The organism is Oceanibacterium hippocampi, from assembly GCF_900172325.1.
Classification (GTDB): Bacteria; Pseudomonadota; Alphaproteobacteria; order Sneathiellales; family Sneathiellaceae; genus Oceanibacterium; species Oceanibacterium hippocampi.
On sequence record NZ_FWFR01000003.1, the window covers coordinates 343893 to 458480 of the forward strand.

The window sequence follows — 114588 nt, forward strand, 5'->3', positions numbered from 1 at the left end:
AGAGCAGTGTCTCCGCCGTCCAGATAGCCTTGACGTCCAGGACGCCGGCTGCCGCGGCCTCGTTCGCGGCCAGGACCTCACGTATTGCCACGCCGCAGGCCACGGCGTCGTCGCAGGCCAGCTCATCAACGCAGTCGCAGATCGGCGCGGGCACCGTGCCTCGGGACGTCTCCGGACGTGCGTGGTTCTGGACGTAGCCTCGGCAAATTCCCTCATCATCAAGGCGCTGCAGCAACTTTGGTCCGAAGCTTTCCTGCCACCATTCCCGGTACGTCTGAAGAGACTGTCCGGGTCGCCTCCAGACACGCAGGAAGAGTTTGAAGGCGGCCGGCTCGCAAGGTCTGAACACTAGTTCCTCGGCGAGGATCGCGACATCCCGGACCGGCCGGGCGAAGGTTTCCGCTTCGTCCTTCTTCATCTGTGGCCCAGCCGAGCGGTCGGAAACGTGCCGCAGCCGCGTCTGCTCGCTGCGATACCAGACCATGGCCACGCCATCGCACCAGGATACCGGCAGGGTCGCTCCCGGCACGGCCACGCTGTCGCAATGGACGTAGCGGTGAACATTTCTCCAGCGCGGCATCGACATTCCCAGCCTGGCATGCTGTCGCCATCGTTCCCGGAAGCCGGCCCTGTCGAGACCGGGTGGGCGCTCGGCAAAATAGATCAGCTTGGGATGGCCGGAGAGCTCCGGTTTCACCGCCTGTGCAGCCGATTGTCGAGCGAGAGCAGCAGGCCGTTGATGCTGATGGCGAAGACACCGATCAGCACGGTAATCGAGATCATCATCGACACGTCGTTGACCTCGATACCGCCCATGATCAGGTGCCCCAGCCCTCGAACAGACGCGAACATCTCGCCGATCATCACGCCCAGAAAGGTGATGGAGAAGCTCAGTCGCGTCGCCGTCACAAGTTCGGGTATGGTTGCCGGGACGAAGATCGTCAGGAAAGTCTGCGGCAGACTCAGCCGCATTCCCTTGGCGGTCCGTATCAGCGTCGGATTGATCGAGCGGGTCGCGTTGTAGGTGATCAGCGTCATCGGGATAATGCCGTGGATTGCCCCGAAGGCAACCTTGGCGGCGAAACCCAGGCCGAAGAACAGCAGCATCACCGGGTAGAGGGTCACCTTCGGCGTCGACTGCAACGCGACGAACATCGGCGCGAAGATCTCCCCCGCCCGCCTGTTGAAGCCAAGGAACATGCCGATGGCCGCGCCGCCGAAGATCGCGATGATCAGGGCGATACCGAGCGCGCGCAGGGTCTCCGACACGTGCCCCCAGAAACTCTCGGTCGCAAACAGGGTACGGGCGCGATCCCAGGTTTCCATCGGTGACGTGAGGGCTTCGCTGCCGACAACGTAATGCAAGCCCTGCCAGATTGCGAAAAAGCAGACCACTACCAAGGCGACTTCACCCACACGGGTCACCAGGCTTTCATCGCCGGTGATCTTGCGCGCCGTGCTGACGTTCCAGGATGCGCCAGCGGTGAATTGCGAGCGCTTTTCGAAGATCTGCACGCCGGTGAGAAGAATGGTCACCATCAGGATGACGAAGAGCAGCAGGCCGTACATGCGCTCGCTCTCGAAGCCCTCGTAGGCAAATGCGATCGAATAGCCGATACCGGACGTAGAGAGGATGAACTCCGAACCGATCACACCGGCCATGCCATACCCGAGGACCAGCTTGAGCCCAGTAAAGAGGTAGGGAGCGGCCGCCGGGAGCTGGATCAGCACCGCCGTTTGCAGCCGCCCCATGCGGAAGCTGCGGCCGGTCTTGGAGAGCACCGGCGGGATCCGGTCGAGACCGCTCAGTGTGTTGGTGATCATTGCCACCAAGGCATAGGCAAATCCCATGATGACGATCGAAATGTCATTCATGCCGACGATCACGATCGCCAGCGGGTAGAGCACGAAGAACGGCAGGGCATAGTAGCTGGCGATAATCGGTTCGGTGGCACGCCGAAGCCGCGGCAGGCGGTACAGCAACAAGCCGATCAGGAAGCCCAGCACTGCGGCGAGGACAATGGCGACGAAGATATTGCGAACCGTCTTGATGGCGTGACCCCAGAACTGGGCCTCCCCCATCAGGCCGATCAGCGTGGTCACCATCTTCGAAGGCGCCGTCAGTTGCAGCGGGCTGATCACTCCGGCCCGGCAGAGCGCTTCCAGTAGCAGGACAGCCGAGACCAGGAGCGCTGTCCGGATCGTCGTCGAGCTCGCCCTCATTTGCCCGACTCGCCCATCGCTTTCATCGACTCTCCGCGCAAGCTATCCCATAGACGTGACGTGACCTTGCCGAACGCCTCGCCCGAGGCCAGGCGGCTGTCGCGATCCGAAGGCCAGTTCGTCTCGACGATATCGATGAAATTTCCGGGGCGGGCGGACATGATGCCGATGCGATCGGACAACAACGCCGCTTCGTCCAATGAGTGCGTGATCAAGAGTACGGTGGCGCCGGTCTCACGCCAAAGACGGAGAAGCTCGTCGCCCATCAGGAAACGAGTTTGCTGGTCAAGCGCGCCGAAGGGTTCGTCGAGCAGGATCAGGCGCGGTTCCATGACGAAGGTGCGTGCAATGCAGACGCGCTGGCGCATGCCGCCAGAAAGCTGTGAAGGACGCGCATTCCCAAAGCCCTTCAGACCCATGAAATCGATCGCGTAATCGACCCGTCTCTTGATTTCCGCGGCATCGACGCCCTGGCGCCGCAACCCGAACGCGATGTTGTCCCATACCGTCAGCCAGGGGAACGACGCATCGTCCTGAAAAACGATCCCGACTCCTTCGGGCACGGCCCCACGCACCGGATTGCCTTCGAACGTCACCTCCCCGTCGGTCGGTACCGTCAGGCCGGCGACGATGTCCATGAGCGTAGTCTTTCCACAGCCAGACGGACCGATGGTCGTGAAAAACTCTCCCTGGTGAAGTTCGAGATTGATTGGCCCCAGGGCGTGTACCACGCCTCCGTAGACGTGCTTGACATCCTTTACCGCGACTGCGACCGGTGTCTCGATGGCCTGCGCCATGCTGGCAGGGTTCGTCTTCATGATTGTTCCGAAGCTAGAGGGAGCCTTGTCTCGACCGCATCGCAGGACGGATCAGAAACCATGAATGCGAACGGGCAGACGGCACCGAAGAATGCCGCCTGCTCGCCGCTCAGGCTTGAAGGGATGCAGCGCTATTTCGCCTGAAGGTCTTTGGGAAGAAAGGAATCGTCGATGACGTCATTCCAGTCGATCGGGCCGTCCCAGGAGCCCTGGGCGCGGAGGCTCTCCAGCATGGCGTCCATGCCGGCCATGTCGAAACCGCCGCGGCCCCAGTAGTCAATCTCGACCATCCGCTGGACGGCGCTGATCGCAACCTCTTCCGTCAGTTTCTCGCCATAGGCCTTGGCGACGAGCTTGGCGGCTTCGACCGGATGTTCGTAGAGATAATCCACTGCCGCGCGGCGCGCCTCGAGGATCGCCCGCAGCTTGTCGGGATTTTGCTTCGCGAACTCCGCCGTGGTCACACCGACGGTCTGGGTCATGCGCGGCAGGTTCGAAAGATCGAAAGCGATCTGGTACTTGCCGAGCCGGCCACTATACAGAGGCTCGAGAATCAGGGCTGCCTGCACATCGCCGCGCTCCAGCGCAGCCAGGCCGGCGCCGATCTTGCCAAGCGACACCAGTTCGATTTCACCCTCGGGAATTCCTGCGGCGGCAATTGCCGCCTTCAGGACTGTCTCGCTCGTCGAACGCGGCTTGGTGTAGGAGACCTTCTTGCCACGCAGATCCTGGATCGACTTGATGCCGCTGTCGGGCATTGAAACCCAGAACAGATCGGCCAGTGTCATCACGTTGGCACTGACGATCTTGATATCGTGCCCTTCGGCGTAGGCCGCCAGGGCCGCTGCGGTACCGACCACGCCATAACCCGCCCCGGAGGCGATCTGGTTGCGCATCGAGGTGCCGCCACCCGATGAGGAAATAACCTCGTCGATATTGATGCCGCGCTTCTCGAATTCCCCCCGTTCTATCGCGACCGCGATCGGCGCCGTGTTCAGCAGGAATCCGTAATGCGACGCAACGATGCTGTCGGCATAGGCGGCAGTCGCCGACACCGCCGCCACAAACATGGCCGACGCACATGTAAGTGACCGTAGCTTGGAAATCTTGAACATTTGCTCCCATTCCTCCCTTGATGCCCGGCTGCTTCAACGCGGCCGGCGTTTCATTCTTGGCTCAAGTCGCCTCTAAACGGCCGTCGACCCGCCCCACGTTCGCGAGACAGAAAACACGCCCGGCATTCCAGGATTCCAATCGCGTTCCCCATGCGACCGGGGATCCCGGAATGATCTGCGAGAAGGTCCCGACTGGCTCCCTCTTGCCGGCCAGCGCTGCCGGAAAAGCCGTCGTTCCATTGCGATGACAGGGGCACGTCGAGTTCCGCCGAGCCACACCGAGGTTCCGCCCATGCCCGGCCAAAGTGCACCTGCCTCGGGCACGACGGTCGGCGCTCATGCTGCTTCTGAACCCAATGATCTCTCCCTTCGAACGACATCCAGGAGCAGTTCCCAGAATGTCATTGCATCATATTTATGCTGCAGATTATCATAATGTCAATTATTCATCGCCGGACGCCGACGCAGAAATCATGATGGAAATGCGTTCCGCGGCAGCTGTACGGCGGATTCACGGGATGCCAGGAGCACGAGACCGGATGACGGAGCAGCAGGCCGCCGACGGCATGATCGGAGAAGGCAGGCTTTTCAGCGCCCTCGACGCCCCGTTTGGCGGCGAGACCAGCGCCATCGACCTTTCACAGCCTATGAGCGCCGATCTGGGTGCCGCGATCCGGGTCGCTTTCCTGAAGTACGGCGCGCTGGTGTTTCGCAATCAGGAGGTCGCGGACGAACACCTCGCTGCCTTGTGCGCGATCTTCGGGCCGCTCGAAGAACATCTGATCGAGAATAGCGACGGCAAGGTGATGAGCCCGGTTCATACCATCACCAACTTCGATGCCGACGGTAAGCCCTCGGCCAGACCGTACATCAACACCAACTACTTCTGGCATAGCGACAAGTCCTATCTCGCGACTCCGTCGCTGGCGACCATGCTGCATCCGGTCGAGTTGCCGGCCTCTGGCGGCGACACGGAGCTGGCGCATATGGGGCTCGCCTATTCGGCGCTGCCCGAAATCATCAAGCAGCGGATCGAAGGGCGGCACGTCGTGCACAGTCTGGAATTCATGCGCGAGAGCCTAGACAACCCACCGCCCAGCGAAGCCCAGAAGCGCGCGGCGCCCCCGGTCACGCACCCGATCGTGCGGCCGCATGCCGAAACCGGGCAGCCTTGCCTTTACATCGGCATGTACGCCTCGCACATCGCGGACTTGCCCGTCGAGGAAGGCCGATGGCGCCTGGCGCGCCTACAGGAGCAGTCGACGCAACCGCCTTTCGTCTACACGCATGTCTGGCGACCGGGCGATGTGATGATCTGGGACAATCGCTGCCTGATGCATCGCGGCGTCGCCAACTACGGAATGGCGCATGAGCGACGGGTCATGAAACGGGTCTGCGTCCAGGACGTGACGCGACAGCCTTGATTCGCAGGTCGGCGGTTTAGCTGATGCTGTCCAGCAGCGTCCGTGTCGCCTGCACCGCCCGGGAGACGCGGATTCTGGCCGGCAGGGTTTTCGACACTTCGCTCTGGGGGATCTCGAGCGCCAAGGGGAGCCGATCGGTGAAAGCGCGCAGCAAACCGGCGAGGTCGATATCCCCGTCCCCCGGCAGCAATCGCTCCTTCACGGCCTCATGGATCCGGGCGTCACGTTCCGGTGACCGTTCGCGCAGGGGAGCATCGCAGAGTTGCAGATAGCGAAACCAATCGGCAGGACAATCGGCGAGGTCCTCGAGGCTGCTGCCGGATCGGTAAAAATGCAGTGCATCCAGAGCGATACCTGCGGCCGGGTGGTTGCAGCGGCGCAGGAATGCGGCCGCGCTTCTGACATCGCGGATGCTCAGCCAGGGAACGAACTCGAGATCGATGGTCAGACCCCTCTCCGCGGCCGCGTCACAAAGGGCCGTGACGTTATCCAGCGCACGCGCTTCCTCGGGATCGTCCACAGTGGTCAGGACATGCTTGGCACCGAGGGCCGCGGCGACATCGAGAAATGGCAGAAAATTCACGACCCGGCTCTGCGGAATCATCCGCGCGGTATTGGCGTCGAGCGCACTCACTCCGCGCGCAGCCATCTCGGTCAACAGTTGCCGGCGCAGCGCCGGTTCAAGCATCAGCGGCATTTCGCTATCGCCCGGCTGGCCGGAAAGCAGGCGCAATCCGACGTGGCTGCAACCGCTCTCCGCCGCAACGGCAACGACCTCCAGCGCGTCGAGTTCCGGCACCGTGTAGTAGGAAAGCGATAATGGCCAGGACTGCTCCATGCGGCTCACCATTTCTGGCTGACTATGCAAATCCAGGATCACTCCGTGTTTTCTGTGGCAGCATTTTGGCGGCGGGCCGGCACGGTATCACCGAAATACGGAACCCGAAAAGCCGGACGATCAAACAAGGGCAAGCTGCATGAATATCGCGACGAACAATGGCCTGGCGGTCATCCTCGGCGGCGGCAACGGAATCGGCGAAGCCACGGCGCGCCTGATGCAGGCCCGAGGCTGGCAGACGGCGATAGCTGACAAGGACGCCGAAGCCGCCGATAGGGTCGCAACCGATCTCGGTGCGACCGGTTTCGAAGTCGACATATCAAGTGAGGCCTCCGTCGCTGCCCTCGCCTCACAGGTCGAGACAACGCTCGGTCCCGTCTCGGCGCTCGTTGTTGCCGCCGCCGTGTTCCAGGACATCGTGCCGACCGAGGACCTGGAAACCGAAGTCTGGGAACGCATCCTGCACACCAACCTGACCGGCAGCTTTCTCGCCAACCGCATCTTCGGCAAGGCCATGCTGGCACGGCGGCGCGGCAGCATCGTCAACATCGCCTCGATCGCCGCCCTCGGCTCCATGCCGGCCGAGGCCTACGGCACCAGCAAGGCCGCCGTCGTCCACATGACACAGAATTTCGCGGGCGAATGGGGGCGGAGTGGCATCAGGGTGAACGCCGTCTCGCCAGGCTCGACCCTGGTGTCGCGCGTTGCCAGACGCCTGCAGACCGGCCGCTATGCCTCAGATCCCGGCGATTTCACCGCGCTTGGCAGAATCGTCCAGCCGAACGAGGTCGCCGAGGCCATCGAATTTTTGGCTTCGGAGCGCGCCTCGGCAATCACCGGCGTCAATCTCGTCGTCGACGCCGGCTGGCAGGTCGCCTCGACCTGGTCGCAGTTCGGCGGTGTAAGGCCCGCCCGGGAACCGGAATGATCAGTTCAACCCTTGCGCAACAGGCGCCGCGCATTGCCCGCCCAAGCGGGCGCGATTTCCCCATGCGCGCCTTCCTCCGGCTGGTCCCAGCCGGCGAAGTTGGTGCCATAGACGATCCGGTCGTCGCCGACCCATTTGCGCAACAGGGCCAGCGCGGACGGATCGGTGACATGCGCGTCGTACCAGAGTTTGGTCAGCGCTTCCTCGAACGCGCCGTCCTTCCTGATCGCCTCGCTTGCCCAGGGGCGCTTCCGCGCGGCCTGTGCCAGGCGACCCGCCAGCATCGGCGTACCGCCGCCGCCGTGGCTGATCCAGATGTCGAGATCGGGATGGCGATCGAACACGCCGCCGAAGATCAGCGTGGCGACGGCGATGGATTCCTGTGCCGCGAAACCGATGATGACATCGAGATCGAAGCGTTTGAGGTTCGGGTCGCCGGGAGGGCCGTCGATGCCCGACGGCGCGGGATGCAGGAACAGCGGCACGTCCAGTTCGGCGAAGGCCCGGTAAAGGGGGTCGAGGGCTTCACTGTGCAATGGATTGGAAAACTCCGTCCCGGTCGCCGCCCCCCAAAGGCCCAGTTCGACGACCGCGCGCTGCAATTCATCGCGCGCCGCGATCGGGTCCTGCATGGGCAGCGCCGCGAGACCACCCAGGCGATCGGGGTAGGCGCGCACCAGCTCCGCGCAGGCATCGTTGTGCTTGCGGCAGAAGGCAATCGCCTCGGCAGGGTCAATATGATGGAAATAGGTCAGCGGGCTGGGCGAGAGCACCTGGAAGCCGATGCCATCCTTGTCCATGCGCGCCAGACGCAGCGCCGGATCGGTGAAAGGGCTCGCCTTGTGACGCACGCCGACCAGCTTGTAGTTGCCGACCCGGTACCAGGGCGAACCGTCCGCGTCCTCGCCGAACTCGGGGCCATGACGACCCGCGGCGCCGTTCGTGGCGTTCAGGCGCACATGTGCATGGACGTCTATGACCGTCGCCGACGCTATTCCACTCATCACCATTTTCAGCCTTTCTTCAGACGAGTTCGGGGGCCGTGCGGTGGTTCCCGGCCCTGGGGAGGAAGGCCCGATCGAACCGGTTTCATGCCGCAAACCAGGGCAGCATCACTGTCCAGCGGACGCCTCCCTGTCAAGCATGCGTGCATCAACGAGGAGCATTTCCAGCCATGACCGATATCACGGTACGAGCCTGTGCCCAGGCAATCGTCGATGCGGTGGAGCGATTCGGCGACGACAGGAACGGCCTGACCGCAGCGCTCAGGGTACCGCTGGGTGCCCTGGCGCGGCGCGACGATTTGCGCGATCTGGGCGTGCCCCGGCAAGGGAACAACGTCGCCTTTTCCAGCTATCTCTATTTCGACGGCGAGCTTTCGATCCTGCTGTTCGAGATTCCCCACGATCGCGCCGTCCCGCCGCACGATCATGGCGTCTGGGAAGGATTCTGTGTCTACCGCGGCAAGGTAAGGCATAGCGTCTACCGGCGCGCCGACGACGGCACGGTCGACGGCTTTGCCGAACTCGAGACGGTGGAGGAAAGCGACATGGGCCCGGGCGATCTCAGCATCGTCACCCCGCCGGCGGACATTCACGGCTTCCAGGCGCTGGAGGAAGGCTCGCTGGGGATTACCGTCGTCAACGGCGTCTACAAGCCCGAGCGTCTCTACTATCAGCCCGAGGCCAAGACCTACGTCGTAAAGACACCGAATAACCCACGATAGAAACGGAGTACGCCGCAGCATGACCGCAACCCGGAGAACTGCCATCGTGACGGGCGCGGCCGGAGGCCTCGGCCTCGCCATCGCCGAGCGGTTGGCCAAGGACAGCCTGGATGTCGCTTTGATCGATATCGATTCCGCGGGCGCCGAAGCGGCCGCCGACAGGATCGAAGGTGCGCGTGGATATGGCTGCGACGTTACCGACGAGGGCGCTGTCGTCGAACTTCTGGACCGTTTCGAAAGCGATTTCGGCTCCTGCCCCGACGTGCTGGTCAACAATGCCGGAATCGTGCGATTCGGAGACTTGCTGGAACATAGCGCCAAAGACTTCCGCAAGGTTCTCGACGTCAATCTGGTCGGCACGTTCATCATGGCGCAACAGGTCGGGAGGCGCATGGCCGGGCGCGGCAGCGGCGCGATCGTCAATATCACGTCGCTCAACGCCTTCGCGACCAGTCCCGATGCAGGCGCCTATCCGGCCAGCAAGGCCGCCGTCGCAAAGCTGACCGAACAGTTCGCCCTGACCCTGGCGCCGCTCGGCGTGCGGGTCAACGCGGTGGCACCCGGCTTCATCGATTCCGGAATGTCGAGCCCGATTTACGAGGACCCGGAGGTCCGCGCGTTTCGCGGCGCGAGTGTACCGGCCGGACGGATCGGTGAAGCCGTGGACGTCGCCAATGCCGTTGCTTTCCTCGCTTCCGAGCAGGCAGCATATATCCATGGTCAGCATCTGCTGATCGATGGCGGCGTCGGCATCAGCCTGAAGAAACAGATGCCACGCAAGGCGCCGACTCGGGCGGAGAAGTAGATCTTGCGGAACCTCATCCTGACCGGCGGTATCCGCCACGATTTCGCCGACAATACCCGGGCCGTGATCGCCCTGCTGGCCGAGGCCGGGATCGAATCCGAGGCGACCGAGGACATCGATGCCGGCATCGCGTCCCTGAGCGAAGAGCATTATGATCTGGTCACCGTGATGGCGCTTCGCTGGCGCATGGAAGGCGATCCGAAATACGCGCCTTACCGGGCCGCATGGGCCTATCACATGCCGGAGCCATCACGGCAGGGCTTGCAAAGACACGTCGCGCACGGCGGCGGCCTTCTCGGCCTGCACACCGCCTGTCTCTGCTTCGATGACTGGGATGACTGGCGCGAAGTGCTCGGAGGCCGGTGGACCTGGGGACAGTCCTTTCACCCGCCGCGCGGGCCGATAACCGTGTCGCCGCTGCGGCAAGCCCGCACTCATCCCCTGACCAGAGGGTTGCCGGAGTTCCAGCTCGAGGACGAGGTCTTCAGCGCGCTTTCGCTCGCCCGGGACGTGACACCTCTGTTGAATGCCAGGGCAACCAACGCCGATGTCTCCGGTCAGCCGGTACTCTGGGCCCGCCAGGAGGGTGATGCGAGGATCGTCTACGACGCCTTGGGCCATGACCGTGAGTCACTGGAGAACGCCGTCCATCGGCGCATCCTGCAGCGCTCGGCGCTCTGGGCCGGCAAGGCATCGGATGACACCGTGACCGGATTCTAGACGACGACCGGAGCGGAAGGCACCGGCAGGATGCGCTAGCGCCCCCCCCAACTTCGGCGAGCGGTGTCTTAGCAACTCGGCGTGAGAGGAACTGGGGTGGCTCGTAGCGCTGGATCCTGCATGAGCTGATTGCGCCGATCAACGGCGAGACACCCAGCGCCTCGCACATCTACGATACCGGCCAGATCCGCCGGTGCTTCGCGATGAACTCGAAAATGAGACATGGCTCTTCGCGAAGTAGGCTGCGGAATTATTTGGGGTATCGCGTTCTGCCTTCAGCTTCGCGACGACCCGGCGCATGCGATCGAAATCCAGCGGCGCCGGTATCACCTACCCGTCGCCGGAAAGTTCCTTTTGCGGGTGCGCCGTTAACTCGCAAACCCATTTGCGCAGCACGATTCCATGCAGGTCGAGGTCGCGACGTCTGCGCCGCACCGACGCCATATTCGCTCACCAGCCCCACCGCCCCGAACTTGAGCTCCCGGTCGAGCTTTCTTCGTCGCATCCATTGCCTACAGTTCCATAAAAACGCCTATCCTTGTATTCTTGGAAACGGCAGCAGGCCAATTCCCCTGATATCAACGAAGTAAAGGCTCAGCTGCAAGCAGTCCCGATCGATGATGGGGCTCCTTTCAGGCAATACTGGCCGACTGTAGGGAGCACGAGCAGAAATCGATCAGCTACCGCGCTGCCACCAGCAGGACCATTCCGAAGCCGCCCTGCTGGCGCAGGGCCTGGGCGCGCAGCCGGGTGACGCCTGGCCGGGCCAGCCAGTCAGCGGGATCGACCTCCTCGAGTTCGGAGGATCGCTCTCCCCTGGTCGCCCCTGGGAGGTGCGGCAGCGACTGGCCGGCCTCGAGGGCGATGTACGGGAAGCCCCGCCCCCTCCTAAAATACCGCAACCGGCCCTGTTCCGAGAAGATGACCGCAAGCCGGCCCGCGTGGCGCTCGAGATATCGCCGCGCCGCGGCCTCCCGGCTGATGTCGAAGGCGCTCGCCAGCGCGATGACCTGTTCGAGCCGCGGCTCGCCGGCGAGATGGCGCCCGAGCCGGTGGCGTGGCGTGAGCAGCTCGATCGCGAAGCGGTTCGCCTCGATCTCCTGCAGGACCCGCGGATCGGCAGGAGCACTCTCCTCGCCTTGAAAGCGCAGGTCGGCCCCGGTGCAAGCGAATCGGCCGTCCTCGTCCGAGCGATGCAGCGGGTTGAGGTAATGGCCAAGCTCATGCCCGATCGTGAAGCGTTGCCGGCGGGCCGAGCCGGCGCCATTGACGAGGATCATCCCGTCGCGCCGTTCCGGCTGGGTCAGAAGCGCGCCTTCGAGGCTCCTGAGGCGCCGCGTCCGGATTTCCCCGATGCCGAGGGCCCGGGCGATCGCGCGGACCGGCACCGGGCCCTCGAGCCCGTCGAGCTGGGCGTGGATGCCGGCGGCCAGGTTCCCCGGCTCGAGGCCGGCGTCGTCGAGCGCGATCCGGTCGAGGGCAAGCCCCCTTGCCGCTCTCTCGTAATCAGCTTGCAGCCGCTTCTCCTCTCTGTCGCCGCTTGAGCAGCGCCTTCATCATGTCGTCGATAAACGCCAGGTCGTCCGGATGCAGGCCCTTCGCCTGGCGGAACATCCGCGCCAGTTCCTGGTCGGCATCGTCCGCCTCGATCGCCTCCCCGGCGAGATAGCTCACCGACACCCCGTAGTGATCGGCGAGCCGGGTCACAAGCGCCATCGACGGGTTGTCCGTCTCGCCCTTCTCCAGTTGCCAGATATGCGCCTTCGAGACGCCGACCGCGTCCGCCACCTGTTGCAGCGATTCACGCTTCCCGGCCCTCAGCCGGGTCAACCGTCCCTGCAAGCTCATGAGCCATTACCTCCGTTTCGGTGTTTTCGTGTTCTGGTGAGTGAACGAAATAATACTATCGTACTTTCCTCACATCGCCGTTCATGATATCATACGATTATGGATAGCGCCATGGGGCGCAGCGGAGTTCAGAATGAACCACGTGACGATCGAGACCCTGCCGCTCGCGGCGCTCAAGCCCTGGTCGCGCAATGCCCGGACGCATTCGAGGAAGCAGGTCCGGCAGATCGCCGAGAGCATCGAGGCCTTCGGCTTCACCAACCCGGTGCTGATCGACGGGGCGCAGACCATCCTCGCCGGCCATGGCCGGGTCGCGGCCGCGGCCCTGCTCGGCATGGAGTGCGTGCCTTGCGTGCGCCTCGAGCACATGACGGCGGCCCAGAAGCGCGCCTACGTCATCGCCGACAACAAGCTCGCGCTCAACGCCGGTTGGGACGAGGAGATCCTGGCCGGCGAGCTCTCGGCCCTGCTGGAGATGGATCTCGGCTTCGACATCGGCGTGACCGGCTTCTCGATCCCGGAGATCGACGGCCTGGTCGAGGGGCTCGCGCCGGAGGAGGACGGCGATCCGGCCGATGACGCCCTTCCCGCCCTCGACGAGGCCGCCTGCCGGGTCCGGCCCGGCGACCTCTGGCAGCTCGGACCGCATCGGCTGGTCTGCGGCGACGCGCTCGAGCCGGCGGTCGTCGACCTGCTGATGGCCGGCGAGGAGGCCCGGATGGTGTTCACCGACCCGCCCTACAACGTGCCGATCGACGGTCACGTGAGCGGTCTCGGCAAGACCCGGCACCGGGAGTTCGCGATGGCCTCCGGCGAGATGAGCCCGGCCGAGTTCACCGGGTTTCTCCGGACGGCCTTCGCCAACCTGGAGCGCCACAGCATGGATGGGTCCATTCACTATGTCTGCATGGACTGGCGCCACATGGGCGAGATCCTCGCGGCCGGACAGTCGGTCTACACGGAGCTCAAGAACCTCATCGTCTGGGCCAAGGACAATGGCGGCATGGGAGCCTTCTATCGTTCCCGCCACGAGCTGGTCTTCGTCTTCAAGAAGGGCACCGCTTCCCACGTCAACGCCTTCGAGCTCGGCCAGCATGGCCGCTACCGGACCAATGTCTGGGAATATCGCGGGGTCAACACCATGAAGGCCGGCCGCATGGCGGAGCTTGCCCTGCATCCGACGGTCAAGCCGGTGCAGATGATCGCCGACGCGATCAAGGATGTCTCCCATCGTGGCGAGATCGTCCTCGACCTCTTCGGCGGTTCCGGCTCGACGCTGATCGCCGCGGAGAAGACCGGGCGCCGGGCCCGGGTTGCCGAGTTCGACCCGGTCTATTGCGACCGCATCATCCGCCGCTGGGAGGCCTGGGCCCACGATGAGGCGGAGAAGGTCCTCTGCGGCATCGGAACGGTCGAGCGGCCGCCTGTCGCGGCATGACGGCGGACGGGACCGGACAGGGAAACCGGAACCTGCCGGCACTCCGTCCGCCCCCGGCGGCGGATTACGAGGTCGGCTACGGCAAGCCGCCGGCGCACAGCCGCTTCCGGAAGGGCCAGTCCGGCAATCCGCGCGGCCGGCCGAAGGGCGCAAGGAACAGGCTCCCGGCGCCACAGGAGGAGAAGCTGAAGGAGATCATCCTCGCGGAATCCTACCGGCCGATCACCGTCCGCGACGGCGGCCGGGAGGTCACCGTGCCGATGGCGCAGGCGGTGATGCGCGCCATCGCCGTCAAGGCCGCGAAGGGCGACCACCGCTCCCAGCGGCTGTTCACCGAGATACTCTCGGCGACCGAGGCCGACCGCAAGCGCCTGAGCGACGAGTTGCTGCAGACGGCGATCGAGTACAAGACCGGCTGGGAAATCGAGATCGACCGCTGCAAGGCGCTCGGCATCAAGCCGCCCGAGCCCCTGCCCCACCCCGACCACGTGCAGATCGACTTCGCCACCGGCACGGTCCACTTCACCGGCCCGATCACCAGGGAGGACAAGGCCCACTACGACAAGCTCGCGGCCATGAAGGCCGGCCTCGAGGACGACCTGGCCGACATTCGGGAGGAACTGGCGAAGACGAAGGATCCGAAGATCAGGAAGGTCGCCAGGGAGGAAATCCGGCGGCTCGAGAGCATGCTGGCCAGGTTCCGGAAAGTCATCCCCGGGTGAGGGTGGGCGGCGAATTCCCGATGGCTGAACCGATTCGGGCTGGTTGCGGGGGGCGGGGTGCCACCTTGTTCGAACAAAAGGCTAGCGCGGAACGTTATCAAGGAGTGTTTGACCGCTAACGGGCAGCAGCGCTTCGGCGTCGCAGGCCTCGCCGACACGCAGACACGCAAGTTCTCGGCGGCCCGCGCCAGATCATGGCGCGCACTGACAATTTCGAAGAAACCATCACAGAAATCATCGACCGACTTCTGAACAACCTCGGCCAAATACAACGCCCATCCGGGGCGATCGGACCTTCCAAAAAAGGCACCGCCAATTCGATACGGCTCACGCTCTGGCTCCGCAGTCCACACCCTACCCTGTCGAACGACGGGCCGGCATTTGGTTGATTTTCCACACTGACAGAGACCATCTCGGCGAGGCCGATAGCATCATGGTATCCCCGGGGTCAGGTCATTCCTGCACCATCCAATAGACGGCTACCGGCGGGAATATTGATCACGCCTCATCCCATACTACGCCGTGGTCATTCAGCTCACGACTTGCTGTGATTGGCTACCCAAGCCCGCGATCTCCAGTCGCATGATGTTGCCCGGAGCGAGATAGACTGGCGGTTTCTGCCCCATGCCAACACCCGGCGGCGTTCCAGTCGCGATGAGATCTCCCGGTTCGAGCGTCATGAACCGACTGATGTAGCTCACGAGGAAGGCGACCCCGAAGACCATCGTGCGTGTATTGCCGCTCTGGCGCCGACGCCCGTCGACATCGAGGGTCATGGCAAGATTCTGCGGATCCGGGATTTCGTCTTTGGTCACAAGCCACGGGCCTATGGGGCAGAAGCCGTCGGCGCTCTTCCCCTTCACCCACTGCCCCAGGCGATCGAGCTGCCAGGCACGCTCGGAAACATCGTTGACGATGCAGTAGCCAGAGACGTGGTCGAGTGCATCGGCTTCGCCGACGTTCCTCGCTCGGCGGCCAATAACGACTCCGAGTTCGATCTCCCAATCGAGCTTCGATGAACCCGTCGGCATCGGTACGGGATCGTTCGGCCCAATCAACGAGCTAGTTGACTTCATGAAAAGTATGGGTTCGGTAGGAGCCGCCATGCCGGATTCGGCGGCATGGTCGGCGTAGTTCAGGCCGACAGCGACGATCTTTCCGATTCCACCGACACAGGGCCCAATGCGACCGGGATTGTCGACAATGGGAAACGCCGCGGGATCCTGATGGTAAAGCCGGGCCAGTAGTTCGGAATCAAGGATCTCGCCGGAAAGGTCGGGCGTAACTCGAGAAATGTCGCGAACCCGCCCCGAGCCGTCCACGAGGCCCGGCCGCTCTCTGCCCGCGGGACCAAAGCGCAAGAGTTTCATTGCTGCCTCGCTTATCCTAAGCCCAGTCGAGCGTGTCGAGAAATGGCAGTGCAATGGCGTCGAACGCCGCGGGCTGCTCGAAATAGGGGGCGTGGCCGGCCCCCGGAATAAGATTGAGAGCAAGGTCACCCAATATATCCGCGACGGCCTCACCGACCGCCACCGGCACCGCTCGGTCGTCTTCGCCCCAAACCAGGCACGTGGGAACCCGCTGCGTGATCGCGGCCAAGCGGTCACCGATCTCGTCTTTGCCGATGCCGTCCACGAAGTATCGGCCGAGAGCCTCGAACGATTCAGAAGCCCCCGGCGACGTGTTAATCCGCCACTCCTCCTCCACCCAAGCGTCGGTGACTAACCCGGGGTCGGCCAGGACGAACTTGAGCTTCATCTCGATGTCCGATCGCTCGGTACGCGTGATGCTGTCGCGGATTGCCTTTCTGGTTTCCTCGTCGATGGGTGCCAGGCCGACCGCGCCGACTAGGACCAGACCGCGAATCCGGCTCGGCTCGGAAAGTGCGACATGACCGGCGACATGAGCACCGAGAGAGGTCCCGACGATTGCCGTTGTCGGCAAGGACAGCTTATCCATCAGAGCCCGTGCAACCCGGGCAAATCCGGGTACGGAATAGTCAGGTTCGTTCCCCTTGGTCGCAAAGCCGTGACCAGGCAGGTCAAATGCAAAGCAGCGGTATCCATGCAGCGCATAGCGCTCAACCGTCTGGCGCCAGCGATCGGCGCGGGCGCCAAGCCCATGCATGAACAGCACGTTCCGGTCGCCAGTTCCTGCTTCGTGAACGCGTGTCGTCAATCCGTCCGCTTCAATAGGATAGGTGATCATATCGCCGCTCTTCAGGTTTCGAGGAGAAATCGAGTGCGCCTGCCAGAATGCCGGCCAAGACGGAGCGCGGTCTCCACCCGAACGTGGGATATCCCACAACGAGCGAACCGACACTGGAGTTCCGCGCCCATTTCCATTTCATTCATCCTATTCCTATCCAGAGTTAGGTTTCGTCCGTTGCGGATGCAGCGAGAGGAGACGCGCCGTTTCGTTGCCGAAGGAATCTAATGACGCCAGTGCTGGCCTGGAGTATGTGATCGGTAACAATCCGCTCGACCAGGAGCGCGTTACGTGTCTGCAGGGCAGACAGTAGTGAATCATGCTCTGCGCCTTCCATCTCGGTCTCATTGTAGACGCTGATGTACAGCAGCAGGTACGGATGCACGGAGGTCCGCGTCTTGCGGATGTCGTTCAAAAGTCGCGGACGAGCGCCAATCGAGCACAGGACGTCATGGAATTGATCATGAATCTTCAGCCAGGCGCGAACGTCAGCCATAGGCCGATTCATTCGCATCGAAAGCGCCTGAAGCTCTTCCATGTCCGATGGCGTAAACCGTGTGGCCGCATGTCGCGCGGCGACCCCCTCGAGCGCGGCCCGTATCTCGAAAAGCTCTTCGACATCGTCTGCGGTCAACGACGTCACGATTGCGCCACGATTGGGGCGGTTAGTGACCAATCCTTCAGCGTCCAACTGAAGCAGCGCTTCTCGAACAGGCATCCGGCTGATGCCGAGCTGATCCGCGATCGACACGGGATTCAACTTTGCACCCCCCTGAATGGACCCGCTCATGATCCGATCTTTGATGAACGCATATGCGCGTTGCTGCGCCGACATTCCCGATTCACCACTCCATAACATCATTGCTGACCGATTCGCCTAGAAGTGTATTGACCAGCCCGGTTGGGAGCCTTCAACGCCCATCCCGGCACACCACGACCGTGGCTGGCGCGCAGAATAATCACACCACGAGAAAGCCATTAATTTCATCGGGGGATGGCCTCATAACCAGCTGGGACATGCCACGCGCCTCTGTTGAGGCTCTCGGTGAACCAGTCCATCGTTGCCATACTGCGAATAAGGTCCGAACGCATGGTCTGGAAGCGGAGCGGCCACTTGGCGACGACGTAACCGTAGATGTACGAGAACCACTGAACATGGTCGGTCATCGGCCGCTGTCGCTGCTCCCAGCGAACAAGCGCCTGCGGAATGTCGGATGCCTCATCAACGGCTGCGGCAAGTGCCAGCACATTAGCAAATGCGGTATTTGCCGCTTGGCCGAGATTTGGCGGCATAGCATGGGCAGCGTCGCCAACAATCGCCACCCTGCCTTCCGACCATGTCCGGCACTTGATGTTAATGATCCGGTCCCAGCGGCCATCCTCCTGCAGTCTGGGAATAAGCGTCGAAAGCTGCGGAAACGTGTCCTTCCAGATCTCCCGGTCAACCGGCATCTGGGTGCGAGGATCGCCGATCGGCGCCCCCAGAAAAATGTAGTCCTGCCCGCCCGTGCACGGATTGTACATAAGCCGCCAGGGCCCGTTCCAGTACTCGGTAATGGTGTCCTCCGGGTCCCCTTCACGATGCTCGATCAACATACGGATTCCGGATTCGACGCCATAATCGACCCATCGCGAGCCATTGATCGACTCACGAATTCTCGACCCGTTGCCGTCGGCGCCCACCACAAGATCGGCCAGCCGTTCGTCGCCGTTCTCCATCAGCAGGCTGCCCTCCGATCTCGCGCCGACGACTACGGAGGAAGTAAAGATGTTCACCCCCAATTCCTGGACACGATCGATAAGCGCCTGATATAGGTCGGCCCGCGGGGGCACCAACATCTTGTCGTCGGCGGTGAACGACCGGGTCATCAGCGTCTTTCCCCGATGATCGACGATACGCCATTGATTGATCTTCTTCGCATTGGCGACGGCGTCGTCGTAAGCGCCAACCACCTTCAGGGATTTAAGACCGTTCTCCCACAGCCAGATGCCGGCGCCGAACATACGCAGATCCTTGCTGCGCTCGTGGAGGTTGACGGTCCACCCAAGCTGCGCAAGCCGCGCGGCCAACATCAGACCTGATAGTCCCGCACCGGCAATCTCAGCAATACGCTTTGCCATAGTTCTTGTGACTCCTGATGTCTTCGAGGGTCTGTATTCCCAATAATCTATTGCAATCCGCCAATCGGTCCCGAGTGCAGATATCTCTGCGGACTCGGGACCGACCTGGCTCGCTTTTTATTGGGAGGCCGGCACATCCCAGTCAGAGGGCGGCATATCGTACCAGTCGAGATTGTAGGAACTCAGGTTGTCCCGGCTAACAGTCCTCGGCGGAAGATTATAGGACAGGTATGGAAGATCGCCGTCCTGAGCGAGATGGGGAAGATCGTCACCATTCAAGGCGCGAATGGCGTATTGCAGGTTTACCCGACCGATCAGGATGCCCGGCTCTGACACCACCATGTCGATCAGCCCCTTTTCCATCAGCTCGACGGTGTTGTCGGTGAAGCCACCGGTAACCACCTTTGCATGGCTTCCCGCGCGCTCGATTGCACGCGCCGCGCCTGTCCCCAGACTGACCGCGGCCGCATAAATATAGTCGGCATCAGGATAGACAGTAAGCAAATCCGCCGCCTGGGACTGACCGTCCTCAAGCAGGGTACTTGCCTTGAACTCGTTGCCCACGAGCTTCATGTCCGGGCATTTCTCGGCGGCCTGTTTGACGCCGCGCAACCTGTCCGCGGTCCACTCCACGCCCGCCGGGCCGGGAATTGTGATAACGAGAGCGTCGGGATCTTTTTGACAGATGTACTCAGCCATGGCGAAACCAATATCGACTTGGTTCTGCCCGACCCGCAGTACGACATCAGGGCTATTGACCGACAGGTCCATGGCGATGATCTTGACGCCGTTTTCGGCCAGCGTCTTGAGCGGCCGCCGCAGCCCGTCGAAAGTCGCTGCGCCGATGATGAGCGCGTCCAAATCGAGCGCAGCAAGCGCCTCCAGCTGCGCGATCTGTTGCTGGAGATTTCCGTAGCCGCCGGCCGATGTAACCCGCACCACATCCACGCCGGCCTTCTTGGCCTCATCCAGGATGCCGTAGGCAACCCCCTTCCAATAGGCGTCGACGAAATGGACCGCCGCGAACGCAATTCGATACTGCTCCTTCGGTTTTGCCGGGTCGATCAAGCCACGAAGCCGATCAAAATCGTCGGCCGCAGACACCGACGTACTGCCCACGCCCGCCGTGGCGATCAACGCCACGAAAGACGCGGCAATCAGTTTCGAGATTCTCATTCGTGCCTCCTGTTTGATTATTGTTGAGCCAGTCGATTGCGGTAATTGCGAAACACAATCAGTTCGCGGAACGGCGGAGCTGATCGAGAATGACGGCCGCGACGATCACTACGCCGATTGCCAGCGTCTGCATGAAGGACGACACGCCAATCATAGTGAGGGAATTCGACAGCATCCCGAGGATGACGACCCCATAGAAGACATTCAGCATGGAACCTTGGCCGCCAGTGAGAGCGACACCGCCGACCACTACGGCGGCTAGCGCCTGCAGTTCGAGGCCCTGCGCTGCAAGCGGCTGCGCCGCAGCGACATATGAGGTCAAGACGACCGCTGCGACCCCTGCGGTAAGGCCCGACAGCGCATAGACCAGAACTGTGTAGGCCCGAACGTTTACGCCGGAATTGAACGCAGCATCCGTATTCGATCCGATGGCATAGACGTAGCGGCCAAGAATTGTGTAACGCAGGATGACGCTGAACACGATCACCGTCCCAAGTGCGAAGATGACGCCGGCCGGTAAGCCAAACACCGCACCCGATCCGAAGATGTCGATGAAGGCTTCTGGCATTTTGTAGATCGGCAGACCGCCAGCGATCATCAACGCCAGGCCCCGCGCGATCGACAGCGTGCCGAGGGTGGCTATGAACGGCGACACCTTGAAGCGGGCGATGATGGCCCCATTGAATGTTCCGAAGGCAATGCCCGTCAGCAACATCGTAATAATGCCGGCCGTCATGCCGAAATCGTTCATGACAACGACGCCGCAAATGCCGCTGAGGGCGAGGACGGCGGCAACAGACAAGTCGAGGCCACCCGAGATCACGGTAAGGCTCTGGCCTGCCGCGAGGATCAGCAGAGGTGAGATCTGACGCCCAAGATTGACGAGGTTCTGGGCAGTCCAGTAGCGCGGTTCGATCATGCCGCTGACAACGGCGATCAGGACAATGATGCCCGGCAAGACAAGCTTCTGCATATCGAAAGAAGCCAAGCGAATAAGAGTTCCACCGGATTTTGCGCCTTGAAACATAATCAGTTCCTAATGAATGGCGGCACGATGCAATTCCTGCCCGAGAATGTCGGACAGGATCTGCGCCTCGTCGTTCATCGTTGGATCCGCGTACTCTCTGACGATCCTGCCGGCGTACATCGAGTAGATACGGTCGCAGATCTTCAACGTCTCGAGCAGGTCGCTGGAGAAAATCAGGAAGCTGATCCCACGATTTCGAAGTTCGTGCATCAATCGGTAAAGATCGGCCTTGGCGCCGATGTCGATGCCAACCGTAGGATCCTCCATCACGATCACCTTCGGCGCACCGGCTATGGCGCGCCCAAATAATACCTTCTGCTGATTGCCCCCGCTTAGGGTCGTGATTGGCTTCTCCTGGGAGTCGAAGCGAACGAGAAGCTCATCGAGGACTCGCGTGGAACGTTCCCGTTCCCGGCTCCTGGAGAGCATTCCGCCAATCGTGCTAAAGTCCCTCAAATTCATGAGGTTGAGGTTTTCCCGAATCGAGCGGTTCGGAAGAATGCCCTTCTGCTTCCGGTCCATCGGCAGGTAGCTCATGCCGAGCCCGCGTGCATGGGCCGGGTGACGTGGTCGATAGGGCCTACCATCCATGTGTATTTCGCCGGACGAGTGGGCCTCCAAACCGACGAGCACACGGCCTAAGCTCTCCCGTCCGCAGCCTACGACACCGTAGACGCCGACGATCTCGCCGCGGCCCACGGTTAGGGCCACATCCTTGCAGCCCGATTTCGACTTCAACGCAGCAATGGTCAGTAGCGGTGAACTGGGAGTGCGCGGCTTGGCACGCGTGAACTCCCGAACTTCGCGCCCGGTCAGCATGGAAACCAGCTTGAGTTCCGTCAGCGCCGGGGTAACCGGGCAGGACTGCGTGACCCGACCATTCACCATGGCGCTGACGAAGTCGCCGATCAACTCAACTTCTTGCAGGTGATGGGTTACGTAGAGGATCGCGACGCCACGCTGTTTCAGGACCCCAATGACCCGGAACAGCGCCTGCTTCTCACGGTCGGTCAGGGTGGACGTCGGCTCGTCCATGATGATGATCTTGGCATCGCGCGCCAAAACCTTGGCGATCTCGACGAGCTGCTTCTGCGCGATCGGTAGGCTCGAAACGGGCGCTTGCAGAGGGACATCCAGGTCGAGCATTTCCAGCACATTGCGGCATCGCCGGGCCTCTTCGCCGCGAGACAAGAAGGAAAAAGGCCGCCGCTTCGCCTCCGCGCCGAGAAATATATTGTCAAGCACTGAAAGATGCGGCGCCAGCGACAACTCCTGGAACACGATGCCGATTCCGAGTTCTCGCGCTGTCCGGGCGTCACCGATCTCCACCGCTTGTCCGCGGACTTCGATCTGCCCCGCATCGGGACGGTGGACGCCGGCAAATATTTTGGCGAGCGTCGACTTTCCGGCCCCGTTCTCGCCAAGCAGGATGTGGACGCCGCCACTACAGATCTGGATCGACGCCTCGTCCAGTGCCTGCGTGGCACCGAACTTCTTGCTCACGTTTGACGCACAGAGGACGACCTCAGGCTGAGGCCGAGGCGCCGCCGAATGATCAGCCGCTAGCGGGTTCATCGCGTACGCTCCAGCCATGCGACGCATACGAGTTCTGTCATTGAACGCACGGCATTGCTCCGCTTCGCTTGTAGCGGGCCCCATGACGTCCGCAATTTCTGCAAGAAGTCCTTGGGGGTCGAGCGCGATCGGGGCCGGAATGGCTTACGCGATGCCAACGACCGCTTCCACTTCGACCTTCATGCCGGGGATCGCCAACTCCTTCACGCCGATCAACGTGCTTGCCGGTAGGGTCTTCCCGAAAAACTCTTTTCTGATCGGGTTGATCTTCGTCCGATCGTCAACATCGGTCAGGTATACGGTGACTTTCAGAACGTTCTCGTAGCTCGCCCCTGCCCGCTCGAGAATCTTTCCAATCACCTCGAACACGTGGCGCGCTTGCGCGACCACATCGTCCTCGCCAACCACGTTGAGATCGGCGTCGAGAGGCGCGATGCCAGAGATGAACAGCAAATTCCCAAACCGCACCGCGTCGGTGTAATGGCTGATGGGCGGATTAAGGTCATCAAGTCGGATTTCCTGGCGGGCACCGGCAATCGGCATCTGTTTTCATCCTCACATCTACGTGGCGCAACTGCGGCCAACGGGTTTAACTGGATACACATATCCTCATTTTCGACTCATGAGCTGTCAAGAAATTTTGCGATCAACTCAACCAAGACTGATCGCGGATCCATGGTACCTTGTTGTTTTTTCGTTATTTTTTTATTTTCTATGCCCATCTCTAGCGAACGTCCCGCCAGAGACGCTTGACACACCTCGACTGCGTGTTGGATGTTTGTATCCAATTTTCCAACATGGGGAGAATGCTGTGAACGGTATGGTCCATCTGATTAAGGGACGCGTCTTCGACGGCACCGGAAGCGCCCCCTTGGAACACGGCGTGGTCGCCGTTGATAAGGACACGATCGCCTGGATCGGACCTGAGGCACAGCTCCCCGAGCGCTATCGAGATCCCGATGCACGGGTTCTCGGCGGTGACGGTCGCACCGTCATGCCGGGCATGATCGATGGCCACATCCATGTTTCCTTCGGAGAGGCAAGATCGGAGGAAGAGCTCGCGCTCTATACGCCGGTCGAGTACCGTTCAATCAAGGCCATCTGGAACGCCCGCAAAGTCCTGCGTGCCGGCGTGACCAGCGCCTTCGATGCCGCGACGACGTACAATATCGCCGCTTCGGTTCGCGATGCGATCGAAGCCGGCATGTACGAAGGACCTCGTCTCGCCGTCTGCGGACCGCAGATCACCTCACATCAAGGCCTCGAGGATTCTTTCCCGAGTTCGATGCAGTTCCCGCCTGGTCAGGCCGGCGTATTGGCGAAGGGGCGCGACGAGATCATCGAACTGATCCGCCTTCAAGTGAAGAACGGGGTCGATTGCATAAAGGTGTCAGGGTCATCGGATCTCGCGATCGCCAATGCACCAGTCGGGGGGGCCGCCTTCACTGCCGACGAATTCAATCTGATTGCGGCCGAGGCTCATCGTCTGGAGCGTACATGCACCGTTCACGCGCGATCAGGGGAAGCCACGCGTCTTGCCGCCGCGGCAGGGTTCGACTGGATCATGCATGCCTCGTTCATCGACGAGGAAGGCATCGAGCTATGTCTGAAAAACAACATAGCGATCGTTCCGACATTGACCTTGCTGGCCAACATTCTGGAATCCGCACAAGGTGAAGCCGGAGCCTCGATCATCGACGAGTTCCGGCACGAATACGAATCGGCCTGCATCAATCTCCGCAAGGCGTACGATGCCGGTGTCCCCCTGATCTGTGGATCCGAGTCCGGTTGGTCTCTTGTGCCTTATGGCGACTGGCACGCGCGAGAACTCGAAATCTTCGTCAATGACATCGGCCTGACCCCACTCCAGGCGCTCCACGCCGCGACCGGTGCTGCCGCCAGACTACTGCCGCAATGGCGGGACCGGATCGGAACGCTCGCCGAAGGGAAGCTCGCCGACATTCTTGTCGTCGACGGCGACCCGACGGCGGATGTCACCTTGCTTCAACGTCCGCAGAACATCGTATCCGTAATGAAGGGCGGCTCGCTTGTCGATATCGAGACGCCGATCCCCGATCGCCGCGTCTGGTCGTTCGAGAAGCACCGCACTTTTCTACCCGGCTGGTTCAAGTACGACTCCCGGGCGGGACGGGGCTATTTGAAGACCCACTGAGGACCGGCACGGACACCGCGACATCAAGACACCGGCCGCGCCAAACTTCGGCGTCTCATGCCGCATACGACCGGAGGGTTGCATGATTGGAGACCCAAAGAAGATCGCTGTCGTGACCGGCGGCAGCGCCGGCCTCGGCGAAGCGATGGTAAAGGCCCTACGACGGGATGGATTCATGGTTGTGGCAGTCGCCCGTCGCCCGGAAAGGCTCCGGAGGATCCAGGATGACGGCATCGAGACCATGGTCTGTGACGTCTCCCGGCAGGCCGAGGTGCGTGCAACTGCGAGCAATATTCTCGAGCGTTTTGGCCGGGTCGATGTGCTCGTAAACAATGCTGGCGTGATTCGAAGCGGCTATCTCGCCGAGATGACGGAAGAGGCGATCCGTTATCAGTTCGACGTAAACGTCATTGGAACGATCAACTGTACCCAAGCGTTCGCCGACGCACTCTCGAAATCGCGCGGCTCTATCATCAATCTGAGTTCGGCGCTGGCGAAGCGCCCACTTCTCGCCAGCTCGGTTTACTCGGCGACGAAAGGTGCCATCGAGAGTTTCACGAGGGCAATGGCTATCGAGCTCGGGACCAAGGGCATTCGGGTAAATGCAGTCGCTCCCGGCCTGGTCCGAAGCGAAATCTACTTCGCAGACGGTATGACAAGGGAGCAATACGAAGTCGCACTGGGTGAGTTTGCATCGAAATACGTCCTTGGCCGCACTGGCGAGCCACAGGATGTCGTCGAACTCGTGGCGTTCCTCGCCTCCGACAAAGCCGGGTGGATCACCGGTACCGTCATTCCCGTCGACAGCGGATATAGCAATATTGGCTTTCGCCAAGATTGAAAGCTAGGTCAATAGAGAGACCTTACCCGTGTTTCGGCATGCGATTTCAATTCGTATGCCGAAACACATCAAAGGGTGCTCGAGAGTACTCGAAGACCGGTCCGATTCACCGGCGGTGAAGAGCCGCTGACCTGCTCCCCTGACGATAAGCACGCGAGCGAAGGGATCATCCAGCCAAGGTGCGCGGGCAATGTCAGCCCTTAAGCGTCCGAATCCCCGCGACCCAAAAGCTCCTGAGGATCGTATCGACAGTCGCCTTGGCCTGATCGTCGGACAGATAGTTGGCGCTCCGGCGAATTGCATCGGCGATCAGGGCCCGAAGGCCCCTAATGCACGGAGCAGCCTAGACACAGACCATCAGGTCTGCCCCAGCCATTCATTGTTCAATTCTCTGAATCATTGGAAAGAAAGTTCTTCTCGCACTGATATCAACATGAGCTGGCATGGTGGCGGCCTGAATAGCGTCACCTGGTGCCGAAAGACGCCGGAAGACCGCACCGCGGGCACTCAGTTTGGTTGTCGTAGAATTGATGCAGTCCGCTGGACAAAGTAATATGCGATCCGCCGCGCTCCCAGGCCGTTACGAGGAGGCAGAGTATCGGCTTGCGTAGTGTCGTCAGGTGCCAATAGACGCCGGTCGACTTCATCGCGGCACCCTCGCTCCCACACCATCATGCGCTGGCATAGTGACGGCCAGCAAAGCGTCTTCTGGTGTCGTAGGACGTCGGTAGGTCGCACCGCGGACCGCTCATTCCTCGGGAATCATTCGTTGAACATTCTCACTCATTCACGAACCGTTATTCTGGGCGCGCTTTTGTGTATCTGGGCAATGCCGGTGCAGGGCCAGCAGGTCATCGAGGGCAGGGCCTCGGTCATCGACGGTGACACGATCGACATCCACGGCCAGCGAATTCGGATGCACGGGATCGATGCCCCGGAAAGCGGTCAGACCTGCACCCTTGACGACAAGCCTTACCGTTGCGGCCAGCAGGCAGCCCTGGCGCTCTCCGACTTTCTTGGCCAGTCCGTAGTCAACTGCATGGCCCGCGACATTGACCGCTACGGCAGGATTGTCGCGTCATGCTCATCCGGAGGAACCGATCTCGGAAGCTGGATGGTTTTGCAAGGGTGGGCGCTCGCCTATCGCCGCTACTCGACGGACTATATCGATGAAGAGGCCCAGGCAGCGAGCAAGGGTGTCGGTATCTGGCGCGGCCGGTTCGACAAGCCTTGGGAGTGGCGCCGGGGCGTGAGATCAACCGAACCGACCGTTGACCGGGAATGCACTATCAAGGGAAACGTAAGCTCCAAGGGCGAGCGGATCTACCACGTTCCCGGCGGTAAAGATTACGCCCGGACCAGAATCAGCCCTTCGAAGGGCGAGCGGTGGTTCTGTACCGAGGACGAAGCAAAGGCCGGAGGTTGGCGGAGGTCGCGGAGGTAACAAAGCCCCGCCAACGAGACCCGAAAAACGCGTACTACAATGAATCTTTGCGATAATGGGGCGATCTGCAACGGCGTGCTCGGCGTAGTGGAGATACTATCTCCCAGATCACGCGACACTGTGTGTCTGACCCCGCTCCCTGATCCGGGCCAATGGTTAGTAGAGGCTGTTCGCCTTTCTTTCCGGTTGGGCATAGGGGCTGATAGTCCGATATGCGGAGCCCTCACGCAGCTAAGGCCAGCCGGGCCGCTGGTTGCCGACCTGCTCGGCATGGGGCACTAGAGTCAGGCCGCCGAGGCGCCGAATGGGGATGCTCGACATTGTAATCGATACGCCACACTTCGACGAGGCACCGGGTCTCGTCGAGAAGGGGGAAAAGGTGCTCGTTGTTGCGCTCGTCTTAGAACCGTCCATTGAAAGAACCCTCAAAGGCGTTCTGGGAGAGCTTTGCAGGAGCTCCGTAAGCGGCGCGTTGTCCAGCAGGCTCTCTGCCATGCGGCGCTTCAGCTTGGCGTTTTCCCCTCCAGCGTGAGCAGGCGCTGCGCGTCCCACACCGTCATGCCGCCGAACTGTGCCTTGTGCTTGTAAAAGTTCGCATTCGAGATGCCGTACTTCTCCCGTCTGAATAGGCACGCATACACCGAATTATTCCGTCAAGACTCTTGCATGTCTGCAACCTCTGCGTTATGAATAGATTCTACATGATACCATGACGTGATAGACAGAACATTGCGGCTTCTGGCCCATCGAGATTTCTCTCGCGATCGAAGAGTGGTTGTATTCTTCAAAATAGAATCTTCACTATGCAAGAAGATCTCGCCATAGACGTCACAAGTTGTTGACACAATAGTGGAAAGTATATGACTTTATTTTTCCCTATTTTGGCAGTTAATTCATCTATTTTTTTCGGAAATTCGATGATTTACCAACATAAAGATGAAACGAAATGCCAGAAATCGTTGAGGAAGGCGCAGCGAAGCGCACTTTTAGTTTCTTTCGTGGCGCCGAGATAGGCGTAGAAAATTACAAATGGCCGGACGGCGCCGACAAGGCGAGACAAGCGATTGGCGAATCGCTGAATGCGCGGAATGTAGCCTTCCTCTTAGGCGCTGGCTGTTCTTCATCATGGCAAAACGGCCAGGAAGTCGGCGTCCCGACCATGGCACCACTTGCAGAGGAATTCACGAGGAAGCGGAAGGACGAAGATCAGTCCTTTCCAACAGCGATAGAGCGCAGCTTGCTCTTGCAGAAATTTGGGATCGACATCAGCGCCAAGGACTATTCGCGCAATCTCGAACGGCTTATGGAACTCCTGTTCAGTTTTCGCTTCAGCCTTGCTCGAAGTTCCTTAAAGGAGGCCAAAGCCGAACTCTCGACCATCAACTCGGTGATCAACAAGGTCAAACACTTCCTATGGAACAAGTGTACAGGCGGTGCATTCGCCAAAGGCGACAACACCGTTATGGCACTTTACGAGTCATTTTACCGCAAGCTGGTGCTCCGCGATCGGTCATTGCCGAGGCCCTGGGTCTTCACGACGAATTACGACCTGTTCAACGAGACGGCCATGGACCGGCTCGGCCTGCCGTATGCGAACGGTTTTTCCGGCGTCGTTGAGCGCCGTTTCAATCCGGCAACGTTCCGGTACGCACTGGCCGAGCAGCTCGACGTGGCGAGCCGCAAATGGTCCGCGGTCGATGGGTTCGTATATCTCGGCAAGCTTCACGGATCGATCAGTTGGACTGAAGACGATCACGGGCTGTTTCCGATCCGGGAGATAGCGATTTCTCAGCCCCCCGGTAAGGTGATGATCTTTCCGACGCCCGCGAAGCAGAACTCCGCTCTGGGATCGCCTTATGCTGATCTATTCCGCGAGTTTCAGTCGCGCGTCGTGCGCGAGCAGAGCGTGCTATTTACGATAGGCTACGCCTTCGGCGACGAGCATATCAACAACATCATCTATCAGGCACTGACTATCCCGACGTTCAGGCTCGTCATCTTCGCCGACCCGACGTTGCCGGGTGAAATCGCAAAACTTCGCGAGCTCAACGATCCACGGATATGGATTATTGGAGGGGACGGTCCGGATGTGGGCCGCAAAGCACATTATTTCGATACGGTCATCGAAGAGTTCATGCCGCAGCGCCCAAGCGAGCGAATCGACGACGCAGTGAAGAAGGTGCTGGATGCGATATCTTCAAAGAAGGCGGGAGAAGAATGAGCCGTGATGATCGAATGCGCGCTATCGGCAAGGTCGTATCTGTTGCGGCCGACAGGTTCGTCGTGGAAATGCACGCAGGCACCGACAACTTCACGGTCGTCGGGTTCGACGATGTGCATTATGTGGCCCGGCTCGGATCCTTTCTCATGGTACCCATCCAAGCCGAGTATGTCGTGGTGGAAGTCGTCGGCTTGCACGAACGCGACATCGCCGGCCCTAGTCACGGTGATGGCGCGCTAGACAAGGCAGCGTCTGCGAAATATCTCGACGTCGTGCCTATCGGGATGCTGCCGCAGGATCGGAGCGAGAAGTTTCGATTCGGCGTCTCCGTCTTCCCGTCACTCTACGCGGATGCCCTCTTCGCGCTTGATGCCGAACTCGATCGGGTATTCGAGACGGATGTTCCCGTCGAACCGGCGCCTGCGATGAACGATGTACTGCCGATACCGGCGGACGCGACGCGCTTCCGTGCCTTGACAATCGGCAAATCGGTTGTTTTCGAAGGCTATGACGTCAAGGTCCGGATAGATGATTTCTTCGGTGGCCACACGGCGGTCCTGGGCAACACCGGTAGCGGGAAGTCCTGCACCGTCGCCTCCGTGCTTCAGTCGTTGTTCGAGAAGGCGGATGAACACCATGCGCGCGGCGCTACGTTCGTCGTGTTCGACGTCAACGGCGAGTATGAGCAGGCCCTTTCGCGCCTGGCTAATGGCAACGGGATCGGGGTGGACCGCGTCGTGCTCGACGGGACGACCGCTGAAGGACGGTTCCGGCTGCCTCATTGGTTTCTGGAGCAATCCGAATGGGAGCTGCTGCTTCAGGCGAGCGAGCGAACACAGATCCCGGTGCTGCGAACGGCATTGGGACTCACAGATCTGTTTCGTCGGAATTCACCCGAAGCACTGGAGATCAAGGAGCACTTCATCGCGACATGCATCATCGAGTGCTTTCGCGGCGCTGACGGGGATTCTCCTGTCGCCAAGTTCCAACGCGTCGTGTCGCTGTTGCAGAAATACCCGACGGACGACCTGAACATGGGGCTGCTCCAGAAGTATGGCGCCAACTACCAGTACGGCAATTTCGATGGCGATAACCTTCGCCCGTTTCTGGATGAGGTTCGTGGTAAGCTTTGCGAGGATGTCGAGCTTCCTTCGTATAATCGCACGCCGTTCACATTCGACGATCTTGATGAATGTCTCGATTTCGCGATCCTCTATGAGGAGGCACACGGTAATCGGCAGATTCGCGACTACAGTTCGCAGATGATGACGCGATTCAAGTCGCTGAAGGAACGGGCGGAATACGCGTTCCTGCGGTATGATCTGCAGCCAGGCGATGAAGGGCCATCATTGAAAGACTTTCTGGAAGGACTTCTTGGCCTGACATCAGGCGACGGCCATCCGATCAAACGCCACCAAATCATTATCGTCGACATGAACGCTGTCGAAGACGAAGTGGTCGAGTTGGTAGCCTCTGTGCTCGCGCGGATGACATTCCGGCTGCTTCGACAGGCCGAACCGAGAAACCGCTTTCCTGTACACCTGCTCCTGGAGGAAGCGCACCGGTATATTGCCGCGACTCCGTCTCGCCATGCCATCGACGCCAGTCGCATCTACGAACGAATTGCGAAGGAGGGCCGCAAGTATGGGCTCTTCTTGCTCGTCGCGTCCCAACGACCGAGCGAGCTTTCGAAAACGGTGCTGTCGCAGTGTTCAAACTTTGTCATTCATCGGATCCAGAATCCGGACGATCTTTCGCAGATCCGCCAGATGACGCCTTTCATTTCTGAGGCGGTGTTGAAGCGGTTGCCGTCTCTGCCGAAGCAGCATGCGCTCGTGTTCGGAACTTCGGTTAACTTACCCACAACGTTCTGTGTGCGCGAGGCACGCCCTCTACCGAAGAGCGATGACGCAAAGATCCGCGATCTCTGGTTTCACGAGGAGGGACGGGTCGCGCAGGTGAAAATTGGGGCGGGTGTCGGTGACGACGGGGGCGGCAATGGCCAGCGGCAATGACCGACCAAGTTGAGCTCGAGAAGCTGGCGGCGATCCTCGAAGACAGCGGGGATTACAGAATTCTCCGCCGGCTCAAGCCGCGGACCGCGGCTGGTGCTCTGGCTGACGGCGAGAGTCGGATCGGGCTTTTCGTGGATGTCGAAACGACGGGTCTCGATCCGGAAAGGGACGAAATCATCGAAATTGCAATGCTTCCCTTCCGCTACTCGCTCGACGGAGTAGTGATCGAGATCTTGGAGCCGTTCGATCGCCTGAGGGAGCCCTCGACGCCAATTCCGCAGGCTGTGACGGCACTAACTGGGATCACGGATGACATGGTGGCCGGCCAAAAGATCGAACTCAGCGAGATATCGGAGTTCGCGGGGCCAGCGGACTTGGTGGTCGCGCACAACGCGGCGTTCGATCGTCGCTTTCTGGAGCGGTTTTCCCAAACCTTCAGTACGAAGCCATGGGCCTGTTCCATGGCGGAGATCGATTGGGCCGCCGAAGGCTTCGAGGGCACGAAGCTCGCGTACCTGGCGGCAGATCATGGGTTCTTCTATGAGCGTCACCGTGCGGCAAATGACTGTCTGGCGGCTGTTGAACTCTTGTCACGGACAATGCCGCGATCCGGCGTTAGCGGACTTGCCCGCTTGCTGGCGCAGGCACGACAAACAACCTGGCGCATTTGGGCGGAAAACTCTCCGTTTGAGCTCAAGGATACATTGAAGGCTCGTGGATATCGTTGGAGCGGCGGCGACGCGAGACACCCCAAGGCTTGGCACATCGACGTCTTGGACGCACAGAAGGAAGCGGAGATCGAATACCTTTGTCGCGAAATATATAAGAGACCGACCAAATTCCGCGCCACCAAAATCACCGCATATGATCGCTACTCCTCACGAATTTAGGCGCCCTAGTAATATTATTTTTTCCGATACACCGTAGGGTCTTCTTGCGATATTTTTGGCGTTCAGAGGTGGACCCGGTTTCTGAGGCGGGGGCATAAGGTGGATCGCCCGATGGAAAGGACGATCCTCAATGAAGACACGCAGACGGTTCACGGCCGAGTTCAAGGCCAAGGTTGCGCTTGAAGGGATCCGTGGCGAGCGGACGATTTCGGAACTGGCGACGAAGCACCAGCTTCACCCGAACCAGATCACGCAATGGAAGCGGCAGGCCATTGAGAACCTGGCCAAGGCATTCGACGACAAAGCCGCGGCTGCGCAGGTTGGCCGGGAAGCCGAGGTGACGAAGCTGCACGCCAAGATCGGCCAGCTCGTCGTCGAGCGGGATTTTTTGGCCAAAGCCTTCGATCGCTGAGCCTGGACCGGAGGAGAATGATGATCGACCCCGATCACAAGTGGCACTCGATCCACCGCCAATGCGAACTGGTCTGGATCTCGCGGACCTCGTTCTACCGACAGCCCGCCGGCGAGAGCCCTGAGAACCTCGAACTGATGCGCCTCATCGACGAGGCGTTCATGGAGACGCCCTGGTATGGCTCGCGGCAGATGGCGCGGCCCCTGCGCCGCCAGGGCTGGTGCGTCGGCCGCAAGCGGGTCCGACGGCTTATGCGCAAGATCGGGCTGTCGCCGATCTATCAGGCTCCGAAGACCAGCGAGCCGCATCCCCAGCACCGCATCTATCCCCACCTGCTGCAACATCTGGCTATCGAGCGGCCCGATCAGGTCTGGTGTGCGGACGTGACCTACATCCCGATGCGGCGCGGCTTCCTCTATCTTGTCGCGATCATGGACTGGTTCAGCCGCAAGGTGCTGGCCTGGCGGCTGTCGAACACGATGGAAGCCGACTTCTGCGTCGCCGCTCTTGGAGAGGCGATCGCCCGGCACGGCAAGCCCGACATCTTCAATACGGATCAGGGAAGCCAGTTCACCAGCTCCGCCTTCACGGCGACGCTGAAGGACGCCGGCATCCGCATCTCCATGGACGGGCGCGGCCGATGGATCGACAACGTCTTCATCAAGCGGCTGTGGCGCAGCCTCAAATACGAATGCGTCTTCCTCAGCGCTTTCGAGACGGGAAGCGAGGCCCGCAACGGCATCGGTTCCTGGATCGACTATTACAATCGGCGACGGCCACACTCGACCTTCGACGGCAGGACGCCCGACGAGGTCTATGCTACTGGGGAAATGACGGAGCAATTGGCGGCGTAGAAACCAACCCGATCCACCTTAGCCAAGCCGCCAAACGGTCTCACCAGGCGGGTCCACCTCTGGAAGCCCTAGGCCAGCGAGACATAGACGATAGTCGCGCACAACAACTGGTAGGGCCGATCGACCCTAAGTCCGCGCAGCAGATACGGGTAGTGCCGGTACCCCGGGCCGGAACGCTGATCCGCCGCTTGCTGTAGATCGACATCAGGCGCATGAGCCGCATCAGGCGACGCACCCGCTCGACGCTCACCCGCCGACCAGCCGCGCGCAGGCGCCTCGTCATCTGCCGGGCGCCGTAGAAAGGCGCGTCCAGGAACTGCCGGTCGATCTCCGCCATCAGTGCCAGGTTCTCCGGGTTCTCGCCGCTCGCCGCGTTATAGAAGCTCGACCGGCTGATCGGTACAAGGCGGCATTGCCGGACGATCGACATTGAGGGATGGTTGGGCCGGATCATCGCCTTGCGCTCCTGTCGGGGAGCCTACGCAGCCTGTGTTCCAAAAAATCTTATTCCACCGTCAGCTCACCGATCTTCACGTACGATTCCTTGACCTCCGCGGCGTCAACTTCCGCCACGACGCGAACACGCTTGAAACTATCCGAGGCGCCGTCTAGCAGCGCCTTATTCCATTGGTGGATCATTGTCGGATACAAGTCGAACCGGCTCACCAGCTCGGCGACCGTTTTCTGGCTATTCACCGCCTCAAGCGCCACACGTTCCCAGAATTCGGACTTGTACTGCCTGCGCTTCGTCATTGCTGATTTCATTTCTTCGAAAACCAGCAGACACCCATCCCGTACCTTGCGTCACTGCCCGATTGCCGGGGAGCAGCTCAGTCTAGGCCGCCACCATGCGCTAGCACGTTCGATGGCATGCCCCCCCCCGCAACTACGAAGGAGACGAGTAGAACCGGGAGCGGGCGAATAGTCATGGTCACAGTCTAGAACGTCTACAGGTCGTTTTGGCACGACTTGCAGGCCCTCAACTGATAGAATTGTGGGCCGTTTCGGCTGGGGCAGCAACCGGGACCCGAGGTTCAGAGAGGAGGGCTGTATGCCGGAAGACCAAAAACCGAGAAGCGCAGTCCCCGCGCCAAAGGCTCAGGTTCCTACCTCGATACCTTTGAGCCCGAGTACGACGATGGACCTTTCGTGGTTACCGGATGACAAACGAGAGGCGCTGTTGGTCGAGTACACCAAAGGCATGTTGGACATCAGCAAGAAGTCTCAAGAGCTTCACGTTGACGTGGGAACGCTCAAGACCACCCTGGATCAATTGGCCTCGACCACGAAAGAGGTATCGGAAGGCGGAAACTCCGTCACTGTTACGCATACTCAAACAACTTCGATAGGGCGAACCGAAGTCATCATGGGCAACACGTCGGAGGCGCAGGGCGGCAAGCTCACTAGCAGTCAAACGGGCCGCCGCGACATGACGCCGATTTACATTATTTGCGGTATGATTGCCGCGGTAATTATAGCGGCAATCATTTTCAGCAAGTAATGCCGTGTTCCGCACAACCGTACGCGCTGATGAAACCACCAATGTCGAGGCAGTAGTTTCCGATCTCCGTAATCAATGTTCGCGAGCCAGCGTCTCTCCGATAGCGTCCGACCTGATCGTCACACAGGCGCGGAACGTGCTCGTGGAGTTGGTTGAGCACGGGCGCCAGTTGGCCGCCCAAGGTAGCCAATTGGCAGTCACGAGAAAGGTTGAAGCGGATGGCGTAGCCGTGACGCTCGTCTTTCGAGCGAACATCCGTCGTTCCTTCTTTGAGCGGCTAGTCAATGCATTCCGGGGGTGATAGATGGCTCGCTATCGCCGCAAGTCTCGCGGCTCATACCAATCCAATTACGGATATCGCTCTCACGATATCGGATGGGAGCGCGCCCTTCAGCATATTGAGGAGGCGAAAGAGCTTTCTCGCGAGTTGGGCGGAACAGATAAGGATGTAAAGGCGTATTTCTTTTCGATCCCGCTCCATCAGCTAAAAACCATCCTGGACGAATACGAGGCGAAGTACGGCCGCAAGGCACGTGAGTATGCGGAGCGCACCTTGCCGAAGTGGCGTTCCGGGCAAGTGACTATGAGCGGCCAGAATGCGAGCCGTCTTTTCGAGCTAATCCCACCGAGAATGCCGTTGGAAGAAAAATACAAGCTGACAGAGAATCTGTGGCGTCACGTTGGCCCGAATTCGCGAAAGACGCTCCGTATTGGTCTGGACGCTAACATTGAAGATGCAATTGAGGCCGTTCGCGATCACATAGAAAAAGTCGTAATCCACTACAAGATTCCGGCAGACCTAGAACGGCGGTTTAACTGGTTGTCGGCTGGCGACGTAGACGTGAAGCAAGAACTATTGAACCACCTCCGGCAGATGGAAAGAACGTTTGTTGTCGACGGGGCGAAAACTCAGTTGCCGGTGATGTTGGAGCACCTAATTAGCGTTGATGGCCGGAATACCCACAGACTGGCCCAAATTCTCAAGGTCGGCAACCACGAATTGGAAATATTGATAGACAAAAATATCTCTGGTGTGAAGTTGGAGGATCCGTTGGGAGATGCTGGCTCCATAACTGCTTCGTCAAATTTTGGCTATATTTGGCTATTGTGGTTAATCGGGATCGCAATCGTGATTATTCTATTAGCGCAGTAGCAAGCGCACTAACTTAATCAGTGTATGACATCAAATGTCAACTAAACAGGAACGAGGAAAACACATCGACTGGGAAGACTGACACGGTCAAAGGGCACCCCACCATCTGCGCCTGTTCCCCCATTGAGAGTCCCCCCGATCGAAGACGATGGGCGCCCGAAGCAGAGCTTAATTCTTCAATTTCTCGAGAAAGCCCAGCGACAATGTTTCCATCGCTCCCATAAAGTCCTCTGGATTCTGTTCCCGGAGCTTTTCTGCCTGTTCGACGAATTCCGAAAGTAGGCCCTTCATTTCATCGGGAGCCTTTTCCAGTCGTTTAAGCATCTTCAGCGCGTTGTGGGCATAACCGAGAAACTCGGCGTTTCGCTCCGTGATCTCAACCAGCATTTCGTTGGTGATGCGCTCGCTCGGCGCGGCGAATTCGCCGTCGACCCAGTCCACGTAAAGCGCGGCGTTCTTGGCGCGATTCGACGTCTCGTGAAATTCGTCCTGAGTCTGCCTGAACGCCGCCATGGCAGCCTCCCAGTCGCCACGAGCCTTCGCATCGGTTTCGGCTTCAGAACCCTTCAGCATGTATGCATTGGATCTGTTCTTGGCCGCGTGACGCCCGAAGGCGGCGAGCACCTTCTTCTGATCGACTTCGAGCCCAAGAACCAGGCTGACCGCCCAAGCGCCGAAGTTGTTGACCTTCGAGCATTCCTCAAGCGAGATCTGGTGGAGGCAAAGGGCACGCGCCACCGCGCCAGCTTTCGCCAGAAGCTCGGCCTCGAGAAAGAGGCGCTCGGCATTATCAAATGTCTTCTCGGCGCCGCGGACGAGGACGTCCAAAGTCGCCTGGTCGCGCTTTGCGGCCTCCTCTCCTCCGTCTTCTCGCTTAGTATCGTTCATTGTTGTTCCGGCGTGTTGTAAGCAGGAATACATCAGCGACCGCAGACAATCGTCGTCGAAACAGGAATAGCACATGACTGCTACAGATTGGACGCCGGTCTTCGTCCTGCCGAATATTCCACTGGAAGCTGCCATCGGCTGTGAGATCGCAGCGCTCGCGCCCGCGCATGACCCCCGCGTTAGGACCCTCAAGCGGGCGCATCCCTCGTTCAGACGCTTCCTCAGCCGCTTCGCGGATAATTTCGGAGAGAAGTTCGAGCCCTCGGTCTTGCTCCTGAACACGGTCGCGCCGCCGACCTTTTGCGACGTCGCGGCGCTCGCGAGCTTCCGTGATCTCATCGCGCTCTCCGCGATCACCCGTGGCCGGGCGTTGGAACTCCAACATCCGCGCGGGCATCGCGTACTCTTCGGCGAGGCCTTCGCGATTTATCCCTGGATGCTCGACCGGCACTATGAGGATGTGATCGGCAGCACGCCGGCCATCCTCGGCACGCATGAGCTCTCCCGCTTCAAAGGCCAATCGTCACCAGCACTGTTCCGCACGTCGCTCGGCGAGAACGACATTGACCAGCCGCTCCTTGCCTCGCTCATGGCGCGCTGGCGTCGGCGCTACGAAGTGGGTGAGCCCGCCCGGGAGAACGTCGCGCTGATGCGCTCGCTCAACATGGCGTATCACGCCTCGCTTCTGCCGGCCGGGACGGAGACGACCTTCTACGACGTCGGGCGGGTCGTTTCCCTCTGGGTCAGTGCTTTCGAGATTCTCGTACATCCAGGCGGAAACGGCCAGGCCAACCGCGACAAGGTGTTCGAGATGATTGAGCGGACATGCTGGGCAAAGGCGGGGAGCGGCCAGCTCGCGCATGACACGGGCGGCAAAACCAAGGTGAAGCGCACGCTGGCGTCCTGGCTCTACCAGATGCTCTACGAATGCCGGAACGACTTCCTTCACGGCAATCCCGTTGAGCGCGGCAATCTCGTTCTTCCCACGCCGCAGCGGACGATTTTCGAATATGCCGCACCGCTCTACCGCATCGCACTGACTGCGTTTCTTCCACTCACATACAACGTTCCGAGGCCATCGGCCGAAGATGCACGCGCACTCGGTGCCGATATCATTGATCACATGGACTTCATGAGACCACAGAAATCTGCCGAAGCGGCACTGCTGACCGCGACGCGTCCACCCACAGGCCGCGCCGCACGCCGCGCCCGCATCACCCGCCCCGCTCCCTAGCCGTCGGCGCCAGCATCCGGCTCCTCGATCAATTCTTCCGCCAGTTCCGAAAGCCACGGAGAGACATCAACGATCTCCACCGCGCCGGCGTGGACCGCGTAATAGTCCCCGACCGTCCGGAATGCCTCGCCAAAGCGCTCCACGAACATCTTTTGTAGCTTGTCGTTCCGGCTCAGCACGCTCGACAGGGCGCGGCCGCCCCGCAGGAACTTGAACGCATGCTCAGTACCGAGCAGATAGAGATATTTTCGCTTCACCGTCGGATGCTCGGCGAGCAACAGATAATCCTTGAACACCGAATTTTGGCGGATCGATTCCGCGCCGCCCCGCCATCGTATGAATTTGAACTCGGCGACCCGCAAGTTGGTCTCCAGATCAAACTCGCGTCCGGTGTTTCCAGCACCTAGGGAAACATATTCGACCCGCTCATCGGGTTCGAGGATGTGCGGAAGGCAGAGCAAGATGCCGAGCGCATGGATGGTCACATTGATCTGCCCGGCCAGGCGCTTCATTTCGGCGGCCGCGGCCAACGCCTCCCGACCTACGCCAGCGCCCTCGAGAAAGCTTGCGCAATCGTTCGCCGCCACGCCGCGCACCGCCCTCTCGATCCGTGCAAGGGTCTGCGTCAGATCGGGACCTGTGAACTGCACGAGCAAGTCGCGAATATCCACTGGATTCGTCATGCGCCCGCCTGATCAGCGAAACGAAGCCGATCGATCTGATTGTAGTTGATCACCGCGGGGTCGGCGCCGATCACCGGAAAGCGGCTGACCACATAATGCACCACCTCATCCATACCCAGTTCCTGCTTCAGCCAATGTTCGTGATTACGTTCTTTCTTTAGTGCGCGCGCATAGTAGTTCGTCAGGGACCGGTTATATCGAACATACAGCGTGCGATCAGCCTCGATCCTCGAGAGATCGATCCAGTTGTTTTTGCACTGGATGTTGAAGATGACGCCGCTGCGTGTCGCGACGACACGCCGGTCAGGGTATATCGGGACGAGCTCTCGGCTTCCGGGGCGGTCTCCCGTCCGGCCCCCCAATAGACAGCCAGGGTGGCGTGATGCACGTAATGGAAAAACCGGTCAGCAGGCACCGGTGTCGCTTAAATCGCCATCAAGCCTGTCCAACGGATGGGGAGCAGCTCAGGTGCCGATACGATTCCGGAAGGAATTTCACGCTCTTGAGCCCAAGTATCGAAAGGCTACCAAGTCATTGAGTTGGCGGTGTTTTTTGTATGGAAAGGGCAGGATATGAACCTGCGACCTTCTGATTATGTGTGTGGCACGTACAATGCAATTTGGCTACCGGGGCGCTCCTGTACGCTGGCCTCGTTGCCCTAACGCGAATGTTAGGCCTGCAGCAATTCCGCTCCTAGACCAGCGCCGCGGAATTGCACTGGACTTCAGCGGCAGCGTAAGCATGCATGGTGGTTGAGAGCTTCCCAGGCCCGGAGACCAGGAAGCCGCCCCGACCGGCTTGCCGGCGGGGCTCAGGCTGGTGAAAGCGCCGCGATTGCCGGGGCGCCTGAAAAAGGACCTCCAATATGGCCAGGCTCACCGATACCCAACTCGTCATGCTCTCGACCGCCGGCGCAAGGGACGACCGCGCCGTCCATCCGCTGGCTGACACGCTGACTGCCGGCAAGGGCACGCTCGCCCCGGCGCTCCGCGGCCTCCTGAAGCGGGGACTGATCGCGGAGGCGCCGGCTCCGGCCGGGTCGCAGCCCTGGCGTGAGGGCGAGACCGGCGAGCGCCTGACGCTCGTCATCACCGACGCCGGCCTCGACGCGATCGGGCTTGGCGCAGAGGGCGCCGGCGAGACCAGCGTCCCGACGACGACGCCTCAGGCCGGTTCGGCGACAGTTTCGCCAAAGTCGTCCAAGTCGGAATCCGTGCTCAAACTCCTGCGCCGCAAGCGGGGTGCGACGGTCTGCGCGCTGCAGGAGGTAACGGGTTGGCAGCCCCATACGGTCCGCGCCGCCCTCTCCGGCTTCCGCAAGAAGGGTGTCACCATCGAGCGGGAGAAGAACGGCCGGGGCGAGACCGTTTACCGCTCCCGGGGTGCCTGAACGATGGCCTCATTAAGGCCGGCAGCGGTGCCACGGAAAGCCAGTGATCCATGCGCAACGATAGACTCGCCTGTCTCTCGGGCCGACCTCGTCGCTGCGTGGGAGCAGGCCTACGGCACCCCGCCACCGAAGCGGACCAGCGAACGCCTGCTGGCACTCTCGGCAGCGTATCATCGACAGGTCGGGGAAACCGGCGGGCTCAGCCGAAAGACCCGGCGCCAACTGACCGCCTGGGCTGATGGCGCCGACAAGGAGACCGATGCGGGCAAGGCTTCCCGGGACACCGGGGCACGGCCGGGAACGCGCCTGGTCCGTGAATGGCGGGGTGAGAGCCATGTCGTCGATATCCTGGAGAACGGCGTTCTCTACAAGGGCCGGACCTTTCCCTCGCTCTCCGCGGTTGCCCGCGCCATCACCGGCGCCCGCTGGTCGGGTCCACGCTTCTTCGGCCTCTGACCGGCAATGCCGCGCTGCGCGATCTATACCCGCAAATCCTCGGAGGAGGGCCTGGAGCAGGACTTCAACTCGCTCCAGGCCCAGCGCGAGGCCTGCGAGGCCTATGTCAGGAGCCAGCGCCAGGAGGGCTGGCGGCTCGTCAGGACGCGCTTCGATGACGGCGGCTATTCCGGCGGCAGCATCGCGCGTCCGGCGCTCCAGCACCTGCTGGAGGCGGTCTCACGGCGCGAGATCGATATCGTCGTGGTCTACAAGGTCGACCGGCTGACCCGGTCGCTCGCCGACTTCGCCAAGATCGTCGAGCACTTCGATGCCAGCGGCGTGTCCTTCGTCTCTGTCACCCAGCAGTTCAACACCACCACCTCGATGGGGCGACTGACCCTGAACGTCCTGCTCTCCTTCGCCCAGTTCGAGCGCGAGGTCACCGCGGAGCGGATCCGCGACAAGATCGCCGCCTCCAAGCAGAAAGGCATGTGGATGGGCGGGCCAGTCCCGCTCGGCTACGACGTCCGCGATCGCAAGCTCCAGGTGAACGAGGACGAGGCCGGGATCGTCCGCTGTCTCTACGCGCTCTATCTCGAGCTTGGCAGTGTCCGGCTACTCAAGATGGAGGCAGACCGCCGCGGCATCCGGACGAAGCGGCGGACAAGGCGGTCAGGACAGCAGGTCGGGGGTCTCCCCTTCACCCGTGGCGGGCTCTACCAGTTGCTCGCCAACCCGATCCATGCCGGACGGGTCTCCCATCGGGGCAAGACCTACCCGGGCCAGCACCAGGGCATCGTCGACGTGGGTCTCTGGAACGCCGTCCAGGAGCGCCTCAAGGCCAACAGCGCGCCCCGCCATTCCGGCACCAACGTCGCATCCCCTGCCCTGCTCGCCGGGCTCCTCCACGACGAGACCGGCGCGCGGCTCTCGCCAACCCACGCGGTCAGGAACGGGAAGCGCTATCGCTACTATGTTTCCAGGCCGCTCACGGGAGACATGACCAGGAGCGGCAGCGGCTGGCGTGTCCCGGCACCCGGGATCGAGGCCACCATCGTGACCTTGCTCACCGACTTCCTCGGCAACCCTCGTGCACTTTGGGACGCCGTTGGTGCAGCACCGAACCGGGACCATTCGGAATCAGGCGCCGTCGCCGGCTTGATCGCGAAGCTGACCCAGGGCGAATTCGCCGTCCGGCGCACGACGTTCGAGCGCATCGTCCGGCGCATCGACCTGTCCGAGACAGAGATCTCGGTCTCGATCGACCGCGGGCAGCTGGCAGCGTTGATCGGTGCGCCTGGCCCCACCAGCGGCGAGGACGCCAGCTACCGGATGATCCGGCCGATGGAGAAGCGGCGCCGAGGCGTCGAGCGCAAGATCGTCCTGACCGGTCCGACGGCAGGTGCGCATCCCGATCCCGTTCTCTGCCGGACCATCGCCCGCGCCCATCGCTGGATGGCGGAACTCGCGAGCGGAGTCGTTTCGTCGGTCGACGCAATTGCCGAGCGGGAGCAGCAGGACGGGTCCGACGTCAGCCGGCTATTGCCGCTCGCCTTCCTCGCCCCGGACATCGTCGAGGCGATCCTCGACGGGCGCCAGCCGCCGGAGCTCACCGCCCGATCGCTCCGCGCGCTCAAGCCGATACCGGCAGACTGGGCGAAGCAGCGCGACCTGCTGGGCTTCCCGCTCCCCGCCTGAGCATCAACCGACCATCGGGAATTGCCGTTATCGGGGCCACGCGAGGGCCCGCCAGAGACTATTGCCGTTCTTGCCCCGAGACCCAGGGGAAATCACTGTCTCTGTCCCGGCAACGGGAAACTCCGCGCCGAAATCCCGCGGACTTCTGCGGGTTCCCGGCTTGTGGTCAGAGGACTGACACTTCTGGGAAATTAGTGGTGGGTGCACAAGGACTCGAACCTTGGACCCGCTGATTAAGAGTCAGCTGCTCTACCAACTGAGCTATGCACCCACCGGGTCGGCCGGGGTGTCAAACCCCGACGGAGAGCCGGTTTATACCGGCTCATCCGGCGCTTGTCGAGGGCGTTTTCGGGCAAATTTTCACCCCCGCCGACATGCTCGCCGACGTCGCCCCGGCACAGGGGCGTCAGAGATCGTCCTGCGATTTCCGGGGGATCTCCACGTCGCGGTGGATCCACACGCTCATCAGCAGGCCGAAGCCGACCAGCAGGGTCATCATCGAGGTCCCGCCATAAGAAATCAGCGGCAACGGCACGCCGACGACCGGTACCAGCCCCATCACCATGGCCGCGTTGATGAACACGTAGAGAAAGAAGATGCCGGTGATGCCCATGCCGAGGAGCCGCCCGAAGTGATTGCGCGAGCGCAGCGAGATCGCGTAGCCATAGGCGAAGATCAGGAAATAGAGCGCGAAGAGCGCGAGCCCGCCGACCATGCCGAATTCCTCGGCCAGCATCGTGAAGATGAAGTCGGTGTTCATTTCCGGCAGGAAGTTCAGATGACTCTGGGTGCCCTGGATGAAGCCCTTGCCGAAGATCCCGCCGGAACCGAGCGCGATCTTCGATTGCATGATGTGGTAGCCGGCGCCGAGCGGATCGCTTTCCGGATTCAGGAAAGTCAGGATCCGGTCGCGCTGGTAATCGTGCAGGAACTGGTAGCCGATCGGGATCACCGCGGCCGCGAGCCCGCCGGCAATCGCGAACATCCACCAGCGCACCCCGGCAACGAACAGGATGATGACGCCGGAGGCAATCAGCATGAGCGCCGTCCCGAGATCGGGCTGGCGGAGCACGAGGACCGCCGGCGCGAACATCAGCGCCGCCGGCACCGCGAGCCAGCGGATCCGCCCGATATCCTCCATCGACAGGCCGTGGAAGTAGCGCGCGAGCGCCAGCATCAGCGCGATCTTCATGACCTCCGACGGCTGCAGCTGGAAAAGCCCGAGATCGACCCAGCGCCTGGCGCCCATGCCGACCACGCCCATCACCTCGACCGCGATCAGCAGGACGAGCGCGACCGCATAGGCCAGATAGGCGTAGCGCCGCCAGAAGCGGATATCGACCATGGCGATCGCGAAGGTCACGCATAGGCCGATCGCGAAGCGCATCATCTGCCGCGAGGCCCAGGGTTCCAGCGAGCCGCCTGCCGCGGAATAGAGCATCGCGAAGCCGACCGAGGCGGTACAGACCAGCAGCAGCACAAGGCCCCAGTTCAGATCCAACATCTTCTGCGGCAGCGTCGGTGCCGGCTCCCGTTCGCCGAGGGTCCTAGCCACCGCTGCCACCCCCGTCCGCCGCGAGGTCGGCGAAGCGCTCGCGGCCGGGCCGCCCGAGCGGGTCGAGACGTTGCGCCTCGATCAGGATGTCGCGGGCGATCGGCGCCGCCACCGCGGAACCACCGCCGCCATGCTCGACGATCACCGAGATCGCATAGCGCGGCTCGTTGACCGGGGCGAAGGCCACGAACAGGGCGTGGTCCCGTTCCTCCCACGGCTTGTCCTCGTTCTTGCGCACGCCGCGCGCGCGTTCCGCCTTGGAAATCCGCCGCACCTGGGCGGTGCCGGTCTTGCCGGCCATTTCCCAGCCCTCTTCCTTGATCCGCGCCCCGCGGGCGGTGCCGCGCTTGCCGTTGATCACCCGGTTCATGCCTTCGCGGACGACGCTCAGCGAGGCATGACTGATGCCGAGGGAGGGCGCGACCGGGGCGTCATGGCGGCGTGCCAGGGTCGGCGTCACCGCGAGACCGCTGGCGATGCGCGCGGTCATGATGGCAAGCTGCAGCGGGGTCGCGAGCATGAAGCCCTGGCCGATGCCGGCAATCAGCGTTTCGCCCTTCTGCCAGGCGACGCCCTGCACTGCCTGCTTCCACTCCTTGGTCGGGACCAGCCCGCTCCGTTCACCGGCGAGGTCGATCCCGAGCTCATGGCCCATGCCGAAACGCGACGCCATCTCGGCAATCCGCTCGATCCCGATTCGCTTGGCGATGTCGTAGAAATAGACGTCGCAGGACTGTTCGAGGGACGACGCCATGTCGAGCGTGCCGTGGCCGCCCCGCTTCCAGCAATGGAAGCGATGGTTTCCAAGCTGCATGTGGCCCGGGCAATAGACCGTGTGACCGGGACCGACCGCGCCGGATTCGAGCGCGGCCAGCGCCACCACCATCTTGAAGGTCGAACCCGGCGGATAGACGCCGGCGACCGCCTTGTTGGTCAGCGGCTTCAGCTTGTTGCCGATCAGGCTCTGCCAGTACTTGTTGCTGAGCCCGATGTTGAAGGCACTCGGGTCGAAGCCCGGATTGGAGGCCAGCGACAGCACTTCGCCCGTATGCACGTCGACGACGACGACCGCGGCGCTCTCGCCGTCCAGCCGGTGCATGGCGTATTCCTGCAGCGCGACGTCGAGCGACAGCACGACATCGCGGCCCGGCTGGCCGTCGACGCGGCTGATTTCCCGGATCACCCGGCCGAAGGCGTTGACCTCGACCCGGCTGTTGCCGGCCTTGCCCCGCAGCAGCTTGTCGTAGGTCTTCTCGATCCCGCTCTTGCCGATCCGGTAGCCAGGCAGTTCGAGCAGGGAATCGTTGTCTTCCTGGAGATCCCGCTCCGACACCGAGGCGACATAGCCGACCGTATGCGCGAGCATCTCGCCAAAGGGATAGTCACGCGTCCAGCCGACCTCGAGCTGGATCCCCGGCAGATCCGGGCTCCTGACATTGACGCTGGCGAATTCCTCCCAGCTCAGGTTCTCGACCACCGGAATCGGCACGAAACCGCGCTTGCGCTTGACCTCCCGGAGCACGCGTTCGACATCGTGCTCGTCGATCCGGACGAATTGCCCGAGCCGCTGCAGGGTATCGCCGACATCGCGGGTCTGTTCGGGGATCAGAACGACACGGAAATTCTGCCGGTTGGTCGCGAGCTCGGCGCCGAAGCGATCGAGGATGCGGCCCCGGGGCGGCGCCAGCAGGCGCAGAGAGATCCGGTTCTCCTCCGCCATCATCGTGAATTCGTTGGACTGCAGGACCTGCAGGTAATAGAGCCGCCCGACCAGCGCCGACATCAGCGCGACCTTGCCGCCGGCGAGCATCAGCGAGCGCCGGGTAAAGGTCTTCATGCGGCTGTTGTCCTGGCGTTCGATCATCTCAGATCAGCCGGAGCACGGCTTGCCGGACCTGCGTGAAGAAGGCGGCAAAGAGCGGGAAAAGCAGGATCGTGATCGCCAGTTGAATGAGCGACACGGTCGGGTCGATCAGCGTTAGGTAGTAGAGGCAGACCATGAGCCAGGTGAGCAGGACGGCGAAGCCGCAGATGATCGTGAAGCCGACCCAGTTGACGATGAACGCCTGACCGACGAAGACCGCGCGCTGGCTTTCCGCGATCCCGCTGATGACCAGCAGGGCGAGCGCGTTGAGCCCGAGCGGCGTGCCGAGCAGGATATCCTCGACAAGGCCGAGCACGAAGACGACCGGCGCCGCCATCAGGTAGGGCCGGTGCACGGTCCAGTAGAAGACCGACATCATGGCGACCTGCGGCGCCACTTCGGCAAGCCCGGCGAGCCCGATGCGAAGATTGACGAGCAGGATCAGCAGCAGCGTGAGAAGCGCCGGCACGGTACCGCGCAGCATCAGGTTCAGGCGGTAGGCAAGGCCCGGATTCATTGCTGTCCGAGCCCGCTCTCGCCGATGTCGCCCGGGTTCTGGTCGGGCCGGGTCAACCGCGGGAGGTCATAGCGCAGCACACTCACGAACTCGATCCGGTCCCAGTCGGCGTAGGTCTGCAGCCGCACGCCCCCCTCGGTGACCGAGGAGACGACACCGATCGGCCGGCCCGGCGGCAGCAGCCCGCCATCGCCGGAGGTGACGACCCGGTCGCCGGGCGAGACCTGGGCATTGGCCGGCAGGAACTCGATCTTCGGCCGGTCCGTATTGTCGCCGGTCAGGATCGCACGCTGCCGCGAATTCTCGAGCAGGACCGGGACGCGGGAGTTCAGGTCGGTCAGCAGCAGGATCCTGGCGGCCCGCTCGCCGACCTGGGCGACGCGACCGATCAGCCCGTCCTCGCCAAGTACCGCCTGGCCCTTCCGGACGCCGTCGCGGCGACCGGCGTTGATGATGAGGGTCTTCACGAACGGTCCACCGCTGTCGCTGATCACCCGCGCGGTGATCGGCAGGACGAGCGGGTCGCGCTTCGCGTTCATCAGGTTGCGGAGCCGGGTGTTCTCCTGGTCGAGCCGGCGGGAGACGGCCTGCCACTGCTTGAGGCGGGCATTCTCGGCGCGGAGCAATTCGTTCTCGGCCGCGAGATCGCCGAGTGCGCGCAGCCGGTCGATGCCGCGGTTGATGGAGGCGATCGGCTGGGAGAAATAGCTGAGAAAGGGTGCTGCCTGGTCGACGCCGATGGTACGAACCCGCTCCATCAGCACCAGATCCGCCTTGCCCAGCACGAGGAGCGAAACGGCGGTGATCATCAGCAGAATATAGGTCAGGCGCTGCGCGAAGACCCGGATCGGCCCCGCGACGGTGGCGGCTTTCCCTGTATTCGCCGTTGGCCGCATCATGGCGGGCCCTCTTTGCCTCTGTACCTCTTCAGTAGGCCGACGTCAGCACGTGCTTCAGCGTCTTCATCTCCTCGAGCGCCCGGCCCGTGCCGATGGCGACGCAGGAAAGCGGCTCATCGGCGATGGTGACGGGAAGCCCGGTCGCGTGGCGCAGCACGTAGTCGAGATTGCCGAGCAGCGCCCCGCCGCCGGTCAGCACAATGCCCTTGTCGACGATGTCAGCGGCCAGTTCCGGCGCGGTATGCTCGAGCGCCACCTTGACCGCCTCGATGATCGCGCCGACCGGCTCGGCCAGGCTTTCGGCAATCTGGCGCTGGCTGATCACCAGCTCCTTCGGCACGCCATTCATCAGGTCGCGCCCCTTGATCTCCATCGTCTGGCCGTTGCCGTCTTCCGGCGGGCAGGCGGAGCCGATCAGCTTCTTGATTCGCTCGGCCGAGCTCTCGCCGACCAGAAGATTATGGTTGCGACGGATATAGGCGATGATCGCCTCGTCCATCTTGTCGCCGCCGACGCGGACACTCCGCGAATAGACGATGCCGCCGAGCGAGAGCACCGCGACCTCGGTCGTGCCCCCGCCGATGTCGACAACCATCGAACCGGTCGGTTCGGTCACCGGCAGGCCGGCGCCGATCGCCGCGGCCATCGGTTCCTCGATCAGGTAGACGCGGCGCGAACCGGCGCTTTCAGCCGATTCCTGGATTGCCCGGCGCTCGACCGCGGTCGATCCGGACGGCACGCAGATGATGACCTGCGGAGAGGCGAAACTGCCCCGGTTATGCACTTTGCGGATGAAGTGCTTGATCATCTCCTCGGCGATCTCGAAGTCCGCGATCACACCGTCGCGGAGCGGCCGGATCGCCTCGATATTGCCCGGCGTTCGCCCGAGCATGAGCTTTGCCTCGTCGCCGACCGCGAGGACCTGTTTCTTGCCGCGGTTGTTGACGATCGCCACGACCGACGGTTCGTTGAGGACGATGCCCCGTCCCTTGACGTAGACCAGCGTATTCGCTGTTCCCAGGTCGATGGCCATGTCGGCCGACAGCATGCCCAGTAAACGATTGAACATCGAGCAATCGCCTCACTTTATTCAAAAAGCCTGACCGAACGGGAAGTTCCGACCGATCGCCGTTCATCAATTCGCCGACCGGCGCCCGGGCATCCGTCCCGGACTTCGGCCGCCGCCTCGCATCAACCGGTCGAACAGGGCGCGCGTGACGCGACCATGGTCGATCGGAACGGGCGCGCTTCCGGCGCCCGGAGGGCATGACGCTCGATGTGGTCATAAAGGCGACGGAACAGGCCGCGCACACAAGGCGTGGCGCCCGAAATATTCCATCCCCGTAGTCCCGATCCCACGACATCCCCGACACATATTCACAAAGAATATGGTCGATAAATAGTTAAAATTTTACCTTGGCAGCCCCGCGGCAGCCGTTGAGCCACAGATTTCCGTTCCGGATTTTTTTTCACTGTCCCAAGGGGCCGTTCTTACGCTGCCGGGCGGCCTTGGCGCAACCGCTTTCACGGACGTGCGCACCACCTGCCCCGCCCGGAACGAAAAAGGCCCGCGACCGCGCCTCGGCGCCGCCACGGGCCCTTGTTCATCCGGCGCTCGATGCCGGCCGGATCAGTTCTTCGCCTTATCGACCAGCCGGTTGGCGGCGATCCACGGCATCATGCCGCGCAGCTTGGCGCCGACTTCCTCGATCGGATGGGCCGCGTTGCGGGCCCGCGTCGCCTTGAAGCTGGTCTGGTTGACCTTGTTCTCGAGCATCCAGTTGCGCGTGAAGACGCCGCTCTGGATGTCCTCGAGCACGCGCTTCATCTCGGCCCGGGTCTCGGACGTGATGATCCGCGGTCCGCTGACATACTCGCCGTATTCGGCCGTGTTCGAGACCGAGTAGTTCATGTTCGCGATGCCGCCCTCGTAAATCAGGTCGACGATCAGCTTGACCTCGTGCAGGCACTCGAAATAGGCCATTTCCGGCGCGTAACCGGCTTCGACCAGGGTGTCGTAGCCGGCCCGGATGAGCTCCACGAGACCGCCGCACAGCACGGCCTGCTCGCCGAACAGGTCGGTTTCGCACTCTTCCTTGAAGGTCGTCTCGATCACGCCGGCCCGGCCGCCGCCGATCGCCGAGGCATAGCTCAGCGCGATCTCGAGCGCGTTGCCGGACGGGTTCTGGTGCACCGCGACAAGGCAGGGCACGCCGCCGCCGCGCTGGTATTCCGAACGCACCGTGTGGCCCGGCCCCTTCGGCGCGATCATGAAGACGTCCAGGTCGGCACGCGGCTCGATCAGGTTGAAGTGGATGTTCAGGCCGTGGGCGAAGGCGATCGCCGTGCCCTCGCGCATGTTCGGCGCCAGTTCGTCATTGTAGATGTCGCCCTGCAGCTCGTCCGGGGCCAGCACCATCACGACATCGGCCCAGGCGGCGCATTCGGCCGGGGTCATCACCTTGATGCCGGCGCCTTCCGCCTTGGCCCGCGAGGACGAACCCTCGCGAAGCGCGACGGCGACGTCCTTCACGCCCGAATCCTTCAGGTTGTTGGCATGGGCGTGACCCTGGCTGCCATAGCCGACGATGGCGACTTTGAGCCCCTTGATCAGGTTCACGTCGGCATCGCGATCATAATAAACGCGCATGGAATTCCCTTTCTCGTTGTCAGTCAGCGCCGGCCCCGCCCCGGAACCGGCAGCGTTATCAGATCGGATCCGGCCCGCGGCTGATCGCGACCACCCCGGTTCGCCCGACGTCGACCAGCCCGAGCGGCTTCATCAGATCGACGAAGGCATTCAGTTTCTCCATCGAACCCGTCAGTTCGAAAACGAAGGAATGGGTCGTGCTGTCGACCACCCGGGCCCGGAAGATATCGGCGATACGCAGGCTTTCCACCCGCTTCTCGCCCACGCCCTCAACCTTGATCAGGGCCATCTCGCGCTCGATCGAGGGACCGTCGATCGTCAGGTCGGCAACCTTGTGTACCGGGACAAGGCGGCCAAGCTGGGCCTTGATCTGCACGATGACCATCGCCGTGCCGGAGGTGACAATCGTGATCCGGGACAGGCTCTTCGCGGAATCGACTTCGGCGACGGTCAGGCTCTCGATGTTGTAGCCGCGGCCGGAGAACAGGCCGATGACGCGGGCCAGGACGCCGGCCTCGTTGTCGACCAGAACGGCGATCGTATGGCGCCGTATCTCACCAGTGTTTTTCATGATCTCGACTTGTCTCTGGACGGTCCGGCCGGGCCGGACCCGGGGTCAATCAGGGCGGGTCGTCATATGACGCGGCGAAGCCGGGTCATACAAGGGCGAAGCCCTGGTCGCTTACCCGCGGCTTGTCGGCCTCCTTGTCGTCGCCGAGAATCATCTCGTTATGCGCGGCCCCGCTCGGCACCATCGGGAAGCAGTTCTCCGTCTGGTCGACCACCATGTCGACGATCACCGCCTTGTCGATCGCGATCATCTCCTTGATGCAGTCGTCGACGTCGCCGGGGTTGGTGCAACGGAGACCCGCGGCACCGAAGGATTCCGCGAGCTTCACGAAGTCCGGCAGGCTCTCGCTGTAACTTTCCGAATAGCGCCCGCCATGCAGCAGTTCCTGCCACTGCCGCACCATCCCCATATACTGGTTGTTGAGGATGAAGATCTTCACCGGCAGCCGGTACTGGGCGAGCGTCGCCATCTCCTGGATATTCATCAGGATCGAGGCTTCGCCCGCGACATCGATCACCAGCGCGTCGGGGTGCGCGATCTGCACGCCGAGCGCCGCCGGCAGGCCATAACCCATGGTGCCGAGGCCGCCCGACGTCATCCAGTGCTTCGGGTCGTTGAACTTGAAGAACTGGGCCGCCCACATCTGGTGCTGGCCGACCTCGGTGGTGATATAGGGATTGCGCGACTTGGTGAGTTCGTAGAGCCGCTCAAGCGCGTATTGCGGCTTGATCACCTTGTCGTCCTGGCGATAGGCGAGACAATTGCGGTCCCGCCATTTCCCGATCCTGGTCCACCACTTGGCGAGCGCCTCCTTGTTCGGCTGGCGCGCGCTGGTCCGCCAGATCTTCATCATGTCCTCCATGATGTGCCCGACGTCGCCGATGATCGGCAGGTCGACGGCCACATTCTTGTTTATGGAAGACGGATCGATATCGATCTGGATCTTCTTCGACTTGGGCGAAAAGGCGTCGAGGCGCCCCGTCACCCGGTCATCGAAGCGGGCGCCGATCGCGATCATGACATCGCAATCGTGCATCGCATTGTTGGCTTCGAAGGTACCGTGCATGCCGAGCATGCCGAGGCATTGCGGGTCGGTCCCCGGAAAGCCGCCGAGACCCATCAGCGTATTGGTGATCGGGAAGCCGGTCATGCGGACGAACTCGGTCACCAGCTTGACCGCGTTCTCGCCCGAGTTGATGACGCCGCCGCCGCAATAGAAGATCGGCCGCTCCGCCTTGGCGATCATCTCGACCGCCTTGCGGATCGCCTGCTGGTCGCCCTTCACCTGCGGCTTGTAGGACGGATGGGCGAACTTGACCGGCGATTTGTAAGGCGCCGAGGCGAGCTGGATGTCCTTCGGCAGGTCGACGACGACCGGGCCGGGACGGCCGTGTGTCGCGACATAGAAGGCCTCGTGCATGACGCGCCCGAGATCGTTGATGTCCTTCACCAGGTAATTGTGCTTGGTGCAGGGGCGCGTGATGCCGACTGTGTCCGCCTCCTGGAAGGCATCGTTGCCGATCATGTGGGTCGCGACCTGTCCGGTCAGGCAGACCAGCGGCACGGAATCCATCAGGGCATCGGTGAGGCCGGTAACGGCGTTCGTCGCGCCGGGACCCGAGGTCACCAGAACGACGCCCGGCTTGCCGGTCGAGCGCGCATAGCCTTCGGCCGCATGCACCGAACCGCCTTCCTGGCGCGACAGCACATGGCGAATCCGGTTGCTCTGCCGGAACAGCTCGTCATAGATCGGGAGTACGGCGCCGCCCGGATAGCCGAATACCACCTCGACCCCCTGATCAGCCAGGGCCTGCAGGATAATCTCCGCTCCGGTCATCATCTTCGACGACATCGTTCCTCTCCGACACAAAACCTCCGCATCGGTCCGGTTGGATCCTCGGTGGAAACCGAGGGGCGCCGTACCGCCAGAGATCGATTGACAACTCAATTTTCGGAGCGCGCACGGTAGACCGTCAAGTGGGCACGGTCAACAAGATCCGACGAATAAATGAAAAGATTTCGCCACTCAAGCTTTCCGAATATTGCGCATCGAGCCGATGCGCGCCGGCCATCTGGTTTCTGAACCAGGTCGACTGGCGCTTGGCATAGCGCCGGCTCGCCTGCTGTGCCGCCCCGACCGCGGTCTCGAGATCCCATTCGCCGCGCAGATACCGGGTCAGTTCGGGGACCCCGAGCGCCTTGCATGCCGGCAGGGCCGGATCGAGATCCAGGGCCATCAGGGCCTCGACCTCGGCCAGGGCGCCCCTGTCCAGCATCGTCTCGAAACGCCTGTCGATCCGCGCATAGAGTGCGTCCCGGGGTGGCGCGAGGACCAGCTTGGCCTCGACGTCCCGCAGGATCGGCCCGGTTGCCGGCAGGCGATGCCATTCGCTGAGCGGCGTCCCGGTGGCGGCATGGACCGCCATGGCGCGGATCGCGCGCTGGCTGTCGCCGGGCTCGACGCGGCCGGCCACGGCCGGATCGATCCGCGCCAGTTCGGCATGAAAGGCGGCCGCGCCGATCGCCTCCCGACGCGCCGCGATCCGGTCGCGCAACGCCAACGGTACATCGGGAATCGGTGCGATCCCCTCGGTCAGGGTGCGGAGATAGAGCCCGGTACCGCCGACCACGACCGGCAACCGGCCGGCCGCCCAGGCGGCGGCAATTTCCGCCGCGGCCATGTCCCGCCAGCGCGGAGCAGAAAGCGCCTCGGCGGCGGCGGCGACGCCGTAGAGGCGGTGCGGGGCCGCCGCCTCCTCCGCCGCGCTTGGCCGCGCCGTCACGACGCGAAGCTCGCGATAGACCTGCATGGAATCGGCGTTGATCACCACACCGTCGAATTCGCGGGCAATGTCGAGTGCCAGCGCGGACTTCCCGCTGGCGGTCGGACCGGCAATGAGAACGGCATGCCCGACGCACTTGCCGTGCGCCTCGTCTGCTCCTAAAAGTCGCGCCATGCGTTACGTCCTGACCCTCGTCGCCGGCACCGGCGAAACCCTGTCCGAGACCGATATCGAGCACGCTGGCGAAACCCTTCGCGGGGCCGGTGGCGATACCGGACCGGCGATCGTGCTCGCCCCGCGAAAGGCCGTGGACATTCCGCTGGAACTCGAACCAGAGAATACCGCCGCGGCCCGGAACGCGTTGGCGCAGGCGCTTGCCGCGCGGCCGATCGACTGGCTTCTCCAGGCAGCCGCCGGGCGCCGCAAACGGCTACTCGTGGCCGACATGGATTCCACCATCATTACCGTCGAATGCATCGACGAACTGGCCGACTTCGCCGGCCGGAAGGCCGAGGTGGCGGAAATCACCGAACGCGCGATGCGGGGCGAGCTGGATTTCGCCGGCGCGCTTCGTGCGCGGGTCGCCATGCTCGGCGGGCTGACGACCGACGTCCTCCTGAAATGCTTCGAGGATCGGATCAGGCTGACGCCGGGCGCCCGATCGCTGGTGGCGACGATGCGCGCGAACGGCGCCTACACGGCGCTGGTTTCCGGCGGCTTCACCTTCTTCACCAGCCGGGTGCGCGAAATGGTCGGTTTCGACTGGGACCAGGCAAACCGGCTCGGCATCACCGACGGGCGGCTGAGCGGCGAGGTCGAGGAGCCCATTCTGGGTGCCGACGGCAAGCTCGTGGCGCTCCGTCGCATCGAGGCGACCCGCGGGATTGCCGCGACCGAGAGCCTCGCGATCGGCGATGGCGCGAACGATATCCCGATGCTGCAGGCCGCCGGCCTCGGCATCGCCTTCCACGCCAAGCCGAAAACGGCCGCGGCGGCGGAGGCACGCGTCGACCATGGCGATCTTGCGACCCCGCTTTTCTTCCAGGGCTATCGTCACACCGAGATCGTCAACGGATAGGAACGGCGCGCCGGCACCGGATGCCGGTCGCGCCGCCGCATCACCCCTCGCCGATGCCGATCGCAATGAAGCGAAGCTCGCCGCCATTCTGCAGGAGCAGCAGGACGTTCTTCCGCTTCTCCTTCTCGATCTCGCTCAGCCGGTCGGTCACGCCCTTGGTCGTCGAGACGGGTTCCTGCTGCACCTCGACGATGATGTCGCCGGGACGCACGCCCTTCTCGGCCGCTTCCGAATTCGGATCGACATCGACGATGACAACGCCGTTCGCGTCTTCCGCCACGTTGAAGCGCTGCCGCATCTCGTCGTCGAGCGGCGCGATCCTGAAGCCGAGCTTGTCGATCTTCCGCTCGCCGTTATCGGCGGCCGGGCCACCCGGACTGAGTGCCGCCGATTGCTCGGCCTCTTCCAGTTCACCGAGCTTGACCCCGACGGTCAGCTTCTTGCCCTGGCGCCAGATCTCGACATCGACGACCTTGCCGACCGGGGTTTCGGCGACGAGCAACGGAAGCTCCCGCATCTCGCGCACCGGCTTGCCGTCAAACGAGAGAATGACGTCGCCGGCCCGGATATCGGCGTCGGCCGCCGGGCCGCCGTCGGTGACGCCGGAGACCAGCGCACCCTCGGCATGACCGAGGCCGAACCCGTCGGCGAGCTCCTCGGTCATGCGCTGGATGCGTACGCCGAGCCAACCGCGCTTGGTGCGGCCGAAAGTCAGGATCTGGTCGATGACCGTCCGCGCGATGCTGGAGGGTACGGCGAAGCCGATGCCCACGCTGCCGCCGGTCTGCGAAAAGATCGCCGTGTTGATGCCGATGACCTCGCCGTCCATGTTGAACAGCGGACCGCCCGAGTTGCCACGGTTGATCGAGGCATCGGTCTGGATGAAATTGTCGTAGGGGCCCTGGCGGATATCGCGGCCCTGCGCGGATATGATGCCGGCCGTCACGGTCCCGCCGAGACCGAAGGGATTGCCGATCGCCATCACCCAGTCGCCGACGCGGGAGGCATCGGAATCGCCGAAGCTGACGGTCGGCAGGTCGGTGCCCGGTTCGATCCGCAGCACCGCGATGTCGGTCTTCGGGTCGCGGCCGACGAGGACGGCCGGATACTTGTCACCATTCCCCATGAAGACGGTGATCTCGTCCGCCTCCTCGATGACATGGTTGTTGGTAATGACCACGCCGCTCTTGTCGATGATGAAGCCGGAGCCGAGCGAAGTGACCTTGTGCGGACGATTGCCGTTGCGTTGCTGGCGATCGAAGAAATCCCGGAACAGGTCCTCGAACGGCGTGCCGGGCGGCAGCCGGGGCGCTTCCCCCTGGGTCTGACCGGCGATCTGCTGGGTGGTCGAGATGTTGACCACCGCCGGCAACAGTTTTTCCGCCAGATCGGCGAAGCTGTCCGGCGCCGACCGGGCCTGCGCCCCCATCGAGAACAACAGGGCGGCGACGAGGGCCACGGCGCCGAGAAGATGGATGACGCCATCGCGACCTATGTGCCTTGCCCGGGTCTGGGTGGATGCCGGCTTCAATAGGGTTTGTCGCACCTCAAGTCTCCCGTTGCTTCTCGTCGTCGAGACGATGAATTCACTGCGGACGACACTGCCTGTTCGGCAACGACGTCAATACTGACCCCGGTAATTACTCCCAAATATGGCACAAATGTGCCACCCGCACTTTCTGCCGCGTAGCCGGCCGGCGGCCGACCCGTCTCAGCGGCGCAACAACCAGACAACGGCCACGCCGACCACGGCGGAAACGAGGCCGGCCCGCCTCAGCGTCTGTTCCGACAAGGCGAGCACGGTCTGCATCATCCGCTTCATCTGCACCGGGAACAATGCGTAAAGCGCGCCTTCGATCACCAGCACCAGGGCCAGGGCAACCGCAAAATCAGTCATGCCGGAGTTTCCCCCGGCATGACCATCGTCCTCATTCCGCCGGCTTCACGGTGTCGGTGAGCCGCGCCGGGTTGCCGATGTCGCGGACCCCGATGCTTTCGAAATAGCGGAAGAACTCCGAATCCGGCGACATCACCAGCGTGGTGTCGTCGTTGTTGATCGCCTTCCGGTAGGCCAGCATGGCGCGATAGAAGGCGAAGAAGTCCGGATCGGCGCCGAAAGCCTCGGCGAAGATGCGGTTCTTCTCGGCGTCGCCCTCACCACGCAGGATTTCCGACTTCCGGTTGGCCTCGGCAAGCAGCACCGTGACCTGGCGGTCGGCGTCGGCGCGGATGCGCTGGGCCAGCTCGTCACCGCGGGCCCGGATTTCCTTCGCTTCCCTATCACGCTCGGTCTGCATGCGACGGAAGATCGCCTCGCTGTTGGCCTGCGGCAGATCGGCGTGCTTGATCCGCACGTCGACGATATCGAGACCAAGCGACTTCGCGGAATCGTTCACGCGGGTCTGGATTTCCTTCATCAGCTCGGCGCGGTGGCCGGACACGATGGTCTGGAGATCCTGCCGACCGAGCACTTCCCGAACACTCGAGTCCATGAAGTTGTCGAGCCGCTGGACCGCGACCGAGAGATTGCCGACGCTCTTGTAGAATTCCAGCGGGTCGACGATGCGGTATCGTGCGAAGGCATCGACGACGAGCCGTTTCTGGTCGGAGGCGATGATCTCCTGCTGCGGCGCATCATAGGCGAGGATGCGCTTCTCCATCCTCTGGATGTCCTGGATCAGCGGGATCTTTAGCTGGATACCCGGTTCCTTGATCACGCGGATCGGTTCGCCGAATTGCAGGACGAGTGCCTGCTCCGCCTGATGCACCGTGAACACGGTGCTGGACAGGATGACGCCGAAGAGTACGACGAGACCGGCAACAATGACCAACAGGGTGCGTTGCATCAGTTGGATCCTCCCTTGCTCTTCAATTCAGGCAGGGGGAGATAGGGCAGAACACCCTGGCCGCCGCTCTTGCTGTCGATGATGATCTTGTTGGTGCCAGCCAGCACTTCTTCCATGGTCTCCAGGTAGATGCGCCGCGCGGTGACACCCGGCGCCTTCTTGTACTCGTTGTAGATCGAGGTGAAGCGCGCCGCCTCACCCGTGGCCAGCGAAACCACTTGCTGGCGATAGGCCTCGGCGCCCTGCTCGATCTTTTCCGCCTCGCCTCGGGCGCGCGGGATCTGGTCGTTGCGATAGGCCTCGGCCTCGTTCTGCATGCGCTCGCGGTCGGCGCGGGCACGCTGGACGTCACGGAACGATTCGATGACTGCACCCGGCGGATCGACCTTCTGCAACTTCACCTGGGTGATCAGGACACCGGACTTGTACTCGTCTAGAGCCTGCTGCATCAGCGTCTGGACTTCCGCCTCGATCGAGGCGCGGCCTTCGGTCAGCGCGGCCTGGATCGGCGTACGCCCGATCACTTCGCGCATCACGCTCTCGGCGACCGCCTTCACGGTATGCTCGGGACGATCGATGTTGAACAGGAACTCGCCCGCGTCCTTGATGACCCAGAGAACGTTGAAATCGATGTCGACGATATTCTCGTCGCCGGTGATCATCAGGCTCTCGGCGGGCACATCGCGGACATTCTGACCGCGGTCGAAATCGCTGCCGGTGAAGCCGATGGCGATCCGGTTCAGCCGGGTAACCTTCGGGGTCTCGACCGATTCAACCGGATAGGGCAAATGATAATTCAGGCCCGGCTGGGTGGTGTTGGTCCATTTCCCGAAGCGAAGAACGACCCCCTGCTCGTCCGGCTGCACGCGGTAGAAACCGCTACCGAGCCAGACCAGGACAACGACGAGAATCAGCAGGAATATACCTCGGCCGCCCCAGGCACCGCCTGGCAACATGCCCTTGAAGCGGTCCTGGCTGCGTCGCAGGAGTTCCTCCAGGTCAGGCGGCTGCTGTCCGCCACCCGATGAACCCTGCCCCCAAGGGGAGCGTCCACCGCCACCGCCTTGCCAGCCACCGCCGTTGTTATTACTCCACGGCATGTCTTACCCCGTCACGTTTATGCGGCACGGTTTGCCCTTCCAATTGTGGCGCGTTATATGACAAGCCACGCCGACGCGCAACGCGGGCGGCCCGGCGCCCTTCTGAAATTGGGTATTAGACGGAGTTTTCAAGCATGACGGCTTTAAGTCAGGCTGACGTCCTCGGAGCGCTCAAGACCATCACCGACCCCGACAAGGGTACCGACGTCGTCAGCGCCGGGATGATTTCCGGGCTCGTCATCAAGGATGGCAACGTCGGTTTCGCGGTCGAGATCGATCCGGCGGACGGCGAACGCAAGGAAAGCCTGCGCAAGGCCTGCGCCGATATCGTCTACAAGCTGCCGGGCGTCACCTCGGTGACGGCAGTGCTGACGGCGGAGCGCGCCGGCGCCGCCGCCGCGCATGATCACAATCACGACAACGGGCATCGCCACGGTCACGATCACGGCCACGCCCCGGCCGGGCAGCAGCGCCAGCAGGCCAAGGCCGGCATTCCAGGCATCACCTCGATCATCGCCGTCGCCTCCGGCAAGGGTGGCGTCGGCAAGTCCACGACGGCGGTCAACCTGGCGATGGCCCTGAAGGCGCAGGGCCGCCGTGTCGGCCTGCTCGACGCCGATATCTACGGTCCGTCCGTGCCACGCATGCTGGGGATCACCGGGCGGCCGAGCACCGACGACGGCAAGACGCTGGAACCGATGCGGAACTGGGGCATCGTCTGCATGTCGATGGGTTTCCTGGTCGCCGAGGACACGCCGATGATCTGGCGCGGACCGATGGTGATGAGCGCCATCCAGCAGATGCTCAACGACGTCAACTGGGGCACCCTCGACGTCCTCGTCATCGATCTGCCGCCGGGCACCGGGGACGCTCAGCTCACGCTCGCCCAGCGGGTTCCGCTGACCGGCGCGGTGATCGTCTCGACGCCGCAGGACATTGCCCTCCTCGACGCCCGCAAGGGCCTCAACATGTTCCGCAAGGTCGACGTGCCGGTCTTCGGCATCATCGAGAACATGAGTTATTTCCTCTGCCCCAGTTGCGGCGAGCGGTCCGACATCTTCGGCCATGGCGGCGCCCGGCAGACGGCGGCCCAACTCGGCACCGACTTTCTCGGCGAGGTGCCGCTGCACATGGCGATCCGCGAGACCTCCGACGACGGCACACCGATTGTCGCCAGCCAGCCGGACAGCGCGCACGCGCAATGCTACCTGGCAATCGCGGCGAAGGTCGCGACCAAGATCGACGAGCGGCTCGGCAGCGCAGAAGCGGCCGGACCGCGCATCGTCATCCAGTAGGGTCCAGGAGCGTCGATGGTCAGGCGCGGTCCCGGTAAGGACCGCGCCGGCCCGATCAGTCGCGGGCCGCCGTCTTGCCGCTCAGCGCCGCCTGCGCGGCGGCGAGACGGGCGATCGGCACCCGGTAGGGCGAACACGAGACGTAATCGAGGCCATTCTTCTCGCAGAAGGCGACGCTGGCCGGATCGCCGCCATGCTCGCCGCAGATCCCGACCTTGAGCCCCGGCCGGGTCTTGCGCCCGCGCTCGACACCGATCGCGACAAGTTCCCCGACGCCGTCCTGGTCCAGGCTGACGAACGGGTCGTTCGCGAAGATCCCCTGCTCCACGTAGGCATTCAGGAAACTCGCCGCGTCGTCACGGCTGATGCCGTATGTCGTCTGCGTCAGGTCGTTCGTGCCGAAGGAGAAGAACTCCGCCGTCTCGGCGATCTCGCCGGCGCGAAGCGCGGCCCGCGGCAACTCGATCATCGTACCAACCAGGAAGTGCGGGCGCTCGCCCATCTCGCGTTCGACCGCATCGGCAACGGCGACGATCTTGCCCTTCAGGATATCGAGCTCGCGCTTGGTCGCGATCAGCGGGATCATCACTTCCGGTTCGACCGTATGGCCGAGCTTGCGGCCGACCTCGATCGCCGCCTCGAAGATCGCCCGTGCCTGCATCTCGTAGATATCGGGGAACGAGATCCCGAGCCGGCAGCCGCGATGACCGAGCATCGGGTTGAACTCGGCAAGCTCCGCGGCGCGCTGGCGCACCGCGTCCTCGGACACGCCAAGCGAGGCCGCGATCTCGGCGATCTCCTCGGCTTCCCGGGGCAGGAATTCGTGCAGCGGCGGATCGAGCAGGCGGATCGTCACCGGCAGACCGGCCATGACCTCGAACAGGCTCACGAAGTCGCCGCGCTGGACCGGGAGCAGCTTGTCGAGCGCCGGCTTCCGTTCGGCACTGTCGTGGGCGAGGATCATCTGGCGCACGGCCATGATCCGCTCCGGATCGAAGAACATGTGCTCGGTCCGGCAAAGCCCGATGCCCTCGGCCCCGAATTTGCGGGCGGTCTCGGCATCAAGGGGCGTTTCCGCGTTCGCCCGGACCTTGAGCCGGCGGAACTTGTCGGCCCAGCCCATCAGGTTGCCGAAATCGCCGGACAGCTCCGGCTGCACGGTCGGAACCCGGCCGCGCATCACTTCGCCCTTGGAACCGTCGATGGTGATCACGTCGCCGGCGGCGATCTCCTCGCCGAGGATGAGCATGACCTGCTTCGAATAGTCGATACGGATCGAGCCGGCGCCCGAAACGCAGGGCCGGCCCATGCCGCGCGCAACCACCGCCGCGTGGCTGGTCATGCCGCCCCGGCTGGTCAGGATGCCACGCGCCGCGTGCATGCCGTGGATATCTTCCGGGCTCGTCTCGATACGGACCAGGATGACGTCGTCGCCGGCCGCGGCGCGCCGCTCGGCCTCGTCGGAATCGAACACCACGATCCCCGAAGCGGCGCCCGGGCTGGCCGGCAGGCCGCGGGTCAGCACATCGCGCTCGAATGTCGGATCGAGGGTCGGATGGAGCAGCTGGTCGAGCGATGCCGGATCGATCCTGCGGACCGCGTCGGCCTCGTCGATCAGCCCTTCGCCGACCATGTCGACGGCGATCCGGAGCGCCGCCTTCGCGGTCCGCTTGCCGTTCCGCGTCTGCAGCATCCAGAGCTTGCCCTGCTGGACGGTGAATTCGATGTCCTGCATGTCGCGGTAGTGCGCCTCGAGACGCTTGTAGACCGCGACCAGCTCGGCGAATGCCGCGGGCATCGCCTCTTCCATCGACGGCTGGTCGTCGCCGCCCGCCTCCCGCGAACGCTTCGTCAGATGCTGCGGCGTGCGGATGCCGGCAACGACGTCCTCGCCCTGGGCATTGATCAGGAACTCGCCGAAGAAGAGCTTCTCGCCGGTCGAGGGGTCGCGCGTGAAGGCAACGCCGGTCGCCGAATCGTCGCCCATGTTGCCGAACACCATGGCCTGGACATTGACCGCCGTGCCCCAGGCGGCCGGGATGTCGTGCAGCCGGCGATAGGTCACCGCGCGCTGGTTCATCCAGGAGCCGAAGACCGCGCCGATCGCACCCCAGAGCTGGGCCCGGGGGTCCTGCGGGAAGGGCTCGCCGAGCGCCTCGGCGACACGTGCCTTGAAGGCGGCGACCAGTTCGACCCAGTCGTCCGCGGTCATGTCGGTATCGAGAACGATCCCCTGGGTTTCCTTGTGCTGTTCCAGCAGGTCCTCGAAATGGTGGTGGCCGACACCCAGCACGACATCCGAATACATCTGGATGAAGCGGCGATAGCTGTCGTAGGCGAAGCGGCGATCGCCGGAGCGCTTGGCCAGCCCTTCGACCGTCACGTCGTTCAGGCCGAGATTGAGCACGGTATCCATCATGCCGGGCATCGAGGCGCGGGCGCCGGAGCGGACCGAGACCAGGAGCGGTGATTCCGCATCGCCGAAGCGCATGCCGACGATCGATTCCACGCGGGCGAGTGCGGCGTCGACCTCGGCCTCCAGGCCCTCCGGGTAACGCCGGTCGTTGTCGTAGTAGGCCGTGCAGACTTCGGTCGTGAGCGTGAAGCCGGGCGGGACCGGAAGGCCGAGATTGCACATCTCGGCCAGATTCGCGCCCTTGCCGCCGAGCAGATCGCGCAGTTCAGCCGACCCGTCGGCGGCGCCGTCACCGAAGCCGTACACCCACTTGCTCATCGTCTTCCTGTCTCCGCGTAGAGAATCGGGCTATCCCTCGATCATCGAGAAATCACCGAACTGGGCAAAACTGTCGACAATCCGCGCCAGGAGCCGGAGGCGGTTGGCCCGGATCGACGCATCTTCAGCATTGACCGTTACCTTTTCGAAAAAGGCATCGACCGGAATGCGCAATTCCGAGAAGGCGGCAAAGGCCGTCTCGAAGTCCTCCGCCCGCATCGCCGCCTCTGTCGCCTCGCGAACGGTCCCGATCCGGGCCAGCAGTTCGCGTTCCTGGTCGAGCGCGAACAGCGATTCGTCAAGCGCTTCGGCCGAGTAGACGAGACCGTCCTTCTTCGTCTCGATCTCGACGATGCGCGCGGCGCGCCGGAAGGCGATCAACAGGTTGGCGCCGCTGTCGCTGTCGAGAAAACCCTGCAATGCCCGGACACGGCGCAGGAACCGCGTCAGGTCGTCGTCGGCGAGCGCGAAGGCGGCAGCGATCACGTCGTGGCGAATGCCCTCGTCGCGCAGATGCACCTTCAGGCGGTCGGCGAAGAAATCCAGCAGCGTCCCGGCCGAGAACGCGTCGGCCTTGCCGTGCAGTTGCGCCGCCGAATCGAACAGCCGGCCGAGCGGCAGGCGCACGTCGTTCTCGATGATCAGGCGGATCACGCCGAGTGCCGCGCGGCGCAGGGCGAAAGGATCCTTGGAACCGGTCGGCGTCTCGCCGATCGCGTAGAACCCGACCAGCGTGTCGATCTTGTCGGCCAGGGCGACGGCGACGGAGACCGGCGCGGACGGGCAGCGATCGGACGGCCCCTGCGGCGCGTAATGTTCCGCGATCGCCTCGGCGACCGCATCGTCCTCGCCATCGTGACGGGCGTAATAACGGCCCATGACACCCTGCAGTTCGGGGAACTCGCCGACCATGCCGGTCACGAGATCCGCCTTGGCCAGGTAGGCAGCCCGGGCCGCGAGGTCGGCATCGGCGCCGATCGCGGGCGCGATCTCGCCGGCCAGCGCCTGCAGGCGGGTGATCTTGTCCTCGACCGTGCCGAGGCGGGCATGGAAGACGACCTGTGCCAGCTGCGGCACGCGGTGGACGAGCGGCTGGCGGCGATCCTTCTGCCAGAAGAAATCCGCATCCGATAGCCGCGCCCGGAGCACCCTCTCGTTCCCGCCGGTGATCGCCTTGCCGCCGTCGTCGGCGACCAGGTTCGCGATCACCGCGAAGCGCGGCGCCAGCGTGCCGTCGGCGCTTTCGAGCGCGAAATATTTCTGATGGCTCCGCATCGAAGTGGTCAGCACCTCGGGCGGCAGCTCCAGGAAGGCCCCGTCGATCCGGCCGAGCAGCGGCACCGGCCATTCGGCAAGCCCGACAACCTCATCCAGCAACCCGTCGTCGACGATCGGCTTCAGGCCTTCGGCGGCGGCCAGTGCGGCGACGCCGGTGGCGATTCGCCGCCGACGTTCGGCCGGGTCGAGGACCACATGGCCGGCTTCGAGCTTCGCCCGATAGTCATCGAAGTCGCGGACGGCAAACGGTTCGGGCGCCATGAAACGATGCCCGCGGGTCTCCGCGCCACTTGCCAGATGACCGAACGAGAACGGCACGACGGCGCCGTCGAAGAGGCAGAGGATCGAATGCAGCGGTCGCACCCAGCGGATCTCGCCGGCGCCCCAGCGCATCGATTTCGGCCATGGCAGGGCGGCGATCGCCTCGGGCAGCAGGTCCGCAAGCACCTCGCGCGTCGGCCGCCCCTTGCTTTCGATGATCGCCACATGGAAGGCGCCCTTTGGCGTCTCCACCTGGGTCAGCTGGTCACGGGAGAGCCCTGCCCCGCGCAGAAAGCCGTCGATGGCCTTGTCCGGCGCACCGACACGCGGCCCCCGGCGCTCTTCCCGGAGGTCGGGCTGGGCCGCCGGTATACCATCGGCGACGATGGTCAGCCGGCGCGGCGTCGCGAAGGCGCGGATATCAGCACAGTCGAGCGAGGCGCGGGTCAGCCGCTCGCGGACCAGGCGCGCCAGATCGTCGGCAGCGCGCGCCTGCATGCGCGCGGGAATTTCCTCGGAGAACAGCTCCAGCAGCAGTTCGGCCATCTCAGGACTCCGCCGGCAGGTGGCCGCGGCCGCGAAGCCAGGCCTCGCAGCAACCCTTGGCGAGCGCCCGGACCCGGCCGATATAGGCGGCCCGTTCGGTGACGCTGATGACGCCGCGCGCATCGAGCAGATTGAAGGTATGGCTGGCCTTCAGGCACTGGTCATAGGCCGGCAGGGCCAGTCCCTTCTCCAGCAGAAGCGCGCACTGGCTTTCCGCGTCCTCGAAGTGGCGAAACAGGATCGCCGGGTCCGAATGCTCGAAATTGAAGGCCGAGAATTCCTGCTCGGATTGCAGGTAGACATCGCCGTAGCGAGCCCCCGCGCCGTTCCAGTCCAGATCGAAGATGCTGTCGACACCCTGGATATACATCGCCAGGCGCTCGAGCCCGTAGGTCAGTTCGCCGGATACCGGGTGGCAATCGAAGCCGCCGACCTGCTGGAAATAGGTGAACTGGCTGACTTCCATGCCGTCACACCAGACTTCCCAGCCAAGCCCCCAAGCGCCGAGCGTCGGGCTTTCCCAGTCGTCCTCGACGAAACGGATGTCATGACGCTTCGGGTCGATCCCGAGGGCGTCGAGGCTTTGCAGGTATAGCGCCTGAATATTGTCTGGCGACGGCTTCAGGATGACCTGGAACTGGTAATAGCGTTGAAGCCGGTTCGGATTCTCGCCGTAGCGGCCGTCCGTCGGCCGCCGGGAAGGCTGCGCGTAGGCTGCGTTCCAGGGTTCGGGGCCGAGCGCCCGGAGCGTCGTCGCAGGGTGAAAGGTCCCGGCGCCCACTTCCATGTCGTAGGGCTGCAGGATCACGCAGCCCTGGTCGGCCCAGAAATGCTGAAGCGTCAGGATAAGATCCTGAAAGGACGACCCTCTTGGCCGTGACGACATGTGCCGGAATCCGAAAAGGAACTGAATTTTGTGTGCGGCGCAACTTAGCCACAGCATCTGGCCCGGTCAAGCAAGCCGGCGGTACCGACTTTCGCCGCCCCGCAATAGGCCCGGACCGTTGCGTTCAGGCCGGTGGATACGGGCAGCCGGCTCGCCCGCAATCGCGCGCGTCGCCGGTCACGTAAGTACCGCAGCGCGCGCATTTCTGCATTTCCTCGACCGACGGGTCGGCCGGCGCGCGGCGTCCCTTGGGCGCCTTGGCGGGCGCTTCCTCGGCCTTGCGGCCGACCTTGGCGGTATCGCGCGAGAGATATTTGAAGCCGTACCAGACGCCCGCGACGACGGCGGCGAGGACCAGCAGCTTCAGGAAGGAAAAGCCGAACATGGCTTTCTTCTAGGTGGCGTTTGCCGCGAAGGTCAAGCGGCGTCCTTCAGAGCCCGAAGCGCGCCCAGTGCAATCGGGCCTCGAGGCGCGCCATGACGGCGTCGACAAGGGCCTCGGCGCCGCCGCTTCCGGCCAGCCCCATGCGACGGCGGAGCCACGATTTCTCGCCGCCGATCAAGCGCAGCTTCACCTTCTCCCCATAGCGCCGGCGCATCTCGCCCCGCAACTCGCCGATCCCGTCGATCAGGCCGAGCGCGAGGGCCTTGCGGCCGGTCCAGACACGGCCGGAAAAAATCTCCTTGCCCCGGCGCGTCTTCAGCCGGTCGCCGCGGCGGTCCTGCACATGCGCCTTGAAGCTGTCATAGATGTCGCCCTGCAGTTCCTTGAGGCGCGCGATGTCTTCCTCGCGCTCCGGGCGGAACGGGTCGAGCAGCGCCTTCTCCTCGCCGGCGGTATGGACCCGGCGCTCGATCCCGAGCTTGTCGAGCAGGCCGGGAAACCCGAAGCCGGCCGAGACGACGCCGATCGAGCCAACGATCGAATTCTCGTCGGCATAGATCTCGTCGGCGGCAAGCGCCAGCCAGTAGCCGCCGGACGCCGCGACATCCTCGGTGAAGGCGATGACCGGCACCTTCTTCTCCGCCGCGAACTGGCGAATCCGGGCGGAGATCAGGGCCGACTGGACGGGCGATCCGCCGGGCGAATTGATGACCAGCGCGACCGCCTTGACGCCCTTGATCGAGAAGGCCCGCTCGATCGGGCCGGCCAGTCCGGCGAGATTGAGATTGGGGCCGCGCAGCGGGCTGCCGCCGGGCGCGATCACGCCGGCCAGGCGGATGACGGCGACAACGGGCGGGCGCTCGCGGAAGCGCGCCGGCAGCAGGGATCTCAGGCGATCGGTCATGGACATGGCCGGTTAGATAAGACGTCGCGCATGCGGGTACAAGCGCCGCTCAGCGCGGCAGGTCGAGCCCTGCCCCGCCGCGCAGCACCGCATCGGCCTCGACCGAGTAATGTTCTTCACCGGCCGTATGCAGGATAAGGCCCGGCAGCAGCACCGGCGCGGCCCGCGCCCCCTTCACCGCCTGCACGATCAGCCGTTTCGCCGGACGGTCGCGGCTGGGCCAGAGTGGCAGGATGCGGATCGCCCCGGTCCCCGCGCCGAGCGCGGCGAGCAGTTCCGCCAGCCGCTCCGTCCGGTGGATCACGGTGATCGTTCCGCCCGGACGAAGCCGGCGCAGGCCGAAACCGATCCAGCGGCCGAGATCGACCTCGCCCTCATGGCGGGCAAGGCGGCGGCCGGCCAGTTGCGAGGCGCGGCCCCGACCCGCGGCGAAGAACGGCGGGTTGGTGAAGACATGGTCGAAGCCCCGCGCGTCGCCCGCCATTGCCGTCGACCCGACGATGTCGCCGGCGACGATCGCGGCGTTCCCGTCCAGGCCGTTGTCGGCCAGGTTGCGGCGGGCCGCCTCGACCAGGACGTCCTGGATCTCGATGCCGACGAGAGTGAGACCGGAGATCCGGGAGGCGAGACAAAGCAGGGCGGCGCCGGTGCCGCAGCCGATATCGAGCACCCGCTCGCCGGCCGCGGCCGGGACAGAGGCCGCCAGCAGCACCGCATCCGAACCGGACCGGAAGCCGCGCCGCGGCTGCCAGAGCCAGAGCCGTCCGCCGAGGAAGGCATCCCGGCTCCAGTCATCGCCATCGAAGGCGGGAGGTATCGCGTCAGCTTCGGATGCGACGGTCATAGTCTATCCCGGCATCGTCAAGGAGGATGCGCGCATCGGCCAGTTCGTCGTCGGCCACCATCAGGCGACGGGGGATCGCGCCGATGCTGCCCTCGAGAATCGAGGTGTGCGTATCGAACACCAGGACACCCAGGCCGGCACCCCGCAGCAGGCTCTCCACGAAGGACAAAAGTACCGGGTCCGTGGTGCGAAGGAGTTCAACCATACCCTATCCCGTGTTTGCCGCCGCAGTCCGCCGCGCGGGCTTGACCGCACAATGCGGCGATCTATGCTCAGTGCCAAGAATTCCGCCGTCAAGTTAAAGGGTGTGAGGAATAGAGTGGCCATAGTTGTTCCCTTGAGCGGTGACAAGAACGCCGCGGGGCCGGTATCGCTTGACCGCCTGATGGGTCTCGTCAAGGACGACCTGAAAGCGGTCAACGAACTGATCGTCAAGCGCATGGACAGCCGGGTGGCTCTGATCCCGACGCTGGCCAGCCATCTTGTCGCCGCGGGCGGCAAGCGGCTCCGCCCGATCCTGACCCTGGCCTCCGCCCGGCTCTGCAATTACCGGGGCGACCGCCATATCAGTCTCGCGGCCTGCGTCGAGTTCATCCATACCGCGACGCTCCTGCATGACGACGTGGTCGACGAGAGCAACCTGCGGCGCGGCAACGCGACCGCGAACGCGGTATGGGGCAACCAGGCGAGCGTCCTCGTCGGCGACTTCCTGTTTGCCCGGGCCTTCCAGCTGATGACCGCCGACGGCTCGCTCGAGGTGCTTCGCATTCTCTCGAATGCCTCGGCCGTGATCGCAGAGGGCGAGGTCATGCAGCTTGTCACGACCGGCGACACCGAAACGACCGAGGACGCCTATCTCGAGGTGATCGCGGCGAAGACCGCGGCGCTCTTCTCGGCCGCCTGCCGCGTCGGCGCCGCCGTCGCCGAACGCCCCCGGGTCGAGGCGGACGCGCTGGAAAGCTATGGTCGCAATCTCGGCATCGCCTTCCAGCTGGTCGACGATGCGCTCGACTACTCCGCCCGCCAGGCAACGCTCGGCAAGACCGTCGGCGACGACTTCCGGGAAGGCAAGATCACCCTGCCGGTGCTGCTGTCGTTCCGCCGGGGCGACGAGGAGGAACGCCGGTTCTGGCGTCGGGTGATGGAGGACGGCGAACAGGACGAGAAGGACCTGGCCACGGCGCAGCAGCTGATGCGCAAGCACGGCGCGCTCGACGGGACGATCGAACGGGCCCGCCATTACGGCGCCATGGCTCGGGACGCGCTCGGCATTTTCCCGGATTCGGAGGTCAAGCAGGCGCTGATCGAGGCGATCGATTTCTCCATCGGCCGGGCGCACTGACGGCCCGCGACAAGCGTCGATTTTTTGTCGTCAGGTCATCTTGCGATAGCCCGCCGATCCGGCTATAAGCCCGTCACAGTCCGCATCGGGGAGTAGCTCAGCCTGGTAGAGCACTACGTTCGGGACGTAGGGGCCGGAGGTTCGAATCCTCTCTCCCCGACCAGCTGACAAGCGAAAGGCCCCGCCGGTCATCCGGCGGGGCCTTTTCGTTTCCAGGACGGCCAGCCGGCTATCCTGCCGATCGGCGCATGGAACAATCCAACCCGATCCCGCCATCATACCGGTCGCACGACCTTCCGATCGGCGATTGCCCGCACATTGTCGGCGATATTGTGCTACATTATGCCGTTGACAATGGTACAATTCTTGTAACAATTCGATTATCGGCCGTCTAAATCGTGCGTTCGCAACAGGGCAGCAGTCCCTGGCCGGGATCCGTGCGGCAGGAGGGAGCGCCTTGAGCATTCGAATCGGACTTTTCTACCCGAATTTCTATGCCGACCACGCGTTGTCGGGAACCGTCGCCGACGCCAACATGCCGCTCGAGAGTTTCGAGACGCACCGGGCCGTGGCCCGGGCCTGCGAAGACGCCCAGTTCGATTATGTCTTCATGGCCGATGGCATGGCGCCCTACGGCCCGAAGACCCACGAGGCGCGGATCCGGGATCCGCTGCTGATGGCGCCGCTGCTCGCCATGACGGTGCTCGGCGAGACGACCCATCTGCGCTGCATCACGACCCTGCACACCTCCTGGCATCACCCGCTGACCATCGCGCGCATGGGCGCGACGCTGGATTCCATGAGCAACGGGCGCTGGGGCATCAACGTGGTAACCGGGGCCGGATCGTTCGGCCCGCCGCTCGACCCGGAGGCCGTCGGCCAGTTCGATCACGACCAGCGCTACCAGAGGGCCGCCGAGGCGATGGAGGTCATGATGCAGGCCTGGTCCGGCGAGCCGCTCGACTTCGCCGGCGACTATTTCACGGTCAAGGGGCAGATCGTCGCCCCGGTACCGGTCCAGAAGCCCCGCCCGCTGGTCGTCAGTGCCGGCGCCTCGGACGCGGGCCGCGCCTTTGCCGGCCGCTATGCCGACTACACCTTTCTTCCCGGCCGAATGGCAAAGGACGAACTGCTCCGCCGTATCGGGGACATGCGCAATATCGCCGTCGAAAGCGGGCGCCAGGCGAGTGACATCAGGGTCCAGATGCATGCCAGCATCTGCGTCCGCGAAACCGCCGAAGAGGCGCAGAAATACTCCGACTGGGTCGCCGAGAATGTCGATCTCGATCTGGTCGTCGAGTATCTCAACGCGGTGCGTGCCCAGATCAGCACCTACGACGACATCTATACCCAGATGGGCGAACTGCAGATGCGCGAGATCGGCTCGGTCAGCGGCGCACGCAAGATGCACGGTTCGGCCGATGCGGTCGCCGATGAGATCGAGATGCTGCATCGCGAGTTCAACGCCGATGGCATCGTCATCACCCTGCCGATCTGGTCACCCGACGAGATCCGCCAGTTGGGCGCGCTGCTGATGCCCCGGCTTGCTGCGCGCGGCATCTGGGAGCCGCCGGCAGAGCGCAATCACGGCTGGTAGGCAACCTGTCGAACCATGCCCAGTCAAATCGAATGAAGGCCCTGACAATCAATCCAGATGCAAGAAAACTTGCCGGAAGCGGAAGGAGCGACCGATGACCCTGCACGCGATCAATACCGCCGTGAATCGTGACACGACGACCGGAATCGAGATACGCCGGCTGGCGCCCGCACTGGGCGCCGAACTCAGCGGCATCGACCTGGGGGCCGGCGTCGACGACGCCACCTTCGCGGTCATTCATGCCGCGCTTATGGAACACCAGGTGATCTTCTTCCGCGACCAGGACCTGCCGGTCGAGCGTCAGCTGGAACTGGCCAGGCGGTTCGGCAATCCGACCTACTCGAAGAAGCTCCCCAAATACGAAGGCCACGACTATGTCTCGCTGATCGAGAGCGACGGCACCCAGGCCAATGTCGGCGGCCGCTGGCACACCGACAACACCGACTTTGTCGCCCCGCCCATGGGATCCGTGCTCTATGCGGAAGAGACACCGAGCGTCGGCGGCGATACCTTGTTCAGCAGCATGTACGCGGCCTACGAGGCGCTCTCCCCGGGCCTGCGGGCGCATATCGACGGGCTGGTCGCCCAGCACGACAACAACCTCATCAGGCTGCGCTTCATCGACCGGGCCGATCTCCCGGCAACCGGGCTTGATGTGCCCCCGCCGGTCCTGCATCCGGTGGTCCGCGTCCACCCGGTCACCGGCCGCCGCGCGCTGTTCGTCAATTCGAGCTACACGCGACGGATCCCGTCGGTCTCCGACGTCGAGAGCCGCCATCTGCTGGCCCTGCTGATGGAACAGGTGATGATGCCGGAGTTCCAGGTCCGCTTCCAGTGGCGGCCCGGCAGCGTCGCCATCTGGGACAATCGCTGCACGCAGCATTTCGCGTCGAACGATTACCGAGAGAAGCGGCGGATGCGCCGGGTGCAGATTGACGGCGACGAGCCGCGCGGCATCTCGGGCTAGCGCCACGCCCGGCACAGCCGCCGCCGGCCGGATCGGACCGCGAACAACCCGCGAGCGTCCGGTCCGGCCGATCCGGCGACGGGTGTCACTGCCGGCTGTCTGCCTTGGCTTTCAGGGAGGCGATCGCCATGTCCCGAAGCTGGAACTTGCGGATCTTTCCCGTGCCCGCGGTCAGCGGGAATTCGTCCACCTGGAAGACATGGGCCGGAAGCTTGTAGGTCGCCAGCCGGCTCTTCAGAAAGCTCCGGATGTCGGTCGGGTCGATCGTCCGTCCCGGCTCCGCGATGACGAACGCTGCGCCGACTTCGCCGGCCAGCCGGTTCGGCAGCCCGACGACTGCCGCCTCACTGACATCCGGATGCTCGGCGAGCGCCTTCTCGACCTCGGACGTCGAGACGTTGAAGCCCTTGTGCTTGTAGCCATCCTTGATTCGCCGGAGGAAGACCATGCGGCCTTCCGGCGTCATGTACCCGAGATCGCCGGTCCGGAAGAATCCGTCGTCGGAGAACGCCGCAGCGTTCGCCTCCGGATTGTTGTAGTAGCCGATCATGATGTTGTAGCCACGGATGCAGATCTGGCCTTCCTGGCCGGCCGGCAACGGCGCATCGTTCGCGATATCCCGGATCTCCACCTCGATGTCCGGCAGCGGCGTGCCGTGCGTCGTCCGACGAATATCGTCCGGATCGGTCCAGTAGGTGCGGGTAACGGCCGAGGACGTCTCCGTCATGCCGTAACTGGTCAGGTAGCCCGGCATCCTGAGATCCTCGGCGACCCGCCGCATCACCTCGCCATCGGTACCGGAGATGATGCCGGTACGCAGCGACCGGGTGCGCTCCGGCCGGTAATCCGGATGATTGAGAATTTGCTCGATCATGATCGGGAACAGGTAGGTGAACGTGCAGCGCTCGCGCTCGATGACCTCGATCGCCCGTCGCGGATCGAAGCGACGTTCCAGTACCACGCACGAGCCGCGACTCCAGCAGGTGAGCACGCCGTTCACATTCGCCAGGATGCCGAACAGCGGCACCGCGAGGAACAGCCTGTCGTCGGCCTGCTGATCGAACCGTTCGCCGTGATCCCAGGCCTTGCGGAAGCCGGTGTGGTTCAGCATCGCGCCTTTCGGAAGCGCCGTGGTTCCCGAACTATAGGCGATCATGCCCGGCGCATCCGGATTGGTCTCGAGCGGCGGAACCGGCAAGGCGGAATCGTTCGGGCCGGGCCAGTGCGTCACGCCGGAAGCGCCTTTCTCGCTCGGATCGATCGCGATGACGTGGCGGAGCTTGGGCAGGCGGGACGCGCCGTCGCTGCCGAGCGGCCCGTCCTGGAGTTCGGGACAGAGCGTCAGCACGTCGCCGAGGAAATCGTGGAACGCCCCGTCGCCCGGGACAATGATGGCCCGGCTGTCCGATTGCTCGAACTGGTAAGCAGCCTCCTCGAGCTTCAGACGGGTATTCAGCACGACCGGCACCAGGCCGATCTGCGCGGCACCCAGCCAGTACCAGATGAATTCCGGGCGATTCGGCATCCAGATCGACACCTTGTCGCCGCGCGCGAGGCCGAGCGAGCCGAGGCGCGCCGAGGCCCGGTCGATTTCCTCGCGGGCCTCGGTGAAGCTCAGTCGCCGGTCCTCGAAGACCAGGGCTTCGCGGTCGCCGAAGGTCGCCACGACCCTGTCGAGGGCAAGGCCGTAGCTCAAACCGATATAGGGGTTCATTTGCGCCCCCTTTCCGGGATTGATTTCACTTCAATGCACGGCAACAATCGCTCTGTCAGGAACGTCATTATGGACAACCTCAACCGAAAGATGATTAGATGGGCAGGTCTATTTGATTTTCGCGCAGCGCGACAGCCGCGGCCGAACCATCGAATTGATTGAATCTCCCGTGTTTCAGGGCCGTGACGCCCCAATCCCGCGAAAACGCCGACAGGTGATATCGAATTCGATTGCCGGATTCACTCGAACAATATGTCCGAATGGTGTTAGGATAATTTGGGACACTAATAGAGTCAATTTACAGGCGTCAATAGATACAATAGCCAGGGTAAATCATGTGGACGCTTGACATATCCGATCGAGAAGGCCCGACCTATCTGGCTGTGGCCGACGCATATGCCGACGCGATCGAACGCGGCGACCTGCCCGCCGGCACGCGGCTCCCGCCGCAGCGCGACCTGGCACGTCAGCTGGGCGTGACCGTCGGCACGATCAGCCGCGCCTACGCGCTGATGAACAAGCGCGAACTGGTCAGCGGCGAGGTCGGCCGCGGAACCTTCGTGCGTGGCACGTGGCAGAATGCGCCGAAGGTCGACTTCACGAGCGACGGCTCGCCGACCCGTGCCCTCGATCTCGCCTGCTTCAGGGCTCCGGTCAGCAGCGCGAACGCCATCATCTCCGACGCCGCGATCCAGGCGATCGGGCAGACCGGGCTGCACCCGCTGCACAAATACCCGCCGGCCGTCGGGTTCCCGTCGCATCGCAGCGACGGCGCCCAGTGGCTGACCCGTTACGGTCTCGAGGTGACCGGCGACCGGGTGCTGATCTGCGCCGGCGCACAGATCGCCCTGAATGTCGCGCTGAATGCCTTCCTTCGGCGCAAGCGGGTGCTCGGCGAAAGCATCACCTATGCCGGCCTGCGCGCGATGTGCGCCATTCACGAGATCGAGCTGCACGGTTTGCAGATCGACGAATACGGCCTGGTGCCGGAGGCGCTCGACCGCGCCTGCGCCGCCGGGATAAGCGGCACCCTGGTCGTACAGCCGACGCTTCACAACCCGACGACCGCCTCGATGCCGCTGGAACGACGGCAGGAAATCGCGCGCCTGGCGATCAAGCATGATCTGCTGGTGATCGAGGATGACACGGCGGGCGGCATGCTGACCGACCGGCCACCGCCAATCGCCAGCATGGCGCCGGACCACACGATTTACATCACGAGCCTGTCGAAATGCCTGAGCCCGGCGCTGCGGCTTGGCTACATGGTCGCGCCGAAGCGGCATATCGACCGGCTGGAACGCATTCTCCACACGCTTTCGCTGGGCGCATCGCCGCTGGTCTCCGACATCATGTCGGTGCTGCTTGCAACCGGTGCGGCCGAGAAGATCGTCGCGATGAACCTGAAGGAGACTATGCAGCGCCAGGCCATTCTCACGGAAACGCTGAAATCGAACCGGCTGCACAGTCATCCCGGCGCATTCTTCTCCTGGCTGCCACTGCCCTCGCCCTGGCGGGCGCATGAATTCGTTGCCGCGGCGCTCCGCGAAGGCGTCAACGTCACCGACGGAGACAACTTCCTGGCCGATCGTCGCCAGCATCTCAGCGCAGTGCGCATTTCCGTCGAGGGCGCTCCCACTCACGAGACACTGCGTCGCGGTGTTTCGGTGCTGGCTCGCCTGATGGAGGACGAGCCGGAGGCCTGGGTGGCCGTCGTCTGAGCCGCCGCCGGTTCAGCTGTCGGTCGCCCGACCGTCCAGCAATTCGTTGACGGTATCTGCCGCGTCATAGGCAACCCAGTGGCCGGCGCCCGGCACCAGTGTTGTCCTGAGCGCCGGGTACCTGCCACGTAGATTGTCGAGGCAGGTTGCGACATCCGGCATCAGGTAGCGGTCATGTTCCCCGGCAATCACGTGCGAGCGCGATGCCATGCTTTCCAGTGCGTCCAGCAGCGCCGTCGAAGACGAGATCGGCATCCCGATCAGCCGGCGCCGACGCGATGTCACCCGGTAATGAACGTCGATCGCGAGATCGTCGACCCGGGCGGGATCGCCGATCATGCTGACTTCGAGATTGTGGCGAACAACGGCCCGCTGGGCCTCTTCCGATTCCTTGTAGGGGCGGCGCAGCATACCTTCGCCATTGTCCCGCCAGCCCTCGCCCAGACCGGCCGGACCAAGCACGAAGAGTTCCCGGACCCGGTCGCCCAGCTGGACGGCGGCGGTCGCGGCAATCACCGATCCGAGGGAGAAACCGGCCATCCGCAGCGCCCCTTCCGGCACCAGCCGCCGGATGCCTGCGACGACGACCTCCGCCAGCCGGCCCGCATCGACCGGCGGCGGCAACGGGTCGGAATCCGAGAGCCCGGGCAGATCGCAGGCGATGACCCGGGCGTGTCGGGCGAGCGGCTCGATATTGCGGATCCAGTGTTCCCAGGAGCCGTGACCGCCGTGGAGCAGCACGATCGGCGGCCCCTCGCCCCAGACCCGCCAGGCCATCTCGCCATCGCCGCATGGCGTCGCGACCCGCTGCGACGACCGGGCCAGGCGCTCCGGAAGATCGAGATCCAGGGCTCCGGACATCTCAGAGGCGGCCTTCGACGGCCGGCCCGGACCCTTCCACGAGTTCGATCTCCCATTTCAGGTAGCGAAGCATGCCTTCCTTCCCCTGCTGGTAAGGCGGCAGGACATAGTCGGCACCGCCATATTCTTCGGCGGGTTCGCCCTTGCCGAGCGTTTCCCCCGCCGCCCGCCAGGCGGGCGTGCCGCCACGAAGCACGGTGACGTTCCGGTAGCCCAGTTCGGCCAGCGTTGCCGCGGCGAAGACCGCCTGGCTTTCTTCCCGGGCGGTCACGAGCAGCGCCGTGCCCTTGTCGGCGATGTCGCCGATGCGCAGTTCCAGCCAGCCGCGCGGCAGCCAGCGCGCGCCGGGCAGATGACCCTGGGCGAACTGACGGCTCGGCCCGACATCGATCACCGTCGCCGCCGTCGGCCCGCCGATCATCTCGCGCGCGGATGCTGCATCGACGAAACTCGTCGACTTAGCGGCCGCCGCAAGGCCGCGCGGTTCGGACCGAGGCCGGCCCGTTTCCACCGGCCGCCCCTCCTTTCGCCACCCCGGCAAGCCACCCGCCAGCCGGGACACATGCGGGTAGCCGATCCGGCGCAGCCAGTAGCCGGTAAGCGCCGCCCGGGCGTCGTCGTCATCGACCAGCAGGATCTCGCCATCCGGCACGGCGAAGAAGTCGTCGGCGCGCTGGATCGCCTGCCCGCCGGGCAACGCCGCCGTCCCCGGGATGTGACCGTCGCGATAGGTATCGAGGCTGCGTACGTCGTAGGCATAGACGTTTCGCGCGCCCCGTTCGGCGATCCGCGTTGCCAGTTCGTCATTCGACACGATCCCGACACCGACCTGGTCGGCGAGCCGGGCCGCCGTCACCTTCGCCTGTTCGGCAGAAGCGGCGCTCGGCGCATCGAGCTGTCGCATGACGTCGCGCTCGAGCGCGAGATCTTCCAGCAGCCACCCGGAAGTGCCGTTCTCCATCGCATAGGCATTCTCGATACCGAGAAGATGCAGCGTGCGGGCGGCGATGATACTGCGCGTCCTGCCGGCGCAATTGACGATCACCGTGTCGTGCTTCCGGGCGAGGTCGTAGGCGTTCAGGACCAGGTCGAAAGACGGCGCCTCGTAACCGCCAGGGATATGCCCCTCCTGGTATTCGCCGGGCGTGCGCACATCGCAGATGACCATGTTCTCGCCGGCATCCATCCGCTGCTTCACCTCGAGCGCGGTCAGTGCCTGTGGATGCTCCTCCGTATGAACCCGTTCGCCGAAGGCCTTTGACGGAACGTTCGAGCCGGAGATGACCGGATGCCCGGCAGCACGCCAGGCCGGCAGGCCGCCGTCCAGGTGCCCCGCCTCGGCATAGCCGATCTGCCGAAGCGTCGCCGCCGCGAGTTCCGCGCGGCCGTCCCCGTCATCATAGACGACGATCCGTGTCGACTGGGCGGGGACGAGATCGGCGATCCGGTATTCGAGTTGCCGCCGCGGCACCGAGCTTGCGCCGAAGATATGGCACGCATCGGCCTCGCCGCGCTCGCGCACGTCGAGAAGCGCCCAGTCGCGCGTTTCGCTGGCCGATCGCATTTTGTGCAGTTGCGCGACGGAATAGGCATTCATCGACGTGGCCTCCTCGGGCTTCTCCTGGTCGGCCCCGTCACTCCGGTGACGGCGAATCCGGGTTGCCGGATACGCTAATTTGAACCGATCATTGGGGTACAATTTGTCTCATTATTGCTTGCATTGTCAGCCTCAATCAAGCCAAACTTGCCACGACGCGCAATCGAATTGACCGACGATGCCGGCTTGCCGGATCGGCGTCAGGTCCTTCACGGGCTTTCGGGCAGCGAGATAAAAATGATGGAAGCGGCAAAGCGCGATGGATAAATCGTTACTGGACGATCTCGAAGAAAAACGACGCCTGGGCAAGGCGATGGGCGGTCCGGAGAAGCTTCAGGCACACGCCGCCGCCGGCAGGCTGAACGCCAGGGAGCGCCTCGACGTGCTGCTGGATCCGGGTTCGTTTGTCGAGATCAGTGTTCTCGCGCGCAGCCAATTGCCCGAATTGCATGCCCGAACGCCGGCTGACGGGCTGGTCTGCGGCTATGGCACAATCAACGGGCGAATCGTCTATGTCACGTCCGAGGACCGGACGGTACAGGCCGGCACCCGCGGCCGGGTCGCCGAGAAGAAAACCAACCGCATCCGCACCCTGGCACTGAAACACGGCGCCCCGTACATCACGCTCATGGAGGCCGGCGCCGGTCGCTTCCAGGAAATCAGCGGCGCGATTGCCGCCGACGTCGGATATCGCTTCCTCGAGCATTTCCAGATGTCCGGCAAGGTCCCGCAATGCGCCGTTTTCCTTGGCGCATGTTTCGGCGGTCCGTCCTTCACGGCGATGCAGTCGGATTTCGTCAGCATCGTCCGGGACAACGGCTATATCGGCATGTCCGGACCGCCGCTCGTACGCGTCGGGCTCGGCCGCGAGGTCACGATGGAGGAGATCGGCGGCGCCGTGAAGAGCGCCAGGGAAACCGGCCAGGCCGACTATCTGGCGGATGACGAGCGGAGCGCGCTGCAGTCGGTTCGCGATTTCCTCTCCTATTTTCCGTCCAACGCGGACGAAGCGCCGCCCTCGGCCGCGCCGGAGCCGGCACCCGTGGATTCGGAGGAGGGCCGCGAACGCATCGCCGCGCTGGTCAGCGAGAACGGCCGGAAGCCCTACAAGGGCGATGAACTGGTCAGCCTCCTGGTCGACGGCGGCAAGCTGTTCCCCTACCGGGCGAGCTACGGGCGCAGCCTCTTCACCGGCTGGGGCCGGATCAACGGCGAGGTGGTCGGCTTCGTTGCCAGCAACCCGATGGTCCTCGGTGGCGCCCTGGACGACAAGGCGGCGATCAAGGCCCGGAAATTCGTCGATATCTGCGACGCCTTCCACATCCCGCTGGCCTTCTTCATCGATTGCCCCGGCTTCATGGTCGGTCCGGAGATCGAGAACAAGCGCATGGTCAGCCTGGCCGCGCGCCTGCTGAACACCATGGCGGGCTGCACGGTCCCGAAGGCGACCATCGTGATCCGCAAGGCAATCGGCCTCGCCTACCTGGCGCTCGGCGGCAGACCGATGGATCCGGACGTCATCGTCGGCTGGCCAACGTCGCACTTCGACCCGATGGGCCCGCTGGCCGGGGTCGAACTCGTGCATGCCCGGGCGATCGCCAATTCAGACGACCCCGACGCGCTCCGGGCCGAGCTGATCGAGAAGGCGAAGAAGGATGCGGATTGTTATCGTGCGGCCGAACTGGCGCTGATCGACGACATCATTCATCCCGCCGAGACCCGCACGGTGATCGCCGACATGATCACGCGTACCGCGGCAACCCGCAAAACCGGGTTCAAGCACCGCATCGACCCCTGAGGCCCCGAGGGGCTCCGAGGGGCTCCGACAGTCCGGGCCGGCCGATCCTATCGGCCGGCCCGTTTTCGTCGTGGCGTGACTGCCGCCTCAGCGCTGCATCGTGGAATCGAACTCCTCGCCCAGTTCCGACTGCCCGATGATCTGGGCCGTGCGGTCATGGCCGGCATGCTGGATATGGGTCTGCACGTTGGCGATGGCGCGGCCGAGCGGGAATTCGTCGAACAGGGCCGTCGAACCGGACGCCATGGTCACCTTCTCGCAGACGTCGAGCGCTGCTCGTGCGGTGGTGAATTTCGCGGCCATCGAAAGCAGTTCGGACTCGACGACGGACTTCGTCTTCCAGGACCGGATTGCGTCATGGAATGTCGATTCCGCGTTCTGAAGCTGGATCTTCATTTCGCCGGCGCGCAGCAGGACGATCGGGTCCTTCGCCTTGCCCTTCTTGACGATATAGTCGCGGAACCACTGGTAGACACCTTCGGCGACGCCGAGATAGTTGGCCGCGAAACCGAGGTGATACTTGCCCTGCCAGCGCTGGCGGGGATAGATGCCGGGGACGCCCAGGATGTTTTCCTTCGGCACATGCGCATTGGTCAGCGTGACCAGCGAGCTCACGGCGGAGCGCATGCCCATCGGCCGGTACCAGTCATGGTCGATCTCGACGCCTTCCTGCCCCGGCTCGATAAGGGTCATCAGGTGGTTGTCCGCCCAGTGCTCGATCCCCTCGACCGAGGCAAAGGCGATCGCCACGATGATCATCGGCGCGTTGGTCGCGTAGTTCTTCACGCCATTGACGATATAGCCGCCGTCGTCGAGCGGCTTCGCCTTGGTCGTCATGATGTACATGTGACGACGGTTGGGCTCGCTGCCGATCCCGGTGACCATCACCGGTTTCTCCATCTGCGGCTTGATGTAGCGCTCGTGCTGGTCGTCGGTCCCGAGGACGTCGAGTATCCAGTTGTTGTGAATGTTGGCCTGCAGGCAATGCGCCGTCGATCCGCAACCGCGCGCGGTCATGCGAATGGCCTGGAGATAGCTTGCCGGATCGTCGGTATCGAGATTGCTCCCCTTGCCGCCCCACTTCTTCGAGATCGTCGCGGTGAGCCAGCCGCGCTCGAAGAGATCCTGGATATTGGCCTCCGGCATCTTGCATTCCGGATCGTAGAGGATGCTGCGTTCGCGGAACTTGGTCACCGCCAGTTCGCCCAGTTCCTGGATCTCCGGAGCATTAAGCGCATCGACCGGGTCGATGAAGCTTCCCCCGCGGTTTTCCGCGGTCATCGAGTAATTCATGTCAGTTCCTCCCATGGGATTGTCCGCCGGCACGACGAACGACATTCACGTTTCGGCTATTTCGCCTTCCACGAGGCGACGGGCCAGTTCCTTGAGTTCGAGGCGGCGAACCTTGCCGCTGCTCGTCATGGGAAACGCCTCGACGAGGCGAACATGACGCGGCACCTTGAAGCTGGCGGTGTGCTTGCGGCAGTACTCGATCAGCGCGGCAGGCTCGACGGTCTGGCCGGGTCGCGCCTTGACGAACACGAACGCGGCTTCGCCGAGACGGCGGTCGGGAACGCCCACGACAACCGCCTCGCCGACACCCGGGAACCGGTTGACGAAGTCCTCGATCTCGGAAGTCGCGACGTTGAAGCCGGACGGCTTGATCATTTCCTTCAACCGTCCGCGATAGACCAGGTGGCCACTCGGGGTCAGTTCGCCGAGATCCCCGGTGCGCAGCCAGCCCTTGTCGTCGAAGGTCTCGGCGGTGTCCTCAGGCCGGTTGTAGTAGCCGGCCATCAGCGTGTAGCCGGAAACCCGGATTTCGCCGATCTTGCCGGGCGGCAGGTCAGCGCCGGTATCGTTGTCGACGATACGGACGGTGACGCCGTCCACCGGCAGACCGTTGGTCTCCGCCCGAAGCGCCAGCGGCTCGTGCCACCAGGACCGCGCGATCGCGTTCGACGTCTCCGACATACCGTAGACGTTGCACATCTCGGTCGCGCCGAAGGCCTCGACCACCCAGCACAGACCGGCCGGCGACAAGGGCCCGCCCGCACCGGTCCTGAGATGGCTGTAGTCGAAGTCCCGGAGGCCCTCGAAGTCCTCCAGATCGCGCACCATGGTGTCGACGAAAAATGTGAAGGTGATCCGCTCGTCCTGCAGCAGGCGGCAGAAACTTGCCGGTGAGAAGCGTCTGCCGATGACGAAGGCGCCGCCGGCGAACAGGGTCGACAGCGTGTAACCGGTGCCGGTCGCGGTAAACAGCGGCACGGGCGCCAGAAAGCGGTCGTCGGGTCCAAGCCGAAGCCGGGCGACGGTGCCGAAATTGCTCTGCAAAAGCGCGCCATGGCGGACCATCGCGCCCTTGGGCAGCGACGTCGTGCCGGAGGTGTAAAGCAGTTGGGCGATATCGGACGGCCGCACGGCGGCGCGGCGGCGATCCAGTTCATCGTCCTGACCGGCGAGGGCGCGGCCGCTCGCTTCGATATCGGCAAAGCGCAACATGCTTCCGGGCAATTCCGCACCCAGCCCGATGACCCGGCGCAGCCGCGGCAACGACCCGACCTGCCAGCCGGCGGGATCCTGCTCCTGCCAGTCGGCGACCAGGCGCGCGAGGATGTCGAAGTAACTGATATTCTCGAAGCCGTCCTCGACGATCAGCATCACGCTGTCGGACTGTTTCAGAATGTAGCCGGTGTCGGCGTCGCGGAAGCGCGTATTGAGTGGCACCAGGACAGCGCCCGCGTAGGGTACCGCCCAGCGCGCCACCATCCACTCGATGCGATCGGACATCCACAGGCAGACATGCTCGCCCGGCTCGATACCGAATTCGATCAGTCCGCGCGCAAAGGCCCGCACCCGTTCGGCAAGTTCGCGATAAGTGATCCGTTCGCCGTCGCAAACGACCGCCTCGCGATCGCCATGCACCGTTGCGGCCCAGTCGATCGCGTCCGCGAAGACCGAATTCCTCCAATCGACGGAGTCGCCGGGGGTCGGGGGCATCGCGGTGCCCGCCTCCATGTCAGGATGATCGATGGTGCGGTCGGATGTCATGCTGGCAGGCTTGTCGATCATGCGGCCTGCCGGGCGGCGTCGTCGCGCGCGATGTCTTCAAAGAAATGCGCCATGTCGGCGACCTCCTCGACCGCGAGCATCCGCGCGGCAAGCACCCCTGCCCGTGCCGGTTCAAGCGGGTCGACGCCACGACCGGTGCAGGAACGGAACTTTGCATCGATCTCGCTGTCGGAAAGCGGCGCCTCCGGCGTCCCCGGCATGCCGGTGACCTGTTCGCTGAAATGGCGTCCATCGACCGTTTCGATCTCCACCGTCGCCGGGGCCAGCAATGTCGAGAGACGCTCGTCGACGACGACCTCGATGCGCTCGATCATCGGACCGATGGCCGGGTCGAACATGGCCGGCGGCATGATGTCCTCGACCCCCAGATGGCCGCGCAGAAGCACAGAGGCGACCGAGTAGAAGATATTGAACTGCGCGTTCACCTGCGGCGTGTCGCCGGGCCGGAACGGGCCGCCGGTGATCTGCTGCATGTACGGCGTGATCGTCACCCTGGCCCGCGCGATGTCGCCGGCGCCCAGGCCCTCCCCATGGACAATGCGGAGCGCCGCCTCCGCCGCCGCATGATTGCAGGCGCAGCTCGGGAACTTCTTCAGGCTGATCTCCGGGTTCAGGTAGCGACTGCCGAGTCCGTCCAGCATCGGCGTCGGATCACCCGCCTCGTAGAGCTCCCAGATACCGGCATTGCCCTCGAGGATCGCGGCCGGGCCAATGATGCCGGTCGCGGCCAGCAAGGCCGCCTGTACGCCGGTCTGCGCCGCGAACGCGGTCTGCATGCGCTTGGTGTAACTACGCTCGATGTTGGACTGGCGACTGCCGCCGGCGCTGCCCAGCGCGATTCCCATCGCATTCCGGATGCCCGGCGCGTCGAGGCCGAGAAGTTTGGCCGACGCCGCCGCCGCGGCGAGGCATCCGTAGAGTGAGGAATAGAACCAGCCGCCGTTCTCGGAGGTTGTAAGGCCCATTCGGCAGGCGAGATCGTTTCCGAGGACAAGGGCCTCGAGAAACGCCTTGCCGCTGGATTTCTGGCGTTCCGCCACCGCCAGCACCGCGGGCAGGATGGCAATGTCGCAATGCATGACGGACGGCTCGTGCAGGCAATCGTAATCGAGCGCGCCGGCGAGCGTGCCGTTCACCAGCGCGGCCATCGCCGCCGGTACGCGGTCGCCGAAGGCGAACAGCGTCGCATCGGCCGCGCCGCCTTCGCGAACCGCGAAATCGCGGAGCTCTGCCGAACCGGGGGAATCCGTGGCCGCCCAGGCAACGCCTATGCTGTCGAGGGCGATCCGCTTCGCCGCCGCCACCGCATTCGGCGGGATATCCGAAAGCGTGGTGGACGCCATATGCTCCGCCAGCAGGTGGGCATATGTCTCGGTGGGCTCCAGCCGTCTGCGCGTCATGGCACGTCCTCCCCATCACAAGAGGCAATGTATCAATATTGATGCAATTTTTTGCCCCTAATATGGGTACATTAAGCTCTATTTGCCTGACATTGCAAACCTGAATCCGCGCGACACGCCCGCATTGTTACCAATTTCCGGTGCCTCGCCCGGCTCCGGCCGCATTCACCGGAACCGCAATGGCTCGACGGGAAGTCCGGGGGAAAACGGAAACAGGCGGAAGCGCCTGCGCGCTCCCGCCTGATTCCGTCCGGCGAAGGTCCCGGACAAGGCTGTGTTGGTATGGCGGCAACCGGGAAAGCCCTGCCGCACGAAGCGGCAGGGCATCCGGATCAACGCGCGCGGTTGAATTTCGGATCGAGCCGATCGCGCAGGACGTCGCCGAGCAGGTTGGTCGAAAGCACGGTGATCATGATCGCCAGGCCCGGGAACAACACGGTCCACCAGCCGAGTTCGACGTAAGGCCGGCCCTCGGCAACCATCATGCCCCAGGTCGGCATTGGCGGCGGCACGCCGACGCCGAGGAACGACAGGGTCGATTCCAGCAGGATTGCCGCTGCGATCTGCAACGTCGCCATGACGATGATCGTATTGACCAGATTCGGCAGGATATGCAGCCAGAGCAGTCTGAGCGGGCCGCAGCCGACCGCGTAGGCCGCCTGCACATAATCCAGTTCACGGATCGACAGGGCCTCACCGCGAACCATTCGGGCGAAAGGTGCCCAGTAGATGAAGCCGATGATCAGGATCACGTTGAGCAGACTGGGCCCGAGCGTTGCCGCAACGGCCAGTGCGATCAGCACCGACGGAAGCGAGAGAAAGAGGTCGGTCAGGCGCATGATTGCCTCGCCGATCCATCCCCCGATCATCGCCGACATGATCCCCATCAGGACACCGATGATGATGGCGACGCCGACAGAACTGACGCCGACCAGCAGGGAGACCCGGCCGCCGTGCATCAGTCGGCTGAAGATATCGCGACCGAGCGCGTCGGATCCCATGACAAACTCTGACCCCGGTTCGGTCAGGAACGCCTTGAGATTCTGCGTATTCGCATCGTAAGGCGCAAGAACGTCGGCGAATACAGAGGTAAACACGACGATCAACAGGAACGTCGCCGGAATGATCGTGCGCCAGGAAATACGGTTTCGCGGCTGCTTCACCACCGTTGCCCCCGGTTCAATGACATTTGTTTTCATGGTCATTTCTTCAGGTAACTGATGCGCGGGTCGAGCAGCACATACATGAAGTCGACGAGCAGGTTGATGAACAGGAACACGACGCCCATGAACAGGACGGCCGCCTGCACCAGCGGGAAATCGCGGGAATAGACGGCATCGACGGCGATCTTTCCCACCCCGGGCCAGGCGAAAACCGATTCGGTGACCACCGCGCCACGGAGGATTGTCGCGGCCTGCAAGGCGATGATCGTCAGGATCGGGATGGCCCCGTTCCTCAGTGCATGGACCAGAATCACGCGCCACTCGGACAGCCCCTTGCTTCGGGCGGTCCGGACATAGTCGGCCTCGAGCGCATCCAGCATGGCCGATCGGGTGACACGCATGATGGACGCGGCCACGAAGCCGCCGAGCGTGATGCTTGGCAATATCAAATGCCAGATCGTGCCGTAGCCCGACGTCGGGAAAATCGGAATGTACAGCGAGAAGAACAGGATCAGCAGGATGCCGAACCAGAAGGTCGGCATACTCTGGCCGGTCAGTGCGACGACCTTGCCGACATTGTCGAACCAGGTGTCGCGCTTGACCGCCGACAGGATGCCGACCGGCAGTGCGAGCAGCAAACCGAAGATCATGGATGTCGTTGCCAGCAGGATGGTCGCCGGGAACCGGTCAATCATGATGTCGACGGCCGGGGTGTTCCACTTGATCGACATCCCGAAGTCGCCCTGAACCGCATCACTGATGAAGCGCCAGTACTGCACCGGGAGTGGCTGGTCGAGGCCGAGCTTGGCGCGAAGTTGCTCAAGATCGGCCTCGGAGGCCTCCGGTGGCGCCATGATCGCCACCGGATCCCCGGAAAGCCGCGCCAACGCAAACACGATGACACTGAGTAACAGGATGGTAAGCAGCGTCTGAACCAGCCGCTGGATAACGAAACGGCTGGACATGCCCCCGCTTCCTCCCGGTTATTCGCCCAAGGGCTATTAGTTAGCGAGCTTCAGTGTATCCAGGTTCATGTGGTAGCCGCTGCCGAGGCCCAGCTCCCACCCCTTGACCCGCGGGCCGACCGCGAAAGGCGTGTTGCACCAGAATAGCGGAACCGCGGTACGCTTCTCGTCCTCCAGCTTCAGGAACTCCTGAATGATGGCGACGCGCTTCTCGACATTGGTCTCGACGAGTTGGCGACTGAAGATATCGACATAGGCCTTTTCGTCGATGTTGCCCGATGACCAGACCGACGTCGGCAGGTACCAGCCGTCCATGGTCAGCGAGGCGTCGTCGGGAATGGACGACGGTCCGTAAAAGACGTCCGACTGCTTGCCGCCGCGCAATGCCTGCAGCCAGGCGCCGGTGTCGACGGGCACGCGGGTGACCTTGAAACCAACGGCCTCAAGATAACCGGCGATCGATTCCAGTGTCTGCGGGGCGTTCGGCAGGGACCCGAACGATTCCGTGTGCAGCAGGAAGGTGATCTCCTTGCCCGGTTCGATACCGGCTTCCTTCAGAAGCTGCTTCGCCTTCGCCGGATCGTACTCGTTCCGTTTCAGGCCCGGCAGGAAGCCGAACGTCGCCGGGGTTGCGATGCTCGTCGCCGGCTCGCAAACGCCGCCGAGGATGTTGTCGGCGATATCCTTCAGGTTCATCGCGTGCGCGACCGCCAACCGAACCCTCTTGTCTTGGGACTCGGGGAAGGAGGTCTTGTTGAAGTAAATGGCGCTCGTGCCGCTGTATTTCGCGGAAACGATGCGGATGTCCTTGTTCTCGCGGATCTTCTCGAGCAGCGGCCCGGTAAGGTCCATCAGGACGTCTGCCTCGCCCTTCGCGAGCATGGCATACCGCGTAAAAGCCTCCTTCACGAGGACTTTCCGGACAACCTTAATTTCCGGCGCGCCATTCCAGTAGTCTTCGTTCGCGGTGAATTCCGTCCACTCGCCCGGCTTCAGGCCGGAAAGCTTGAACGGACCGGTACCGACGGGCGCCTTCTGGAACCCCTCGGTGCCGACCTTCTGGTAATAGGCTGCCGGAACGATGCCGACGAGCGCATTGCGCGCGCCGGTGAAGAAGCCCGGCCACGGTGCCTTCAGATTGAACCGGACGTCGTACGTGCCCAGCACCTCGACGCTCTCCATCGCCTTCTGGAAGGGCGTGCGATAGGCGTGAACGCTGTCCGGCGCCATGACCCTGTCGAAGGAGAACTTGACGTCCTCGGCCGTGAACGGATCACCGTTGTGGAACTTGACGCCCTCGCGGAGTTTGAAGTCGATCTGCTTGCCGTCGGCGGAGACCGTCCAGCTCACCGCGAGCGCCGGCCTGAGCCCCTCCTCCGTCAGGTTGATCAGGCCGTCGAAAAGATTGTCATGCACCAGGAAATCGGTGGTCGCGACAACCCCGGTCGGATCGAACTGCTGCCTCAGGAGCGGTTGCGCGATGACAACCTTTCCATCCTCCGCGGCGAATACCGGCGCCGCGGCGCCGGTCAGGAGCACGCTCCCGACCAGTGCCGCACCCATCAATGTCTTCAGTCGACGCATCTTTGTACTTTCTGTTTGACGCTAACGAACGTTCAGTTGGTGAGTTTCACGGTGTCGAGGTTCATGTGGTAACCACTGCCGAGACCCAGCGTCCAATCCTTGACCCGCGGACCGATCGCGAAGGGCGTGCTGCACCAGAACAGCGGCAACCCGGTACGCTTCTCGTCCTCGAGCTTCAGGAACTCCTGGATGATGGCAATCCGCTTGTCGAGATCGGTCTCGACCAACTGACGATTGTAGATATCGACATAGGCCGGCTCGTTGATATTGCCCGATGACCAGACCGAACCCGGCAGGAACCACCCATCCATCGTCAGCGAGGCGTCGTCGGGGATGGACGACGGACCGTAGAAGACGTCCGGCTGCTTGCCGCCACGGTACATCTGGAGATACGCACCGCTGTCGACCGGCACCCGGGTGACCTTGAAGCCAACGGCTTCCAGGTAACCGGCAATCGATTCCAGGGTCTGCGGCGCGTTCGGCAGGGAACCGAACGATTCCGTGTGCAGCAGGAAGGTGATTTCCTTGCCCGGTTCGATACCGGCTTCCTTCAGAAGCTGCTTCGCCTTCGCCGGATCGTATTCGATCGGCTTCAGGCCCGGCAGGAAGCCGAACGTCGCCGGTGTTGCAATGCTCGCCGCCGGCTCGCAGACGCCACCGAGGACATTGTCAGCAATGTCCTTGAGATTGATCGCATGGGCAAACGCCATGCGGACATTCTTGTCCTGCGATTCGGGGAATGAGGTCTTGTTGAAGTAGAACCCGGACGTGCCGCTGTATTTCGCGGACACCATGCGGATTTCCTTGTTTTCCCGGATCTTTTCGAGCAGTGGCCCGGTGATGTCCATCAGGATATCGGCCTCGCCCTTCGTCAGCATCGCGTAGCGGGTGAAGGGCTCTTTCACGAGGATCTTGCGGACGGCCTTAATCTCGGGCGCGCCGTTCCAGTAATCTTCGTTCGCGGTGAATTCCGTCCACTCGCCCGCTTTGATTTCGGAGAGCTTGAACGGACCGGTGCCGATCGGCGCTTTCTGGAAGCCTTCGGTGCCGACCTTCTGGTAGTAGGCCGCCGGGACAATGCCGACGAGCGCGTTACGGGCGCCGGTGAAGAAGCCCGGCCAGGGTGCTTTCAGGTGGAACCGGACGTCGTGCGACCCCAGCACCTCGACACTCTCCATCGCCTTCTGGAACGGCTTGCGGTAGGCGTGGATGCTGTCCGGCGAGATAACCCGCTCGAAGGAGAACTTGACGTCCTCGGCGGTGAACGGATCACCGTTGTGGAACTTCACGCCCTCGCGAAGCTTGAAGTCGATCTGCAGGCCGTCGGCGGATACCTTCCAGCTCAGGGCGAGCGCCGGCTTGAGGCCCTCTTCCGTCAGATTGATCAGGCCGTCGAACAGATTGTCATGGACCAGGAAATCGGTCGTCGCGATAACCCCGGTCGGATCGAATTGCTGGCGCAGAACCGGCTGAACGATGACAATCTTGCCATCTTCGGCCGAAAATGTCGGCGCCGCGGCGCCGGTCAGGAGCGCGCTCCCGATCAGGGCGCCTCCCACTATCGTTTTGAGTTTCCGCATGCTCGTCCTCCCCTTTGCCCAGATTTGGTACAATACCAATCTCATGATGCATTTTTGCACCTATTGTGTAGCTCAGAATGCGGCAAAATGTTTTAATATGTCAACGATTGTATTCATTGTTTTTCCGGAATAGGCTGCCACTGCCAGAGTTGGAGCGCACCATATAACAACGCAGCTCCGGAACGGTTGGGAGGAATTTGACTCGTGGAAACCGAGACAATCGAGCGGCATGACACCGAACCTGTGGCGGGTCCGGAGGTCGTGCTCGAGGTCAAGGACCTCAAGACGCAATTTTTCACGCGCCAGGGAATTGTCCCCGCAGTCGACGGAGTGTCCTTCAAACTGCATCGCGGCGAGGTTCTCGGCATCGTCGGCGAATCCGGATGCGGGAAAAGCGTCACGTCGCTATCGATCCTGCGCCTGATCCCGCCGCGATCGGGCAGCGTCGTCGGCGGCACGGTGCATTACGGCGGCCGGGATCTGCTGAAGATCAGCGATGCCGAGATGCGTCACATTCGTGGCAACGACATTTCGATGATCTTCCAGGAGCCGATGACGGCCCTCAACCCGGTGATGACCGTGGGTGAGCAGATCATCGAACCGCTGATGCTGCACCAGGACATGTCCCGGCAAGAGGCGCGCAATCGCGCGATCGAGATGCTGAAGCTGGTGCATATCCCGGTGCCCGAGAAGCGGGTCGATTCCTATCCGCATGAACTTTCCGGCGGCATGCGTCAGCGCGCGATGATCGCGATGGCGGTTTCGTGCAATCCCAAGGTGCTGATCGCCGACGAGCCGACCACCGCGCTCGATGTCACGATCCAGGCACAGATCCTGGAACTGATGCAGGAACTGCGCGAGGTGCTGGGCACCGCGGTGATCATGATCACCCACGATCTCGGCGTCATCGCCGAGATGGCCCAGCGGGTCGTCGTCATGTATGCCGGCCGCAAGGTCGAGGAAGCGAGCGTCGAGGAACTCTTCGAAACGCCGCGTCATCCCTATACGCGCGGCCTGCTGCGGGCGATCCCGAAGCTCGACCTCGATGCCCCGGACGATCACCGGGCGCGGCTGGAAACGATTCCCGGGACCGTCCCGGCGCTCTATGACCTGCCGCCCGGATGCGCCTTCGCGCCGCGCTGCCAGGAAGCGACCGAGATCTGCCACGGACGGCAGCCGGAACTCGAGACCAAGCACAATCATCACATCGCGGCGTGCTGGAACGCACCGCCCGTCGACGTCGCCTGAAGATCCGGGAGAACAACATGAACAAGGTCGACGCAAGCGTCCCGGCCGGCCAGACGGACAAGGCCACGCCGGTTCTCGCCGTGAAGGCACTTCGAAAGCATTTCCCGCTGCAAAGCGGTCTGCTGTCCCGCTCGCAACAGGTCGTTCACGCCGTCAACGATGTCTCATTCCATGTCGATCATGGCGAGACACTCGGCCTGGTCGGGGAATCCGGCTGCGGCAAGTCGACAGTCGGCCGGACGATCCTGAAACTGATCAATCCGACGGCCGGTTCCATCCAGATCGACGGGACCGAGATCGCCGACCTGTCGCGGCGCGAGATGCGCCCTTACCGCCGCCGCATGCAGATCATCTTCCAGGACCCGTATTCCTCGCTGAACCCGCGCATGACGGCCGGTGACATGGTCGGCGAACCGCTGACCGTTCACGGCATCGCGTCCGGACAGGAGAAGGAAGATCGTATCGCGGCCCTGTTCCAGAAAGTCGGCCTGCGCAGCGACCAGATACGCCGCTTTCCGCACGAGTTCTCAGGCGGCCAGCGGCAGCGCATCGGCATCGCGCGGGCGCTTGCGCTCGACCCCAAGCTGATCATCGCCGACGAACCGGTCTCCGCTCTCGACGTCTCCATTCAGGCCCAGGTCATCAACCTGCTGATGGATCTGCAGGAGGAGTTCGGCCTCTCCTACCTGTTCATCGCGCACGACCTCTCGGTGGTCGAGCATATCAGCCATCGGGTCGCGGTGATGTATCTCGGCCATATCGTAGAGCTTGCCGAGCGCCGCGCGCTGTTCCGGACACCGCAACATCCCTATACCGAGGCCCTGCTCTCGGCGGTCCCGGTCGCGGATCCGAAACGCAAGCGCGCCGACCGCATCATCCTGAAAGGCGACGTGCCAAGTCCCGTGTCGCTGCCGAGCGGATGCCCGTTTCATACCCGCTGTCCGGTCGCCGTCGCCGCCTGCAAGAGCGAGGTGCCGGCACTGCGCGAGGTTCGGCCGAATCACTGGGCCGCCTGCCACCTGCGCTGACGGCTCCCTTCCCAAAGGGCCGGGGATACCAAGCAAGAAAAAGCCCGGCGGTGGATCCGCCGGGCTTTTGTCGTCAGGCCAAGTCCCGGATCAGTAAGCGACCGGTCCCACCGCAACCCAGCGGCTGTCCTTGATCTGGTACATCGTCGCCGATGACCGCGCCTCCGGGCCGAGATGGTCGTCGGCGCCGAACTTGATCGGCGAGCTGCCGAACATGTCGACCCCGCGCTCGATCTTCTCGATCTCCTTGGCAAGCTTCTCCGCCGTCAGGTCACGGCCGGCCTTGGTCGCCGCCTCGACGAAGACATCCATGCCGGAATAGCCGGCGATGGCCTGGAGGTCGGCATCCTTGCCGAACCGCGCCTTGTAGGAATCCATCCACGCCTTGGTTTCCGGCGACGCCGTATCGTAATAGGGGATCGGCGTCTGACTGGTGCCGTAGAGGCCGTCGGTCGCGCCCTTGGCGAGTTCCGCGGTTTGCGGCGTGAAGCCGGCCGAGGAAACCAGCATGTCGACGTTCCAGCCGCTCTTGAGCGCCGCGACCTTGGCGCCGATGGTCTCGGAAATGATCGTGCCGAGGCAGACGAGATCGGCATCAGCCTCCTTGAGCAGCGCGATCTGCGAGGAGAAGTCCTTCGCGCCCCGCTTGAAAGTGGTCTCGGCGACAAGTTTCAGGCCCATCTCCTCGGCCTGGTCCTTGCAGCCGTCGAGCACGTTCTTGCCGAAATCGTCGTCCTGCGACAGCACGCCGATGCGTTTCTTGCCCTTGTCCTCGACGAACCATTTCACCGCCGCCCGCATCTGGTCGTAATAGGGCGTGAACAGCGAGAACTTGAGCGGGTGGAACGGCTCGTACATCTCCTTCGCCGCGGTCAGCGGGAAGAGGTTCGGCACGCCCCGGTCGAGGGCCTGCGGCATCGAGACCATGTTCATTGGGGTGCCGAGCGCGCCGATCAGGGCGAACACCTTGTCACGTTTCAGCAGCTTGTCGGTGGCCTGCGCCGCCTTGCTTTGCTGATAAGCCGTATCCTCGACGATGAGATTGATCTTGCGGCCATTGACCCCGCCCGCCTCGTTCGCCTCGTCCGCCCGCATGCGCAGGCCGTTGGCAACCGAAACGCCCCAGATCGCGACCGGGCCGGAAAGCGGCTGGTGGCTACCGACGACGATCTCGTCGTCGGAAATGCCCTGGTCGGCATTCGCCGCGCCGGCGGCGAAGGCAAGCAGCGAGCCTGCTGCGAGGCCGGCGCCGAGTAGTTTCCTGAACGTCATTTCCTGTTCCTCCCCTGGATCAATCCAAGTCGCTTTCCGTATTGCCGCGACCGCGCGGACCTGTCGAAACAGCCATCAGGCCGCTTCCCGATACATCGATTCGATCAATTCCCTGTACTTCTCGTTCACGAACTTGCGCTTGAGCTTCATTGTCGGCGTCAGTTCATCATCTTCCGCCGTAAGTTGTTGTTCGATCAAGCGGAACTTCTTGATTTTCTCGACTTGCGCGAAGTTCCCGTTCACCCGTTCAATTTCCTGCCCGATCAGTTCGATGACTGCAGGCGCATTGCAGAGGCTGGCGAAATTCGTGAACGGGATATCGTTGTCCTGGGCGTATTTCTCGACATTCTCCTGGTCGATCATCACCAGGCAGCTCAGGAATTTCCGCTTGTCGCCGATGACCACCGCGTCGGACACGTAGGGGCTGAACTTCAGCTGGTTCTCGATTTCCGAGGGCGTGATGTTCTTTCCGCCCGCCGTGATGATGATGTCCTTCATCCGGTCGGTGATCTTCACGTAGCCCTCGTTGTCGATCGCGCCGACATCCCCGGTATGGAGCCAGCCGTCGACGACCGTCTCGGCGGTCTTTTCCGGCTGGTTCAGGTAGCCGAGAAAGACATGCGGCCCCCTCAGCAGGATCTCGCCTTCGGGCGACAGCCGGACCTCGGTGCCGGGCGCCGCCTTGCCTACGGTGCCGAGCTTCATGTTGCCGGCGAAGTTGGTCGTCGCGAGCCCGGTATTCTCGGTCTGGCCATAGACCTCGTACATGTCGAGGCCGAGCGACAGGTACCAGCGGATCAGGTCCGGCGAGATCGGCGCGGCGCCGGTGCCGAGATAATGGGTCCGGTCGAGGCCCAGCATGCGCTTCACGTTGCGCAGCACGAGCTGGTCGGCGAGCCAGAACCTCGCCCGCAGCAACGCCGGCGGGCGGGTCCCGTCGATCCGGTGCGCGGCCATTTCCTGCCCGATACCGATCGCCACGCGGTAGGCCCAGCGGCCGAACGCGGTCGCGTCATGCATGCGCAGCGTGATCGAGGAGTAGAATTTCTCCCAGATCCGCGGCACGGCGAAGAACACCGTCGGCTGTACCTCCCTGACATTCTCCGGCACGGTGTCGAGATCCTCGGCGAAATTCACCGTCGAACAGGCGTAAATCGGCCCGAAGATCGTGAAGTTCCGTTCCGCGATATGGCAGAGCGGCAGGAAGGAAAGCTGCTGGTCGGTCTCGCCGAATTCGATGATCTCGGTGAGCGCGGCCATCTGGAACAGCAGGTTGCGATGGCTGATCATCGCCCCCTTCGGCGGGCCGGTGGTACCGGATGTGTAGATCAGGATCGCGAGATCGTCCGGCCGGGCGACGTCGCGCCGCTGCTCCCAGACCTCGGGATGGTCCGCCGCGTAGGCCCGGCCGCGCTCGAGCAGGTCGTCGAAACTGATAACCATCGGGTCATCGAGGTCGCGCAGCCCTTCCATGTCGAAGACGATGATCTTCTCGAGGCTCGGGATCTGGTCGCGGGCTTCGAGGATCTTGTCGAGGAACTCCTCGTTCTCGGCGAAGAAATAGCGGGTGCCGGAATCCCGACAGAGATAGGCGACCTGTTTCGCCGAATCGGTGGTGTAGACGCCGTTGGTCACCCCGCCCGCACACAGGGTGCCGAGATCGCAATAGAGCCATTCCGGGTTGTTCTCGCTCATCACAGAGGTGACGTCGCCGGGCGCGAAGCCGAGCGAGACCAGGCCGAGGCTGACATGCTTCACGTGTTCGCCATACTCGCGCCAGGTGATGCTGCGCCAGATGCCGAATTTCTTCTCGCGCATGGCGATCTTGTCACCGAGCCGGACGACACGCTGATGGAAAAGCTTCGGGACCGTATCGCAACCGTCGATCACGGTCGGCGGATAGGTGACTGCACCTGTCCCGGCACCCTCAAGACGACTCATCGTCGACGCCTCCTGCCCTCGCGGGCGTTTCCCTTCCCGGCGCGCACGCCGGCCCAGCTTCAGAACGCGATGCCGCGCATCAACGCCATGTCTTGCGCTTCTTCCAGCGCCGCTTTCCGCGAATCCCCTCGTCCTTGATGCCGAGATAGAATTCGCGGATATCCTCCTTCTCGCGCAGCCGTGCGCAGGTGTCTTCCATGACGATTCGCCCGACCTCGAGCACATAGCCGAAATCGCCGGTATTGAGGGCGATGCTTGCATTCTGCTCGACCAGCAGCATGGTCGTGCCCTGTTCGCGGTTGAGCCGGGTGATGATCTCGAAGATTTCCTTCACCAGGCGCGGGCTCAGGCCCAGGCTCGGTTCGTCCAGCAGCATCAGTTTCGGCCGCGCCATAAGCGCCCGGCTGATCGCCAGCATCTGCTGCTCGCCGCCGGAAAGCTGGCCGGCCGGCTGCTCCTTCCGTTCCTTGAGCACCGGGAAATAGTCGTAGCAGAGCTCGATATCGGCGGCGACGGCGTCCCGGTCCGTGCGGGTATAGGCACCCATCATCAGGTTCTCGTAGACGCTCAGGAACGGGAAGACCTCGCGCCCTTCCGGAACATGGCTGATTCCCTGGCGGACGACCCAGTCCGGATCGTGCCTCGTGATATCGCCGCCGAGAAAGCTGACGCTGCCCTTCTGCGGATCCATGACGCCACAGATCGTCTTCAGGATGGTCGTTTTGCCGGCCCCGTTGCCGCCGAGCACGGTGACGATCGAGCCCTCGCGGACCTCCAGGCTGATCCCGCGGATCGCCATGATCGGCCCGTAGTAGGTTTCGATGTTGCTGACCTTGAGCAGCGGCTCCGCCATCGTCAGCCTCCCAGATAGGCGCGGATCACTTCCGGATCGCGCTGCACGTCCTGCGGGCTGCCCTCGGCAAGGACGCGGCCGTAGTTGAGCACCAGCACTCGGTCGGAGACCTCGTTCACCAGGCCCATGTCGTGCTCGACCATGAGCACGGTGATGCCGAGATCCTTCTTGATGTCCTCGATCCAGAACGAGACGTCCTGGGTCTCCTCGACATTGAGGCCGGACGACGGTTCATCGAGCAGCAGCAGCTCGGGCTCGGTACAGAGCGCGCGGGCAAGCTCGACCACCTTACGGACCCCGTAGGGGAGGTTCATGATCATCTGGTCGCGATAATGGGCCAGGTTCAGGAAATCGATGACCTCCTCGACCTTCTCCCGGTGCGCGAACTCGGCGCGCCGTACCGACGGCAGGAACAGCGCCTCGCTGAAGACATTCGATCGGCTGTGCGCATGCCGGCCGATCAGCAGGTTCTGGAGAACCGTCGCGGTTTCGAAGAGCTCGATATTCTGGAAGGTCCGGGCGATACCCAGGCCGGCGATCCGGTGCGGTGCGGCGCGCGTGATGTCCTGGTCGCGGAAGGTGATCGTGCCCTCGGTCGAATCGTAGATCCGGCTGATCAGGTTGAAGATCGTCGTCTTGCCGGCGCCGTTCGGACCGATGATCGTGAAGACCTCGCCCCTGGCGATCTCGAAGGTAACGCCGTCGACCGCCTTCACGCCGCCGAAATGGATCGCCAGGTTCTCCACGCGAAAGAACGTCACCGCAGTCGCTCCGACTTCATGTAGGACTTCTGCCGCTTGAAGGTCGCCTTCTTGTAGAGCGGGAAAAGCTGGAAATAGAGTTTGACCTTGAGCCAGCGGCCGTAGATCCCGAACGGTTCGAACAGGATGAAGAAGATCAGGATCAGGCCGAAGATCAGCGGCTCGAACCCCGGCTGCTCACCGATCGCCGGCGGCAGGTGATCCTTCATGATGGCGAGCGCCTGCGGCAGGGCGAGCACGAAGATCGCGCCGAAAACCGCCCCGTGCAGCGAGCCGATGCCCCCCACGATGACCAGCACCAAAAGCTCGATCGACTGCAGGATCGTGAAGCTTTCCGGCGACAGGAAACCGAGCTTGTGGGCGAACAGCGCGCCTGCCAGGCCGGTGATCCCGGCGCTGACCGCGAAGGCCGTCGTCTTCACCACCGCCAGGTTCACGCCCATGCTTTGGGCCGAGATCTCGCTGTCGCGAATCGCCACCATGGCGCGCCCGGTCGGTGCGCGCAGCAGGTTGAGAACCAGCAGGATCACCAGGACCAGGATGGCCATCGTCAGGAAATAGAAGGGCAATCCGCTGGAAAGGCTGAAATCGCCGATGTCGATGGAGGGGACCAGGAGCCCGGTATAGCCGTTGGTCACCGATTCCCAGCGCCCCATGATCTCTTCCACGATCAGGGCGAAGGCGAAGGTGGCGATCGCCAGGTAGATGCCGGCGAGCCTCAGTGCCGGGATCCCGACGATGATGCCCACCGCCGCGGCGCTCACCGCCGCCGCCGGCATGGTGACGAAGAAGGGCACGCCGAGCCCGAGCAGCACCGCCTCCGCGTAGGCGCCGACGCCGAAGAAGGCGGCATGGCCAAGGCTCACCAGGCCGGTGTAACCGGTCAGTACCATCAGGCCGACGCCCGCGATCGCCATGATGCCGACCTGGGTAAGCTGCCCGACATAATACTCATCGAGGGCGAACGGCGCGGCGATCACCAGCGCCAGCAACAGGCCGTACCAGAAGACATGGCCCGAATGCGGCGCCAGCCGGATATCCTGATGATAGTCGGTCTTGAAAATGAAACGCATCGTCAGACCTTCTTCCGGGTTTTTTCGCCGAACAGGCCCTGCGGCCGCAGCATCAGCACCAGCAGCAGCACGACATAGGCGGCGACGTCCTTGACCCCCGGCGGCGCGTAGAAACCCGCGAAGGATTCGATGATGCCGATGATCAGGCCGCCGACCACCGCCCCGGGGATCGAGCCAAAGCCGCCAAGTACCGCGGCCGGGAAGGCCTTGAGCGCGAGAAAGCCCATGTTGGTGTCGATCAGCGTTGTGGGCGCCAGCAAGATCCCGGCGATCCCGGCGACGGCGGCGCTGATCCCCCAGATCATCGAGAAGACGAGCTTCACCGGGACGCCCATGTAATAGGCGGCGAGCTGGTTCTGCGAGGCCGCCTGCATGGCGACGCCGATCCGGGTATGACGGAAGAAGAGATAGAGCAGCAGGCAGAGCGCGGCGGTCGCGACGATGACCGAGAGATCCTGTTCCGAAATCACCAGCTTGCCCACCGATTCGGGAATCAGGGCCAGTCCTTCCTTGGAAAACGGCGTCTCGATCGCATAGGTCTCGGTGCCCCATCCCGGCACCATGCCGGCAACGCTCCGCAGCACGAATCCGAGGCCGATGGTCACCATCACGATCGCGAACTGCGGCTGGCCGAGGACCGGGCGAAGCACGAAACGGTCGAGCGTGCCGCCGATCAGGAACATCCCGGCAGGGGCCAGCAGGAAGGCGACCCAGTAAGGCAGGCCCCAGAGCGAGATGATGGTGAAGGCCAGGAAGGCGCCGACCATCATCAGGTCGCCCTGGGCGAAATTGACGACTTCGGTCGCCTTGTAGATCAGGACGAAACCGAGGGCCACCAAGCCGTAGATGCAGCCGATCGACATCCCGTTGATGGCGAACTGAACAAGATCAAACAGATCAACCTCCCCGGCACCTGTACTGCCCCGATCGCGGATTCTCCGGCCCGCTTGCCCCGTCCCCGTATCCGGGAACATCGTCGGCGTCCCTAAACTCTAGGGTGGCCTCTCGAGCTTGGTCAACGTTGCCGCAACGGCAACCGGCGCGGATTATCCGGACCTGTCCAGAGCGCCCGCTTCCCCCTAAGATGTCGACCGCTTTTTCAGCCGCAACGGGAGCGACGCAAACCATCATGACGCAGGATCTGGTGTTCAACCGCGAGCTCGAGTTCGACTATGCCACGGCGGAAACCGTCAGCCCGCTGATCCGGCGCGTGATCGCCCGCAATCCCGGCCCCTTCACCTTTCACGGCACCGGCACCTACATCATCGGCCACGGCAAGGTTGCCATCGTCGACCCGGGCCCGGACATCGCGGAGCATGTCGACGCGCTCCTCCACGCGCTCCGTGGCGAGGACATCAGCCATATCCTCGTCACCCATACCCACCGCGACCATTCGCCGGCCGCCGCGGCGGTCGCCGCCGCGACCGGGGCGCCGACCTACGGCTTCGGCCCCCATGCGGCCGGCCGCTCGGACGTCAAGATCGAGGAAGGCGGCGATACCGACTTCCGCCCGGTTCACACGACCGGCGACGGCGACGTGATCGCGGGCGCCGGCTGGACGGTCGAGGCGGTCCACACGCCGGGCCATCTGTCGAACCACCTCTGTTTCGCGCTGCGCGAGGAGGCGGCGCTCTTTTCCGGCGATCACGTCATGGGCTGGTCGACCTCGATCGTCTCACCGCCCGATGGCGACATGGCCGACTACATGGCCAGCCTGGAAAAGCTGTTGCCGCGGGAGGAGCATCGCTATTACCCGACCCACGGCGCGCCGATCGACGATCCCCGCCACCATGTCGCCGGCCTTATCCGGCATCGCAAGGGCCGGGAAGCGCAGATTCTCGCGCGCCTGAAGGAGGGCCCGCAGACGATCATGGACATGGTCCGTGTCAATTACCGCGACACGCCGGCAATCCTGCACCCGGCGGCGGCGCGCTCGATGCTGGCCCATCTCATCGACATGACGGAGCGCGGGCTGGTCCTGGCCGAGCGCCCGGAAAGCGGAAGGGCGAGCGAAACCGCGACCTATCGCCTGCCCTGACGCCCGGGGCGAAGCGGGTCTTTCAGGGCCGGGAAATCAGGGCTGGCCGATCTGCAGGACGAGCTTGCCGAAATTGCGGCCCTCGAAGAGCATCACCAGCGTATCGCGGAAATCGTCGAGGCGACCCTCGACGACATGTTCGCGGAATTTCAGCTTGCCTTCGGCGTACCAGCCGGCGAGGTCCTGTATCGCCTGCGGATAACGGTCCTGGAAATCGAAGACGATGAAACCCTGGACCTTGGCCCGGTTGGCGAGCAGCGAGAGATAGTTCTTCGGTCCCGCCGGCGGCTCCGTCGCATTGTAGATCGAGATCGCACCACAGAAGGCGATCCGCGCGAAGACGTTGATACGCCGGAGAACGGTGTCCAGCGTCTCGCCGCCGACATTGTCGAAATAGCAGTCGATGCCGTCCGGGCAATGTTCCTTCAGTCCGGCGTTGAGATCGCCCGCCTTGTAGTCGATGCAGGCATCGAAGCCGAGTTCGTCACGGACATACGCGCATTTCTCGGCGCCGCCGGCGATCCCGACTGCCCGGCAGCCCTTCAGCTTGGCGATCTGGCCGACCACCCCGCCGACCGCGCCGGCGGCGCCGGAGATCACCACCGTCTCGCCGGGCTTCGGCGCGCAGATATCGAGAAGCCCGAAATAGGCCGTCAGTCCCGGCATTCCGAGACCGCCGAGGAAACTCGGCAGCGGCGCTGCCTTGGGTATCGCCGGCGTCAGATCCTTGGCCTGCAGGAGCGCCATCTCCTGTACCCCCGTCAGGCCGACCACATAATCGCCGACGGCGAACCTGGCATCGCCGGAAGCGACTACCTGGCCCAGTCCGAGGGCGCGCATCACCTCGCCGATCCGGACCGGCCGGACATAGGACTTGCCCTCGTTCATCCAGCCGCGCATCGCCGGGTCGAGCGACAGATAAATCACCCGGACAAGCACCTCTCCCTCGCCGGGTTCCCCGACCTCACCGGCAACGATCTCGAAATCGCTGTCCTTCGGCAGCCCGAACGGGCGCGCCGCGAGCTTGAGCTGGCGATTGGCGTGGGCGGTCATGGATTCCCCTTTTCGCGGGTCGGCACCGGCGCCGGCGACGGACAGGAAGACCGCCGCCGGCCGATGGCATTCACGCAGGCGTCAGGCGGTCGGCAGCTTGTAGTCCTTGAACTGCTCCCGCAGCTTGGTCTTGAGCAGCTTGCCGGTCGCCGTATGCGGCAACTCGTCGACGAAGACGATGTCGTCCGGCAGCTGCCACTTGGCGATATGCCGCGTCAGATGGTCGAGCACGGCCTCCTTGGTCACATCGGCGTCGGGCTTGCGGACCGCGATCATCAGCGGCCGCTCGGCCCATTTCGGATGGGGAACGGCGATCACCGCGGCCTCGGCGATGCCGGGGCAGCCGACCGCCTCGTTCTCGACATCGATCGACGAGATCCATTCGCCGCCCGACTTGATCACGTCCTTGGAACGGTCGGTGATCTGCATGTAGCCATCGGGATCGAGGGTCGCGACGTCGCCGGTGTCGAAGAAGTCCTCATCGTCGAGGATCTTCCCGCCCTCGCCCTTGAAGTAGCCGTTGGTGATCCACGGGCCGCGGACCAGCAGATGGCCGAACGCCTTGCCGTCGTGCGGCAGTTCCTTGCCGTCGTCGTCGACGATCTTGAGATCGACGCCGAAGATCGCCCGGCCCTGCTTGACGCGAACGTCGATCTGCTTGTCGAAGGGCAGCGCGGCATGCTTGGCGCGCAGATTGCCGGTCGTGCCGAGCGGGCTCATCTCGGTCATGCCCCAGGCATGGATAACGTCGACGCCGTAGTCGCGCTGGAAGGTCTCGATCATCGAGCGCGGCGCCGCCGAGCCGCCGATGACGGTGCGGTTCATGGTCGAGAATTTCAGGCCCTTCGCCTTCACGTGGCCAAGCAGCATCAGCCAGACCGTCGGCACACCGGCCGAGAGCGTGACATTCTCGGTCTCGAGCAGCTCGTAAACCGATTCACCGTCGAGCCGGGCGCCCGGCATCACCATCTTGGCGCCGCACATCGCCGCCGCGTAGGGCAGGCCCCAGGCATTGGCGTGGAACATCGGCACCACTGGCAGCACGACGTCGTGGCTCGACAGGGCAAGCCCGTCCATGGTGCAGACCGCCCAGCTGTGCAGGACCGTCGAGCGATGGGAATAGAGCACGCCCTTCGGATTGCCGGTCGTGCCGGAGGTGTAGCAGAGCGATGAGGCCGTCCGCTCGTCGAAGCTCGGCCATTCGTAATCGTCGGTCTCCGCTTCGAGCAGGGTCTCGTAGCAATGCAGGCGGTCGACCTTGATGTCCGGCATGTGGGCGGCGTCGGTCATCGCGACGAAGCCCTTCACGTTCGGCAGATGGTCGGCGAGCGCCTCGATCAGCGGCGCGAAGGTCAGATCGAAGAAGATGTATTTGTCCTCGGCATGATTCGCGATGTAGGTGATCTGCTCGGGAAACAGCCGCGGATTGAGGGTGTGCAGCACCGCACCCATGCCGGAGACTCCGAAATAGAGCTCCATGTGGCGATAGCCGTTCCAGGCCAGTGTGCCGATCCGGTCGCCGAGCGCGACGCCGAGCCGATCGAGCATCCTGGCAACCCGCTTGGAGCGGCTCGCCAGGTCCCGATAGGTGCAGCGGTGTATCGGGCCCTCGACCGTCCGCGAGACGATCTCGACGTCGCCGTGGAACTCAGCCGCGAAGTCGATCAACGAATGAATGAGTAGCGGCCGGTCTTGTATCAATCCGAGCATTGCATCCCCCCGGGAGCCGAAAACTTGTTGTATGTGGTATGAGCATATATTCAGATTCGGGCCGCGAAAGGCAATCGCTTTGCACGACATTGTGGGGCGCTGGGGGGGTTGACGTCGCGTCATGCTGCCGATCGAGATTCTGCTGCCGGTCGCGGCCGCGTCGGTTGCCCTTGTCATCGCGATCATCTGGATGCTTGGCGGGCGCCGCACGGCACGCCTCGATGAGGCCGCGGTTCGTGCCTTGCTCGCCGCGGAAGACCCGCCGCCGGACATCGTTCACCTTCTGATCGGACAGGACGAGCGCGCCGCGCTGGCGCAGGACGGCGCAGGACAGGTGTGGCTGGCCTATGCCCATGGCGACCGGACGAACCTGCGCCCGCTGGCCGCGCAGGACATTCGCGCCGCGGTGGTCCGCGAGCGATCGGGCAGCGCCCTGCTGGAACTGCGCCTCCGCGATGTCGCCCGACCCTGGCAGGTCCTGGCCTGCACCGACCGGGCAACCGCCGAATGCTGGCGCGAGCGTCTCGTTGCCCGTCGCTGATCGAAAGCATTGCGGCCCGGCACGCCGGTTGCCATTCTGGAAACGGGCCGCCACCATGACCGGCCCGCTGTTCGGACCGTAACGGAACCAGGAATCATCATGTCGAGCGAAAATCTCCATGCCCCCCGCGAGCGCCTCTCCAAGGAAACCCTTGCCATGCATCACGCGATCGTGTCGCTGATGGAGGAGCTGGAGGCGGTCGACTGGTACCGCCAGCGGGCCGACGACTGCGATGACGCCTCGCTGAAGGCCATCCTGCTGCACAACATGCGCGAGGAGATGGAGCACGCCGCGATGGTGCTGGAATGGATCCGCCGCAACAACAAGGACTTCGAGAAGGAGATGAAGGACTACCTCTTCACCGACGGCGACATCGCCGGCCAGGAAGCGGAGCTTCACGACTAGCTGCCATGGACCTGCCCAAGGTTGTCGAGCTCGCCATTCCGGCCTTCGTCGTCCTGATCCTGATCGAGGCGGCGCTCGGCTATTTCGACAGGCGCCGCGCCGATTACGAGGTTCGGGACACCGCGGCGAGCCTGCTGATGGGGCTCGGCAACTTCTCCTCCGGTCTGCTGACCGGGGTGCTCTACATCGTCGCGGCCGAGTGGCTCTACCAGTACCGGCTGTTCGACATCGGCTATGCCTGGTGGGCCTTCGTGCTGGTCTTCTTCCTGGAGGATCTCTGCTATTACTGGTTCCACCGGTTCAGTCACGAGCACCGCTTCTGGTGGGCGGCCCATGTGAACCACCATTCCTCCCAGCATTACAATCTCTCGACCGCGCTCCGGCAGACCTGGACCGGCAATCTCTGTTTCTCCTGGGTGGTCTGGCTGCCGCTGTCGCTGCTCGGCTTTCCGACCGCGCTGATCGTCTTCCAGAAGGGTGTCAGCCTCGTCTATCAGTTCTGGATCCATACCGAGGCGGTCCGGCGCCTGCCGGCGCCCATCGAATGGCTGTTCAATACGCCGAGCCATCACCGCGTCCATCACGCGACCAACCCGCGCTATCTCGACCGGAACTATGCCGGGATCCTGATCATCTGGGACCGGATCTTCGGCACCTTCGTGCAGGAGGATGACGCTCTGCCCTGCCGCTACGGTATCGTGAAGCAGATCGGCAGCTTCAATCCGCTCAGGATTGCCTTCCACGAATGGTGGGAAATCGCGCGCGACCTGAAGGGCAGCCGGTCACTCCGGGAAGCGATCGGGTACCTGTTCGGGCCGCCGGGCTGGAGTCCCGACGGCTCCCGCCTCACTTCCGAGGCCATCCGCGCCCGGGCAATCGCGGACAGGGCCTCGGCGCCGTCCTGAACCGGCCTTGACCGTCGGGCCCGTCGCGCTCGCCGCATTCGTCGCGATCGCCGCGCTCCTGGGCGGCTGCGGCCCGCGCTTCGACAGTCAGCAGGCCGATCTCTGCGAGGCCGTGCTGCCGGCGATCGAGGACAGCGGCGCATTGCCGCAGGTCGTCGCCCGGGCGAGCCTGGAGCGTCCGGCGGGCAGCATCGAGATCCGCTACCGTCTTGCCGGCGGCGATCAGCTCTTCTGGCTGCGCTGCCGCTTCGAAGGCACCGGGTTCGACCGCGACCGGCTGGTGCTGGCCGCGGTCGAAAGCGAACGGCATGGCGCGCTCGACGACATATCGCTGCATTTCCTGAAGCGCTTCTGGCTCGGCGCATTCCGGGGCGGTGACGCGGTCGCAAGCGACAGCATGGACATCGGCGCGCAGCTCGCCTATGCCGCGCAGCAGCTCATCAATGCCTCGTCGCTCGCGGCCGTCTACGCCCTGCTGGCACTCGCCTACGCGCTCATCCATCAGGTCATCGGCCGCTTCAACCTCGCCTTCGGCGAATTCGCCATGATGGGCGCCTTCACCGCCTTCGTCGCGATCACGCTCGCCAACGGCGCCGGGCTGGTGCTTCCGGTCGTTCTGCTGCTTTCCGCCGTCGCCGCGGGGCTGTTCGGCGGCCATGTCGGCATCGCCGTCAACGCCACCGTGTTCGCCCCGCTGGCGCGAAGCCGGAGCCAGGCGCCCCTGATCGCCACCATCGGCCTGGCCATCGCCATCCCGGAAGCGGTGCGGATCGTCACCGGCGCGGACGAGCATTGGGTGCAATCGGTCTATGGCGACAGCTTGCGCATTGCCAGCCTCGGCAGTTTCGATGTCACGGTGACGGCGCGCCAGCTTCTGCTCGTCGGCGTCGCCATCGGGCTGATCGCGGCGGTTCTCCTCGGTCTCCGCGGCAGCGCCTTCGGCCGTGCCCATCGCGCCGTATCGGACGATCCGGGAATGGCGGCGCTCTGCGGAATCGATACCGCCGCCACGATCCGCCAGAGCTTCGCGCTCGCCTCTGCGCTGGCCGGGATCGCCGGCTTCATCCACCTGGTCCATTACGGCGGGATCGGTTTCGCCAGTGGCACGATGCTGGGCTTCAAGGCGCTGGTCGCGGCGATCGTGGGCGGCCTCGGCTCGCCGGCCGGGGCCATTGCCGGGGCACTGTTCGTCGCCCTCCTGGAAACCGGCTGGGCCGCCTATTTCGATATTGCCTACAGGGAAGTCGCGGTCTTCGCGCTGCTCGCGCTGGCGCTCGTGATCCGCCCCGACGGCCTTCTCGGCCCGAGACCCCCGGTCGTCGGCCCGAACGGCTGACGGATCGCGCGCCTCGGTCAGCCTTCGCCGAGACCGTCCAGCCAGGCGATCAAGTCGGCAATCACCGCGTCGCGGTTGATCTCGTGCAGCAACTCGTGCCGGGCGTCCGGATAGAGTTTGGAGGTCACCCGGCGCAGCCCGGCACGTTCGTAGGCGGCGAGCAGGCGCGCCACGCCGCGACCGCGTTCACCGACCGGGTCCTCGGTGCCGGCGAAGACATAAAGCGGCAGGTCCTTCGGCATCCGGGCGATCGCCTCGGGCTCGCCAAGGCCCGGCAGGGCATCGAGCAGCGAAACCCAGGTCGCGGTCGAGCAGTCGAACCCGCAAAGCGGATCGGCGACATAGAGATCGACCTCGGCCTCGTCCCGCGACAGCCAGTCGAAATCGGTTCGCGCCGGCGCGAAAGGCTTGTTGAAGGCGCCGAAGGTGAGCGACTGGATCAGCGGGCTGGGCGCCCGGCGGCCCAGGCGGAACTGCTCGGCACGGGCGACGAGGCGGCCAAGGCGTGCGACTGCGCCCGGCGGCCCGTTCGTCGACGACAGCATGATCGCCGAATAGGCCTCGCCATCGTCGATGGCCAGCCGTTGCGCCATGAACGAACCCATGGAATGCCCGAACAGCATGACCGGCAGCGCGGGCAGGCGTTCGCGGACGATGCCGGTCAGGGTCCGGAGATCACGCACCGCCTTGGCCCAACCGTCCTCGTCCGCCATATGGCCCAGATCGGCGCGGCTCGGGACCGAACGGCCGTGCCCCCGATGGTCCGGGGCGTAGACCGCGTAACCGGCACCGTTGAGCGCGCGGGCAAACCCTTCGTAGCGGCTGGCATGCTCGGCCATGCCGTGGGCGACGATGACCACCGCGCGCGGGGCGTCGAGCGGCCATTCGACGGTCTGGATATCGAGCCCGTCCTCGCCCGCGAAACTGAAGCTCCGGCTTTCGCTCACATCCCTGCTCCCGCCGCCAGGGCCGGCGCTGCCCCGATGCCCGGCGCCTGCAACATTGCCGTGTACGGCGCACAGTTGGCAAGCCATCGTCGCCCGTCTAAGGTGCTGGCAAACCTCCACACAGGACATTAAGCATGAGCAACGTTGCAGCAAGCATTGCCAACTCGCCGGCGCGGCGGGACATCGACAACCTGATCCATCCCTACACCAATCTCGCGCTGCACGAAGAAATCGGGCCGCTGATCATCGAGCGCGGCGAGGGCGTCCATGTCTTCGATTCCGAGGGTCGGCAATATATCGAGGGGCTGGCCGGTCTCTGGTGCACGTCCTTCGGCTTCAACGAGAACGAACTGATCGAGGCGGCGATCGCGCAGATGCGGAAGCTGCCGACCTATCATGGCTTCGGCCACAAGTCGGTCAATCCGGCGATCGATCTCGCCGAGAAACTGAAGGCGGTCGCGCCGGTACCCTTCTCGCATGTCTTCTTCGCCAATTCCGGGTCGGAAGCCAACGACACCGTGATCAAGCTGGTCTGGTACTTCAACAACTCGCGTGGCCGGCCGGAGAAGAAGAAGATCATCAGCCGCATCAAGGGCTACCACGGCGTCACCGTCGCCGCGGCGAGCCTGACCGGCCTGGCGCCGCTGCACGCCGACTTCGATCTGCCCATCGCCCGCATCCTGCACACCTCCTGCCCGCATCACTACCGCTTCGGCAAGGACGGCGAGAGCGAGGAAGACTTCGCGACGCGCTGCGCCGAGGAACTGGAGGCGATGATCCAGAAGGAAGGCCCGGAGACGGTCGCCGCCTTCATCGCCGAGCCGGTGATGGGCGCCGGCGGCGTGATCGTCCCGCCGAAAGGCTACTTCGAGAAGATCCAGGCCGTCCTGAAGCGTCACGACATCCTCATGATCGCCGACGAGGTGATCTGCGGCTTCGGGCGCACCGGCAACTTCTGGGGCAGCCAGACCTTCGGCATCAAGCCGGACATCCTGACCTGCGCCAAGCAGCTCTCGTCCGCCTATCTGCCGATCTCGGCGGTGCTTGTCTCCGAAGACATCTACCAGGCGATGCTCGACGAAAGCCGCAAGCAGGGCGCCTTCGCGCACGGCTTCACCTATTCCGGCCACCCGGTCCCGGCGGCGGTCGGCCTGCGCACCCTGCAGCTGATGGAAGAGCGCGACATCATGGGCCATGTCCGGGCCGTCGCGCCGCGTTTCCAGCAGCGCCTCAAGGCGCTCGGCGACCACCCGCTGGTCGGCGAAACCCGCGGCGTCGGCCTGATCGCCGGCATCGAGCTGGTCGCCGACAAGGCGAGCCATGCCTCCTTCGACGGCAAGAAGGCGGTCGGACCGACGGCGGTCAAGCTGGCCCAGGGCGAAGGCCTGATCAGCCGTGCCGTGGGCGGCGATACGCTCGCCCTCTGCCCGCCGCTGATCGTCACCGAAGAACAGATCGACGCGATCTTCGATCGCATGGAAGCGGCCCTCGACAAGACCGAGGCCTGGGTCAAGGCGGAAGGCCTGCGCTGACCCGCCTGCGGTAGGGCCAACTGGGAACGACGCCGGGCGGGGCTCCGTCCGGCGTTGTTTTTTCCCGCGAACGTGATACACTTTCCTCGCATTTGACGTCGAATGTTGTGTCACATCGATCCAGGCGGAGTCGATGGCCGCAGCGTTCCGTCCAGCTTGGGAGAGCGCACCGATGGCAAGTTCAAAGAGCGACCGTCTCGCGGAGAGCCTCGCGGCCGATTTCACGTTGCCGCCCGGCCTGACCGACGAGGCCCCCGATCCCGAGAAGCTGCTGTTCAACGGCGAGGAGCCGCCGGCCTTCCCCGAAGGCAACATCTTCCCGCTGGAATGGCGGGTCGAGACGCCGAAACTGGAAGAGCTTTACGAGAAGTCCCGCGATCCGGGCTGGTCGCCCGAGCGCCTGCCCTGGGACACGCTCGACGTCGACAGCATGAGCTGGGACGAACGCTACGCGGTCGCCTACTGGTTCGCCCTGCTTTCGGTGTTCGACGCCTCGGGCCCGGCGGTCTTCGCCCGCGCCATGATCCACACCTACGAGACGCACGAGGAAGCGCCGATCCGGAAATGCTTCTTCGCGATCACCCGCGACGAGCATAATCACGAGGAAGTCTGCCAGCGGGCGATCCAGACGATGGTGCCGAACGGGCCACTCGACTTCGAGCCCAGGACCGTGCTCGGCAAGCTCGCCCGCCACAACATCAAGTGGTACTACCACAACGGCGCGCGCTACTGGACCGGCTACAACAAGGCCGTCTCCCGCTATCCGCTGCCGATCCTGTTCACCTCCTTCCTGTTCGGCGAAGTCGCCTCATCGACGCTGTTCAGCTCGATGCACGAGGCGACCACGATCCCGGTCTTCAAGGAGGCTTTCCGCCGTATTGCCCAGGACGAGGCCCGTCATCGCGCGATCTGCATGTTCGTGCTGAAGAAGCTTCTGCCGGCGCTGACGGACGAGGAAAAGTCGACCATCACGCGCCAGCTTCGCGCCGGCTTCGTCTTCCTGTCGGGCATCCTCTACGAGCCGCCGGAAGGCGAGTTCTGGGAACTGCCGGCGATCTTCCGGCCGGCGCACCGGCTCCTGGAGGAAAAGGCCCGTGAAGCCGGTCTCGGCGTGCTCAGCGTCGAGAAGCGGGAAGAGAACTGGCGCGAGGCGGTGCTCAAGATGAAGGGCGTCATCGAGCCTTACGGCATCGCATTCCCGGCCCTGCCGGAAATCGGCGTCGACGGCGAAACCGTCGCCTTCGATCCGAACGAGGAATTCGTCGCCGTCTTCTGATATCGCCCGCTTCGGGCGCTCCGGCCGCTCAGCGCGGACGGCGTTCAGACATGCTGTCCGCCGTTCGCGTGAATTTCCGTGCCGGTGACGTAGGACGCGGTCGGCGAGCAGAGGAAATAGATCGCGCTGGCCACCTCTTCCGGCTTGCCGAGGCGACGAAGCGGGATGTCCTCGACCAGCTTCTCCGTGCCTGGCGACAGGATCGAGGTGTCGATCTCGCCCGGCGCGATGGCGTTCACGCGGATCCCGTGCGGCCCGAGATCGGCCGCCATTTCCCGGGTCAGCGCGGCAAGCGCCGCCTTCGACGTCGCGTAGGCGGTACCGGCGAAGGGATGGACGCGGCTGCCGGCGATCGAGGTCACGTTGACGATCGAACCGCGGGCGGCCTTGAGTTCCTCGAGCAGCCCCTGGGCGAGCAGGACCGGCGCGAACAGATTGACGTTGTAGACCTTATAGAAGGTGTCGATATCGGTATGGATCGCGTCGAGACGGGCGCCATCCGGCCCTTTCGGCGAGATCCCGGCATTGTTGACCAGCGCGTCGACCGGCGCGCCGCCGAGCCGACGCTTGATGTCGGCGATGCCTTCCCGGATCGAGCCGATATCGGAGAGGTCGAGCTTGACGTGGTTGTCCTCGCCGCCGACCCACGGACAATCCTCGGAAAACGCCTGGCGCGAGATCGTGATGACCCGCCAGCCCGCGGCGCTGAAACGCTTGACGGTCGCATGGCCGATCCCCCGGCTGGCCCCGGTCAGAATCAGAATCTTGCCGCTGTCGGTCATGGTGCCCTCGCACTGCGCTCGTGCCGCCCCTGCGGCACCATCTCGTGCCGCGTCCGCGGCACCATCCTGTGACTTAAGGGAAAGTTCACGACCTGCCAATGATGATGATAGGCCGTCTCTGCCATGAGATGGCATCGCGTAGTGGTTACATCAACGGGATCGGGTGCAATGGGCCTGTTCGGACCGAAGCGTGCCAACATGCCGGGTCACGACCGGCGGCAGTATGTCAGGGTTTCGAACCGGGTCCTCAAGATCATCATAGAGGGTCGCGCCTACCGGACCGCCGACTGGTCGGCCGGCGGCTTTCGCCTGGACGATCGGCCGGAAGGCCTGTCGATCAGCGACAATGTCGACGGCATCATCCGGGGCATCGGCTTCGGCGTCCCGGGCGATTTCACCGCCCAGGTGGTCCGCTTTCCGGCCGAGGGCGGCGTCGCCATGCGCTTCGTCGATATCCACGGGCGCTGCTTCTCCGCCTTGCTGGAACTCAGCGGCAACTGACCCCCGACCGCGTCAGCCCGCGGCCGCGGTCTCCGCGGCGCGCAGGCGGAAATGCTGGACCTTGCCGAGCGCGTTTCGCGGCAGGCTGTCGCGGAACTCGACCGCGCGCGGATGCTTGTAGCGGGCCAGCACACCCTCGAACCGGCCGAGGATCGTCGCCGCATCGATAGTGCTGCCGGGCTTCGCGACCGCATAGACCACGGGCACCTCGCCCCAGCGTGCATCCGGCCGGGCGACCACGGCGTATTCGGCAAGCTCGTCCATCCGCGCCAGTACCTGCTCGAGTTCGGCCGGATAGATATTCTCGCCGCCGGAAATGATGACGTTCTTCTTCCGGTCGTCGATGTAGCAGAAGCCCGCCGCATCGCGATGGCCGATATCCCCGGTCCGGTACCAGCCGTCCAGGAAGGCCTCGGCGGTCGCCGCCGGATTGTTCCAGTAATTGCGCATGATGTTCCGCCCGCGCACGAGGATCTCACCGCGTTCGCCGACGCCGACGTCGCGATCCCGGTCGTCGACCAGGCGGATCTCGCAATGCAGCGCGGCCTTGCCGCAGCTCCCGGCATGGGCCATCGCATCCTCGGCCCGGAGACAGATCGCCACCGGCGCCGTCTCGGTCGAGCCGTAGACCTGTCCGACCGGGACCCGGCGCGCGTGAAAGGCCTCGATCAGCGCCAGCGGCACGGTCGATGACCCGGCCATCGCCAGTCGGAGCGAGCCGAGATCGGTCGTGGCCCAGTCGTCGTGGCCGATCATCGCCGCCATCGTCGCCGGTACCATCAGCACCAGCGTCGGCCGGAGCCGGGCGATGTCCCGCAGCGCCAGCCCCGGATCGAAGCGCCGGTGCAAGGTCACCCGCGCGCCGGCATGGAGCGCCGGCAGGGTCTGGATGTTGAGCCCGCCGACATGGAACAGCGGCAGGTTGGTCAGCACGTGATCGGCCGCCGTCAGGTCATGGGCATGGGTCGCGTTCACGGCATTGTAGAAGACCGCCTCCTGGGTCAGCACCGCGCCCTTGGCCTGCCCTGTCGTGCCCGAGGTGTAGACGAGCAGCAGCGGATCGGCCGGTTCGCCCCGGGCGGGCGGGGTGTTATCGAGGGCAGCCTCCAGAAACGCCTGGTAGGCGGTCATGCCCGACGAGCGGCCGTCGAGACAGACCCGGATTGCGGCCTCGGCCGGCGTCCCGATCCCGGCGACATGTTCGGCGAAGGCGGCGTCGGCGAACAGGAGCTTCGGCGCGCTGTCGGCGAGGATCGCGGCATGCTCGTGCGGCGTCAGCCGCCAGTTCAGTGGCACCAGCAGCGCCCCCCGGTGGGCACAGGCGAAGACCAGTTCGATCGCTTCCGGCCTGTTGTTGCCGAGATGGGCGACCCGATCGCCGGCTTCAATGCCGGCGGCGTCGAGAGCGGCGGCAAGCCGGCGGATGCGGGCCGCCAGCATGGCGTAGCTGAGGTCGGTGTCCTCGAAGGCGATTGCCGTCGCCCCGGGCCGATGCTCGGCCCAGCGCTCGATCCAGAGATGCAGGCTCATCGCTCAGTCGTCACGTTCGCCGGCCTCGTAGAGGGTCTCCCGCCCGAGCCGGTCGAGGCAGAGTTCCGCCGTCCAGGGCAGCATCAGGCTGCCGCAGCGGCTGTCCCGGTAAAGCTGTTCCAGCGGCAGGGACTTCAGCATCGACTGCCCGCCGCAGGTCCGGATGCCGAGCCGGCACATGTCGTTGGCGCCCTCCATGATGGTGAACTGGGCGGCGTAGGTGCGCAGCCGTTCCTCCTTCGAGGGCTTGTATTTCGCCTCACCGATGACCCGGCGGAAGAGCGCCCGCATCTGCTCCAGCTTGATATACATCTCCGCCGTCGTGATCTGTTTCGTCGGGAACATCCGTCGCTTGACCGGCGGCGTCCCCGGGGCCTCGCCGCGCAGGTAGGAGACGGTGAAGGCATAGGCCGCCTCGGCGATGCCCATGTAGGTCGGTGCCAGCGTGAAAAACATGTGCGGCCAGGCCGACGCCGCCTGGAAATAGATCCCGCGCGGCATGAGCTGCATGTTGTCGGCGACGAAGACATCCTTCATGATCAGGTTGCGCGAGACCGTCGCCCGCATGCCGAGCGGATCCCAGTCGCCGTTGATCTCGAGACCATCGGCCTCCTTCGGAACGGCCAGATAGAGCGTGTCGCGCATATCCGGCTTCTGGCCCGGCACGTCCTCGGTACAGAGAATGCCGTAGTAATCCGCGGCGCCCGAGAGGGAAGCGAAGATCTTGCGACCGTTCATCAGCCAGCCGCCGTCGACCTTCCGAGCGGTGGTGCCGAACGGGGCATGGCCCGCGGCGGCCGCCGAGCCCTCGGAAAAGGGTTGGGCGTAAATCGCGCCCTGCTCGATCACGCGGGCGAAATGCTCGCTCCGCCGGCGTTCGTGCCGGTCGAGCTGCTCGGTATCCATCGGCAGATCGTCGGCCAGCCGGCCCGACCACATCATCGCGCAGCTATGCATGTTGAAGGTCAGCGCGGTTGGTCCGCAATAACGCGCGATCTGCTGCGAGACCAGGCAGTAGGTCTCGAAATCGGCGCCGAGGCCACCGTAGGCTTCCGGGATACAGAGCCCGAGCAGACCGTTCTCGCGGAGATCGTCGTAATTCTCGAACGGGAAGCTCGCCGTGCGATCGTATTCGGCGCGGCGCGGCGCGAATTTCTCGCGCCCGAGCCGATCGACAAGGTCCAGCAGCTCCTGCTGTCGCGACGTGAGATCGTGGTTCACCGGCATGCCTCCAGGTTTCCGAGAAAGCCGTCGAGCGCGTCGTTGAACGCGCCCGGTTGTTCCATGTTGGCGAGATGTCCCGCTTTCGGCAGCAGGACGAAATCGGCGCCGGCGATCCGCTCGGCCATCCGGCGCATGACCTCGGCCGGCGCGGTCCGGTCCTCTTCGCCGGCGATCAGCAGCGTCGGGACCGAGATCGCATGCAGTTCGTCACGGCGGTTGAAGGTGACAAGATTGCGGAGCGCGTGACGGTATGTCTCTTCCGGCACCCGCCCCATCGCCGAGAGCGCGCTGGCAACGCCGTCCGGATTGGGATCCCGGCCGAGCATCGCGGGCACCAGAGCCTTCGCCAGCGCGGCCATGCCCTGCCCTGCTTCCAACGGCTTCAGCCGATCGGCGACAAAGGCCTGCTGCCAGTCGCCGTCCGGGCGGCCGAACGAACTGGTCGTCGCCGAGAGAACGAGTGCGCCGGGCCCGGCAGGGTAACGGCAGGCATATTCCTGGGCCAGCATCCCGCCCATTGAATGGCCGACCAGCACCGGCCTCTCGACGCCGTGCCGGTTGATGAAGGCGTTGAGGGCGGCCGCGAGTCCGGCCCAGTTGTATGGATCGACCAGGGGCGTGCCGCCATAGCCCGGCAGGTTCCATGCGAGGCCACGGGCGCGCCCGGTTCGGGCAAGCCAGTCCAGTTGCCGCGTCCAGGCGTCCGCGTTTCCACCGATGCCGTGCAGGAAGACGAGGGTCGTCTGCCCCCTGCCCGCTTCGATATAGCTGCCGTCTTCCGCCATCCGCCCCGCCTTTCCTCCGCGCCGCGCCGCGTTCGTGCCGCGGGCGTCAATCTTGCTTTGACAGGCAGCCTAGCACCGGCCAATTTACATGAAAAGTCATGTAATCATGAAACGGAACGGAAGAACTGAATGGGCAGCTTCGTCGACGACTATCTGCTCTACCTGCTGGCCAGCGCCAGTCACGACACGAGCGCGGAATTTCACGCCGAGATCAAGGCGGCCGGGCTGTCCGTCGCGGAATGGCGCGTGCTCGCCACGTTGCACGACCGGAACGGCCTGTCGATCGGCGAGCTTGCCGCCTTCACCCTGTCGCAGCAACCGACCCTGACCAAGCTCATCAACCGCATGGAGCGCGACGGCCTGGTCAAGCGGATCGGCGACGACGCGGACGGCCGCAAGGTCCGGGTCGCGGTGACCGAGCGGGGCCGCACGACGGCGACCCGCTTCGTCGCCGCCGCGCGCCGACATGAAGATGGCCTGCTCGGCGATTATACCGAGGTCGAGAAAGCGCAGTTGAAGCGTATCCTGAAGCGGCTGATCCGGCGCGCCGAACCGCCCGCCTGAGCCTTCCCTATTCCGCCGGCCCGGGCCTCGTTGCCGGCTTCGCGGCTTCCGTCGCGGGCGGCGTCTCGTCCTCGGGACGCAGCCGATGCCGGGCTTCGAGCTCATGCAGGCGCCGCTGGATGATGCCCGCCGGCTTCGTGAAATGGGCAAAGATCAGGTAGAACACCGGCACCACGAACAGCGACAGCACGGTCGAGAAGCTGACGCCGCCGACGATGACGACGCCGATCGCCTCGCGGCTTTCGGCGCCCGCCCCGGTCGCGATGGCGAGCGGCAGGGCGCCCAGCGCGGTCGAGATCGTCGTCATCAGGATGGGTCGGAGCCGGATCACCGAGGCCTCGAGCACGGCCTCGTAAACGCTCAGCCCCTCGTCGCGAAG

At 63.7% G+C, this 114588-nt stretch carries 102 protein-coding genes, 2 tRNA genes and 1 pseudogene (2 of these 105 running past the window's edge); 39 read left to right on the forward strand and 66 right to left on the reverse strand.

The genetic code is table 11. The features are described 5' to 3' along the window. From OCH7691_RS16930 to OCH7691_RS16945, 4 genes are all read right to left on the reverse strand, one after another. A protein-coding gene (locus tag OCH7691_RS16930; protein WP_085884768.1) for an EthD domain-containing protein crosses the window boundary here: on the reverse strand, positions 1–697 show its 5' portion. It extends 11 nt beyond the left edge of the window; 697 of the gene's 708 nt are visible here — the first part of the coding sequence; its start codon is at positions 695–697; its stop codon lies off the left edge, out of view. Further along, the gene (locus tag OCH7691_RS23540) at positions 694–2106 is read right to left on the reverse strand and encodes an ABC transporter permease (RefSeq protein ID WP_217808104.1); all 1413 of its coding nucleotides are present in this window, start codon (positions 2104–2106) and stop codon (positions 694–696) included. The genes OCH7691_RS16930 and OCH7691_RS23540 overlap by 4 nt, the downstream gene beginning before the upstream one ends. Positions 2107–2219: 113 nt before the next feature. Next, complete coding sequence (locus OCH7691_RS16940) at positions 2220–3041, reverse strand: ABC transporter ATP-binding protein (protein ID WP_085884769.1); 822 nt, start codon at positions 3039–3041, stop codon at positions 2220–2222. A gap of 131 nt (positions 3042–3172) precedes the next feature. After that, entirely contained in the window at positions 3173–4111 is a 939-nt protein-coding gene (locus OCH7691_RS16945; protein ID WP_176245131.1) for an ABC transporter substrate-binding protein, read from the reverse strand. Between the two features lie 584 nt (positions 4112–4695). On the opposite strand from OCH7691_RS16945, the gene OCH7691_RS16950 reads away from it, so the two are divergent. After that, positions 4696–5580, forward strand: a complete 885-nt coding sequence (locus tag OCH7691_RS16950; RefSeq protein ID WP_176245132.1) for a TauD/TfdA dioxygenase family protein — start codon at positions 4696–4698, stop codon at positions 5578–5580. A gap of 16 nt (positions 5581–5596) precedes the next feature. Here OCH7691_RS16950 and OCH7691_RS16955 read toward each other — a convergent pair whose 3' ends face one another. Continuing rightward, the gene (locus OCH7691_RS16955) at positions 5597–6460 is read right to left on the reverse strand and encodes a sugar phosphate isomerase/epimerase family protein (RefSeq protein WP_139839759.1); all 864 of its coding nucleotides are present in this window, start codon (positions 6458–6460) and stop codon (positions 5597–5599) included. A 97-nt stretch (positions 6461–6557) separates the two neighbouring features. Between OCH7691_RS16955 and OCH7691_RS16960 the strand changes: the two genes are divergently transcribed. Continuing rightward, complete coding sequence (locus OCH7691_RS16960) at positions 6558–7346, forward strand: SDR family NAD(P)-dependent oxidoreductase (RefSeq protein ID WP_085884773.1); 789 nt, start codon at positions 6558–6560, stop codon at positions 7344–7346. A 5-nt stretch (positions 7347–7351) separates the two neighbouring features. Here OCH7691_RS16960 and OCH7691_RS16965 read toward each other — a convergent pair whose 3' ends face one another. After that, entirely contained in the window at positions 7352–8356 is a 1005-nt protein-coding gene (locus OCH7691_RS16965; RefSeq protein ID WP_306456047.1) for an amidohydrolase family protein, read from the reverse strand. A 164-nt stretch (positions 8357–8520) separates the two neighbouring features. Between OCH7691_RS16965 and OCH7691_RS16970 the strand changes: the two genes are divergently transcribed. The 3 genes from OCH7691_RS16970 to OCH7691_RS16980 are packed head-to-tail and all read left to right on the forward strand — an operon-like array spanning position 8521 to position 10597. Then, complete coding sequence (locus OCH7691_RS16970; protein WP_085884774.1) at positions 8521–9072, forward strand: cupin domain-containing protein; 552 nt, start codon at positions 8521–8523, stop codon at positions 9070–9072. A gap of 19 nt (positions 9073–9091) precedes the next feature. Next, positions 9092–9877 (forward strand): SDR family NAD(P)-dependent oxidoreductase, encoded by a 786-nt coding sequence (locus OCH7691_RS16975; RefSeq protein WP_085884775.1) that lies wholly within the window; start codon positions 9092–9094, stop codon positions 9875–9877. A gap of 3 nt (positions 9878–9880) precedes the next feature. Continuing rightward, positions 9881–10597 carry a ThuA domain-containing protein gene (locus OCH7691_RS16980; RefSeq protein WP_176245133.1) on the forward strand — a complete coding sequence of 239 codons (717 nt, stop codon included), beginning with the start codon at positions 9881–9883 and terminating at the stop codon, positions 10595–10597. Positions 10598–11277: 680 nt separating this feature from the next. On the opposite strand, the gene OCH7691_RS16985 is transcribed toward OCH7691_RS16980, so the two are convergent. Beyond that, entirely contained in the window at positions 11278–11985 is a 708-nt protein-coding gene (locus OCH7691_RS16985; RefSeq protein ID WP_085884777.1) for an ImmA/IrrE family metallo-endopeptidase, read from the reverse strand. Positions 11986–12103: 118 nt separating this feature from the next. Further along, entirely contained in the window at positions 12104–12445 is a 342-nt protein-coding gene (locus OCH7691_RS16990; protein ID WP_085884778.1) for a helix-turn-helix domain-containing protein, read from the reverse strand. Between the two features lie 133 nt (positions 12446–12578). On the opposite strand from OCH7691_RS16990, the gene OCH7691_RS16995 reads away from it, so the two are divergent. Continuing rightward, positions 12579–13883, forward strand: coding sequence for a site-specific DNA-methyltransferase (locus tag OCH7691_RS16995; protein ID WP_085884779.1), 1305 nt, complete (start codon positions 12579–12581; stop codon positions 13881–13883). Next, entirely contained in the window at positions 13880–14605 is a 726-nt protein-coding gene (locus tag OCH7691_RS17000; protein ID WP_085884780.1) for a DUF5681 domain-containing protein, read from the forward strand. The genes OCH7691_RS16995 and OCH7691_RS17000 overlap by 4 nt, the downstream gene beginning before the upstream one ends. A gap of 530 nt (positions 14606–15135) precedes the next feature. On the opposite strand, the gene OCH7691_RS17005 is transcribed toward OCH7691_RS17000, so the two are convergent. The 8 genes from OCH7691_RS17005 to OCH7691_RS17040 form a co-directional block, all read right to left on the reverse strand. Further along, positions 15136–15975, reverse strand: a complete 840-nt coding sequence (locus OCH7691_RS17005) for a fumarylacetoacetate hydrolase family protein (RefSeq protein ID WP_085884781.1) — start codon at positions 15973–15975, stop codon at positions 15136–15138. A gap of 16 nt (positions 15976–15991) precedes the next feature. Further along, positions 15992–16813 carry an alpha/beta fold hydrolase gene (locus OCH7691_RS17010; RefSeq protein WP_085884782.1) on the reverse strand — a complete coding sequence of 274 codons (822 nt, stop codon included), beginning with the start codon at positions 16811–16813 and terminating at the stop codon, positions 15992–15994. Between the two features lie 163 nt (positions 16814–16976). Further along, on the reverse strand, positions 16977–17648 hold the full coding sequence (locus OCH7691_RS17015) for a GntR family transcriptional regulator (RefSeq protein WP_176245134.1): 672 nt from the start codon (positions 17646–17648) through the stop codon (positions 16977–16979). 149 nt (positions 17649–17797) lie between these two features. After that, positions 17798–18934, reverse strand: coding sequence for an FAD-dependent oxidoreductase (locus OCH7691_RS17020; RefSeq protein WP_085884784.1), 1137 nt, complete (start codon positions 18932–18934; stop codon positions 17798–17800). A 117-nt stretch (positions 18935–19051) separates the two neighbouring features. Continuing rightward, positions 19052–20110, reverse strand: a complete 1059-nt coding sequence (locus OCH7691_RS17025; RefSeq protein WP_085884785.1) for a substrate-binding domain-containing protein — start codon at positions 20108–20110, stop codon at positions 19052–19054. A gap of 58 nt (positions 20111–20168) precedes the next feature. Beyond that, positions 20169–21137: an ABC transporter permease gene (locus OCH7691_RS17030; protein ID WP_085884786.1), complete on the reverse strand. Its 969-nt coding sequence runs from the start codon at positions 21135–21137 to the stop codon at positions 20169–20171. 9 nt (positions 21138–21146) lie between these two features. Beyond that, the gene (locus tag OCH7691_RS17035; protein WP_176245135.1) at positions 21147–22640 is read right to left on the reverse strand and encodes a sugar ABC transporter ATP-binding protein; all 1494 of its coding nucleotides are present in this window, start codon (positions 22638–22640) and stop codon (positions 21147–21149) included. A 216-nt stretch (positions 22641–22856) separates the two neighbouring features. Next, the gene (locus tag OCH7691_RS17040) at positions 22857–23255 is read right to left on the reverse strand and encodes a RidA family protein (RefSeq protein WP_085884788.1); all 399 of its coding nucleotides are present in this window, start codon (positions 23253–23255) and stop codon (positions 22857–22859) included. A gap of 277 nt (positions 23256–23532) precedes the next feature. On the opposite strand from OCH7691_RS17040, the gene OCH7691_RS17045 reads away from it, so the two are divergent. The 3 genes from OCH7691_RS17045 to OCH7691_RS17055 all read left to right on the forward strand — a co-directional run bounded on the left by OCH7691_RS17045 (position 23533) and on the right by OCH7691_RS17055 (position 27170). Continuing rightward, entirely contained in the window at positions 23533–24885 is a 1353-nt protein-coding gene (locus tag OCH7691_RS17045; protein WP_085884789.1) for a metal-dependent hydrolase family protein, read from the forward strand. A gap of 82 nt (positions 24886–24967) precedes the next feature. Then, a complete protein-coding gene (locus tag OCH7691_RS17050) occupies positions 24968–25726 on the forward strand; it encodes an SDR family NAD(P)-dependent oxidoreductase (RefSeq protein WP_085884790.1) in 759 nt (252 codons plus the stop codon). A gap of 769 nt (positions 25727–26495) precedes the next feature. Continuing rightward, positions 26496–27170, forward strand: a complete 675-nt coding sequence (locus tag OCH7691_RS17055) for a thermonuclease family protein (RefSeq protein ID WP_217808108.1) — start codon at positions 26496–26498, stop codon at positions 27168–27170. A gap of 223 nt (positions 27171–27393) precedes the next feature. On the opposite strand, the pseudogene OCH7691_RS23820 reads toward OCH7691_RS17055, so the two are convergent. Beyond that, positions 27394–27555, reverse strand: a pseudogene (locus OCH7691_RS23820) (integrase core domain-containing protein); the annotation flags it as partial. A 561-nt stretch (positions 27556–28116) separates the two neighbouring features. On the opposite strand from OCH7691_RS23820, the gene OCH7691_RS17065 reads away from it, so the two are divergent. The 4 genes from OCH7691_RS17065 to OCH7691_RS17080 all read left to right on the forward strand — a co-directional run bounded on the left by OCH7691_RS17065 (position 28117) and on the right by OCH7691_RS17080 (position 33562). Next, entirely contained in the window at positions 28117–29391 is a 1275-nt protein-coding gene (locus OCH7691_RS17065; RefSeq protein ID WP_085884793.1) for an SIR2 family protein, read from the forward strand. Continuing rightward, entirely contained in the window at positions 29388–31406 is a 2019-nt protein-coding gene (locus OCH7691_RS17070) for an ATP-binding protein (RefSeq protein WP_085884794.1), read from the forward strand. The genes OCH7691_RS17065 and OCH7691_RS17070 overlap by 4 nt, the downstream gene beginning before the upstream one ends. After that, positions 31403–32296: a 3'-5' exonuclease gene (locus OCH7691_RS17075; protein ID WP_085884795.1), complete on the forward strand. Its 894-nt coding sequence runs from the start codon at positions 31403–31405 to the stop codon at positions 32294–32296. The genes OCH7691_RS17070 and OCH7691_RS17075 overlap by 4 nt, the downstream gene beginning before the upstream one ends. Before the next feature lie 130 nt (positions 32297–32426). Further along, positions 32427–33562 (forward strand): IS3 family transposase gene (locus OCH7691_RS17080; RefSeq protein WP_139839760.1). Its coding sequence is split into 2 segments (ribosomal slippage): positions 32427–32679 and positions 32679–33562, totalling 1137 coding nucleotides; the frame shifts between segments, so codons are not numbered across the junction. Between the two features lie 40 nt (positions 33563–33602). Here OCH7691_RS17080 and OCH7691_RS17085 read toward each other — a convergent pair. Both OCH7691_RS17085 and OCH7691_RS17090 read right to left on the reverse strand, forming a co-directional pair. Continuing rightward, entirely contained in the window at positions 33603–34016 is a 414-nt protein-coding gene (locus OCH7691_RS17085; protein ID WP_085884796.1) for an IS3 family transposase, read from the reverse strand. Between the two features lie 50 nt (positions 34017–34066). Beyond that, positions 34067–34315: a hypothetical protein gene (locus tag OCH7691_RS17090; RefSeq protein WP_085884797.1), complete on the reverse strand. Its 249-nt coding sequence runs from the start codon at positions 34313–34315 to the stop codon at positions 34067–34069. Between the two features lie 385 nt (positions 34316–34700). Between OCH7691_RS17090 and OCH7691_RS17095 the strand changes: the two genes are divergently transcribed. Next, entirely contained in the window at positions 34701–35063 is a 363-nt protein-coding gene (locus OCH7691_RS17095; protein WP_085884798.1) for a hypothetical protein, read from the forward strand. Between the two features lie 304 nt (positions 35064–35367). Then, positions 35368–36216, forward strand: coding sequence for a hypothetical protein (locus OCH7691_RS17100; RefSeq protein WP_085884799.1), 849 nt, complete (start codon positions 35368–35370; stop codon positions 36214–36216). Positions 36217–36384: 168 nt separating this feature from the next. Here the strand turns inward: OCH7691_RS17100 and OCH7691_RS17105 are convergent, their stop codons facing one another. Then, positions 36385–37104 carry an AbiV family abortive infection protein gene (locus OCH7691_RS17105; protein WP_085884800.1) on the reverse strand — a complete coding sequence of 240 codons (720 nt, stop codon included), beginning with the start codon at positions 37102–37104 and terminating at the stop codon, positions 36385–36387. Between the two features lie 73 nt (positions 37105–37177). Between OCH7691_RS17105 and OCH7691_RS17110 the strand changes: the two genes are divergently transcribed. Then, positions 37178–38338, forward strand: a complete 1161-nt coding sequence (locus OCH7691_RS17110) for a hypothetical protein (protein ID WP_085884801.1) — start codon at positions 37178–37180, stop codon at positions 38336–38338. Here the strand turns inward: OCH7691_RS17110 and OCH7691_RS17115 are convergent. Next, the gene (locus OCH7691_RS17115; protein ID WP_085884802.1) at positions 38335–39021 is read right to left on the reverse strand and encodes a hypothetical protein; all 687 of its coding nucleotides are present in this window, start codon (positions 39019–39021) and stop codon (positions 38335–38337) included. The two genes, OCH7691_RS17110 and OCH7691_RS17115, sit on opposite strands and share 4 nt — an antisense overlap. Before the next feature lie 865 nt (positions 39022–39886). On the opposite strand from OCH7691_RS17115, the gene OCH7691_RS17120 reads away from it, so the two are divergent. From OCH7691_RS17120 to OCH7691_RS17130, 3 genes are read left to right on the forward strand one after another with little or no spacing between them, the layout of a single operon-like run. Continuing rightward, complete coding sequence (locus OCH7691_RS17120; protein WP_085884803.1) at positions 39887–40411, forward strand: DUF3489 domain-containing protein; 525 nt, start codon at positions 39887–39889, stop codon at positions 40409–40411. A gap of 3 nt (positions 40412–40414) precedes the next feature. Then, positions 40415–40867 carry a DUF2924 domain-containing protein gene (locus OCH7691_RS17125; RefSeq protein WP_085884804.1) on the forward strand — a complete coding sequence of 151 codons (453 nt, stop codon included), beginning with the start codon at positions 40415–40417 and terminating at the stop codon, positions 40865–40867. A 6-nt stretch (positions 40868–40873) separates the two neighbouring features. Then, positions 40874–42547 carry a recombinase family protein gene (locus OCH7691_RS17130; protein ID WP_085884805.1) on the forward strand — a complete coding sequence of 558 codons (1674 nt, stop codon included), beginning with the start codon at positions 40874–40876 and terminating at the stop codon, positions 42545–42547. 195 nt (positions 42548–42742) lie between these two features. Here OCH7691_RS17130 and OCH7691_RS17135 read toward each other — a convergent pair. The 10 genes from OCH7691_RS17135 to miaA all read right to left on the reverse strand — a co-directional run bounded on the left by OCH7691_RS17135 (position 42743) and on the right by miaA (position 53560). Further along, a tRNA-Lys gene (locus OCH7691_RS17135) sits at positions 42743–42818 on the reverse strand. A 135-nt stretch (positions 42819–42953) separates the two neighbouring features. Further along, positions 42954–44051, reverse strand: a complete 1098-nt coding sequence (gene rodA, locus OCH7691_RS17140) for a rod shape-determining protein RodA (protein ID WP_085884806.1) — start codon at positions 44049–44051, stop codon at positions 42954–42956. Positions 44052–44094: 43 nt separating this feature from the next. Then, the gene (gene mrdA, locus OCH7691_RS17145; protein ID WP_085884807.1) at positions 44095–45966 is read right to left on the reverse strand and encodes a penicillin-binding protein 2; all 1872 of its coding nucleotides are present in this window, start codon (positions 45964–45966) and stop codon (positions 44095–44097) included. 1 nt (position 45967) lies between these two features. After that, the gene (gene mreD, locus OCH7691_RS17150; protein WP_085884808.1) at positions 45968–46483 is read right to left on the reverse strand and encodes a rod shape-determining protein MreD; all 516 of its coding nucleotides are present in this window, start codon (positions 46481–46483) and stop codon (positions 45968–45970) included. Continuing rightward, the gene (gene mreC, locus OCH7691_RS17155; protein ID WP_217808110.1) at positions 46480–47382 is read right to left on the reverse strand and encodes a rod shape-determining protein MreC; all 903 of its coding nucleotides are present in this window, start codon (positions 47380–47382) and stop codon (positions 46480–46482) included. Before mreC ends, mreD begins: the two co-directional genes overlap by 4 nt. 28 nt (positions 47383–47410) lie before the next feature. Further along, positions 47411–48451, reverse strand: a complete 1041-nt coding sequence (locus OCH7691_RS17160; protein WP_085884809.1) for a rod shape-determining protein — start codon at positions 48449–48451, stop codon at positions 47411–47413. Between the two features lie 561 nt (positions 48452–49012). Then, on the reverse strand, positions 49013–50032 hold the full coding sequence (gene ilvC, locus OCH7691_RS17165; protein ID WP_085884810.1) for a ketol-acid reductoisomerase: 1020 nt from the start codon (positions 50030–50032) through the stop codon (positions 49013–49015). Positions 50033–50090: 58 nt separating this feature from the next. Further along, positions 50091–50603: an acetolactate synthase small subunit gene (ilvN, locus tag OCH7691_RS17170; RefSeq protein ID WP_085884811.1), complete on the reverse strand. Its 513-nt coding sequence runs from the start codon at positions 50601–50603 to the stop codon at positions 50091–50093. Between the two features lie 85 nt (positions 50604–50688). Continuing rightward, complete coding sequence (locus OCH7691_RS17175) at positions 50689–52455, reverse strand: acetolactate synthase 3 large subunit (protein WP_085884812.1); 1767 nt, start codon at positions 52453–52455, stop codon at positions 50689–50691. A 121-nt stretch (positions 52456–52576) separates the two neighbouring features. Continuing rightward, the gene (miaA, locus tag OCH7691_RS17180; protein WP_085884813.1) at positions 52577–53560 is read right to left on the reverse strand and encodes a tRNA (adenosine(37)-N6)-dimethylallyltransferase MiaA; all 984 of its coding nucleotides are present in this window, start codon (positions 53558–53560) and stop codon (positions 52577–52579) included. Between miaA and serB the strand changes: the two genes are divergently transcribed. Further along, complete coding sequence (gene serB, locus OCH7691_RS17185; RefSeq protein WP_085884814.1) at positions 53559–54464, forward strand: phosphoserine phosphatase SerB; 906 nt, start codon at positions 53559–53561, stop codon at positions 54462–54464. The genes miaA and serB overlap by 2 nt on opposite strands. A gap of 40 nt (positions 54465–54504) precedes the next feature. Here the strand turns inward: serB and OCH7691_RS17190 are convergent, their stop codons facing one another. The 4 genes from OCH7691_RS17190 to hflK form a co-directional block, all read right to left on the reverse strand. Then, on the reverse strand, positions 54505–56010 hold the full coding sequence (locus tag OCH7691_RS17190; protein ID WP_217808111.1) for a DegQ family serine endoprotease: 1506 nt from the start codon (positions 56008–56010) through the stop codon (positions 54505–54507). A 165-nt stretch (positions 56011–56175) separates the two neighbouring features. Further along, the gene (locus tag OCH7691_RS17195; RefSeq protein WP_085884815.1) at positions 56176–56361 is read right to left on the reverse strand and encodes a DUF2065 domain-containing protein; all 186 of its coding nucleotides are present in this window, start codon (positions 56359–56361) and stop codon (positions 56176–56178) included. Positions 56362–56392: 31 nt separating this feature from the next. Next, on the reverse strand, positions 56393–57310 hold the full coding sequence (gene hflC / locus OCH7691_RS17200) for a protease modulator HflC (protein WP_085884816.1): 918 nt from the start codon (positions 57308–57310) through the stop codon (positions 56393–56395). Next, a complete protein-coding gene (gene hflK / locus OCH7691_RS17205; RefSeq protein WP_085884817.1) occupies positions 57310–58410 on the reverse strand; it encodes an FtsH protease activity modulator HflK in 1101 nt (366 codons plus the stop codon). The genes hflC and hflK overlap by 1 nt, the downstream gene beginning before the upstream one ends. A 134-nt stretch (positions 58411–58544) precedes the next feature. Between hflK and apbC the strand changes: the two genes are divergently transcribed. Continuing rightward, on the forward strand, positions 58545–59705 hold the full coding sequence (apbC, locus tag OCH7691_RS17210) for an iron-sulfur cluster carrier protein ApbC (protein WP_085884818.1): 1161 nt from the start codon (positions 58545–58547) through the stop codon (positions 59703–59705). Positions 59706–59760: 55 nt separating this feature from the next. On the opposite strand, the gene ppdK is transcribed toward apbC, so the two are convergent. The 7 genes from ppdK to OCH7691_RS17245 all read right to left on the reverse strand — a co-directional run bounded on the left by ppdK (position 59761) and on the right by OCH7691_RS17245 (position 67748). Further along, positions 59761–62439: a pyruvate, phosphate dikinase gene (gene ppdK / locus OCH7691_RS17215; protein WP_085884819.1), complete on the reverse strand. Its 2679-nt coding sequence runs from the start codon at positions 62437–62439 to the stop codon at positions 59761–59763. A 30-nt stretch (positions 62440–62469) separates the two neighbouring features. Further along, complete coding sequence (gene glyS, locus OCH7691_RS17220; protein ID WP_085884820.1) at positions 62470–64524, reverse strand: glycine--tRNA ligase subunit beta; 2055 nt, start codon at positions 64522–64524, stop codon at positions 62470–62472. Position 64525: 1 nt separating this feature from the next. Further along, positions 64526–65410, reverse strand: a complete 885-nt coding sequence (locus OCH7691_RS17225; RefSeq protein WP_085884821.1) for a glycine--tRNA ligase subunit alpha — start codon at positions 65408–65410, stop codon at positions 64526–64528. Between the two features lie 124 nt (positions 65411–65534). Then, a complete protein-coding gene (locus OCH7691_RS17230) occupies positions 65535–65795 on the reverse strand; it encodes a hypothetical protein (protein WP_085884822.1) in 261 nt (86 codons plus the stop codon). Positions 65796–65841: 46 nt separating this feature from the next. Beyond that, the gene (locus OCH7691_RS17235) at positions 65842–66705 is read right to left on the reverse strand and encodes a S49 family peptidase (protein ID WP_370853122.1); all 864 of its coding nucleotides are present in this window, start codon (positions 66703–66705) and stop codon (positions 65842–65844) included. Between the two features lie 43 nt (positions 66706–66748). Continuing rightward, positions 66749–67543, reverse strand: coding sequence for a tRNA1(Val) (adenine(37)-N6)-methyltransferase (locus tag OCH7691_RS17240; RefSeq protein ID WP_085884824.1), 795 nt, complete (start codon positions 67541–67543; stop codon positions 66749–66751). Then, entirely contained in the window at positions 67521–67748 is a 228-nt protein-coding gene (locus OCH7691_RS17245) for a putative signal transducing protein (protein ID WP_085884825.1), read from the reverse strand. Before OCH7691_RS17245 ends, OCH7691_RS17240 begins: the two co-directional genes overlap by 23 nt. 114 nt (positions 67749–67862) lie before the next feature. Here OCH7691_RS17245 and OCH7691_RS17250 point away from each other — a divergent pair, with 114 nt between their 5' ends. The 4 genes from OCH7691_RS17250 (at position 67863) to OCH7691_RS17265 (ending at position 71449) form a co-directional block, all read left to right on the forward strand. Further along, entirely contained in the window at positions 67863–68885 is a 1023-nt protein-coding gene (locus OCH7691_RS17250) for a polyprenyl synthetase family protein (protein WP_085884826.1), read from the forward strand. Positions 68886–68971: 86 nt separating this feature from the next. Continuing rightward, positions 68972–69048: transfer RNA gene (locus OCH7691_RS17255), tRNA-Pro, on the forward strand. Positions 69049–69342: 294 nt separating this feature from the next. Next, complete coding sequence (locus tag OCH7691_RS17260; protein WP_176245137.1) at positions 69343–70482, forward strand: LLM class flavin-dependent oxidoreductase; 1140 nt, start codon at positions 69343–69345, stop codon at positions 70480–70482. A gap of 94 nt (positions 70483–70576) precedes the next feature. Then, positions 70577–71449, forward strand: coding sequence for a TauD/TfdA dioxygenase family protein (locus OCH7691_RS17265; RefSeq protein WP_085884828.1), 873 nt, complete (start codon positions 70577–70579; stop codon positions 71447–71449). An 85-nt stretch (positions 71450–71534) separates the two neighbouring features. Here the strand turns inward: OCH7691_RS17265 and OCH7691_RS17270 are convergent, their stop codons facing one another. Then, entirely contained in the window at positions 71535–73163 is a 1629-nt protein-coding gene (locus tag OCH7691_RS17270; RefSeq protein ID WP_085884829.1) for a class I adenylate-forming enzyme family protein, read from the reverse strand. Positions 73164–73498: 335 nt separating this feature from the next. On the opposite strand from OCH7691_RS17270, the gene OCH7691_RS17275 reads away from it, so the two are divergent. Beyond that, the gene (locus OCH7691_RS17275; RefSeq protein WP_085884830.1) at positions 73499–74881 is read left to right on the forward strand and encodes an aminotransferase-like domain-containing protein; all 1383 of its coding nucleotides are present in this window, start codon (positions 73499–73501) and stop codon (positions 74879–74881) included. A gap of 12 nt (positions 74882–74893) precedes the next feature. Here the strand turns inward: OCH7691_RS17275 and OCH7691_RS17280 are convergent, their stop codons facing one another. Both OCH7691_RS17280 and OCH7691_RS17285 read right to left on the reverse strand, forming a co-directional pair. After that, complete coding sequence (locus tag OCH7691_RS17280; protein ID WP_085884831.1) at positions 74894–75742, reverse strand: alpha/beta fold hydrolase; 849 nt, start codon at positions 75740–75742, stop codon at positions 74894–74896. A gap of 1 nt (position 75743) precedes the next feature. After that, positions 75744–77339: a rhodanese-like domain-containing protein gene (locus OCH7691_RS17285; RefSeq protein ID WP_085884832.1), complete on the reverse strand. Its 1596-nt coding sequence runs from the start codon at positions 77337–77339 to the stop codon at positions 75744–75746. A gap of 259 nt (positions 77340–77598) precedes the next feature. Between OCH7691_RS17285 and OCH7691_RS17290 the strand changes: the two genes are divergently transcribed. Further along, on the forward strand, positions 77599–79137 hold the full coding sequence (locus tag OCH7691_RS17290; protein ID WP_085884833.1) for an acyl-CoA carboxylase subunit beta: 1539 nt from the start codon (positions 77599–77601) through the stop codon (positions 79135–79137). 87 nt (positions 79138–79224) lie between these two features. Here OCH7691_RS17290 and OCH7691_RS17295 read toward each other — a convergent pair whose 3' ends face one another. The 7 genes from OCH7691_RS17295 to OCH7691_RS17325 form a co-directional block, all read right to left on the reverse strand. Next, positions 79225–80430: an acyl-CoA dehydrogenase family protein gene (locus OCH7691_RS17295; RefSeq protein ID WP_176245138.1), complete on the reverse strand. Its 1206-nt coding sequence runs from the start codon at positions 80428–80430 to the stop codon at positions 79225–79227. A gap of 45 nt (positions 80431–80475) precedes the next feature. Beyond that, on the reverse strand, positions 80476–82212 hold the full coding sequence (locus OCH7691_RS17300) for a class I adenylate-forming enzyme family protein (RefSeq protein ID WP_085884835.1): 1737 nt from the start codon (positions 82210–82212) through the stop codon (positions 80476–80478). After that, positions 82209–83612, reverse strand: a complete 1404-nt coding sequence (locus OCH7691_RS17305; protein ID WP_085884836.1) for an MmgE/PrpD family protein — start codon at positions 83610–83612, stop codon at positions 82209–82211. The genes OCH7691_RS17300 and OCH7691_RS17305 overlap by 4 nt, the downstream gene beginning before the upstream one ends. Positions 83613–83944: 332 nt before the next feature. Further along, positions 83945–84811, reverse strand: a complete 867-nt coding sequence (locus tag OCH7691_RS17310) for an ABC transporter permease (RefSeq protein ID WP_176245139.1) — start codon at positions 84809–84811, stop codon at positions 83945–83947. A gap of 2 nt (positions 84812–84813) precedes the next feature. After that, entirely contained in the window at positions 84814–85740 is a 927-nt protein-coding gene (locus OCH7691_RS17315) for an ABC transporter permease (protein ID WP_085884838.1), read from the reverse strand. A 36-nt stretch (positions 85741–85776) separates the two neighbouring features. Beyond that, complete coding sequence (locus OCH7691_RS17320) at positions 85777–87324, reverse strand: ABC transporter substrate-binding protein (protein WP_085884839.1); 1548 nt, start codon at positions 87322–87324, stop codon at positions 85777–85779. Positions 87325–87356: 32 nt separating this feature from the next. Continuing rightward, positions 87357–88904, reverse strand: coding sequence for an ABC transporter substrate-binding protein (locus OCH7691_RS17325; protein WP_176245140.1), 1548 nt, complete (start codon positions 88902–88904; stop codon positions 87357–87359). A gap of 204 nt (positions 88905–89108) precedes the next feature. On the opposite strand from OCH7691_RS17325, the gene OCH7691_RS17330 reads away from it, so the two are divergent. Together OCH7691_RS17330 and OCH7691_RS17335 are read left to right on the forward strand one after the other, a co-directional pair. Next, positions 89109–90152 carry an ABC transporter ATP-binding protein gene (locus OCH7691_RS17330; RefSeq protein ID WP_217808112.1) on the forward strand — a complete coding sequence of 348 codons (1044 nt, stop codon included), beginning with the start codon at positions 89109–89111 and terminating at the stop codon, positions 90150–90152. 17 nt (positions 90153–90169) lie between these two features. After that, a complete protein-coding gene (locus tag OCH7691_RS17335) occupies positions 90170–91180 on the forward strand; it encodes an ABC transporter ATP-binding protein (RefSeq protein ID WP_085885150.1) in 1011 nt (336 codons plus the stop codon). Positions 91181–91270: 90 nt separating this feature from the next. Here OCH7691_RS17335 and OCH7691_RS17340 read toward each other — a convergent pair whose 3' ends face one another. The 6 genes from OCH7691_RS17340 to OCH7691_RS17365 all read right to left on the reverse strand — a co-directional run bounded on the left by OCH7691_RS17340 (position 91271) and on the right by OCH7691_RS17365 (position 97976). Further along, complete coding sequence (locus OCH7691_RS17340) at positions 91271–92452, reverse strand: ABC transporter substrate-binding protein (RefSeq protein WP_085884841.1); 1182 nt, start codon at positions 92450–92452, stop codon at positions 91271–91273. A 75-nt stretch (positions 92453–92527) separates the two neighbouring features. Then, a complete protein-coding gene (locus OCH7691_RS17345; protein ID WP_085884842.1) occupies positions 92528–94393 on the reverse strand; it encodes an AMP-dependent synthetase/ligase in 1866 nt (621 codons plus the stop codon). Positions 94394–94472: 79 nt separating this feature from the next. Next, positions 94473–95246: an ABC transporter ATP-binding protein gene (locus tag OCH7691_RS17350; RefSeq protein WP_085884843.1), complete on the reverse strand. Its 774-nt coding sequence runs from the start codon at positions 95244–95246 to the stop codon at positions 94473–94475. Between the two features lie 2 nt (positions 95247–95248). Next, positions 95249–96007: an ABC transporter ATP-binding protein gene (locus OCH7691_RS17355; RefSeq protein WP_085884844.1), complete on the reverse strand. Its 759-nt coding sequence runs from the start codon at positions 96005–96007 to the stop codon at positions 95249–95251. Next, positions 96004–97080, reverse strand: a complete 1077-nt coding sequence (locus OCH7691_RS17360) for a branched-chain amino acid ABC transporter permease (protein ID WP_085884845.1) — start codon at positions 97078–97080, stop codon at positions 96004–96006. The genes OCH7691_RS17355 and OCH7691_RS17360 overlap by 4 nt, the downstream gene beginning before the upstream one ends. A gap of 2 nt (positions 97081–97082) precedes the next feature. After that, a complete protein-coding gene (locus OCH7691_RS17365; protein WP_085885151.1) occupies positions 97083–97976 on the reverse strand; it encodes a branched-chain amino acid ABC transporter permease in 894 nt (297 codons plus the stop codon). Positions 97977–98209: 233 nt separating this feature from the next. On the opposite strand from OCH7691_RS17365, the gene OCH7691_RS17370 reads away from it, so the two are divergent. Beyond that, positions 98210–99118 carry an MBL fold metallo-hydrolase gene (locus OCH7691_RS17370; protein WP_085884846.1) on the forward strand — a complete coding sequence of 303 codons (909 nt, stop codon included), beginning with the start codon at positions 98210–98212 and terminating at the stop codon, positions 99116–99118. Between the two features lie 36 nt (positions 99119–99154). Here OCH7691_RS17370 and OCH7691_RS17375 read toward each other — a convergent pair whose 3' ends face one another. After that, positions 99155–100171, reverse strand: coding sequence for an NADP-dependent oxidoreductase (locus OCH7691_RS17375; protein ID WP_085884847.1), 1017 nt, complete (start codon positions 100169–100171; stop codon positions 99155–99157). 81 nt (positions 100172–100252) lie between these two features. Continuing rightward, positions 100253–101881 (reverse strand): 3-(methylthio)propionyl-CoA ligase, encoded by a 1629-nt coding sequence (locus OCH7691_RS17380; protein ID WP_085884848.1) that lies wholly within the window; start codon positions 101879–101881, stop codon positions 100253–100255. Between the two features lie 121 nt (positions 101882–102002). Between OCH7691_RS17380 and OCH7691_RS17385 the strand changes: the two genes are divergently transcribed. The 4 genes from OCH7691_RS17385 to OCH7691_RS17400 all read left to right on the forward strand — a co-directional run bounded on the left by OCH7691_RS17385 (position 102003) and on the right by OCH7691_RS17400 (position 105068). Next, complete coding sequence (locus OCH7691_RS17385; protein ID WP_085884849.1) at positions 102003–102422, forward strand: hypothetical protein; 420 nt, start codon at positions 102003–102005, stop codon at positions 102420–102422. A gap of 99 nt (positions 102423–102521) precedes the next feature. Further along, positions 102522–102827: a ferritin family protein gene (locus OCH7691_RS17390; protein WP_085884850.1), complete on the forward strand. Its 306-nt coding sequence runs from the start codon at positions 102522–102524 to the stop codon at positions 102825–102827. A 5-nt stretch (positions 102828–102832) separates the two neighbouring features. Continuing rightward, on the forward strand, positions 102833–103732 hold the full coding sequence (locus tag OCH7691_RS17395; RefSeq protein ID WP_085884851.1) for a sterol desaturase family protein: 900 nt from the start codon (positions 102833–102835) through the stop codon (positions 103730–103732). A 7-nt stretch (positions 103733–103739) separates the two neighbouring features. After that, on the forward strand, positions 103740–105068 hold the full coding sequence (locus tag OCH7691_RS17400) for a branched-chain amino acid ABC transporter permease (protein ID WP_085884852.1): 1329 nt from the start codon (positions 103740–103742) through the stop codon (positions 105066–105068). Positions 105069–105085: 17 nt separating this feature from the next. On the opposite strand, the gene OCH7691_RS17405 is transcribed toward OCH7691_RS17400, so the two are convergent. After that, positions 105086–106015, reverse strand: a complete 930-nt coding sequence (locus OCH7691_RS17405; RefSeq protein WP_217808114.1) for an alpha/beta hydrolase — start codon at positions 106013–106015, stop codon at positions 105086–105088. Between the two features lie 134 nt (positions 106016–106149). Here OCH7691_RS17405 and OCH7691_RS17410 point away from each other — a divergent pair, with 134 nt between their 5' ends. Both OCH7691_RS17410 and OCH7691_RS17415 read left to right on the forward strand, forming a co-directional pair. Next, positions 106150–107547 carry an aspartate aminotransferase family protein gene (locus OCH7691_RS17410; RefSeq protein ID WP_085884854.1) on the forward strand — a complete coding sequence of 466 codons (1398 nt, stop codon included), beginning with the start codon at positions 106150–106152 and terminating at the stop codon, positions 107545–107547. Positions 107548–107719: 172 nt separating this feature from the next. Beyond that, a complete protein-coding gene (locus OCH7691_RS17415) occupies positions 107720–108823 on the forward strand; it encodes a ferritin family protein (protein WP_085884855.1) in 1104 nt (367 codons plus the stop codon). A 44-nt stretch (positions 108824–108867) separates the two neighbouring features. On the opposite strand, the gene OCH7691_RS17420 is transcribed toward OCH7691_RS17415, so the two are convergent. Further along, positions 108868–109605, reverse strand: a complete 738-nt coding sequence (locus OCH7691_RS17420; protein ID WP_085884856.1) for an SDR family NAD(P)-dependent oxidoreductase — start codon at positions 109603–109605, stop codon at positions 108868–108870. Positions 109606–109773: 168 nt separating this feature from the next. On the opposite strand from OCH7691_RS17420, the gene OCH7691_RS17425 reads away from it, so the two are divergent. After that, positions 109774–110106, forward strand: coding sequence for a PilZ domain-containing protein (locus tag OCH7691_RS17425; RefSeq protein ID WP_085884857.1), 333 nt, complete (start codon positions 109774–109776; stop codon positions 110104–110106). A 12-nt stretch (positions 110107–110118) separates the two neighbouring features. On the opposite strand, the gene OCH7691_RS17430 is transcribed toward OCH7691_RS17425, so the two are convergent. From OCH7691_RS17430 to OCH7691_RS17440, 3 genes are read right to left on the reverse strand one after another with little or no spacing between them, the layout of a single operon-like run. After that, positions 110119–111636 (reverse strand): AMP-binding protein, encoded by a 1518-nt coding sequence (locus tag OCH7691_RS17430; RefSeq protein ID WP_085884858.1) that lies wholly within the window; start codon positions 111634–111636, stop codon positions 110119–110121. Positions 111637–111639: 3 nt separating this feature from the next. Continuing rightward, positions 111640–112863 carry an acyl-CoA dehydrogenase family protein gene (locus tag OCH7691_RS17435; RefSeq protein WP_085884859.1) on the reverse strand — a complete coding sequence of 408 codons (1224 nt, stop codon included), beginning with the start codon at positions 112861–112863 and terminating at the stop codon, positions 111640–111642. Beyond that, positions 112854–113645: an alpha/beta fold hydrolase gene (locus OCH7691_RS17440; protein ID WP_085884860.1), complete on the reverse strand. Its 792-nt coding sequence runs from the start codon at positions 113643–113645 to the stop codon at positions 112854–112856. The genes OCH7691_RS17435 and OCH7691_RS17440 overlap by 10 nt, the downstream gene beginning before the upstream one ends. 129 nt (positions 113646–113774) lie before the next feature. Between OCH7691_RS17440 and OCH7691_RS17445 the strand changes: the two genes are divergently transcribed. After that, a complete protein-coding gene (locus tag OCH7691_RS17445) occupies positions 113775–114209 on the forward strand; it encodes a MarR family winged helix-turn-helix transcriptional regulator (protein ID WP_085884861.1) in 435 nt (144 codons plus the stop codon). A 7-nt stretch (positions 114210–114216) separates the two neighbouring features. Here OCH7691_RS17445 and OCH7691_RS17450 read toward each other — a convergent pair whose 3' ends face one another. After that, on the reverse strand, positions 114217–114588 hold the 3' end of the coding sequence (locus OCH7691_RS17450; protein ID WP_085884862.1) for an efflux RND transporter permease subunit. 2802 nt of this gene lie beyond the right edge of the window; 372 of the gene's 3174 nt are visible here — the last part of the coding sequence; its start codon lies beyond the right edge, outside the window; the stop codon is at positions 114217–114219.

Bases quoted from the DNA above. Each gene is read 5' to 3' on its own strand.
- OCH7691_RS23540 (WP_217808104.1), bottom strand. From the start codon at position 2,106: ATGGTGACCACGCTGATCGGCCTGATGGGGGAGGCCCAGTTCTGGGGT.
- OCH7691_RS16940 (WP_085884769.1), bottom strand. From the start codon at position 3,041: ATGAAGACGAACCCTGCCAGCATGGCGCAGGCCATCGAGACACCGGTC.
- OCH7691_RS16945 (WP_176245131.1), bottom strand. From the start codon at position 4,111: ATGTTTGTGGCGGCGGTGTCGGCGACTGCCGCCTATGCCGACAGCATC.
- OCH7691_RS16950 (WP_176245132.1), top strand. From the start codon at position 4,696: ATGACGGAGCAGCAGGCCGCCGACGGCATGATCGGAGAAGGCAGGCTT.
- OCH7691_RS16960 (WP_085884773.1), top strand. From the start codon at position 6,558: ATGAATATCGCGACGAACAATGGCCTGGCGGTCATCCTCGGCGGCGGC.
- OCH7691_RS16965 (WP_306456047.1), bottom strand. From the start codon at position 8,356: ATGGTGATGAGTGGAATAGCGTCGGCGACGGTCATAGACGTCCATGCA.
- OCH7691_RS16970 (WP_085884774.1), top strand. From the start codon at position 8,521: ATGACCGATATCACGGTACGAGCCTGTGCCCAGGCAATCGTCGATGCG.
- OCH7691_RS16975 (WP_085884775.1), top strand. From the start codon at position 9,092: ATGACCGCAACCCGGAGAACTGCCATCGTGACGGGCGCGGCCGGAGGC.
- OCH7691_RS16990 (WP_085884778.1), bottom strand. From the start codon at position 12,445: ATGAGCTTGCAGGGACGGTTGACCCGGCTGAGGGCCGGGAAGCGTGAA.
- OCH7691_RS16995 (WP_085884779.1), top strand. From the start codon at position 12,579: ATGAACCACGTGACGATCGAGACCCTGCCGCTCGCGGCGCTCAAGCCC.
- OCH7691_RS17000 (WP_085884780.1), top strand. From the start codon at position 13,880: ATGACGGCGGACGGGACCGGACAGGGAAACCGGAACCTGCCGGCACTC.
- OCH7691_RS17005 (WP_085884781.1), bottom strand. From the start codon at position 15,975: ATGAAACTCTTGCGCTTTGGTCCCGCGGGCAGAGAGCGGCCGGGCCTC.
- OCH7691_RS17010 (WP_085884782.1), bottom strand. From the start codon at position 16,813: ATGATCACCTATCCTATTGAAGCGGACGGATTGACGACACGCGTTCAC.
- OCH7691_RS17015 (WP_176245134.1), bottom strand. From the start codon at position 17,648: ATGTCGGCGCAGCAACGCGCATATGCGTTCATCAAAGATCGGATCATG.
- OCH7691_RS17020 (WP_085884784.1), bottom strand. From the start codon at position 18,934: ATGGCAAAGCGTATTGCTGAGATTGCCGGTGCGGGACTATCAGGTCTG.
- OCH7691_RS17025 (WP_085884785.1), bottom strand. From the start codon at position 20,110: ATGAGAATCTCGAAACTGATTGCCGCGTCTTTCGTGGCGTTGATCGCC.
- OCH7691_RS17030 (WP_085884786.1), bottom strand. From the start codon at position 21,137: ATGTTTCAAGGCGCAAAATCCGGTGGAACTCTTATTCGCTTGGCTTCT.
- OCH7691_RS17040 (WP_085884788.1), bottom strand. From the start codon at position 23,255: ATGCCGATTGCCGGTGCCCGCCAGGAAATCCGACTTGATGACCTTAAT.
- OCH7691_RS17045 (WP_085884789.1), top strand. From the start codon at position 23,533: ATGGTCCATCTGATTAAGGGACGCGTCTTCGACGGCACCGGAAGCGCC.
- OCH7691_RS17050 (WP_085884790.1), top strand. From the start codon at position 24,968: ATGATTGGAGACCCAAAGAAGATCGCTGTCGTGACCGGCGGCAGCGCC.
- OCH7691_RS17065 (WP_085884793.1), top strand. From the start codon at position 28,117: ATGCCAGAAATCGTTGAGGAAGGCGCAGCGAAGCGCACTTTTAGTTTC.
- OCH7691_RS17070 (WP_085884794.1), top strand. From the start codon at position 29,388: ATGAGCCGTGATGATCGAATGCGCGCTATCGGCAAGGTCGTATCTGTT.
- OCH7691_RS17075 (WP_085884795.1), top strand. From the start codon at position 31,403: ATGACCGACCAAGTTGAGCTCGAGAAGCTGGCGGCGATCCTCGAAGAC.
- OCH7691_RS17085 (WP_085884796.1), bottom strand. From the start codon at position 34,016: ATGATCCGGCCCAACCATCCCTCAATGTCGATCGTCCGGCAATGCCGC.
- OCH7691_RS17090 (WP_085884797.1), bottom strand. From the start codon at position 34,315: ATGACGAAGCGCAGGCAGTACAAGTCCGAATTCTGGGAACGTGTGGCG.
- OCH7691_RS17095 (WP_085884798.1), top strand. From the start codon at position 34,701: ATGGACCTTTCGTGGTTACCGGATGACAAACGAGAGGCGCTGTTGGTC.
- OCH7691_RS17100 (WP_085884799.1), top strand. From the start codon at position 35,368: ATGGCTCGCTATCGCCGCAAGTCTCGCGGCTCATACCAATCCAATTAC.
- OCH7691_RS17105 (WP_085884800.1), bottom strand. From the start codon at position 37,104: ATGAACGATACTAAGCGAGAAGACGGAGGAGAGGAGGCCGCAAAGCGC.
- OCH7691_RS17110 (WP_085884801.1), top strand. From the start codon at position 37,178: ATGACTGCTACAGATTGGACGCCGGTCTTCGTCCTGCCGAATATTCCA.
- OCH7691_RS17115 (WP_085884802.1), bottom strand. From the start codon at position 39,021: ATGACGAATCCAGTGGATATTCGCGACTTGCTCGTGCAGTTCACAGGT.
- OCH7691_RS17120 (WP_085884803.1), top strand. From the start codon at position 39,887: ATGGCCAGGCTCACCGATACCCAACTCGTCATGCTCTCGACCGCCGGC.
- OCH7691_RS17125 (WP_085884804.1), top strand. From the start codon at position 40,415: ATGGCCTCATTAAGGCCGGCAGCGGTGCCACGGAAAGCCAGTGATCCA.
- OCH7691_RS17130 (WP_085884805.1), top strand. From the start codon at position 40,874: ATGCCGCGCTGCGCGATCTATACCCGCAAATCCTCGGAGGAGGGCCTG.
- rodA (WP_085884806.1), bottom strand. From the start codon at position 44,051: ATGTTGGATCTGAACTGGGGCCTTGTGCTGCTGCTGGTCTGTACCGCC.
- mrdA (WP_085884807.1), bottom strand. From the start codon at position 45,966: ATGATCGAACGCCAGGACAACAGCCGCATGAAGACCTTTACCCGGCGC.
- mreD (WP_085884808.1), bottom strand. From the start codon at position 46,483: ATGAATCCGGGCCTTGCCTACCGCCTGAACCTGATGCTGCGCGGTACC.
- mreC (WP_217808110.1), bottom strand. From the start codon at position 47,382: ATGATGCGGCCAACGGCGAATACAGGGAAAGCCGCCACCGTCGCGGGG.
- OCH7691_RS17160 (WP_085884809.1), bottom strand. From the start codon at position 48,451: ATGTTCAATCGTTTACTGGGCATGCTGTCGGCCGACATGGCCATCGAC.
- ilvC (WP_085884810.1), bottom strand. From the start codon at position 50,032: ATGCGCGTTTATTATGATCGCGATGCCGACGTGAACCTGATCAAGGGG.
- ilvN (WP_085884811.1), bottom strand. From the start codon at position 50,603: ATGAAAAACACTGGTGAGATACGGCGCCATACGATCGCCGTTCTGGTC.
- OCH7691_RS17175 (WP_085884812.1), bottom strand. From the start codon at position 52,455: ATGTCGTCGAAGATGATGACCGGAGCGGAGATTATCCTGCAGGCCCTG.
- serB (WP_085884814.1), top strand. From the start codon at position 53,559: ATGCGTTACGTCCTGACCCTCGTCGCCGGCACCGGCGAAACCCTGTCC.
- miaA (WP_085884813.1), bottom strand. From the start codon at position 53,560: ATGGCGCGACTTTTAGGAGCAGACGAGGCGCACGGCAAGTGCGTCGGG.
- OCH7691_RS17195 (WP_085884815.1), bottom strand. From the start codon at position 56,361: ATGACTGATTTTGCGGTTGCCCTGGCCCTGGTGCTGGTGATCGAAGGC.
- hflC (WP_085884816.1), bottom strand. From the start codon at position 57,310: ATGCAACGCACCCTGTTGGTCATTGTTGCCGGTCTCGTCGTACTCTTC.
- hflK (WP_085884817.1), bottom strand. From the start codon at position 58,410: ATGCCGTGGAGTAATAACAACGGCGGTGGCTGGCAAGGCGGTGGCGGT.
- apbC (WP_085884818.1), top strand. From the start codon at position 58,545: ATGACGGCTTTAAGTCAGGCTGACGTCCTCGGAGCGCTCAAGACCATC.
- ppdK (WP_085884819.1), bottom strand. From the start codon at position 62,439: ATGAGCAAGTGGGTGTACGGCTTCGGTGACGGCGCCGCCGACGGGTCG.
- glyS (WP_085884820.1), bottom strand. From the start codon at position 64,524: ATGGCCGAACTGCTGCTGGAGCTGTTCTCCGAGGAAATTCCCGCGCGC.
- OCH7691_RS17225 (WP_085884821.1), bottom strand. From the start codon at position 65,410: ATGTCGTCACGGCCAAGAGGGTCGTCCTTTCAGGATCTTATCCTGACG.
- OCH7691_RS17230 (WP_085884822.1), bottom strand. From the start codon at position 65,795: ATGTTCGGCTTTTCCTTCCTGAAGCTGCTGGTCCTCGCCGCCGTCGTC.
- OCH7691_RS17235 (WP_370853122.1), bottom strand. From the start codon at position 66,705: ATGTCCATGACCGATCGCCTGAGATCCCTGCTGCCGGCGCGCTTCCGC.
- OCH7691_RS17240 (WP_085884824.1), bottom strand. From the start codon at position 67,543: ATGACCGTCGCATCCGAAGCTGACGCGATACCTCCCGCCTTCGATGGC.
- OCH7691_RS17245 (WP_085884825.1), bottom strand. From the start codon at position 67,748: ATGGTTGAACTCCTTCGCACCACGGACCCGGTACTTTTGTCCTTCGTG.
- OCH7691_RS17265 (WP_085884828.1), top strand. From the start codon at position 70,577: ATGACCCTGCACGCGATCAATACCGCCGTGAATCGTGACACGACGACC.
- OCH7691_RS17270 (WP_085884829.1), bottom strand. From the start codon at position 73,163: ATGAACCCCTATATCGGTTTGAGCTACGGCCTTGCCCTCGACAGGGTC.
- OCH7691_RS17275 (WP_085884830.1), top strand. From the start codon at position 73,499: ATGTGGACGCTTGACATATCCGATCGAGAAGGCCCGACCTATCTGGCT.
- OCH7691_RS17280 (WP_085884831.1), bottom strand. From the start codon at position 75,742: ATGTCCGGAGCCCTGGATCTCGATCTTCCGGAGCGCCTGGCCCGGTCG.
- OCH7691_RS17285 (WP_085884832.1), bottom strand. From the start codon at position 77,339: ATGAATGCCTATTCCGTCGCGCAACTGCACAAAATGCGATCGGCCAGC.
- OCH7691_RS17290 (WP_085884833.1), top strand. From the start codon at position 77,599: ATGGATAAATCGTTACTGGACGATCTCGAAGAAAAACGACGCCTGGGC.
- OCH7691_RS17295 (WP_176245138.1), bottom strand. From the start codon at position 80,430: ATGAATTACTCGATGACCGCGGAAAACCGCGGGGGAAGCTTCATCGAC.
- OCH7691_RS17300 (WP_085884835.1), bottom strand. From the start codon at position 82,212: ATGATCGACAAGCCTGCCAGCATGACATCCGACCGCACCATCGATCAT.
- OCH7691_RS17305 (WP_085884836.1), bottom strand. From the start codon at position 83,612: ATGACGCGCAGACGGCTGGAGCCCACCGAGACATATGCCCACCTGCTG.
- OCH7691_RS17310 (WP_176245139.1), bottom strand. From the start codon at position 84,811: ATGAAAACAAATGTCATTGAACCGGGGGCAACGGTGGTGAAGCAGCCG.
- OCH7691_RS17315 (WP_085884838.1), bottom strand. From the start codon at position 85,740: ATGTCCAGCCGTTTCGTTATCCAGCGGCTGGTTCAGACGCTGCTTACC.
- OCH7691_RS17320 (WP_085884839.1), bottom strand. From the start codon at position 87,324: ATGCGTCGACTGAAGACATTGATGGGTGCGGCACTGGTCGGGAGCGTG.
- OCH7691_RS17325 (WP_176245140.1), bottom strand. From the start codon at position 88,904: ATGCGGAAACTCAAAACGATAGTGGGAGGCGCCCTGATCGGGAGCGCG.
- OCH7691_RS17335 (WP_085885150.1), top strand. From the start codon at position 90,170: ATGAACAAGGTCGACGCAAGCGTCCCGGCCGGCCAGACGGACAAGGCC.
- OCH7691_RS17340 (WP_085884841.1), bottom strand. From the start codon at position 92,452: ATGACGTTCAGGAAACTACTCGGCGCCGGCCTCGCAGCAGGCTCGCTG.
- OCH7691_RS17345 (WP_085884842.1), bottom strand. From the start codon at position 94,393: ATGAGTCGTCTTGAGGGTGCCGGGACAGGTGCAGTCACCTATCCGCCG.
- OCH7691_RS17350 (WP_085884843.1), bottom strand. From the start codon at position 95,246: ATGGCGGAGCCGCTGCTCAAGGTCAGCAACATCGAAACCTACTACGGG.
- OCH7691_RS17360 (WP_085884845.1), bottom strand. From the start codon at position 97,080: ATGCGTTTCATTTTCAAGACCGACTATCATCAGGATATCCGGCTGGCG.
- OCH7691_RS17370 (WP_085884846.1), top strand. From the start codon at position 98,210: ATGACGCAGGATCTGGTGTTCAACCGCGAGCTCGAGTTCGACTATGCC.
- OCH7691_RS17375 (WP_085884847.1), bottom strand. From the start codon at position 100,171: ATGACCGCCCACGCCAATCGCCAGCTCAAGCTCGCGGCGCGCCCGTTC.
- OCH7691_RS17380 (WP_085884848.1), bottom strand. From the start codon at position 101,881: ATGCTCGGATTGATACAAGACCGGCCGCTACTCATTCATTCGTTGATC.
- OCH7691_RS17385 (WP_085884849.1), top strand. From the start codon at position 102,003: ATGCTGCCGATCGAGATTCTGCTGCCGGTCGCGGCCGCGTCGGTTGCC.
- OCH7691_RS17390 (WP_085884850.1), top strand. From the start codon at position 102,522: ATGTCGAGCGAAAATCTCCATGCCCCCCGCGAGCGCCTCTCCAAGGAA.
- OCH7691_RS17395 (WP_085884851.1), top strand. From the start codon at position 102,833: ATGGACCTGCCCAAGGTTGTCGAGCTCGCCATTCCGGCCTTCGTCGTC.
- OCH7691_RS17410 (WP_085884854.1), top strand. From the start codon at position 106,150: ATGAGCAACGTTGCAGCAAGCATTGCCAACTCGCCGGCGCGGCGGGAC.
- OCH7691_RS17415 (WP_085884855.1), top strand. From the start codon at position 107,720: ATGGCAAGTTCAAAGAGCGACCGTCTCGCGGAGAGCCTCGCGGCCGAT.
- OCH7691_RS17420 (WP_085884856.1), bottom strand. From the start codon at position 109,605: ATGACCGACAGCGGCAAGATTCTGATTCTGACCGGGGCCAGCCGGGGG.
- OCH7691_RS17425 (WP_085884857.1), top strand. From the start codon at position 109,774: ATGGGCCTGTTCGGACCGAAGCGTGCCAACATGCCGGGTCACGACCGG.
- OCH7691_RS17430 (WP_085884858.1), bottom strand. From the start codon at position 111,636: ATGAGCCTGCATCTCTGGATCGAGCGCTGGGCCGAGCATCGGCCCGGG.
- OCH7691_RS17435 (WP_085884859.1), bottom strand. From the start codon at position 112,863: ATGCCGGTGAACCACGATCTCACGTCGCGACAGCAGGAGCTGCTGGAC.
- OCH7691_RS17440 (WP_085884860.1), bottom strand. From the start codon at position 113,645: ATGGCGGAAGACGGCAGCTATATCGAAGCGGGCAGGGGGCAGACGACC.
- OCH7691_RS17445 (WP_085884861.1), top strand. From the start codon at position 113,775: ATGGGCAGCTTCGTCGACGACTATCTGCTCTACCTGCTGGCCAGCGCC.